Below are 83,216 nucleotides of genomic sequence, written 5' to 3'. Positions count from 1 at the left end.
CCCCGATGGTCGCGGGCTGATCCACGACCACCAAGATCTGCCCGTGAACGGCGAGTTTGTCGAACATCGCCCGCAGTTTGGGCTCGGTGTTGGGCAGCGGCGCGTCGTGCAGCCGTTTCCCGGCCGGTCCAGGCCGACCGCGTGATGCTCGCCCTTGCCGACGTCCAAGCCGAGGAAAACCGCGTAGTCGCTGGTCATCGAAGGTATCTTCCGTCCGTCGTGCACGGTCACCAGTCGAGCACCAAAGGCCGGCAGCCACGTTACGACGAGACCTACCCGAAGGCGGCCGTGTCCCTATCAGCGGTCCCTCGATGCCACCAAACCCGGTGACACCACCCCCCGGATCATGGGTACGACTGGGGGACTAAGTCATGCCGGGCCTGGCGACCACGAGCCCCTCAACCAGGAGCCACGAAAAAGGTAACGGGGGGCACCACCAGCCGCTCCCGGAGTTCGGGAGGTCAGCCCTTGATCTCGGTCCAGGCGCGTGTCCACTCGCCGTAGTCCTTGCACTTGACGTCGGTGCGGCCGTCGAGGCACTGCGTGATCGGCGTCGTCCAGTAGTGGATCTTCGCGGCGTACGCGGCGTCACCGGCGTGGTAGGTGTCGCAGTGCGCCTTGTTCTTGGTTTCGGCGCACGCCTTGGGGTTCGAGGGCGATTCACCGAAGTATTCGGCGACCTGGGCGTTGGCCTTCGGGCTGACGATGTGGTTCAGCCACTTGTAGGAGCACGTCTTGTGCGGCGACTTCGCCGACACCATCCAGGTGTCCGACCAGCCCGTCGCGCCTTCGGACGGCAGCACGGATTCGACCGGCGCGCCCTCGCTCTTGGTCAGGTTCACCGTCACCTGCCAGGCGGTGCCGACCACGGCGTCGCCGCTCTTGAGCGCCTGGCTCTCCTTCAGGTAGTCCGACCAGTACTCCCCCACCATCGGACGCTGCTGCTTGAGCAGGTCGACGGCGGCCTGGAACTGCTTGTCGTCCAGCGCGTACGGGTTCTTGATGCCGAGTTCGGGTTTGTGGGTCTGCAGGTACAGCGCGGCGTCGGCGATGTAGATCGGCGAGTCGTAGGCGGAGATCTTGCCCTTGTACGGGCTGTTCGCGTCGAACATCACCGACCACGACGTCGGCGCCGGGCTCACCTTGTCGGTCCGCCAGGTGAGCAGGTTCGCGCCCCAGCCGTGCGGCACGCCGTAGGACACGTTGTTCACGCTGTTCCACGGGCGGTTCTTGAGGAAGTCGAAGACGTCGGCGTAGTTCGGCACGAGCGCGGTGTTCACCGGTTCGACGTCTCCGGACGCGATGAGCCGCAGCGAAGCGTCACCGGAGGCGGAGATGACGTCGTACTGCCCGGTCTTCATCAGGCTCACGGCTTCGTCGGAGGTGCCGAACGCCTTGACGTTGACCTTGCAGCCGGTCTCCTTCTCGAAGCCGGTGACCCAGTCGACGGCCGGGTCGTTGGAACCGTTCTCCGCATAACCCGGCCAGGCCAGCACGTTGACCTGGCCTTCGGGCTGACCGAGCTGAGCGAGCGCGTCGAGTTTCGGCGGGGTGAAGCCCTGTCCGCCGGGCGCGGCGGCGGTCGAATTGGATCCGGAGGTTCCGCAGGCGGCCACGAGCAGGCCGGCGCCGAGCAGCCCGGCGAGCGCGAGTTTCCTGTTCTTCATTGAACAACCTTTCGGTGCTGGGGAGAACTAACCGGCTTCGGGGACGCGGAAGCTGTGCTCGTGCCGCCAGCTCAGGCGGACACGGCCGCCCTCGAAGTCCGCGGGTTCGGCGGTGTTCTGCCGGACCACGGAGAGCTGGCCACCGGCGTCGAGCGTGACCTCGTAGCGCACGGTGGCGCCGGCGTAGACGGTGTTCGTGACGGTGCCGGTGGCGCTGGTTTCACCGACGTCCGCCGCCTGCGAGAGATCCGCGTCGATGCGGATCTTTTCGGGGCGGATGCTGAAGACCCCGGGTTTGCCGATGATGTTTTCGGCACCGCCGCCGCTGAGCAGGTTCGAGGTGCCGACGAACCCGGCGACGAACGCCGACGCCGGCCGTTCGTAGACCTCGACCGGTGAGCCGACCTGTTCGATGCGGCCGGCGTTGAACACCGCGATGCGGTCGCTCATCGTCAGCGCCTCGTCCTGGTCGTGGGTGACGAAGATGAAGGTGATGCCGACGTCGCGCTGGATCTGTTTGAGCTCGGTCTGCATGGTGTGACGCAGTTTCAGGTCGAGCGCGCCGAGCGGTTCGTCGAGCAGGAGCACCTTCGGGCGGTTGACCAGGGCTCTGGCGAGGGCGACGCGCTGCCGCTGACCGCCGGAGAGCTGATCGGGTTTGCGCTCGCCGAACTCGCCGAGTCTCACCGTGTCGAGGGCTTCCTTCGCACGCTGACGCCGCTCCGCGCGGGGCACGCGTTTCACCCGAAGGCCGTACTCGACGTTCTGGCGCACGGTCATGTGCGGGAAGAGCGCGTAGTCCTGGAAGACCGTGTTGACGTCGCGGTCGAAGGGCGCGAGACGGCTGACGTCGCGGCCGTGGAGTTCGATCGTGCCCGCCGTCGGCAGTTCGAAACCGGCGATCATGCGGAGCACGGTCGTCTTGCCGGAACCGGACGGACCCAGCATCGAGAAGAACTCGCCGGGAGGGATGTCGAGGTCGACGCCGTCGACCGCGTGGACCTGGCCGAACTCCTTGCGCAGGCCGCGCAGCCGGATGGCCGGGTCCCCACCGGCGCCGGAGGCGATAGCAAAGGTCCCCTGCTCCCCCGCCGCGGAGGCGGGGTGCGTTCGCTGAGGCATGGCGTGCCTTTCGGTGGTCGTCACAGCGCGCTCATCACGTGCTTGACGCGGGTGTAGTCCTCGAGGCCGTAGAGCGAGAGGTCCTTGCCGTAGCCGGACTTCTTGAAGCCGCCGTGCGGCATTTCGGCGACCAGCGGGATGTGCGTGTTGATCCACACGCAGCCGAAGTCGAGCTTTCCGGCCAGCCGCATCGCCCGCTGGTGGTCGGCGGTCCACACCGATGACGCGAGCGCGTAGTCGACGCCGTTGGCCGCGGCGAGCGCTTCGGCTTCGGAGCCGAACCGCTGGACGGTGATGACCGGGCCGAAGACCTCCGTCTGGCTGATCTCGTCGTCCTGGCGGACGCCGGAGATCACCGTCGGCGCGTAGAAGTAACCCTCGTCCCCATACCGTTTTCCTCCACAGTGGACTGTCGCGTGAGAGGGAAGCCGATCGACGAATCCGGCCACCCTTTCGAGTTGCGCGGCGTTGTTGAGCGGCCCGTAACCGACCGACGTGTCGTCGGGTTTCCCGGTGGTGGTCGCCCGCGCCTGCCGGATGAGCGCCTCGACGAACGCGTCGTGGACCTCGCCGTCGACCAGGACCCGGGTCGCCGCGGTGCAGTCCTGGCCTGCGTTGAAGTACCCGGCGGCGGCGATGCCTTCCGCGGCCGCCTCGATGTCAGCGTCGGCGAAGACCACTACGGGCGCCTTACCGCCTAGCTCGAGATGTACGCGCTTCACGTCCTTCGCCGCCGAAGCGGCGACTTCGATCCCGGCGCGCACGGAGCCGGTGATGGACACCATCGCGGGGATCTCGTGCTCGACGAGCGCGCGGCCGGTTTCGCGGTCGCCGCAGATCACGTTGAGCACGCCGGGAGGCAGGAATTCGGCGCAGATCTCGGCGAAGAGCAGGGTCGACGCGGGGGTCGTGTCGGCCGGTTTGAGCACCACCGTGTTCCCCGCGGCGAGCGCGGGAGCGATCTTCCAGACCGCCATGAGCAGCGGGTAGTTCCACGGCGTAACCTGCGCGCACACGCCGATCGGTTCTCGGCGGACGAAAGAGGTATGCCCTTCCATGTATTCGCCCGCCGACCGTCCTTCCAGGACACGCGCGGCCCCCGCGAAGAACCGCAACTGGTCGACGATCATCGGCAGTTCTTCCGCCGCGGTGAGCGCGATCGGCTTGCCGGTGTTCGCCGATTCGACGAGCACGAGGCCGTCCGCGCGCGCTTCGACGGCGTCGGCGATCTTCAGCAACGCGAGCTGGCGCCGCGCGGGCGTGGTCTCACGCCACTGTTCGAAAGCGGCGGCCGCGACCTTCAGCGCGCGATCGACGTCCTCGGGGCCGGCGACGGCGGCGGTGCAATACGGGCGGCCGGTGACGGGATCGATGATGTCGGCGACCTCGCCCGACGCGGATCCGATGTACTCACCGCCGATGAAGTGCTTCAACTGCTGCACGAGAGCTCCTGGCTACTGGGCCTGGGGGCGTGAGGCGATAGCAAAGGTCCCTTGCTCCCTTGTGGGGCGGCGAGGGAGCTAAAACATATAAGTCCAGATGTTAAATGACAAGACGATGGGGCAAGATTGGTTCCATCGGGTAGCGGTACGGGCGAAGGGCCACCATGCGTAAGGGGATGTCGCACAGCGCGCGGTCAGCGATGTTCGCGCCACTCGACCAGATCGGCCGGGCGGAAGCGGTCACCGCGCGGCTGGTCGACGCCATCACGCTCGGACTACTGGCCGACTCGGAACAGCTGCCGAGCGAAGCCGAACTGGCCGCCCAGTTCGGCGTATCCACCGTGACCGTTCGCGAGGCGCTCGTGGCCTTGCGGCAGCAGGGCCTTGTCGAGACGCGACGTGGCCGAGGTGGCGGAAGCTTCGTGAAGACGCCCGTGGACCCTTCGGCTGCTTCGTGGAGAGAACGCCTCCGCACGGTTTCGCTGTCGGATCTTCGTGACGTCGGCGACCACTACCTCGCCATCGCCGGCGCCGCCGCCAAACTCGCCGCCGAGCGGAGTTCGCCCGAGGACATCGAGCGGCTCGAGCTGGCGACCGAGGACATCCGCATCGCCACCGGTGCGGAAGCGTCGCGCGCCGAACGCCAGTTCCACCTCGAAGTCGCCGCGGCCGCGCAGTCGCCGCGACTGACCAGGGAGGAAGTGCAGTTGCAGAGTGAGCGAGGCGGACTGCTGTGGCTGCCGCTCGAGCCGCACGGCACCCGGGAGAACGCCTACGCCGAACACCGCGCGATCACCGCCGCCATCGCGCTGGGCGACGGCGAGCTGGCCAGGAAACTCACCGAGGAGCACATCCTCGAGGCGATAGACCGGCTGGCGGACGTGCATTTAGACCTTCTGGCCCCTTAAGCTGCGGCATCCGCGCATCCGAGGTGAGCATCGTGAACGACACACCGTCCGCCGGTTCCGAGGTCGTCGAGCAGGTATCCGCCCTGGTCGAGGACGTCTTCGGCAGACTGAAGCCGGTTTTGTCCGGTGCCGAGGGGCTGCTGGCCGCGTCCGCCGATGCCACCGCCGACGACCTGACCCGGCTCCGGCCGCAGGTCTTCGACGTTCTCGGCGGCCTGGTCGTCGGCGCGGGGTTCATCAGCGCGCCGAACGCGCTGGCCGATCAGGAGTTCGGCTTCGACTGGTGGACCGAGACCGGGGACGCCGAACCCGCCCAGCTGGTCATCAGCCTCGATCCGGCCAGCGACAACTTCCTCGACTACACCCGGCAGTCGTGGTTCACCGTCCCGCGTGACACCGGCCGCCGTCACATCAACGGCCCGTACGTCGACTACCTCTGCACCGACGAGTACACGCTGACGTTCACCGTCCCCGTCCAGCGGAACGGCTCGTTCGCGGGCGTCGTCGGCGCGGACATCCACGTACGCGAGGTCGAGCGCCTGCTGCAGCCGAAGCTGCGCGCGCTCGGCGGCCGCGCGGCGCTGGTCAACGCCCAAGGCCGGGTGATCGTGTCGAACAACGCGCGCCAGGCCACCGGTTCGCTGGTGCGCGATGTCGACGTCCCGGCGTGGTGGTCGTCCGGCGCGGAACCGGCCACCACCGAGAGCGGCGCGACGCTGCGGCGGTGCGGGGAATCCCCGATCGCGCTGGTCAGGTCCGAGCGCTGACCTGCAGCGCGAGCCAGAATTCGGCGCGCACACCGGGGGAATCGAGGTCACGACCGGTCAGGTCGGCGACCTTGCGCACGCGGTTGCGCAGGGTGTGCCGGTGCACGCCGAGCCGCGCGGACGCCAGATCCCAGTGACCGTGGTGTTCGAGCCAGCAGGTCAGTGAGGCGACCAGTTCGCCCCGGCCGGTTTCGTCGTGCTGCCGCAACGGCGCCAGCAGGCTGTCCGAAAACGCTTGTGCCGCTTGGGAATCGACCAGTTCCAGGAAGCCGCGCCCGGCATGGTCGGCATAGGGGACGAACTCCACTCCCCTGGCTTTCGCCACCCCTGCCGCCTGCTCGGCTTGGCGGACCCCGAACGCGAATTCCGCGATGCCGATGATTTCGGAGGAGCCACCGTGCAGACCGCTGGCGCGGGCCGCGAGCCGCACCACCCGCTCCGAGACGCGAGGATCCGCGACCGTCGCGGCGATCACCGCGGTGCCCGAGTGCGCGAAGAACACCTCGTGCGCCTCGGTTTCCGCTTCGAGCAGAGCGTGCAACGCCTGCCTCGCCCCCGGCGGCCCCACGAAGGCGTGAACCCGCCAGGGCGCGTCCGGAGCATCTCCCCAAACCGTGGAAAGGGCACTCGTCACGATCTCGTCCTGCCCGCTCACCAGGAGGTCGAACAACCCGGTGCGCAAGTACCGCAAAGCGGCCACGTGTTCACGATTCTGTTCCAGCGCAAGGGAAAGTAGGGAAACAGCGGTGTTAACGATGTGCTGCCCCGCGGCGTCGAGCGGCCCGCGGGTCCCGACGACGAGCACGCCGCGCGCGCGGGTGTCGAGCGTCTGCAGGACGACCTCATACTCCCCCACCGCCGTCACGAGCGTGCCCGCACGCAGGCGCGCGAGGTCTTCTCGCACGTCGTCGACGGAGTCGCGAGCGGAGGCAGGTGCCGCTTCGGCGACCCGGCCCGCCGAATCGAGCAGGAGCACCCAGCCGTCGACCAGCTTCGCCAGTTTGCGGACGACCCCGCCGGGACCGCCCTTGCCGACGGCGGTCCTAGTCAGTTCCTGCTGTCCCTTGCCGGTGCGGACGAGCGAGGCGTACTCGTCGGCGGCGACCGCACGGGAGACCGCGCGCGTGATCGCGATGAACGGAGTCTTCCTCGGCACTTCGAGAACCGGGAGCCCGACCTCCTCGGCGGTGTCCACAAGGGACTGAGGGATGGTCTCGTGACTGAGGCCGACACCGAAACCGAGCCCCGCCACGCCCGCGTCGACAAGTCTCCGGATGTACTCCGGCGCCGTGGTCTCATCGAGCGAGAGGCCGGTGGTCAGGAGCAGCTCGCCGCCTTCGAGGAAGGCCTGCGGATCGGTCAGTTCGGTGGGGTGGACCCAGCCGATCGGCCGGTCGAGCCCGCTTTCGGCCGCACGCACGCGCAGGCCGAGCGGTCGTTCGGCCGCGAGGGCTCGGAGCGTCAGTGCCATGTTGTCCAATTCTACGCCTCGATATGGACAAGATGTCGAGCTGACGTGGCCCGCTCCGGCTCTCATCCTGGAGGGCGACCCCGTCCCTCGCGCCCGCAGGAGTTTGGCCGTGACCGCCACCACCGAAACCCAGCGCAGGCTGCGCACCGAGATCCCCGGCCCCGCCTCGCGCGCCCTGCAGGAACGCCGCGCCGGCGTCGTCGCCGCGGGCGTGAGTTCGGTGCTGCCCGTCTACATCACCTCGGCCGAAGGCGGCCTGCTCACCGACGCCGACGGCAACGTCCTGATCGACTTCGGTTCCGGCATCGCGGTGACCAACGTCGGCCACGCCGCCCCCGCCGTCGTGGACCGCGTCCGCGAGCAGGTGAGCCTGTTCACGCACACCTGTTTCATGGTCACGCCGTACGAGGGGTACGTCGAGGTCTGCGAAGCACTCGACAAGCTGACGCCGGGCACCCACGAGAAGCGTTCGGTGCTGTTCAACTCCGGTGCCGAGGCCGTCGAGAACGCGGTGAAGATCGCCCGCGCCGCGACCGGCCGCCAGGCGGTCGTCGTCTTCGACCACGCCTACCACGGCCGCACCAATCTGACGATGGCGCTGACCGCGAAGTCCATCCCCTACAAGCACGGTTTCGGCCCGTTCGCGCCCGAGGTCTACCGGGTGCCGGGGTCGTACCCGTACCGCGACGACCTGTCCGGTCCCGAAGCGGCGCGCATCGCCATCGACCGCATCGAGAAGCAGATCGGCGGCGACCAGGTCGCGGCCGTCGTCCTCGAACCGGTGCAGGGTGAGGGCGGGTTCATCGAACCCGCTCCCGGTTTCCTGCCCGCGCTTTCCCGCTGGTGCACCGAGAACGGCGTCGTCTTCGTCGCCGACGAGGTGCAGACCGGGTTCTGCCGCACCGGCGAGTGGTTCGCGTCCACGCACGAGGAGGTCGTGCCCGATCTGATCGCCACCGCCAAGGGCATCGCGGGCGGACTGCCCCTGGCCGCCGTCACCGGCCGCGCGGAACTGCTCGACGCCGTCCCGCCGGGCGGGCTCGGCGGCACCTACGGCGGTAACCCGATCGCGTGTGCCGCGGCGCTCGGCTCGATCGAGGTCATGCGGCAGGAGAACCTCGCGGCGTCTGCGAAGCGCATCGAGAACACGGTGCTGCCGCGTCTGCGGGCGCTGGCCGAGGAAACCGGCGTGATCGGCGACGTCCGCGGCCGCGGCGCGATGCTGGCCGCCGAGTTCGTCAAGCCGGGCACCACCGAACCCGACGCCGACCTCACCAAACGGGTCGCGCAGGCCTGTCACCAGGCCGGGGTCGTCGTCCTCACCTGCGGCACCTACGGCAACGTCGTCCGGCTGCTGCCGCCGCTGTCCCTGTCCACCGAACTGCTCGAAGAGGGCCTGTCGGTCCTGGAGCACGCTGTCCGTACGGAGGCTTCGCTGTGACCACCTTTCCTTACTGGGTGGCCGGAAAACCGGTCACCAGCGACGAGACCGTCGTCGTCCGCCACTCCTTCGACGGCAGTGAGGCGGGCTCGCACCACGTTCCGTCCACTTCGGACATCGAGACCGCGGTCCAGGCCGCGCACGACGTCCAGGACGAGTACGCGACGCTGCCCGCCCACGTGCGGGCAGGCGCGTTGGACCACGTGTCCCGAGTTCTGGGTGAGCGGTCCGAAGAGATCGCGCAGCTGATCACGGCCGAGTCGGGCAAGCCGCTGAAGTGGTCGCGCGGCGAGATCGGGCGCGCGGCGTCGACGTTCCGCTGGGCCGCCGAGGAGGCCCGCCGGTTCTCCGGTGACCTGCAGCGACTCGACACCGACCCGGGCGGCACCGGGCGGCTCGCGCTGGTGCGCCGCGTGCCGAAGGGCCCGGTGCTGGGCATCACGCCGTTCAACTTCCCGCTGAACCTGGTGGCGCACAAGGTCGCCCCGGCGATCGCGGTCGGCGCGCCGATCGTGCTCAAGCCGGCGCCCGCGACGCCGCTGACCGCGCTGCTGCTCGGCGAGATCCTCGCCGAGACCGATCTGCCCGCCGGAAGCTGGTCGATCCTGCCGGTGAGCAACGAGGAATCGGCGAAGCTGGTCTCGGATCCGCGGTTGCCGGTCGTGTCGTTCACCGGCTCCGTGCCGGTGGGCTGGGGCATCCGCGACAGCGTGCCGCGCAAGCACGTCGCGCTCGAACTCGGTGGTAACGCGGCGGTACTGGTCTGTCCTGATTGGACGGATCTGGACTTCGCGGCGCAGCGGATCGCGACCTTCGCGATGTATCAGGCCGGGCAGTCGTGCATCTCGGTGCAGCGCGTGTACGCACACGCCGATGTCTACGACGAGCTCCGGGCGAAGGTGCTGGAGCAGGTGCGCGCGCTCGGGACCGGCAACCCGCGGACGGACGGCGTGGACGTCGGGCCGCTGATCAACACTGCCGCCGCCGAGCGGGTCGAGTCGTGGGTCGCCGCGGCCGTCGACGCCGGTGGCGAGCTGCTGACCGGTGGCAAGCGTGACGGTGCGACCGTCGAGCCGACCGTCCTCGCGAACGTGCCGGAGGACGCGTCGGTGATGGCAGACGAGGTCTTCGGGCCGGTCGTGTCGATCACGCGCGTGGAATCGGTGGACGACGGCGTGCGCCGGATCAACGACTCGCGCTTCGGGCTCCAGGCGGGCGTGTTCACCCGCGACCTGCCGACGGCGTTCGACGTGTCCGCGAAGCTGCGCGTCGGCGGCGTGCTCGTCGGCGACGTGCCGAGCTTCCGCGCCGACCAGATGCCTTACGGCGGCGTGAAGGACTCCGGCGTCGGCCGCGAAGGCCCGGCTTCCGCGATGGCCGACTTCACCGAGGAACGCGTCACCGTCCTCACCGGCCTGACCCTCTGACCAGCTGAAATCCCCTCCAGGGGAGCAAGGGACCTTTGCTCTCGCTTGTCTCGACATTGAGAGAAGCGAGCGCAAAGGTCCCTTGCTTCAGCCGAGGCCGAGGGCTCGGAGCAGGGCGGCGTGGGCCTCGACGAGCGAAGGGCCGTACCAGGTGAGATGGCGTCCGGAGACCAGGACGTACTTCGCGCCGGGGAACGCTTCGGGCCCGTCGTCCGCGGTGAACTCGTAGGGCTCGTCGGGCAGTACGAGCAGGTTCGCCTCTTCGCCCGCGAAGCGCGCTTGGAGCTCTTCGAGCTTCGGACGCGGGTAACGCTCCTCGTCGTCCTTGTAGACGTTGCCGATTCCGACGCGATGCAGGACGTCGCCGCCGAAGGTGTCGCGGCCGAGCACGATCCACGGCTTCCGCCACACCGGCACCACCGCGCGGAAGCGCTCCGGCAGGGTCTCCCGCCACACCTCTTCGGCCTCGACCAGCCATTCCGGCTCGGTGAGGTCGTAGGCCTGCGTCAGGATCCGCCGGATCGAGGCGAGCGCACTCGGCACGGTCGCCGACGCCTCCATCACCCAGACCGGAATCCCGTTGGCGCGCAGGCGTTCCACGTCCTCCGGCCGGTTCTCCTCGGAGTTGGCCAGCACCAGATCCGGGGCGAGTTCGAGCACCTTGTCCACGTTCGGGTACTTCGAGCCCCCTACCCTCGGGACGTCCAGATCGACCGGATGGGTGCAGTAGTCCGTGGCGCCCGCGAGCCGCCCCGGCGCGCTGACCTCGACGGCCTCGGTCAGCGACGGCACGAGCGAAACCACCCGCGCCGCGGGCCCTTGCAGCGGGACCACTTCCCCGAGGTCGTCGATCATGCGCGCTCGAAGGACAGTTTCCGCTTGTCGACGTCCACCGCGGTGAGCCGGACGCGGATCCGCTCGCCTTCCGGCAGCTTTTCGCCGGTGCACTTGGACATCACCGGCGGATCCTCGACCAGGATCTCGGCCTTGGTCTCCTCCGCGCGCAGCACGATCGCGCCGAACTCGCCGCCGATGTGCTCCGCCATCACCCAGACCTCGACCTGGTCGATGCAGGCCCGTTCCACCTTGGCCGCCAGCGTGTCGGACGCGGTCATCTGCTCCGGCACCTCCTTGAGCGCCGCGCGCACCCACGCGGGTACTTCGCGGCCGACGCTCACGGCGAGGCAGATCTCGGTGGCGAACCGGTCGACCAGCCGCCGGATCGGCGCGGTGACGTGGGCGTACGCGCCGCCGATCCCGGCGTGCGTGGTCAGCGCGGGCAGCTCGCCGTCGAACGCGGTGTACCCGGCGCCGCGCAAAAGCCTTGTGGTGTCGGCGAAAAGCGCCATGGACGCGGGCTGGCCGGGATCCAGCGCGGCCAGGAACTCCGACGCGCTCTTGCCCTCGGGCCACTCGATGTTCAACGCGTGCGCGGACCGGCGCAGCCATTCGACCGCCTCGGCGTCGGGCTGCGGCAGCGTGCGCAGGACACCGATCCCGGCGTCGATCATGATCTTCGCCGCCGCCATCCCGGTGAGCAGCGAGATCTCGGCGTTCCACGCGTCGACGTCGTTGCGCGGCCGCTGGATCAGCGCCCAGCCGCCGTCGGGATCCCCGCTGATCTCCTGCTCCGGCAGCTGCAGTTCGACCGCGCCGCGCCGGATCGCGAGCTCGCGGCGCAGGCGGCCCAGCTCCGGCAGCGCCGCGACCGACGGATGCGGGTTCCCCGCGTCGATCGAGGCCTGGACGGTTTCGTAGTCGAACTGTTCGGTGGACCGGACCAGCGCCCGGCGGACGTTGGTGGCGGTCGGTTCACCCTGAGCGTCGACGTCGATGGTCCACAGCACGGCGGGCCGGGTCTCCCCCGGCAGCAGGCTCGCCGCGCCTTCGGACAGCACCGGCGGATGCAGCGGGACGTTCCCGTCGGGCAGGTAGAGCGTCTGCCCGCGGCGCCGCGCCTCCTTGTCGAGCGCGCCACCCGGCGGGATGAACGCGGCCAGATCGGCGATCGCGTAGTGGACCCGGAACCCGCCGCCCTCGACGCGCTCGATGAGCACCGCCTGGTCGAGGTCCTTGGACCCGGGCGGATCGATGGTGACGAAGGGCAGGCCGGTGGCGTCCTCGCGTTCCCCGGCCGACTCGAGCGGGTCGACGACCGCCGCCTCCGCCTCGGCGAGCACGTCGGGCCCGAACGACTCCGGCAGCGAAAACTCGGCTCGCAGGCGACCGAAGTCCCCTCCGGCCGTGTGTGTCCTGATCACGAGTGGAGGCACCACCCAACCCTATCCCGAGTCGGCCCCGGTGATCGCCCGTTCGGGCGCGGGCCGGTCGGGTGTACGTTACGGCCGAAATGAAAACCGATACCCTTTTCAAAACGACAGGAAGGGCCGTGGCGTGAAGATCGCGTTCGTCGGGAAGGGCGGCAGTGGCAAGACCACGCTGGCGTCGCTGTTCACCGCGTACCTGGCCGGCGGCGGGAAACCGGTACTGGCGATCGACGCGGACATCAACCAGCACCTCGCCGTCGCGCTCGGCGCGAGCGAGGAAGAGGCCATCGCGTGGCCGACGCTGGGCGACAACATGGGCCTGATCAAGGAATACCTGCGCGGCGACAACCCGCGGATCGCCGACGCGGCCTCGATGATCAAGACGACCCCGCCGGGACGCGGGTCACGGCTGGTCCGGCCGTTCGAGGACAACCCGATCTTCCAGGCCTGCTTCCGCGAGTTCGGCGGCGTGCGGCTCGGCGTCACCGGGCAGTTCGACGAGGACGACCTCGGTGTCGCCTGCTACCACTCGAAGGTCGGCGCGGCGGAGCTGCTGCTGAACCACATGGTCGACGACGCGGGCGAATACGTGGTCATGGACATGACCGCCGGCGCCGACGCGTTCGCGTCCGGGCTGTTCACGCGGTTCGACGTGACGTTCCTGGTGTGCGAGCCGACCGTGCGCAGTGTCGGCGTGTACCGGCAGTACGCCGACTACGCGCGGGACTTCGGCGTGCGGCTGGTCGTCGTGGGCAACAAGGTGACCGAGGACGAGGACATCGACTTCCTGCGCGACGAGGTCGGCGAAGCGCTGCTGGGCTGGATGGAGAACTCGCGGCACGTCCGCGCCGCCGAACGCGGCCGCGCGCGCCCGATCGGCGAACTCGAGGCGCACAACCTCGGGACGCTGGGCTCGATGCTCGCGACCGTCGACGCCGAACAGCGGGACTGGGCGCGCTACCAGCGTCAGGGCGTCGAGTTCCACCTGCGCAACGCGCGGGCTTGGGGCAGCGGGCGGGCCGGGGAGGACCTCACGGCGCAGGTGGATCCGGAGTTCGTGCTGGGCCCGGTGCTGGCACGGCAGGACGCCTGACCTACTCGTGAGTGGTAAGGGCGGTTCTGGTGGACCTGTATTTGCCTGCCCACTGGATACCGATGTCATCTCGGTGAGCTTGTAAACCTTGTTCTGGATGCCGATGTGGGCGAGTGGGGAGGATTTGAGACGTTCAACGTCCCAAATCCTCCCCACTCGCCCCCCGTCGACGATGAAGGAATCGGGACACTCAACGTCCCCATTCCTTCATCGTCAACGCCCGGCACACGCGTGAGCGCCGCACCTTCGCCCTGGTCACGCATAGGTAGGCAAACACCGGTCCGCTCTAACCGTCCTAACCACTCACGAGGAGGCTCAGTCACCGTTCCACTTGGAGTCTTCGGCGTCGGCCTGCCGCGTGCGTTCCTTGGCGATGTCCAGGGCACGCCTGGCCGTCGCCTCGTCCGGGTACGGGCCTAGGAGGTCCACGCTCCGGCCTCGTTCCAGGTGCTCGACCTGGTTCGTCTTGGTGTTGTAGTACCAGCCCTGATCCGGGTTCGGGTCGCTCGACATACGTCTAGCGTGACATCACCCGGACGTCCTGTCATCACTTGCGGTAGCGGTACGGGATCTCCGTGGGATCACCGGTCGGGCCGAACTCGCCGCCCTCGGGCTGGTCCACCTTCGAGCTTTCCGGCACGTTCTCGCCGAGTTCGTCGAACCAGCCCCGGTGCAGCGGAAGACCGCGCGGCGGCGTGGCGGGCTCCGGCGCGACGGGGATGCCCTGCGGCGGCGAAGAAGGCGACGTCGGCTGCGGCAAGGGAGCCGCGTTGGGCGGCATCGCGGCAGGTGGCGGAGTCGTGACCGGTGGCGGTGTGGCAGGCGGCGTGGCGGCAGGCGGCGGGTTCACGGGCTGCGGGCTCGAGGGCTGCGGCAACTCCGGCTGTGGCTCGGCCTGGGGTGGCGCGGCGGACTGAGTTTCCGGCGTGGCCGGAGGCGCGCTCACCGACGGGGGCGGCATCTGCGCGGGCTGAGGACGGATGGGCGGCGGAGAGAGCGGGGGCTGCGCCTGCGGCGCGGCGGGCGGTGGTGCCTGCGGTGCCGCGTGGCCTCCCGGCAGCGGCGGCGCGGGCGGCCCGGCGGGCGGGGCGACCGTGCGCCACACCGGCGCGGGTCCGATGTTCATCGGCGCCGGGGCGCGCGGCGGCTGCCCGGTCACGGGCGGCGCGGCCTGCGAAGGCGGCGGGGGCGCCTGACGCTGCACGGGCTTCGGGATCGGATCGAGGCAGGACACGAGCACCGTGGTGCTCGCCGGGTCCTCGATCTTCCGTCCGCTGCGCTCGCGGTAGATCATCTCGCCTTCGGTGTCCATCTCGACCAGGTAGCCGGCTTCCGCCAACTGCTCCTCGTCGAGGTCGACGAGCTTTTCGTAGCGCGACGGGACGACGCGGTAGATCGGCCACGCGAGGTGGGCGTTCTCGTGGTGGAACTGGGCCAGCAGGGCGGCCATCTGCTGCTGCCAGGGCAGCGACATCCCCTCGGCCAGCGATCTCGGCAACACGACGTAACCGGGGTCGACTCCCGGCCAGCCTTGGTTCAGCTGATCGGCCAGCGGCGTGCTCGACGCCGGTCTGGCGGCCTGCCGCGCGGGCTGAGGGGTACCGAAAAGATCGCGGGGATCGACCTCCTGGCCGCCTCCCGCCGCGGGCTTGCCTCGCCTTCCGAATTTCCGTGCCACGTTCTTCATCCTCTGCCAGTGTGCGGCCGCTTGCCGGTGGACAGGCCGCCACTTCGGGTGAATCCGATGGTCCCGCGGTCGCGAAACCACGCGTTCACCATGCTAAACGCCAGGGCGGACCGCCTGCGCGACCACTTCGGCCTCGTCGAAGGAGAAGTCGCGGATGTGCACCGGGACGCCGGTCTGCTGAGCCTCGACGATCTTGCCCTCACCCAGGTACATCATCACGTGGTGGATGGTCGCCGGGTTCGACGGGACGGTGGCGAGGAACAGCAGGTCACCGGGCTGCGCCTGGCGCACCGGCAGCATCGCGCCCGCCTTGTACTGGTCCCGGGAAACCCGCGGAAGGATGATCCCGGCCGACTCGTAGGACCGCAGCATCAGCCCGGAACAGTCGTAGCTGTTCGGTCCGGTGGCGCCCCAGATGTACGGCTTGCCCTGCTCGGCGAGCGCGAACTTGATGGCCTGCGCGGCGGCCTGGCTCGGCGGCACCACACTGCCGACGCTCGAACCGCAGCCGACGACGTCGACGATCTGGCCCTCGTTCTGCACGAGGAGCGCCGCCATCGGCTCCCAGTTGTGGTACCGGTCGGGGAAGCCGGAGCGCTCCACCCGCTGGGCGGCGTCACCGGGACGCATGTTCTCCCAGTCCGGCACCGCGAGCAGCACGTCGAAGAACTTGTTGACCTGGTACGGCGGGTCGGTGACCTGCGCGACGGTGCCCCAGCCCATCGACGGCCGCATCTGGAAGATGCCGAGCGAGTCGCGGTCGCCGTGGGTCAGGTTCCGCAGCTTGGACTCGGTCATCCCGGCCTGGATCGCCACCTGCCACGCGCGCGGGGACAGGGTCCGCTGCTTGCCGATCGAGATGATCAGCGCGACGATCCCCCGCTGTTCTTCGTCGAGTTTGTTGATGTCCGAAGAACCGCGATCGGTCTGGCCGGGCAGGGTCGGCCCGATCGACGCGTCACAGGAGGTCTTGACGACGCTGCCCGCCTGCGCCTCCATGTGGTCGGTCACCACCTTGGAGACCGTGCTCGTGGTGACCACCGCGGCGAAGACCGCGGCGATCAGCACGCCGACGATGATCCCGATCTTCATCGGGTCAGCTCGCTTGCGTGAACTTGGTGACCCGCCACCCGAAGTTCAGCTTGGCGACGGTGACCCGGACCTTGGGCCCGTCCGTCGGGACATCCACCTCCATCGATCCGGCGAGGGAGGACACGACCTGCGGCTCCCCGGTCACCTTCGTGGCGGTGATGTTCGCGGGATCCACCGTCGTCATTTCCCCGGCCAGGTATTCCTCGGTGGTGTACGGCCGTAAGCCGTTCAGCCACTGCTCGGTCGTCGTACCGTCGGGATGGTTCGCCCATGCCGTCACCCATTCCTTGGCGACCCGGACACCGCTCTGGTCAGGTGGTGCGGAAGACGGTGGCGGCTGGGTGGTCAGCCGCGGCGGCAACGTCGACGTCACGGTCACCGGCGCCGCGACGCCCGGACGTGAGGTGGAGGTCGCCGAGGAACTCGTCCCGGTGGCCGTCTGCCCCGGTTTGCCGATGGCCTTGGGCAACAGGATGCCCACCGCGGTGAGCACCACCGCGAGGAAGACCAGCGTGCCGATGAGATGCCGGGGCGAGCGCAACGGCCAGCCCCACAGTCTGCGATAGACCGCGGTACGCCCGCGGTTGGTCCGGATCGGCATGGATCACCGACCCACGGCGTGGTCGGTGTCGCGGACTTCCTCGCGGACCTCGAGCCCGCGCGACGGCCGGTACAGCACGAAGACCGGCTTGCCCGCGACGACCTCGGGATCGACCCGGCGAGGACGCGGCGACGACGGACCCGGTTGCACCGGCACGGTGCCCGAGAAGTCGGGGGTCGTGTAGCCGCCACCGGCGGAGTTCATCCGCGACGGCACCACGACCGGCTCCGGCTCGTCGCTCCAGCGCCGGTCGGCGACCGGCGAGGTGTCGACCCGGCGGCTCGGGATCTGGACAGGGCTCCGCCCACCGGAGGTGAACATGGAGTCGCCGGGAGTGCCCGCGGACGGGTTGTACTGGCCGAACACCGGAACGCCTCCGCCGCCACCGGCGGGAAGCGCGGGCATGCCGCCACCTCCGCCGACCGCGCCCGGCCACGGCGCCCCGGACCAGGCCGCCGCGGGCCGGATCGCGCCGGAACCGTTGTCGAGCCGCTGGGAGCTGGCGAAGATGGTCGCCTCCGGCCGGAACCGCCCGCCGCCGACCGTCGCGCCGACAGGACCGCGAAGGTCGCCGTCGACGACGTCGTCGGTGTCGCGGACGTTCTGCCAGAACGCGTCCTGCGGGGTCGCCTCGTTGTTCTTCTTGCGGAAGCGGGAGAAGAGACCGCCGCGTGGCGAGGGCACCGCGCCGCCGACCATGCCGACGGACATCTCGACCATCTGCCACAGTCGTCGTACGGGACGGCCGATCATGAACAGCAACACGGTGATGATGGCCGCGAGCGCCATCTTCGTCAGCAGGGAAAGCGAGTTCCCGGCGGTGAAGATCGCTTCCAGCAGGAGCGTGTGCACCCCGGCCAGCACGGAAAGCACCATGAGGTTGAAGGCGACCGCGCCGACGACCTTGAGGATGCGCTGCATGATCTGCGGCTGGAGCAGCGCGATCAGCCCGATCAGCGGAGCCGTCAGGACGAAGATCCTGATCAGCACCTGCGCGAGCAGGACCGTCGCCTTCGCGAGCAACTGGAACAGCGAGTAGAAGATTCCCTGGCCGAGGGAAAGGAAACCGGCGCCGACGCGGCTGCCGTCCTCACCCGTGAAATAGCCCGTCGCCGGGCCGAGTTTGGTCGAGATGTCCTTGAACGCCGCCTTCTTGGAGTCCACCAGCGCGGTGTCGGCGTCGCCGCCCTGCTGGATCTGGCCCCAGGTGAAGGCACGCGCGTCCAGCAGGAGCGGGCCGTACTGGAGCGCCTGCGGCGAGTCCGGGCTGCCGAACTCCCCGCGCAGCCAGTTGTCATAGACGACCCGGCAATGCAATTCGGTCGGGACCCGGTCCCACGGCTGGCGAGCCGCGACTGCCTCCGGGGTCGCCTGGCACGGTTGTGCCGAGGGCGGGGGCGGCTGGGTCGGCGGTGGCGTCTTGGGCTCGTCGATGAACCCGGCCTGGATGTTGGTCGTGGTCTGCACGATCGCGTTGTCGATCGGATCGAGGAATCTCAAGAGCGCCAAGGAGGACGCGGCCAGCCAGACCGCGGCCAGCCCGTACAGCGCCCGTTTGCTGACCGCCGCGAGATCGCCACGCCAGATGTTGCGGAACAACATGATGGACATGATCAGCGCGGCGAGGCCGAACAACTGGGCGTAGATGTTGTTGTAGACCTTCTCGGCCCCGGCCTTGACCGCGTTGTACAACGGGCTGAGCAGGCTTCCCTGCAGCACGGTGTAGTGCAGCGAGTTCGTGGCGCCGACGAGGTTCTTGCCGATGTTGAAGAGCTGGTTGCCAGCCCAGGTGTCGATCGTCGAGTTGGGCGAGGTGATCCCGGCCAACGGGCCACAGTCGGTTTCGTAGGTGTCCCAGACGTGTCCCGCGTAGCCGTACACGTTGTACGGGCTGCCGCCTTCACCGCGAGCGGTCGCGGGCGGGTCGAGCGCGCCGACCATGCCCGCGCCGGGCCGTTCCGGGTTCGGCGCTTCGCCACAGGCGGCCGCCGACGCCGCCGGAGCGGTCGCCACGGCCTGCAGCCCCAGGATCAGCATGACGACGAACATCGTCGCGCGGCGGCTGGGCCTGCTCTTGCCCGGCCGCGGCCCCTCTTTGAGGCGGCGGCGCAGCGCGTGCCAGCCGGCGGCGAGCGCGAGGACGCACGCCAGCGTGATCACCGTGTTCATGCGGCATCCCTGCCGGTGCCACCCTTGCCGGCGCGCGCGTGCTCGCCCTTTTCCCCGTTCGTGATGTGTCCATTTTGGACGGCGCCTTGTACTTCGCCCGTCTCTGCCGCCAGTGGGTCCGGGGCGCCGAGCATCTGCTCGTCGGTGAGGCCGACCTCGAGTTCGGCCGCGAGCTCGAGATCCTCTTCGAGCTCGAAGTCGTCTTCCTCCGGAGGCGACGCCACGAACTGCTTCTCCTGCGGGACCGCGAGTTCGTTGCCCGGCCTGGACGGCTTGGCGTCGGGCGAGCCCGGCGTGGTGTCCATGACCCGGCGCAGATGCTCCAGATGCGGCCCGGAGAAGTCGACACGGATCCGCTCCACGCCGCCGGCACCGTCGCCGAAGATGAACTGGCGGGGCTCGACGTCCCGTTGCAGATCGCGTGACGAGCCGGGACGGCGGCCGAGCGCGGCCACCACCTGCTCGTAGCCGACGCCGACCGGGACCTTGAGCAGGCGCAGCGCGTCGGCCTGGGCGTCGTCGTCGTCGAGACGGCCGACGAACACCGAGTCCAGCAGCGCCACGAAACCCTGGATCTTCAGGAAGTCCGCGGGGATCTGCGAGGACAGCAGCACGCGGACGTTCCACTTTCGCGAGTCACGGGCGAAGCGGTTCATCAGCACGCGACCGGTCGGGACCTCGGAGAGGAAGAACGCCTCGTCGATCCAGACGCCCTTGCGCAGTTCCTTCGGCTTCTCGTACACCGACCGCTGCGTCAGCCACGCGGCGAGGTTCAGCATCTCGACGCCGAGGGATTCCGCGTCCGTCCAGTACTCGCGCGGGACGCCGTCCTTGGGCAGGGTCAGCCCCGCCATGGTCAGCACGGTCATCCGGTCGTCACGGGTCTCGGCGTACGGGTCCGCGTCGGTCTCCGGGATGAGCAGCGCCATCCGCTCGCGCATCTCGTCGAGGAAGTCCGCGACGACGACGGCGTGCTCGTGGTGCTCGCTGGAGTCGCGGCGCAGCGCGTCGATCACCTGGCCGGGGTCGGCTTCGAACCGGCCACCGACCGCGCGGACGGCGCGCAGTAGCACGATCCGGGTCTGCGCCATCCGCGAGACCTCGTACGGCAGGACGCCGGTGAGGACGTCGAGCACGAGACGACGGCGCGTGGCGCCCGCGAGGGCCTTCTCCCGCCGCCACGAGCGCTCGGGGTCTTCCTCGTCCATGAAGTGCTCGATCTGCGGCTCGGCGACCACCCGGTACGGGTTGAGGATGCCGGGCTGCGCGTTGAGCAGGTTGATGTTCCGCGCGTACGGCCGCATCTCGGGCAGATCGCACAGCCGCGAAAGCGGGCCGGACGGGTCGAGGATCGTCCAGTGCGCGCCCGCGCGGAGCGTCTTGTAGACAATGCCGCCGCCGAGGAACGACTTACCGCCACCGAGCCCGGCGACCATCGCCGTCAGACCCGAACCGTCGCGGATCTCCTGCGCCATCCACGGGTCCCACGCCACCGGGCGCCGGGTCGCCGTCACGGTCTCGCCGAGCAGGATGCCGCGGCGGTCGCCCACCTCGGCCGTCGCCGTCGGCACCGACGAGGACGCCCACACGACCGAACCGCGGCGCATGTATGCCGCCGAGGCCAGCGGCTCACCGGGGATGAACTCCCGGGCCAGCGCGTACTGGGCTTCGGGATGCTCGACGGCGATCTTCGGCTTGTAGAGGTCGAGAAGCTGCTGGGCCAGGCGCAACGCGTCACGCTCGGTCGGCCCGGACACGGCCAGCCGCCACCAGGAGCGGACGCGGGTGGCCAGCGCGGTGAAGCCCGACGTCATCTCGTCGTCGATCTCCAGCACCCGGCCCGCCTGGCGCGCCAGCGACTGCGGCGGTTCCAGTTCGTGCTCGTCGGTGTAGTGCTTGACCTGCGAACGCACCTTGTTCATCTGGCGCTGCAGCTCACCGGCGACCTCTTCCGGCCGCCGGACGTAGATCCGCGCGGACACCTCGACCGCGGCGGGCAGCCGGTCGGCGTGCTGGATCCACGGGTCGTCGACCTCGGGGATCTGCAGGCCGTGCATCTGGCCGACGGTGAGCACGGCGAGATGCCGCGAGACCCCGGCGTTCGAGCCGGTGCGGCCGCGCACGGTGACCGTCGGCGCGTACGGCTCGGCGTGGAAGTCCGCCGCGTCGGTGAAGCTGGCGAGGTCCTCGGGCTCCCAGGCCGCGCCCGGGACCGCGGGCATGTTGCGCGGCGCGGGCAGGCCCAGCGAGCACGAGCGGTGCATCAGCCAGGACATCTCTTCGGCGTGCACCGGGCGGCCTTCGAGCCCGGCCGAGCCGATCACCTGGTCGAGGTGCTCGACCTCGGAGTCGAGCGCGGCCAGTTCGGCGTCGACGGCCTCCGGCAGGATCTTGCGCAGCACCGGGGCGGCGCTCTCGACCGCGCGGTCGATCATCCGCCTGGTCTGCACCTGGACGCCGAGGTAGACCTCTTTTTCGGCCATCGAGCGGCCCATCAGCTGCTGCTGCTCGCCGATGAGGTAGTCGTCGAAAGACAGCGCGCCCGGGACATCCTGGGGACGGCCGACGGCGTTGTGCACGTGGGCCTCGGCCCACATGCGGATCGGGTACGGCCGGTTGGTCACGCGCAGGTGCAGCCAGCGGCCCTGGAGCTCCGCGTACTGCCCCGCGATGGCCGCGATCAGGTCGCGGCGCTGCGAGTCCGACCGGAACGACCAGCGCTGCGGCGCGAGCCGGTACCAGGCGTAGACCTCATAACCGGTGCGTAACAGGTGCCCGTCGATGCTTCGCGCCGCGATGGACGGGGTATAGGTGGGTATGGCCGCCTCGCCGGGCAGCCGCCTCCCCTTGCCGGCCTTCTTGGGCTGCGCGGAGCGGACCTGCTGGGGCGGGTTCCAGGCCCCCTGCTGCAGGTCTCGATCACGTTTTCCTCGGCTTCCGCCGCGACCGAACAACGACTACCTCCCGGCCCGAGCCGCAGGGCGGCTCCGACGCGCTCGTGGTGTTCCCTGAGCTCCGGCGCCGCCGCCGTAGCCGTCGTACTGGTACTGCCGTCTCCTGCGGTGCTTCGGCAGCGGGCGGGTCGCCCGCACCCGGACGCGGGAAGCGCTGGCCGCGCCGCCCGTACCCGTGGTCCGTTCTCTAGGTGAGTTGAGCTCTTTCGCCGCCATCCCGGCCACCGCGCCCAGCGGGCGCTCGTGGCTGATCTTGGACGTGATCAATCTGGTGATCACGATTGTGGCGACGAAAGCCCAGGCGGTCGAGAAGAACCCGAAGCTCCAGCCCGCCCATCGTTCGGCGGTGAGCACGAGCAAAAAGACCGGGATACCGACGAGCCACGCGACGTAGCGGGCTCTCCAGGGAAAAGTCGCTTTCGGCGGGCCGAGCCACACGGCATCGACCCGGTAAACCTCGTCATCGGTGCGGATACGCAACGCGGGCCCTGCCTCAGCCCGTGAAGAGGCCGGCGATCCACTGGCCCACGTTGACTCCGGCACCACTCACCGCGAGGCCGATGATCGCCAGCGCGATCACGACACCGGCGAGACGGCGCATGACACCAGCGTTGTCCCCCTTGCCGCCACCCAGCCACAGCAGCAGAAGTGCGACGGCCAGCAGCACCAGGGGAATGATGTTGTCGATCAGCCAGGTGCGGACGTTGCCGGTGCCGAGCTCGCCGGCGGCCAGCGTGTCGAGGGTGGTCAAGGTCATCATCGCATTACTCCCGGTGCGCGGAGAGGGGGTTCGCGCGGTTCTGGCTCGGTGGTGCTTCGAACATCATGGCGTCACGAGGCGTAGCGGTCAAAGCGCGCTCTGTAGATGTCGTTTTGTCTACTAATCACAGAGCGAGGCACAGCACCACGACCATCCACGGTCTCCATCATCGTTGCAAGGGTCGTCAGGATTAACCCCGGCCACCCGTATTTCGCAGTGCGCCGACGAAATCCCCCGGTTGCGAGGAAGATGCTCACTGTGAGTACGGGCCGACCGACGAGAATCCGGCCGCGACCAGTGTGACATGACTCGTTCGGTGGCTTCTCGCGAGTCCGCTGGGTGAGCAAGCATTCGACAAAAATCATCGATGCCGATCAAGCGAAAGTCATACTTCCGTTACCCATAGCGAAAACTTAACAGGCATTTTCACTACATAGCGTGATTATCGGCCCGTCGAGAACACATTCGCGGGAAAAGCACCGGCTTCGACGGCCTGGCGGCTCAACGGCCCGCACAGCTCGTGCAGCCGCTGGGTCTTTTCCTCGCCGAGGTGCTCCCAAGGCCCTGTCGACACCGCGTTGGTGGCGGCCTCGACCCGCTCGCGAAGATCGTTCCCGGCCTCGGTCAGGCCGCCCTCGTCGTCGAGGATGCCCCGCTCGCGGAGCTTGGCGGCCGCGCCGTCCCACTGCTCGTCGCTCCAGCCCCGGGAGACCTTGGCCGCGGCGGCCAGGAAGCCCTTGCCGGTGGCGGTGTGCGTGAGGAGGGCGTCGAGCCCGTCGAGACCGTTGAGGAGGAGCGCGGCGATGTGGCCGTCGCCGCGGTGCTCACGCAACAGGGTGATGGCGTGCCAGAGGGCGAGGTGCGGCTCGCTCGGCCAATCGAGGTCGGCGTGCCCGGCGTAGAGCGGACGGCCGTCGACCTGGCAGCCCCCGGTCGCCTCGCGGGCGAGCTCGGCGGCCTCGGCGACCGCTTCGGAGCCGAGCGTGTCCTTGCCGAGCAGCCGGGTCAGCGTCGCGTCGACGGCTTCGAACCGGGCCTCGATGATCCGCTCGGGGGTGGCCAGCGTCCAGGCGCGCGGGATGTAGCGGGCGACCAGCTCGGGATTGAAGTTGTAGAAGGTCGCCGCGACCACGCCCGGGCTCACCGCGCCCATGGGTGCCGCGCGGCCAGCGAAGTAGGTCATGCGCCCCGGACGGAGCCCGGCGCCGGTGAGCGCGGCTTCCGTCTCGGGTGCGAAGTAGGTAAGGGAATGCAGTACATCGAACGTCCCGCGGAACCGTCCCGTGACCCGACTCGCTTCGCCCATGGGGGCACCCTACCGGCAAGTAGACAGGGGGCGCAGCGTCCGAAGGGGCCGAGGTGGGGAGCAAGGGACCTTTGCTGTCGCTTCCGCAGGTGGGGGCGGTGGGTGGTGGGTCGCCGCCGCCGGAAGTCCGTGAAGGCCTCCTTCCCTACGCTCAAGGTAGGTAAGGAGGCCTTCACGGACTTCCTACTTCGTCATGACACACACCGCACGCGCACGCGCGTGAAGAGAGAAGGAGCGGACGAGCCGGCGTGTAAGCCGGATCCTGTCCTCGCTTCGCCTTGCGGCTCCGCGAGTGGCGGCCATCCATCTAGGCCCGCCGTCGCCGGCGGGCTCGAGCGGCCTACCCGCAGACTCGGGCGGGCAGCCCTCGATCGTCTGCGCAGGAGCCTCGCGGCTCCCTCTTGGCCTTGCTCCGGGTGGGGTTTACCTAGCCGTCCTGGTCACCCAGGACGCTGGTGGTCTCTTACACCACCGTTTCACCCTTACCTCCGCGAACGGAGGCGGTCTGTTCTCTGTGGCACTGTCCCGCGGGTCGCCCCGGGTTGCCGTTAACAACCACCCTGCCCTGTGGAGTCCGGACTTTCCTCGAACCGGTCTCCCGGCTCGCGGCCGCCCTGCCGACTCGTCCGTCGGCGAATCCTACTGCACGGGCGCGGGCAGGCAGTTCAGGTTGCGCTGCCCGTCGGGTTTGACCACGAACCAGAGGTGGTCGGTGCCCTGCCCGGTCCATTCGCCGGGCCGGGTGTTGGCGAACTTGTAGAGCGGCCACCCGGCGAGCGTGACCTGTTTGGCGCCTTCGGGGCGCTTGATGGTGTCGACGATCGCCGGATCGATGCCGGTCACCACCGGCGTGCCGGTGGTCGTGATGGGGATCCACACCGCGGCGCAGTCCCCGAGGCACGCCGAGCGGGCCTTGTGCGGGTTGTCGCGTTCGTACCGGAAGAGGACGGCTCCGGTCTGGTCGAGGACGGCCTGCCCCATCTTCGTCATGTAGACGGCGGTGAGCTGCGTGCCGGACGGAGGCTCCTCGGGGGTGCTGGGACGCGAGGTACCGGACGGCGGGACGCGCGGGCTGGGGAGGGTTTCGGTGACCGGGGCCCTCGCCGTCAGCGCCACCTGGTCGTCGGGATCAGCCGCCTGCCACCACATCGCGGCGCCCACGACGAGCGCCGCGATGACGACGAGCATGGTCAACCGCGATCGGCGCATCAGGCGTCTCCGTTTCTCCCTGCGGGCTGACGGGGTTCTGTTCCGCGATCTCGTTGGTCCAGTGGAGGACGGCGGACGGGCTGTCGAGGCCGACGACACCGACGAGGCGGCCCTTGCGGACGAAGCCGGTGACGGGTTTCTCGCCGCCGACGGGCGAGGCGAGCGCGACGGTGTCGGTGCCGAGTTTCGGGATGCCGCCCGCCTGGATGCGCACGCCGTGCTGTTCCGACCAGAACCGCGGCACCGGCGCGAACGGCTGCGACGCTTGCGGCCCGGCCAGGAGGCTTTCCGCGGCGGCCCGGCCCATCTCGACGGCGTTGAGCCAGTGCTCGACCCGTCTCGGGGCCTCGTCGAACCGCGGATTCGGCCACTGCGCGACATCGCCGGCGGCGACGATGTTGTTCATCCCGAGCACGTGACAGGTCGGCGCGCAGACGACGCCGTCGTCGAGCGGCAGTTTGGACCCCCGCAGCCACGAGATCGACGGCACGGTCCCGACCGCGACGACGACGCAGGAGACGTCCAGGATCCAGCCGTCGGAAGACCGGAGCCGCAGGCCGTTCGCCGTGGTCTGCCAGTCCTCGATCGACGCCCCCAGCGCGAGCCGCACGCCGCGTGCCCGGTGCAGGGCCGAAAGCTTCTGCCCGATGTGCTTGCCGACGACCTCGCCGAGCAGGGTCGCCGACCGGCCGATGATGGTGACCTCCCGCCCGACCTCGCGCAGGCTCGCGGCGACCTCGCAGCCGATGAAACCGCTGCCCAGCACCGCGACCGGACCGTGGTCGGCGGCGAGGTTGTCACGCAGCTCGGCGGCGTCGGCCAGCGTCCGGACGACGACCACGCGCGGATGTCCGTGCGGGACACCGGAAAGCCGCCGCGGTTCGACGCCGCTGGCGATGACGAGCCCGTCGTAGGGCAGCTCCTCCGCCCCGGGCAGGTGGACCACCTGGCGGCCCGGCTGCAGATGCATGGCCGGGGTGTTGAACCGCCATTCGGCGTCGATCTCGTCGAGCCGGGCGAGCATCATCTCCGCCGGATCCGTGGTGCCGGTCAGCAGTTGCTTGGACAGCGCCGGCCGGTGATACGGCAGGTCCGGCTCGTTGCCGACGATCACCAGTTCGCCGTCGAACCGCAGTTCCCGCAGCCGTTCCGCGCAGCGCAGCCCGGCCAGCCCGCCGCCGACCACGACGATCCGTTCGCTCATTGTCCCGCCCCTTGCAGTTGGATGGCTCGCATCGGACAAGCTCTGGCCGCCGCCTGGACCAGCGGCACCTGTTTGGCGCCGGGTTTTCGGAGATAGCGCAGCTGGCCGTCACCCTGTAACTGGAAGACCTGCGGCGCTTCAGCCTGGCAAATGGCGTAGCTGTGGCACTTCTTGTCGTCGACGGAGATCCGGACCGACGCGACCCGGCCGGTCTCGCCGTCGAGCAGGCCGAGGCGGACCAGTGCCCGCGGCGGGAGCACCCGGAGCACGGTGAGCAGGACGGCCGGGGTGAGCACGGTGATCCCGCCGAGCCAGACCGTCGCGAGATTCCCGTTCGCGGACGCGCCGAGCCAGGAGTGGATCGCCAGCAGGCCGACCGAGAAGTAGCTGACCTGATGGAACCGCTGCCGGTTGCGGCCGATCACTCCACGACTCAACGCGGCGGTGACCGAGACGGCGATGAACAGCTCGAGCCCGACGACGCCCGCCGCGTGCCGCGCGAACCCGCCGCCCGCGAACGGGATCAGCAGCGTGACGAAGCCGAACGACTCGTCGTCGAGAAAGAGATAGGACAGACCGTGGACGACGCCGGTGGCGAGGGTGAACGCCGCGAGCACGACGTGGCCGCCGCGCAACGCCTCGTGTCCGGTGACGCGCCTGATCCAGCCGGTGGCGCTCAGTACGCCCCACGCCAGCGTGAGGCACATCGTCACGTAGGCGAAGCGGGCCGAAAGCGTGGCGATGTCCCGGACTCCGCTGTCGTGCGACGACGGAGCCTGGATGACCGCGAGAAGCGAGGCCGTCATGCGCGCCTGCCCGGTGAGCCGAGCACGCGCACCAGACCGAAGGTCGCCCCTCCGGCGATCCCGACCATGAGGACGCCGAGCGCGATGTCCCCGCCGTCGAGTTCGTTGCCGGCGGTGGGCACGACCATCAGCGAGGTCGTTTCGGCGATGCCGGTGCTTTCGAGCAGGGTCATGTGCCGCATGACGGTGTCGACGGCGGTCTGGGCGAAGGACCGCATCGCGTCGTCACGGGTGGCGGCCCGGACTTGGGAGGCGAGACCGAAGATGCTGCCGTGCGCGGCGCGGGCGCGGTTGACGTACGCGCGGTCGAAGTCGGCACCGGCGGCGCCGGTGATTTCATCCACCCAGGACCGTTGTTCCTCGGTGGGTTCGCCGGGAAGTTCGACGCGGACCTTGGAAGCGAGTTCGCGGACCTGCGCGTCGAGGCGGTCGTGGTCGTCGGCGAGTTTGCGGCCGACCTCCCGCACCCGCTGCCCGCTCCCGCGTTCTTCCGCCTGACGGCTGACCGGGCCCTCCCACAAGCCCGCCTGCCGCACCCGCACGAGCAGTTCCCGATCATGGGAGTCGATTTCCGCGAAGGCGACCGTGGGCGTTCCCGCCCATATCACCAAGCAGCCGATCGCCACTCCGAGCAGTCGATAGATCATTTCACCCGTCCCCGTCCACAAAGTACCTCACTGGGAGTACGGCGAACCGGAGCGGCCGGTTCGATCTCTGTCCGGACACCGGGTGTGATGTGCGTCACACGACACATTTAGAACCGTTTATCGCCGCCATACGTACCGGGCAACTAATAGTAAATAGAGCACTACTGCACATGGCCCACGGCGATAGTCTGCGCTACGGTGTACGAACCTGTGAAATCCTCCACCGCTGGGGAGGTTGCGAACCTTATGGAAGCAGTGGGCAGAGGATGTCAGTTCGGCCGCGATCGCCGGGTCGCCGACCTGTCCGACGATCCGTCCGACGAGCTGATTTCGTTGCTGTACAAGGATTTTCGGGAGACACTGTTCAATCAGGTCCTGTACCTGACCGGCCATGATCAACAATGGACCGAGGACGTCGTCCAAGAGACACTGATTCGCGCCTGGCAGCATTCGGGAACCTTGAACCGGGAGCCGGGAATGCTGCGCGGCTGGCTGCTCACGGTCGCGAAGCGGATCGTGATCGACGGCTGGCGAAACCGGCGTGCCCGTCCACAGGAGGTGGAGCTGGACAGTTCTGAAAACGCCGAAATAGCGGACCGGACGGATCAGTCGCTGTCCGCGCTCGTCATTTCCGAAGCGCTACGATATCTGGACGTCAAATACCAGGCTGTCATCTATGAGACGTATCTGACCGGACATACGGTCCGGGAGGCGGCGGTGATATTGGGAATCCCGGAGGGAACGGTCAAATCACGGCTGTACGCGGCTATGAGGACATTGCGACGGTCGTTAGGAGAGCTGGGTTCGCGATGAGGATGCGAAAGGTAAAACACACCGATGTCGCGGCCTATGTGCTCGGTGTGCTCGATCAAGCCGAGGCATACGCCTTCGAAGAACACTTGAAGGGCTGCGGGCGCTGCGGGCGCCAGGTCGCGGAATTCACGTCGGTGGAAGACGCGCTGGCGAGGGCCGATCTGCGCTACCTGTCCCCCGGCGCCACGCGGCGCTGCGGGCGGTTGTCGACGATCAAGGCCAACCTCGTCGTGGTCTTCCTGGCGTGCGTCGTCGCGGCGCTGGTGTCGTCACGGTCTTCCCGCCGGTTCCGGCGGATGTCGTCCGATGCGGACATCTCGACCCCTGCTCCCCTCGACGACCAGCGATTACTCCCGATTCCGCTTACGTTCGAGTAGTCTGCCGCAAGCCGACACGAAGGTCTCTACGGTGCATACCGAAGTAAATCCCGAGAGTCCCTTCGGCGGGCCTTCGGTACCGAAGCGCCGCGCCGCCGGGCTGCTGGGTCGCGAAAGCGAACTCGACACGATCACCGGGCTGTTCCGGGCCGCCCTCACCGGGCGCGCCACGAGCGCGGTGGTGGTCGGCGAGTTCGGCATGGGGAAGTCGTCGGTGCTCACCCGGAGCGGAGAACTGGCGAAGGCGGCCGGGTTCACCGTCGCGCTCGCCACCGCCTCCCGGCTGGAGACGCATCTGAGCGGCGGCGTCGGCCGTCAGCTGATCGAAGGGCTCACCCACGCCCCCGCCGAGCCGGGGTCACCGAGGCCGCGGGCACCCCACGCCACCGAATCCCTGCCGGACCGCCGTCCCCGGAACGAACAGGAACAGTCCGAAGCGCTCGACGCCTTCTTCCACACCGTCCGCCACGCCGCCGAACAGGGGCCGGTCTTCCTCGGCATCGACAACATCCATCTCGCCGACCCGTGGTCGATGCGCTGTCTCGCCTACATCCGGCACCGGGTGGAGAACCTGCCGGTGTTGGTCGTGCTGACCTCGCTGATCGGGCATCTGCAGACCGGCGAGGTCGCCCTGCTGGAGATGTCCGGCTGCACCCCGGCCACGATCCGGCTGCGCGGGCTGGGAACGCGGCACGTCGCGGAGTTCCTCAGTGTCTCCCTCGGACGGTTCGCCGAAGAATGCCGTGAGGTCACCGGCGGCAACCCGTACCTGCTCGCCGCGCTGCGCCGACGACTCGTCCCCGGAATGGACCTGGACACCGCGGGGTCGGCGATGATCGGCGAGGTGCTGCGGGTCCGCATGCACGAGTACACCGCGGCGCCGAAGATGCTCGAAGCCGTCGCGATCCTGGGCGAGGACGCGAGTTTCGACCTGCTGGCGCAGCTCGCCGGGGTCGACGAGATCACCGCGCTGGAGGCCATCGACACGATGGTGCGCGTGCACCTGCTGACCAACAGCCATCAGCCGTCGCTGACCTACCGGTTCGTCCGCAATTCGGTGCTCGCCGACATGCCGCTCACCACCAGGGCGGTCACCCAGTCGCGAGCGGCACGGCTCCTGCACGAGGCGGGCGCCGCGCCGGAGCGGGTCGGCGCGCACCTGCTGGAGGCGACCGCGATCAGGATCCCCTGGGCGGTGAACGTGCTGCGGCTGGCCGCCCGGCATTCGGTGGTCCGGGGCGATCCGGAACTCTCCGTCCGTTTTCTGGTGCGGGCACTGGAAGAACGGCTCAGCGAACGCAAGCGGATGGCGATCCTGCTCCAGCTCGCGCACGCGGAGTTCCACTGCGACCCGGATTCGGCGCCCGCCAGGGTGCGCGAGGCCGTCGACCACATCGACGACCGCGAAACCGCGGCCTTCGTCGCGACGGCCATGATCCTTTCGCTGTGCTGCGGCCCGGACGCGCGCTTGGCGATCAATTCCGCCGGCCAGTTCGCCGCCAGGCTCGACGCGGGCGGGCCCGACGCCGTCTGGCCGCTGCTGTGCATGACGTATCTCGCCGAAGCGGGCAGCAGACTCGGCCCGCCACCGGACTTCCGCGATTTCGAGCAGCAGTGGGCGCCGCTGAACGACCCCGCCGCGCAGCAGAGCCGCTCGGGTCTGCTCGCGCTCGACACCGTCCGGAATGGAAGCTCTTCGGCGAACGCCGTCCGCCATTTCGGCGAGGCGTTGTCGGGCGAGCAGCCGGAACTGTTCGAGCAGCCGTACTTCTTCACGCTCGCGACGGCCGTGCTCGCCGACGAGTCCGCGCTCACCGACAAGCTCTGCCAGGTGCTCGACACCAAACGCCTGCCGTGGGATTTCCACGTGCCGAAGGGCGCGCTCGCCACTCTCGCCCGCGGGATCGCCTTACAGGGTGGCGGCGACCTGGTGCGGGCGAGTGTCCACTATGAATCCCTGGTGCGGCAGTTCGACGAACGCGGCGCCACCAGCCAGTGCCCGATCGCGGTGCTGTGCGTGGCGAGGCTGATCGAGACCTCGGTCGACCTCGGCCGGTTCGACGTCGCGAACGCACTGCTGGACAAGATCGATTTCGGGGCCACCCAAGCACTTTTCACGCACAACTACCTGCTTTACGCCCGCGGCAGGCTCCGGGCGGCCACCGGTGAGCCGGAACTCGGCTACGAAGACCTGCGCGGCTGCGGGCGCCGTCTCGAACACCACGGCATGCGCTTCCCCGGATTCGCCCCCTGGCGGGCGCACGCCGCTCGCACCGCGCTGGCGCTCGGGCGCACCGACGCGGCGGCCCGGCTCGCCGAAGAGGATCTCGACGCCGCGGAACGCTGGGGAGCGCCGAGAATCCTCGGCAGCGCGCTGACCACGGCGGGCCTGGCCCGCGACGACAACGAGGAGGCCGAACGCCTGCTCACCAAGGCCGTCGACGTCCTCGGCGGGTCGACGGCGAAGCTGGCGCTGGCCGAGGCGCTGACCGAACTCGGCGCGCTGCAGGCCCGGCACGGCCAGGGCGAGAAGGCGATCGCCACGTTGCGGGAGGCCGCGCGGTCGAGCAGGCACTGCGGCGCGCGGCCGCTCGCGAGGCGGGCCGCCGAGGCGCTGCGGGACGCGCGAGCGAGCATGGCGACGGCGAAGGACAACGAGCACGGCCTCACCAAACAGGAGTACCGCGTCGCGGTGATGGCGTCACAAGGTCTCACCAACCGGGAGATCGCCGAGGCGCTGCACCTGACCCGTCGCACCGTCGAACTGCATTTGTCCGGGGCCTACCGCAAACTCGGCATCACCGGGCGGACCGAATTGAGCACCGCGCTCGGCCGTTCCCAGCGCGTGGACGGTGATTGACGGTTTCCGGGGGCGGCGGTTCACTCCGCGACATGCCGGGAATCGAATCCGAACCACTCAAATTCGCCTATTGGGTCCCCAATGTGAGCGGCGGGCTGGTCACCAGTGACATCGAGCAGCGCACCGACTGGGGATACGAGTACAACCGGGATCTCGCCGTCCTCGCGGAGAACAGCGGGTTCGAATACGCGCTGAGCCAGGTCCGCTACACGGCCAGCTACGGTGCCGCCTACCAGCACGAATCGACCGGTTTCAGCCTCGCGCTGCTGCTCGCGACGCAACGGCTGAAGGTGATCGCGGCGATCCACCCCGGACTGTGGCATCCCGGGGTGCTCGCGAAGTTCATCGCCAGCGCGGACGTGATCTCCGGCGGACGTGCGGCGGTCAACGTGGTCAGCGGCTGGTTCAAGGACGAATTCACCAATCTGGGTGAAGCATGGCTCGAACACGACGAACGGTACCGGCGATCCGAAGAGTTCATTCGCGTACTGAAGGAACTCTGGACGAACGACCACGCCGAATTCAACGGCGATTTCTACCGGATTCACGATTTCGACATCAAGCCCAAGCCGGTGGGACGGCCGCATCCGGAGATCTTCCAGGGCGGCAACTCCACCGCGGCGCGGAAGCTCGCGGGCCGGGTCTCCGACTGGTACTTCAGCAACGGCAAGGACTTCGACGGCTTCAGCGAGCAGGTCTCGGAGGTTCGTGGTTACGCGGCCGAGAACGACCACGCCGTCCGCTTCGGGCTCAACGGCTTCCTGATCGCGCGGGAGACCGAGAGCGAGGCGAAGGCCGTGCTGCGGGAGATCGTCGAGAAGGCGAACACCGACGCCGTCGAGGGATTCCGCAACGCCGTCAAGCAGGCGGGCGGCTCCACATCGGACAAGAAGGGGATGTGGGCCGACTCGGAGTTCAAGGATCTGGTGCAGTACAACGACGGCTTCCGCACCGGGCTGATCGGCACGCCGGAGCAGATCGCGGACCGGGCCATCGAGTACAAGAAGCGCGGGGCGAACCTGCTGTTGCTCGGCTTCCTGCACTACCTGGAGGACGTCGAGCACTTCGGGAAGCACGTGCTGCCGGTGATCCGGGCCAAGGAGGCGGACCTCGAGCGAGGCGCCGCCACCCCCGAACCCCTGGTCACCTCCGCCCCCTGACGCAAGTAGTCCTCTAGTTGCGGTCCTTGCACGCGCAACTACCGCAACTAGAGGACGAAACGCGGGCGGTGAGGGGACGGGTCAGGGCGACGCGGGTCTCCAGGCTGTGATCGTGCGGAGGGTCGTGAAGGCCTCCTTACCTACCTTGAGCGTAGGGAAGGAGGCCTTCACGGACAGCCGCCAACGCAACTAGAGGACGAAACGCGGGCGGTGAGGGGTCAGGGCAGGTAGACGGTCTGGCCCGGGTGCATGGTGGGGCCGCAGTCCTTGAGCGGGCCGCCGAAGCGCGCCTTCTCGACGTCCGGCAGGGTCTTCGCGGCGTAGTCCTGGGCGGCCTTCAGCTTCTCGGGGCTGGAGACGGCGTCCTTGCGCACGAAGTCACCATTGCGCAGCCCGCCGCCCGGGTACACGAAGATCGGCTCGTAGTCGCGGTCGATCCGCGAGTCGACGGTGATGCCGTTGCCCGCGGCCCACGGGCCCCACGAGTGGATGAAGGTCGGCTTGACCTTGTCGAACACGTAGTCGCGCAGCCCCGGCATGTCGCCGTTCTTGACGAAGTCCGCGACGTCCGCCTCGACCAGCCCGGCCATATCGACCAGGTGCAGGCGGCTGGTCATCGACGAGCCTCCGAGGTCGGGCAGCAGCAGCGACGCCTGCTGGAGGCCGAGGATGTCGGCGATGGTGTTGAAACCGCGGCCGAACCGGTCGGCGATGAGGCACGCGGGCACCGTCGGGACCTCTTGGAACTTCTCCGACGACGACGCGAAGCCCATCCCGGACGGGATCGCGGCCGCGACCAGCACGAGCACCACGACGGTCCGCAGAACCGCCCGCGAACGGCGCAGCAGTTCGCCCGCGGCCAGCGTTCCCGCCAGCGCGGCGAGGATCCAGATCGGGGTGGCGAAGCGGTGCTGGCCCATCCAGTCCGGGACCATCACGCCGTAGGCGATGATGCCCAGCACCAGCGGCGTCATGAGCGCGACCAGCGCGCGCCGCCATTCCGCGCGGACCAGCGCGTAACCGATGGTCAGCGCGAGCAGGATCGTCCCGGCGACACCGGCGTAGCCGACCAGCTCGAAAGGCTGCTTGAACGCCGAAAGCCCGGGGAGGCCCTGTCCCTTCGCGATGGACGGGTTCGCCAGCAGCCTGCCGAACTCCGCGATCCGCCAGGCGAGGTACGCGCCGAACGGGATCGCGAACGCGACCACGGAGACCACGATGAACTTGACGCTCTGCCCCAGCAGCGGCTTTCGCAGCTGGAACAGGACGACGAGCGGGTACGCGCCGCCGTAGATCAGGCCTTCGGGGCGGGTCAGCGCGGCGAACGCGACCAGCACCCCGGACCAGATGGCGACCTTCGCGGTGAGCACGGTGTCCTTGCGGACGGCCACGAACAGCAGCACGGCCAGCCAGGCGACGGCCATCCCGAACAGGGAGTTCTCCAGACCGGAGATCGTCCAGATGACGAACGACGGGATCGCGGCCAGCGTCAGCCCGACGACCAGGGTCGCCAGCCAGGCGAAGCGCTTGAAGATCTGCTTCGCCGCGATGTGGCAGGCCGCCAGCGTCCCGGCGGTGAACAGGAGCCCCAGCAACTTCGGGAACAGGACGTAGTCGGGGAGGCCGAACAGCGTGCCGCTGTCGAAGATGCCGACGAGCTTGCCGAACGCCAGCAGCACCAGCCAGGTCGAGTTCGACCAGCCCTCGACCGACGGCTGCCCCGGCTGCAGCACCGGGCCGATCCCGTCGGCGAAGCTGCGCGCGTAGGAGAAGGTGATGGCCGCGTCGTCGACGATCCAGTGGCCGTAGAGGGTGGCGTGCCAGGCCAGCGCGGCGACACCGGCGAGCACCGCCAGGTAGGGCGCGATCCGGGCGGCCGGGCCACGACGGGCCGGCGTCTCCGCCGGGTCGGGCACATCTTTTTCGGAAGCTTCGCTGAGTGCGCTCGCCGTCATGTCCCCGTCTTTGCCTTCTCGCTCACGTGCCCCGTCGCCGAAACTGTAGCCAATACCCCATCGGTCGCCCGCGACACGTCATATCCAGGCGTGATCCGCGCCACATTCATCGGGTCAGGACAGATGCGAGATGTCGTTCACCAACCGGACCGAGGCGTTGCCGTCCGGATAGAACTCGACGATCGACAGCGAGGCCAGGTCCAGGTGCAGGCGGAACAGCAGCGACGGCCCGGCGTCCAGGCCCATCCGCAGCAGCGACTTGATCGGCGTGACATGGCTGACCAGCACGAGCGTCCGCCCGCCGTACTGCGCGATCAGTTCGTCGCGGGCCTTGCGGACACGGCGATGGACGCCGTCGAAGCTCTCGCCGCCCGGCGCCGCGATGGAGGTGTCCGAAAGCCAGTCGGTCTGGAATTCCGGGTCGCGGTCCATGGCCTCTTTGAAGGTGAGGCCCTCCCAGTCGCCGAAGTCGGTCTCGATCAGCCCGGGGTGGGTCTCGACCCGGCCGCCGAGCGCGTCCGCGATCGCCTGCGCTGTCTGCTGGGTGCGGATCAGCGGCGAGGCGATGATCGGCGCGACCTCGCCGTCGACGACCAGGCCCTCCATCGAGCCGAGGCGTTTCGCGGCGGCGGCCGCCTGCTGCTTGCCGTGGTCGGTGAGCGGCACGTCGCCGCGGCCGGAATAGCGCTTGTCGACCGACATCGCCGTCTGGCCGTGCCGCACGAGGAGCAGTTTGGTCGGCGTGCCGGTGGCGCCGGTCCAGCCGACCGGGCTGATCCTGTCCTGCTTCACGGTCTTCGGCGGTTCTGACTTCTTATCGGTCCCGGCGTCCATCGCCTCGTTCGCGAGCCCGTCCGCGTGGGAGTTCTCCGCGCGCGGGATCCACTCGTAACGCACGCGGGAAAAGCGCGCCGCCAGCTCCTTGGCTTCGGCGTTCAGCGGCTGCATCGACGGGTGCTTGACCTTCCAGCGCCCGGACATCTGTTCCACCACGAGCTTCGAGTCCATCCGGACGTCCACTGTGGACGCTCCGAGCTCGGCGGCCGCGGCGAGACCGGCGATCAGGCCGGAGTACTCGGCGACGTTGTTGGTCGCGATGCCGACGTAGGCCTTGCGTTCGGCGAGCACCTCACCGGTGACCGCGTCCTTGACGACCGCGCCGTAGCCGGCGGGCCCGGGGTTGCCCCGCGACCCGCCGTCGGCCTCGATCAGCACGTGGTCGGTCACAGGCCGGACTCCAGCGTGCGCACCAGGATGGCGCCGCAGTTCTCGCACTGGATGACGTTGTCCTCGGGAGCGGCCTTGATCTCGGCGATCTCGCGGCGGTCGATGTCGAGCTGGCAGGCGCCGCAACGGCGGGCCCGCAGCAGCGACGCGCCGATGCCCTTGTGCGCCCGGACGCGCTCGTAGAGCTTCAGGAGGTCTTCCGGGAAACGCGGCAGGAGCTTGGCGCGATCTTCGTCGCGGCGCGCCTTCGTGGTGTCGAAGTCGGTGAAGTTCTCGTCGCGGCGGCGAACGGCCTCGGCGACCTCGTTCTCGGCCTTCGCGACCTCGGCGCTGGTGCGCTGGGCGTCGAGGTCGAGCGCCTCGCGGCGTTCCATCAATTCGAGCAGGTCGTCCTCGAGCGCGGACTGACGCCGGTTGAGGCTGTTCAACTCGTGCTCGATGTCGGTCATCTGCTTCGCCGCGACGGAACCGGATTCGAGGAGCTTGCGGTCGCGGTCGCCACGGGCGCGCACCGACTCGATCTCCTTCTCCTGGCGGGCGATCTCACGGTCGAGGTCGGACGCCGCGGTCTGGACCGAGACCAGTGCGTCACGTCGATCGCGGACCGTCTTCTCGCCCGCGTCGATCTCGGCGATCTCCGGCAGGGTGCGGCGGCGGTGGGCGGTACGCGAAAGTTCGGCGTCCACCTTCGCGAGTTCGAGCAGCTGGCGCTGGACGGCGGGGTCGGCCTTCACGGTGCTCCTTGTGATTCTTAGTGCTCGGTTCGGGTGGCCCGTAGCGTCCACGGGTCGGTGCACCGCGTGGAGACGTGAACGTCGACGTTACCCGCAAACGCGGCGCGGACGACGGCCGAGGCTTGCTCGCACCACGGCCATTCGCTCGCCCAGTGTGTGACGCCGACCAGGGCGGGGACTTCGGCGATCTCGGCGAGGTGTTCGCCGGCGGGATGATGCCGGAGATCGGCGGTGACGTACGCGTCGACCCCGGCGGCGGTGGCCCGCTTGAGATAGCTGTCGCCGGAACCTCCGGAAACGGCGACGCGGCGGATCGGGCGGGTCGGATCGCCCGCGCCGTAGACGCCGGGTTCCGTGCGGGGCAAGGCATTCGCGACGCGTTCGACGAAGACGGAGAACGGTTCGGACGCGGGCAGTTCGCCAATGCGGCCGATGCCGGTGACGCCGTCATCGCGGGGGTCGAGCGGGCCGAGGACGGTCAGGCCGATGGCGTCGGCGAGCGCGTCGGAGACGCCGGGCGACGCGGAATCGGCGTTGGTGTGCGCGCAGTAGAGGGCGACGCCCGCGCGGATCAGGCGATGCACGAGACGGCCCTTGGTGCTGTCGGCCGGGACGCCGTGGACGCCGCGCAGCAACAGCGGATGGTGCGCGACGATCAGCTGCGCGCCGTCGGCGATCGCCTCGTCGACGGTCTCGTCGACCGGGTCGACGCAGAACAGGACCTTGTCCACGTTCTCGGCCGGGTCGCCGCAGACGAGTCCGACGGCGTCCCACGATTCGGCGAGTTCGGGCGGGTACGCCTGTTCCAGGGCGGCGATGACTTCGGCTAGCGCGGGCACCCGGGGATTTTCGCATGTAGCGTTTCCGGGCATGCGACTTCGGGTGCTCTGCGCGCTGCTCGTGGCCGGACTGCTGACGGTGCCCGCGCCGGCATCGGCGTCCTCGGGTCTCTGGACGCTGACCGATCTGGCCGCTCAGCGCGTGCAGATCGCCGACAAGGTCGCGGCCGCGAAGTTCGGCACGCCGTCGCCGATCGACGACCCGGTGCGCGAACAGCAGATCCTCGACTCGGTGGCGGCGAAGGCGCCCGGTCTCGGTCTCGACGCGGCCGGCGTGGTGCGGTTCTTCCGCGACCAGATCGAGGCGAACAAGGTCGTGCAGCGCGGCCTGTACGCGCGATGGACCGAGCACCCCGGCTCGCGGCCGCCCGGACGACCCGATCTCGCGACCGAGGTCCGGCCGGTGATCGACCGGCTCAACGCGGGCCTGCTCGCCGAACTCGTCGCGACCCGATCCGCGCGTGCGCGGCCGTCGTGCGACGCGCGGCTGGCGGTCACGGTGCGGCTGGTCGACGCGCGGCGAGACCTGGACCGGCTGCACGCGGGCGCGCTCGAGGAAGCCGTCCGGTCGGCCTGCGCTCGGCCCTGACCGCGGAGCGGGAGCAAGGGACCTTTGCTCTCACCTGGGTCGCTGACCTGCGGAAAGAGAGCAAGGGACCTTTGCTGTCGCCGGGGTCCGGAGGGCTCGGGGGCTCGCGGCGAAGCAAGGGACCTTTGCTGTCGCGCCCGGGTCAGTCCAGCGCCTTCGCGTCCTTGTTGATCGCCCAACGGCCGGCCGCGCGCATGACGCGGCCCGTCCACAGCATCGCCCGGTAGGCCTTCGTCGAGTGATCGGGGACGTCGGCGTGGTCGACCTGGTACGGCGCGACGGACGCGCTCGACCGGAGGTGCAACGGCATCCTGGTCATCGCCTCTTTCGGCGATCTCGCCTGGACGAAGTGGTGCTCCGACAGGATCCGCCCGACCTCGTAGGGGTGCGGATGCGTGACGGTGATGCGATACCAGCGGAGCCCGGTTGCCGGGGACTCGACGATGGGTGTTGGTGCGCTCATACGCGACCTTCCTGCGTGTTTCTCTCCAGGAGGTCTACTCCCGCTTCGTCCCGGCTTGCCAGCTTCGCGCGCCCGGTAGCCGTTCGGAGCCGGTGAACGGTCGATCTCCGGCGGCCTTCACACTGATCGGGTGCTGCACATCGTCTTCGTCTGTTCCGGCAACATCTGCCGCTCGCCGATGGCCGAGCTCGTCTTCCGCGCGAAGGTCGAGGAGGCCGGTCTCGATCACCTCGTCCAGGTGTCCAGCGCGGGTACCGGCGGCTGGCACGTCGGCGAGGCCGCCGACATGCGGGCCCGCGCGAAGCTGGCCGAACACGGTTACCCGACCGGTCACGTCGCGGCCGAGGTCGACCGCGGGCATCTGGCCGCCGACCTGCTGCTCGCGGCGGACGACAGTCATCTGTCCTTTCTCCGGCGCAAGGTGTCGGACCCGTCCAAGGTCCGGCTGCTGCGCGAGTTCGACCCCTCCGCGCCCGAAGGCGCCGAGGTGCCCGACCCTTACTACGGCGAGGACGACGGTTTCGAGGACGTCCTCGGCATGATCGAGCGGTCCGTTCCCGGCCTGCTCGACTGGGTGCGCGCACACGCCTGAGGCGGACCGCTTACCGTGGTGGGGTGCGGTTGAAGTTCCTGCTGAAGCCCGGGTGGCTGGCCTTGACGTTGGTGGTGTTCACCTTCGCCGTGTGCTGCTTCACCCTGCTGGCGCCGTGGCAGTTCTCCCGCGACAGCGAGCGCGAACACCAGAACGCGGCGCTGCGGGAGTCGTTCGCCGGTCAGCCGCGATCGCTGGACCAGCTGCTTCCCGGCGGAGCGGCCCCTGACCAGCGCACCGAGTGGCACCTGGTCGCGTTGAAGGGCACGTACCTGCCCGAGGGCGAGGTCGTGGCCCGTCTGCGCTCCGTCCAGGGCGAAGCGGCCTACGAGGTGCTGACGCCGTTCCGGACCGTCGAAGGCACGGTCGTGCTGGTGGACCGCGGGTACGTCCGGCTCGACGACAAGTCGAGAGCCCTCCCCTTCGCCGCGCCTCCCGCCGGGACGGTCGACATCGTCACGCGGGCACGTCACGACGAGCGGGACGGGAAGAACCGCGACGCCTTCGCCGACGAGTCGACAGGCGGCCAGCTGCAGAGCTACGTCGTCGATTCCCAGGTCGTCGCGCGGGCCGCGAAGCTGGACATCCGGCCCGGCTACTTCCAGCTCGACGTCGAGCAGCCCGGCGTGCTGGGCGCGCTGCCGCTGCCGCAGACCGACGCGGGACCGTTCTTCTCCTACGCGCTCCAGTGGATCGCGTTCGGGGCCATGGCGCTGATGGGCTGGCTGTACTTCACCGTCCGCGAGCTGAAGCCGGGCGGCGCACTGACGACGGAGCGGCCGCAGCGGCGCAAGAGCGTCGCGGAGATGCTGGCCGAGGACGAACGTTCCGAAGTGGCTACCTGATCCGACGAGAAACTGGACCTTTTATGGGTCCATATCCGCGTGCTCATACTCGATCATGCTGATTCACCCGTGGGACGCCGCCCACGACGACGCCGAATGGCAGGCCTGGCTCTCCGTACACGACTTCGGCCAGCTGATCGCCGGTGGCGCGGGCCGCGACCTGCCGGTCGTCAACCCGGTGCACTTCGTCTACGACGGCGACCGGACGGTCCTGCTGCACCTCGCGCGCCCCAACCCGGTCTGGCCGCTGCTGGAGGAACATCCGCGGGCGCTGCTCGCGGTGACCGACGACCACACCTACATCCGATCCGCCTGGAACACCCCCGCCGACCCGCCGCGCGGCGTCCCGACGTCGTATTACGCGTCGGTGCAGCTCGAATGCGACGTCCGGCTGGTCGACGACGCCGAGGAGAAGGCCGCGCTCCTGGACCGGCAGCTCGCGCACTTCGAGCCCGGTTCGGGCCGGTTGGGCGTGAGCGCCACCGAGGCGCCGGACAAACGACTGCTGCCGGGGATCCGCGGCGTCGAGCTGACCGTGACCGGGGTGCGGGCGAAGTTCAAGTTCGGCGGGAACAAGCAGCCGGCCGACCGGTCGCGGATCGACGCGGAGCTCGAGCGGCGCGACGGCCCGATGGACGCTCGGGCGCGGGCGCAGCTGGCGCGGCGGGGAGCTCGCGCTCGTGAGTGATGCTTCGGGACCGCGGTGTCCGTAAAGGACTCCTTCGCACCTTCCCCAAGTACGTGAAGGCCCCCTGCTCCCCTGCGGTGACTGTGTGGATTTTGGGGCGTCAGATGTCCCAAAATCCACACAGTCACCGAGTGCTACACAGCCCACGCGATAGCAAAGGTCCCTTGCTCCCGCAGCCAGGTCAGCGCCGTCGCCGCAGCCCGACCAGGACGGCCAGGACCACCGAGCTGATCGCGCCCAGCCAGCCGACCACCCGCGAAAGCTCCACGGCCCGCGTCACGTGACCGGCGTCCGGGTTCCGGCCGATGCCGAGCACCGGCAGTTCCTCGACCCCGTGCGGGTACACCGTCCGCCCGCCGACCCGGATCTCCAGCGCCCCGGCGAACGCGGCCTCGACGCGGCCCGCGTTCGGGCTCGGGTGCGCGGTCGTGTCCCGCCGCCACGCCCGCCACGCGCCGCCCGCCGAACCACCGACGACCGGTGCGGCGAGCACGGTCAGCCCGGCCGCGACCCGCGTCGGCACGAGATGAACGATTTCGTCCAGCCGCGCGACGAACCAGCGGTACCGCTCCGAGCGTCCCCGGCCGAGGCCGCGCAGCAGGCTGATCGCGCGCGAGCCGAGCAGGCCGGGCGCGCCCGCCAGGGCTCCCCACACCAGCGGCGCGATGACGACGTCCGCGGTGTTCTCGGCGAGCGTCTCCACCGAGGCGCGCGAAAGGCCGATGACGCCGAGGTCGTCGGCGACGCGGGGGTCCAGTGTGGACAGTGTGCCGCGCGCGGTCTCGAGGTCGCCTTCTTCGAGATCCCGCGCCAGCGAAGTACCGTGCGCGGCCAGACCGGCGGCGCCGAGCACGGCCCAGGTGGTCACCGCGGTCGTGGTCGCCTGCAGGACGGGACTGCGCCGTCCGGCGCGTTCGGCGAGGACGCCCGCCAGCACGGCGGAACCCGCGAGACCGCCGGTCCACAACAGACCGGCCGCCGGATGCTTCGACCGGACTTTCGCGTCCACCGCCGAAGCCGCCCTGGCGAACGCCGTCACCGGAGGCCGTGACCGGGGATCCCCGATCGCCCCGTCCGCGGCCACCCCCAACACCAAGCCGATCGCGCGCGCCGCGCTCACCGTCGCCCCCCGCATGCAGTTCCCTCGAAGACCTGCAGAGGTTACTCGAACATCATCCGTCCAGAAGGGCGGCCATCTCGTCACGCGCCTGGATGACGATGTCCCGCATCGCGCGTTCGGCCCGGTCAGGGTCACCGGCGTCGACGGCGGCCGCGACCTCGACGTGCAGCGCGACGGCCTCGGGCTGCGGTTCCTCGGGCATCAGCCCGTGCCCCGTGCGCCCGGCGAGCACTTCGGCGACGACGGCGGAAAGCTGCGCGAACATCGGATTCCGCGACGCGGTCAGCAGAAGATCATGGAAAGCGACGTCGTGCCCGAGAAAGGTCGCGAGATCACGCTGGTGCGCCGTCTCTTCCAGCCGCTTCGCCAAAGCCCGGAGACGGCCGCCTTCTTCGGGCGTCGCGCGCAGCGCCGCGAACCGGGCCGCACACGGTTCGACGCCGGAGCGCAACTCGGTCAGCGTGCGCAGCGCGGTCTTCCGCTCGGATCCGTCGAGTTGCCAGCGGAGCAGTCTCGGGTCGTAATGGTTCCAGTCACGCGGCTCGCGCACGGTCATCCCGACCCGGCGTTTGCTGCTGGTCAGGCACATCGTTTCGAGGACGCGCACCACCTCGCGCGCCACCGTGCGCGACGCGCCGAACCGCTCTTGGAGCTCCTCCGAGCGCAGCACGGAACCCGGTGGCAGTTGCCCGTTCGCGATCGCGGAGCCGAGTGCGTCGAGCATTTCGGCATGCCTGTCATTGCCCACCAGGCGACCTTAACGTTCTGATTCGATTAAGTAGTACTTGATGTTGCTTAAGTAGTACTTTTGAGCTGTACTCGTCCCGGCTACAACGACGTGGGAGGTACGGATGACCGTCATCGTGGTGATGGGTGTTTCCGGCTCGGGCAAGACGACGGTGGGCACCGAACTGGCCGCCCGGCTCGGCGTCGACTACGCCGAAGCGGACACGTTCCATCCTCAGGCGAACATCGACAAGATGAGCTCCGGCCACCCGCTGAACGACGAAGACCGGCAGCCGTGGCTCGAGGCCATCGCCGGCTGGATCCGGGACCACCAGGACTCGGGCGGTGTCGTCACCTCCTCCGCGCTCAAGTACCGCTACCGCGACGTCCTGCGCAGCGGCGGCGACGTCTGGTTCCTGCATCTGCACGGCGACCGCGCCCTGCTCGCCGACCGGATGAAGACGCGCTCCGGCCACTTCATGCCGGTGTCCCTTTTGGACTCCCAGCTCGCCGACCTCGAACCGCTGCAGCCGGACGAGTTCGGGTTCGTCGCCGACATCGCGAAGAAGCCGGAAGAGATCGTCGACACCACCCTCGCCGCCTTCAAGGACCGCTGATGACCACCACTCTCGCCGCCTCCTGGACCGGGCACGACACGCGCCTCATCGGCGCGACGGTGCTCGCCATCGCCGTGATCGTCGTCCTGATCACCAAGGCGAAGCAGCATCCGTTCCTGGCCCTCATCCTCGGTTCCGGCGTGCTCGGGCTCGTCGGGGGCATGCCGGTGGACAAACTGATCAAGAGCTTCAGTTCCGGCGTCGGCTCCACCGTCGCGTCGGTCGGCGTGCTGATCGCGCTCGGCGCGATGCTCGGCAAACTGCTCGCCGACTCCGGCGGCGCGGACCAGATCGTCGACACCATCCTGCGCCGCGCGGGCAATCGCACGCTCCCGTGGGCGATGGCGCTGGTCGCCGCGCTGATCGGGCTGCCGATGTTCTTCGAGATCGGCCTGGTCATGCTGATCCCGGTGATCCTGCTGGTCGCCAAGCGCACCGGGAAACCGTTGCTGCTGCTGGGCATTCCGGCGCTCGCGGGGCTTTCGGTGCTGCACGGCCTCGTCCCGCCGCACCCAGGGCCGCTCGCCGCCGCGGGCGCGCTGAACGCGAACATCGGCCTCACCCTGGCCTTCGGCCTGCTCGTCGCGATCCCGACGGTGATCATCGCCGGACCGCTGTTCGGCAGGCTGGCCGCGAAGATGGTCCCGGACGCCGTCGCGCCGGAACGGCTCGTCCCGGAGTCGTCGAACGACGAAGGACGGCGCCCCGGCTTCCTCGCGACGCTGTCCACCGTGCTGCTGCCGGTCGTGCTGATGATGGGCAAGGCGCTCGCGGACATCCTGCTGGACAAGGAGAACCACGTCCGCCGCGTACTCGACTTCATCGGCGACCCGCTGGTGGCGCTGCTCGCCGCGGTCCTGGTCGGCATGCTCACGCTGGGCAAATCCGCGGGCTTCACGCGCGACAAGCTGTCGTCCACGGTGGCCGATTCGCTCCCGCCGATCGCGGGCATCCTGCTCATCGTCGGCGCGGGCGGCGGGTTCAAGCAGACCCTGGTCGACGCCGGGGTCGGCAACGTCATCACCGGCCTGGCGACCGGCGCGAACCTGTCGCCGCTGCTGCTCGGCTGGCTGGTCGCGGTCGCGATCCGGCTCGCCACCGGCTCCGCGACGGTCGCGACCGTGTCCGCCGCCGGCATCGTGGCGCCGCTCGCGGCGACCATGGACCCGTCGCACAGCGCGCTGCTGGTGCTGGCGATCGGTGCCGGTTCGTTGTTCTTCTCCCACGTCAACGACGCCGGGTTCTGGCTGGTCAAGGAGTACTTCGGGCTTTCGGTCGGGCAGACCTTGAAGAGCTGGTCGATCATGGAGACGCTCATCTCCGTGACCGCGATCGCGCTGATCCTGCCGCTGGGCGCCCTCCTGTAGCGAAGTCACCGGTTGACACGTGACCTTTTGGTCACCTATTCTTCCCTCGTGCCCGACGACGACCTGGTTTTCAAGGCCCTGGCGGATCCGACTCGCCGGTTCCTGCTCGACCAGCTGTTCGCGCGTGACGGCAGCACGCTGACCGAACTCGAGTCCGAAGTGGACATGAGCCGGTTCGGCGTGATGAAGCATTTGAAACTGCTGGAAGAAGCCGGACTTGTCGTCACGCGCAAGGAGGGCCGCGAGAAGCGGCATTTCCTCAACCCGGTCCCGATCCGGCAGATCCACGACCGGTGGATCGACAAGTTCACGGAGCGCACCGTGACCGCGTTGCTCGACCTCAAAGCCGAACTCGAAACCCCAGAATCCGAGGAGCCCTCATGACCGACACCCAGGTTTACCGCGTCTACATCAAGGCGACCCCGGAGAAGATCTGGGACGCCATCACGAAGCCCGAGTGGTCGCAGAAGTACGGGTACACCGGCCTGGTCGACTACGACCTGCGGCCGGGTGGCAAGCACGCCACCCACCCCACGCAGGACTACGTCGACGCCGGGTTCGAGAACGACCTCGTCGACGGTGAGGTCCTGGAAGTCGACCCACCGCGCAAGCTGGTCATCACCTGGAAGCTGCGGATGGACCCGGCCTTCGACAAGGAGCCGCACACCAAGCTCACCTACGAGATCGAAGAAACGAAGACCGCGGGCACCCGGCTGACCGTCACCCACGACGTCACCGGCGCTCCGACGACGGCCGCGCTGATCAACGGCTCGCAGGAGGACGTCAACGCCGGACCGGGCGAGAACGCCGGTGGTGGCTGGGCCTGGATCCTGTCCGACCTCAAGTCGCTGCTGGAGACCGACGAGCCGCTGGTCCCGGCCGCCTCCTGAGCTGAAGGGGACTTTCCCCACATCGGACGCCACGAAGGGGCCCTTCACTGCATCGCATGCGGTGAAAGGCCCCTTCAGCTCTCCCTAGACCCGCTTGGTCGCAGCCTTGAGAGCGACCTTGGCGGTGTCGGGAGCACCGATGGTGTCCAGGGCGAACAACGCCGCGCCGACCACGGGGGCGACGTCGACGACGCTGATCGAAGCGCCCGGGGCCACCTTCAGGCATCGCCGCTCGATCTCCGCGATCACCTGCGCGCCGACCCCGGTCAGCACTCCCCCGCCGAGGATGACCTCGGGCGTCTCCTCGGTCAGTTCCAGCCGCCGCAGGATGACCGCGACCAGCACGGCGACCTCCTCGACGAACCGCCCGACGACGTCCTGCGCCACCTCGTCACCGCCCGCCGCGACGGCGAACAGCAGCGGGCACAGGCCGTGGATCGCGTCGGAGTGCAGATCCTCGAAGTGCAGGCGCCGCACCACTTCCAGCACGGTCGACGCCTTGAAGTGCGCGGCGACGGCCGCCTGCAAAGCCGTCCCGGGACCCCGGCCGTCCTCGGCGCGGACGGCCCACCACAAGGCCTCCTCGCCGAGCCGGTAGCCGCCGCCCCAGTCGCCGGAGATCTTGCCCAGCGCCGGAAACCGGTGCTCACGGCCGTCGGCGCTGATGCCGGCGCCGTTGATCCCGGCCCCGCACACCACCGCTACGCCGCTCCCGTCGGAACTGCCCGCCCGCAGCAGCGCGAGCGTGTCGTTGCCGACGATCAGCGTGTCGCTCCACCCCCGCGCGGCCAGCGCCGCGTGCAGGACCTCTTCCTCCTCCGGGAAGTCCAGCCCCGCGAGATAGGCCGACGTATGCGTCGCGAACGGGCGTTCGTCGGGAAGCCCTGCCCCGCGAAGGGCCTCCAGGACCAGCTTCTCCAACGCGGTGACGCTGCCGTCGACCCCGATGTTCTGCGGCGACGCGCCCGGCCCCCGCGACTGCCCGAGCACCCGTCCGTCGCGCGAGACGATCAGGACGTCGGTCTTGCTGTTGCCGCCGTCGATCGCGACGACGACGTCCCGTGAGCCCGCCGTCATGCCCCGGCCCACGGCAGGAACTGGCGATTGACCTGCACCAGCGTGTCCGCGAGCTGGTCGGCCTTGGTGTACTGGCCGATCAGCGGATGCGCCAGCAGCGCGTCCGCCACCCGGTCACGGCCGCCCTTGATCGCCGCCTCCAGCGCGAGGTGCTCGTACGAGGTCACTCCGGCGATGAGCCCGGCGAACCGCTGCTCCACCGGCGGCTGCGGGATCGGGCGAGGGCCGTTACCGTCCACAAGGGACGGAACCTCGATGACGGCGTCGTCCGGCAGGAAGTCGAAAGTGCCTTCGTTGCGAACGTTGACAACGTGCTCCTCCGCGGGCCCGCCGGAGGTGAGCGCGTGCACGAGCTGCACCGCCGCCTCGGAATAGTAGGCACCGCCCCGCTTTTCGAGCTGCTCCGGCTTGGTCACCACCGCCGGGTCGAGGTACACCTTGAGCAGTTCCTCCTCGACGTCGCTGACGACGTCCGCGCGCGGCCGCTCGGTGCGCTGCTTGGTGACCTGCTCGTCGTGCCCGTAGTAGTACTTCAGGTAGTACGACGGCACGACGTTCATCCGCCGCATCCACTCGACCGGCGCGGTGACGTGCTCACCGAGGAATTCCGCGTGCTCCGCCAGGAGTTCCGGCAGGCGGTCCTCGCCGTTGACGAGCACCTTCCGTTCCCAGCTCAGGTGATTGAGCCCGGTGTGCACGAGCTTGACGTCGTCGACACCCGCACCGAGCAGGTGCGCGAACGTGCGCTGGAGGTGGATCGCGACGTTGCACAGCCCGACGGCGCGGTGGCCCTCGTTCAGCAGCGCGCGGGTGACGATGCCGACCGGGTTGGTGAAGTTGACGATCCAGGTGTCGTCACCGGCGATTTTCCTTACCCTGTCGGCGATGTCGAGCACCACCGGCACCGTGCGCAGCGCCTTCGCGAGGCCGCCCGCGCCCGTGGTCTCCTGCCCGACACAGCCACAGGCGTGCGGGAACGTCTCGTCCCCGCGCCGCGCGCGCTGGCCGCCGACCCGCAACTGGATCAGCACCGCCGACGCGCCCTCGACGCCTTCTTCGAGATTGGCGGTGGTGCGGACCCGCGCCGGATGCCCGGCGTGGCTCAGCAACCGGTTGCTGAAGTCCCCGACCGCTTCCACCCGGTACGCGTCCGGATCGATCAGCACGATCTCGTCGACGTCCAAAGTGGACCGCCGTCCGGCGATCCCGTCGATCAGCTCGGGTGTGTAAGTGGACCCACCACCGACGACTGCGAGTTTCATCCCTTGACCCCTGTGAATGTGACGCCCTTGACGAAGGACTTCTGCGCGAACACGAACAGCACGATCACCGGCAGCATGATCAGCGCGGTGGCCGCCATGGTGAGGTTCCATTCCACGTGGTGCATCCCGCGGAACGACGCGATCGCCAGCGAAAGCGGCCAGCTGTCGCGGGTCTCACCGGTGTAGAGCAGCGGACCGAAGTAGTCGTTCCAGGTGAACAGGAAGCAGAACATCGCGGTGGCCGCGATCCCCGGCTTCGCCATCGGGATCAGCACCTTGATCATCGTCTGGAACTCGTTGCAGCCGTCGATCTTCGCCGCTTCGAGATAGTCCTTCGGAATGGTGAGGAAGAACTGACGCAGCAGGAAGATCGAGAACGCGTCGAAGAAGAAGTACGGCACGATCAGCGGAACCAGCGTCCCGGTGAACCCGAGCCGCACCCACAGGTCGTACAGCGGCACGACGGTGACCTGCGGGGGCAGCATCATCGCGGCCACGGTGAGCATGAAGAACAGGTTCTGCCCGCGGAACTTCAGCTTGGAAAGCGCGTACGCCGCCGGGATCGCCGAAACGAGCGCCCCGAGGGTGGCCAGCGACGAATAGAGCATGCTGTTGCCGAAGTACTGCAACAGCGGCGCCTTTTCGAACACCTCGATGAAGTTCTCGAAGTGCCATTCCTTCGGCCAGAAGTTCGACGAAAGCGCCTGATCGCTGGACATCACCGCGGTGAGGAAGACGAACAGGATGGGCAGCATGAAGATCACGCCCATCGCGATCCCCAGGCTGTGCGTCGCGATCCAATAGAGCTTCTTGTCCCATTGGCGCCGCACCCGCACCTTCGGCGGTTCGGACGCCGGGGCGGTGTGCCGGGGCTCGGCCAGTGTGGTCATCCGCCCTCCTCCTGGTGCTGGGACTTACGAAGCTGGCGGACCAGAATCCAGGTGAACCCGGCCGAGACGATGAACAGCAGGACCGCCATCGCCGCCGCGTAACCCATGTTGAAGTACCGGAAACCCTGGACGTACAGCCAGACCGGATAGGTCAGCGTCGAGTTCTGTGGTGCGCCGATGAATCTCGTGTTGCCCGCGACGTCCGCCGCTCCGGCGGCCGCCGAACCCGCGACGATCGCCTGGGTGAAGAACTGCAGCGCGAAGATCATCGAGTTGACGACACCGAACAGCAGCACCGGCGAGATCGACGGAAGCGTGACGTGCCAGAACCGGCGGACCGGACCGGCGCCGTCGAGCTCGGCGGCCTCGTACTGCTCCTGCGGCACGTCGAGCAGCGCCGCCAGGATGATGATCATCAGCTCGCCCGAACCCCACATCACCAGCAGGGTCAGCGCGGGCTTCGACATCGCCGGGTCGTTGAACCACAGTCCGCCGTCGATGCCGACCGCGCTCAGGAACGCGTTGACCGGGCCGTATTCCGGGTTGAACAGGAACACGAACGCCAGGGTCGCCGCGGCTGGCGGGGCCAGCGAGGGCAGGTAGCAGAGCGTCCGCACCAGGCCGACACCCGACTTGAGCCGGGAGATGATCGACGCCGTGCCGAGGGCGAACACCACGCGGCAGAACGTCAGGACGATCACCAGCCACAGCGTGTTGTACGCGGCGGTGCCGACCAGCGGCTCGCTGGTGAACATCCGGATGTAGTTGTCGAAACCGACGAACTCCGGCGCGTTGATCAGGTCGTAGCGGGTGAACGAGTAGTACACCGTGGCGATCAGCGGGTAGCCGAAGAAGATCAGGAACCCGAGCATCGCCGGTGCGATGAAGTAGAAGACCGTCCGACGGCGGCGCGCCGCGTTCCCCTTCCGCGTCCGGGTGGACGCGGAAGGGGAATCGACCGCCCTGGACTCCAGGGTCGATGTCATGCGATCAGCCGCCGGCGCGTTTCTGGGCCAGCTCGTCGTTGATCTGAGCGTCGACCTGCTTGAGACCCGCGGTCATGTCGGGGATGTTGCCCGCCTGCCACTTCTCCGCGAAGTCGTTGACGGCCTTGAGGTGCGCGTCGCCGATCGGGGTCGACGGGTTGGGAAGCAGCTTCCCGCCGTTGTACAGATCGAGGAACGTCTTGAACTCGGGCGTGACCTCGAGCTTCGGGTCGGTCAGCGCGGCCTTGGTGCTCGGCACGTTCTTGAGCCCGTTCGACAGCTCGACGAGCGTCGACGTGTCGAGGGTGACCTGCTTGATCAGTTCCCAAGCGGCACCGGGGTTCTTGGCGCCCTTGGGGATCGCGATGATCGTGCCCGTGGTGAACGCGCCGCCGTAACGGTCCGGCTTGCTGTCGAGCACCGGCGGGGCCGCGGTGCCGAACTTCAGTTCCGGCGCCTGGTCCTTGATGAACGCGGTGCGGTACTCGCCGTCGATCATCATCGCGAGCTTGCCGCGCTGGAAACCGTGGTCCGCCGAGTACTCCTCGCCGAGACCGGCCTTGAACTGCTCGACCTTGGCGTGGCCGCCGTAGAAGTCGACGAGCTGCTTCTGGAAGTCGAACATCGACTTCCACTCGGGGCTGTCGGCCAGGTGGGACTGCCCGTCGGGGCCGAGGTAGGTGGCGCCGAAGTTCGGGGCCCAGTACTGCGCGTAGTTGGCGTAGAACGGCATCGACGGCAGGAAGCCGGCGACCTTGATCGAGCCGTCCGGGTTGAACTCGGTCAGCTTCTTGGTGGCCTCGAACAGTTCCGAGGTCGTCTTCGGCGGCGAGGTGACGCCCTTCGCCGCGAACATCTCCTTGTTGTAGTAGAAGCCGTAGACGTCGGCGAGCAGCGGCATGGCGCAGCGCTTGCCCTGGAACTCGGTGTAGCTGCGGACGGCGTCGGGGATCTGCGTCAGGTCGATCTTGTCGCGATCGATGTAGGGCTTCAGATCCTGGAAGCTGCCCGTGGAACACCAGGCGCCGAGGTTGTCGGTGAAGAACGAGATCGCCACGTCCGGCGGGTTGCCACCGCGGATGGACTGGGTGATCTTGTCGTCGTCCTGCTGGCCTTCGTGCTTGATCTCGATGTTCGGGAACTTCGCCTTGAGCTTGTTGAGCCCGGCGGTGACCACGTTGTACTCGCGGTCGGTGAACTTGCTGTAGACGGTCAGCGTGAGCTTCGCGTCCGAGGCGGGGGCGGCCGCCGGGTCACCCGAACCACTGTTCGGGCCGCTTGCGGCGCCCGAACAAGCGGACACCAGTGCGGCGACGGTGACCGCGCCGAGCACTATCGAGCCGCGCCAACGGCGGCCACTTCTCCGAACCTGGGTCGTGGAACTCATGACCCTCCTCCTAATTGGTTGGGGCGGGAGACGGTGGTTCTGTTCGTGATTCGGGGATCGCCGCGAGCTGACCGGGCTCTCCCGCCCCGGACCTGCGGGGCCCGAGGAGCGAAGGGGTGTTGACGCCGAAGACGTCCCTGCGGACAGTGGCGAGGGCGGATTGAAGGGCGCCCTCGCGCACCGCGTTGCCCTGCACCGAAGCGACCCCGACGGGGGTGCGGGGCAGAACGAGCTCGTGCAGCCTTTTCGCCACCAGTGCGGCGAATTCGTCGCCACCGGCCCGGCTGGTGTCACCGGAAAGAAGCACGAGTTCGGGGTCGACGACCGCGATCAGCCCGGCCGCGCCACTCGCGACGCGGCGGGCGAGGTCGTCGAGGAAGGCTTGGTTGCCGTCTTGTCGTGCCTTGGCGACGGCGTCCGCGCCGTCCTCGGCCTCGATGCCGTGCGCGGCGGCCAGCTCGACGACCGCGGGTGACGCGACGAGGTCACCGAAACGATCTCCGGCGCGAGGTTTGGTGCCCGGGGTGGCGACGGAAACCGGGTCGGGAACACGCATCCAGTCGATCTCGCCACCACCGCCGGTCGCGCCGCGCAGCAGCCGCCGCCCGACCACCACCGCGCCGCCGACGCCGTCGCTGAGCCAGATCATCACGAAGTCGTCGAGACCGACGGCCTGGCCGACGGTCATCTCCACGATCGCGACGAGGTTGACGTCGTTCTCGATGGTGACGCCGACGCCGAGCTCCTCGCTGAGCCTGGTCGGCACGTCGAAGCCGAGCCAGCCGGGGATGTGCGGCGCCGACGAGAGCAGGCCGGTGCGCGGGTCGAACGCGCCCTGCGCGCCGATGACCACGTGACGGAGGTCGGTGGCGGCGAGCCCGGCTTGACCGGCGACATGGGTGAGCGCCGCGCCGAAGGTGCCGACGACGTCCGCGCCCTCGTGGACCGGCAGCGGGACCTGGTACTCCGCGAGCACCGCGCCCGTGACGTCGGCGACGACGAAGTCGGCCTTTTGGGGCGTCAGGTCCACGGCCGCGACGTAGGCGACACCGCCGTTGACCTGCCAGAGCTGCGCCCTCGGCCCACGGCCCCCACCGCGCACGCCCGCCTTGGCGACGACGTCGTCCTGTTCGAGGCGGGTGAGCAACTGCGCCGTCGCGGGCTTCGACAGGCCGATCGCGACCTCGAGCTCGGAGCGCGTCAGCGGGCCGTCCCTGAGGAGGACCTCGATGGCCGCGCGATCGTTGATCTCGCGCAGCATTCGCGGACTACCGGCTCGCACTGGGGCTCGCTCCCGACTTCGTTAGGAAACTTTACAGACGGTTTCCGGGGACTGTAGTGAGCCGAACCACAGCCGTCAACGGGCCTGGGAAACGGGGAGGTAACGCTTGCTGTGTTCCGCACAGTGGGTATACGTACCGATGCGGAGGGTGGCAGCGAGTGGACCTGGGGCCGGACGCAATGAAAGGCCCGTTACTTGCAAATTTTGCAAGTAACGGGCCTTTCATTGCACTCGCGTACGGGGACGACCGAGACTCAGACGCCTGCCCAAGCCGCCAACATGACGCGCGCGATCGACGAGTTCCCCGGCAGCACCAGCTGCCGCGTGCCACCGGCGATCGGGGTCGGCACGGCGCCCGCGTTCCGCAGCTGACTGTTCGCGAAAGCGGCCCGTACCTCCGAGCGCGAAACCCAGAACGCCTCTTCGATCTCGCCCTCCGCGGGCACGATCGTCGAGGAGATGTCGGCCCGCGCGGTGAAACCGAGCATGATCGACCGCGGGAACGGCCACGGCTGGCTGCCGAGATAGCGCACGTCGCGCACGTCGACGCCGACCTCTTCGCGGATCTCCCGCTCGACACAGCCTTCGAGCGACTCCCCCGCCTCGACGAACCCGGCGAGGATCGAGTACCGGTTTTCCGGCCAGATCGGCTGCCGCGCCAGCAGGACGTGCTCGCCGTTGACGCCGGCGTCGTCGTGCACGAGGCAGATGACGGCGGGGTCGGTGCGCGGGTACTCCTCCCGGCCGCAGCCGGTGCACTTGCTCGCCCAGCCCAGCTGGACCACTTCGACCGGGCTCCCGCAGCGCGTGCAGAACTTCGCCTGCCGACGCCAGTTCAGCAGCGCCTGCGCGGTGGTGAACAGCCCCGCCGACGCGTCGTCGAGCAGGTCACCGTAGCCGCGCAGGTCGACCCAGATCTCGCCTTCGTGCCGCGGGACCTCTTCGATGACGCCCCAGCTGCCCGCCATTTCGACGGTCTCGGTCTCCCCCGCGGGGCGGCCGGGCAGCGACCAGTAGTCGGTGCCCTGCCACTCCCCCAGGAAGATCGCGTCGGCGGGCGGCTCGGCGCCGAAGTCCTGCGTCTTGCGGGTCGCGAGCGAGCCGGAACCCTCGACCACCGGGGTGCGCGCGTGCTCGTCGAGCAGCACGACGCGCGCGTCCGGCCAGCGCTCGGCGAGCCTGTCCGGGTTGGTGCGCAAGGATTCCTGACGGTCCGCCGTGGAGCGCGAAAGCGTCGGGAGCGCCCCTAACCCGAACGGCGTCTCCATCAGGTGGGCTCCCCGACGGTCACGTCGCCCAGTGCCTTCAGCTTCGGCGCGAGGACGTCGGCGTCGCCGACGACGACCCCGGTGAACCGCTGGGGCGCGAAGAACTCCAGCGCGGCGTTCGCCACGTCCTCGGCGGTGACCGCGGCGAGCCGGGCCGGGTGCTCGGCGAGCCATTCGGCGCCCAGTCCGGTCGCGGCGAGCGCGGCCAGCTGCGCGGCGAGGCCCGCCTGCGACGACGCCGACGTGACCAGCGAGCCGATCGCGTACTGCCGGACCGACTCGACCTCGTCGGCGGTCGGCGGCACGAGACCGAGCCTGGCCAGTTCGTAGCGCGTCTCCAGGAGCGCGGCGGCGGTCGCGTCGGTCGCGGTGTCCGCATCGACGTTCACCACGGCGGTCTGGTCCGTGAACTCGAAGCCGGAGTGGGCGCTGTAGGTGTAACCCTTGTCCTCACGGATGTTCTCGACCAGCCGCGACGAGAAGTATCCGCCGTACGCGAGGTTCGCCAGCTGCAAAGCGGCGTACCGCGGGTCCGTGCGCGGCACGGTCTGCGCGGACAGCCGGATCTGCGACTGCACGGCACCCGCGCGCGGCACCAGCAGGACGTTGCCGCCGGTGAGGTCGGGCAGCGCGGGCAGGCGGACGGCGGAGCGGTCCGAAGCCCAGCCGCCGAGCGCCTTCTCCAGGTCGCCGATGACGGTCTGCGGGTCGATGTCGCCGACGAGCACCAGCACGGATCCGCGCGGCAGCACCGAAGCCTGGTGCAGCGCGCGCACCTGCTCCGGCGTCACGACGGCGACGTCTTCGGCCTGCGGGACCTCGCGCACCGCGGGGTGGTTCCCGTAGCGGTGCTTCTGCAGCGCCTCGCGGGCGATCGTCCTCGGCTGGGTGCGGGAGACGGCGATCCGCTCGATCAGCCGTTCGCGTTCCCGCGCGACCTCGGCGTCGGCGTACGACGCGCCGGTGAGCGCGTCGGCGAGGACGTCGAGCATCGTCGGCAGGCCCTCGGCCAGCGAAGTACCGGAGATGGACAGCCGCTCCGGGTCGACACCGGACCCCAGGTCACCACCGATCAGGGCCAGATCCGCGTCGATTTCGATGCGGTCGCGGCGGGCGGTGCCGGTCAGCAGGGTCTCGGCCAGCACTTCGGCGGTCGCCGGGTGCAGTGCGTCTTCGCCGGCGAACGGGATCCACACCCGCAGCTCGACCAGCGGCACGGTGGCCTTGCGGACGGCGAGCACGCGCAGGCCGTTGCTCAGTGTGGTGTCCACATGGGACAGATCGGCGGCGGCGCGCTGCGTCCCCAGCGACGGGACCGGACGGGGCCCGGCGGCCGTGCGGCCGATCTCCTCGGCGGTGCGGTGCGGTGCGCTCACTGCTCGGTACCTTCCTGCTCGGATTCGACACTGCCGCTGCCGGGACGGACGACGAGGACGGCGCGCGAGTCCGGCCGCAGCGCCTTCGCCGCCGCCGAGACGGCTTCACCGGTGACCGCCGACATCTTCTCGGCGAGCCGGTACACCAGCGACGCGTCGCCGTAGAGCAGCTCGAACGAGCCGAGGGCGAGCGTGCGGGACACCAGCTTGTCGTGCTCGGAGTGCAGGCTCGCGGCCCAGCGCGCGGTGACCTTCTTCAGTTCCTGGTCCTCCGGCGGCGTGGCCGCCAGCTTCTCCAGTTCGTCGTCCAGCGCGGCGAGCACCTGCTCGGTGCTCACCTCGGGCGGGTGGATCGCGGTGATGGTGAACGTGTCCGGGTCGCGGGCCTCGAACGGGCCGAACAGCCCGGCGCCCGCGCCGATGTCGACGACCAGCGGCTCGCGGTGCACCATGCGCTGCTGCAACCGGGAGCCGTCGCCGTCGGACAGCACGCCGGCGAGCACGAGGTTCGCCAGGTAGCCGTCGAGGTCGTTGATCGGATCCGGCATGCGGTAGCCGATGCCGATCGCGGGCAGCGGGGCGTGCTGATCGATCTGCTCGCCGCGCAGCTCACCCTCGGGGGCGGGCTCGGCGAACGAGGGGCGCTCGGGCGCGGGCCGGTGCGGCACGTCGCCGAAGTGCTTCTCGATCAGCTCGCGGGCCTGCTCGACGGTGAAGTCACCGGCGACGGTCAGCACCGCGTTCGCGGGCGAGTAGTAGGTGTCGAAGAAGGCCGCGCAGTCGTCGATGGTGGCCTGTTCGAGGTCCTCGAAACCGCCGTAACCGTTGTGCGCGTTGGGGAACGTCGAGTACAGCACCGGCGGGAGCGTGATCCACGGGAACCCGCCGTACGGCCGGTTCAGCACGTTGAGGCGGATCTCCTCCTTGACCACGTCGATCTGGTTGGCCAGGTTCTCCTGCGTCAGCTTCGGCGCCCGCATCCTGTCCGCTTCGAGGAACAGGGCGCGCTCGAGAGCCGCGGCGGGGAGCACCTCGAAGTAGTCCGTGTAGTCCGGATGGGTGGAACCGTTGAAGCTCCCACCACTCGACTGGACGTACCGGAAGTGCGCGAGCTTCTCCAGGCTCTCGCTCCCCTGGAACATCAAATGCTCGAAGAGGTGCGCGAAACCGGTGCGCCCTTCGGGCTCGGAACGGAAGCCCACGTCGTAGTGGACGCTGACACCCACCACCGGAGCGGTCGCGTCGGGCGCGAGCACCACGCGCAGACCGTTGTCGAGGGTGAATCGGACAAGCTCGGGATCGGCCATGCGCACCACCCTACGGGCTAGTCAGGCCTCCAGGCGACGACCCTGGCGGGTCGCGGCGAAGGTTCCCACCACCGCGGCCGTGAAGTCGCTCACCCGCGCGATCTCCCCCTCGTCGGCGGCTTCCCTGCCGTACCAGTAGATCTTGGGCCCGCCCTTGAGCGCGGCGAATCCGGCGACCCACTGTTCTTGTTCGCCGAGAGCGAGCGCGTAGGGCAGCGCGCGGGAAAGGAGCACCTCGCGTTCGAGCTTCGGGACGGCCGCCGGTTTGGTCGTCAGCAGCGCGTCTCGGACGCCGAGCAGCCGTCTGTGCAGCGTGACTCCGGCGCCGGTGCGCGTCGGCAGCCATCGGGCCGCGACGGCGATGACGGCGCCCGCGGCGATGACGATCAACCCGAGTTGGGCGTATCCGACCGTCAGCGCCAGCAGGATGGTGAGGAACAAACCGTAGAAACAGACACGCAGGCCGACGCGGGTGAGCTTGGCGGGCAGCCGCGAGTACCAGCCGCGTTCGACGACGCTGTCGGCCAAGGCGCCCCGCACCGTTTCGATCCCGATCCGGGCGGCTTGGATCTCCGACAGCAGCACCGACTCCCGCCCGTCCGGCAGCAGGACGTCGAACACCGCGCGTTCGAAGGCGGTCAGCTGCTCGTCCGGCGGGTTGCGGCGGACGAGCCGCCAGCCGGTCAGCTCGCCGGGCTCCTCGCTCACCCACAGGTAGTTCCGGACCGCGAGGTCGACGACCGTCGCGGCGAGATCGACGGCGTCGGCACGACCCGAAAGGACGAGCCCGGCCTGTCCCGGCAGCACCCCGTCGGGTGATGCGAACGCGGCCTGGTCGTCCTTCCCGGTGAGCAGCCGGACCGGGAGAGCGTCGCCCGGATGCTTGTCCCGCCTCCGCAGCAGGGCCAGCGCCACGGCGGCCGCGACCAGGGCGAGCGCGAAACCGCCCCAGGCCCAGCCCACCGGAGCGGTGAGCACGAACGCGCCCGCGAGGGTCTTCGACGGCTCCAGCCGCACGTTCGCCGGGACGGTGCCCGCGGGCAGCTCGACCGAGATCTCCATCCGCTGCCCGGCCGCGAGGTTCTGCTGGTTGAACCGGGTCAGCCCGGAATGCGAGATCTGGGCGCCGCCGCAGTGCGCCCGCGAGCCCTCGGGCCCGGCGAAACAGGTGACCGCGTTCGGGATGGACGGCGCGGCGAAGCTCGCGCGCACGAGTTCGAGCCGTCCGTCCCAGCCGCCCGCGACCTGCCAGCCGACCCGCACCAGGCCGTCGGCTTCGGCGACCGCACCGTCCACTGTGTACCGGACGATCGAGGTGCCGCCCTTGAGCCGGATGGTGAACTCGTCGTCGGTCAGCTCGGAGTTGCCCGCGCCTTCGATGACGACGTCACGGATGCCGATGATCCGGTCGCGGTCGCGCGGGGCGGCCGTGCGGAGCGGGATGCGACGGGTCATCGTCGCCTCGCTCGGCACGGACACCGCCTCGACGACCGAGAGTGCGCCGTCGCGTTCGACCTTGAGCGAGATTTCCGCGCTGTTGGGGAGCGCGGGCAGCGACGGTTCGCCCTGCGCTCCCGCCGGTGCCGCGCCCAGCACCAGCAGGAGCACCAGCACCACCAGGAGGGCGCAAGCAGTCCTCTTGGTGCGGTAGTTGCGCATGCAAGGACCGCAACCAGAGGACGAATCGCGGGAGTTCACGTCAGGCGGGGACCGGTTCCGGGCGGATCGAGCGCAGGTGCCCGGATTCGGCGAGGAGTCCGTCCAAAGCGGACAGGAACGACGGCAGATGCGCGGCGAACCGGCGCAGGTCCCGATCGCCTTCGAGACCGCCGAACCAGTACAGCCCCGCCGAACCGTCCGCCGACGGGTCGAGCGCCTCGAACGTCCGGAGCCAGTGTTCGGCGTCGCCGAGCACGATCGCGTACGGCAGCGACCGGGAGAACACCATTTCCCGGTCCGCCAAGGGAATGCCGTCGACCTTGACCGTGTGCAGGTATTCGAGCAGCCCGCGCACCTGGCCGACCAGACGCCTGCCGCGTGAGGTCCTCGGCGGCACCCACGACGCGCCGAGCAGCGCGGCGACCCCGGCGAGCGCGACCGCGACGCCGAGCAGCGCGTGCCCGGCAGTGAACGTCAGGACCGCGGTGCCCACGAGGCCGAGCGCGACCAGGCCGATACCCGCCCAGGTGAGCTTGCTCTTGCCCCTGTCCGGACGGCGGGAGAACCAGCCCTTGCGCACGACGTCGGCGTACATCGCCTCGCCCGCGACGCGGAGATCGACGGTGCCGCGGCCGCGGAGTTCCGACAGCAGCACGGAATCGGTGCCCTCGGGCAGGAGCGCGGTGTAGATCTCGCGCTCGAAGGCGACGAGGTGCTCGTCCGGCGCGTTGCGCCGGACGATCTGCCAATCGACGGTGCCCGCGCCGCGGACCTCGGCGATCCACAGGTAGTTGCGGACCGCGAGGTCGACCACCGTGCCGCTGACGTCCACGACGTCGACAGTCTCGTCGACGACCGTCCCGACCTGGCCGGGCAGGACGCCGTCGGGAGAGGCGAAGGAGACCCTGTCGCCGTCTCGCATGAGGACGTCGACCGGGCCGGTGCCCGCGGTGAGCGCGCCCTTGTCGCGGCGGCGCAGCAGCAGGATCGCCAGCGCGCCGAGCAGGAGGAACAGTGCCAGCGCCCCGAAACCGATGCCGGTGAGCGTGGTGAGGGCGAACGCGCCGCCGACCGAGGAGAGCTGCTCGAACCGCGCGTTCGCGGGCACCGTGCCCGCCGGGAGCTGGACGGCGAGATCGACCCGTTCGCCCGCCGCGAGCTTGTCCTGCTCGATGCGGACGACACCGCTGTGGTCGGTCTCCGCGAGCGAACACTGCCTGTCCGAACCGAGCGGCCCGGCGAAACAGTCCACGGTGGGCATTTCGCGCGTCGGCGCGCTGAACGAAGCGGACACGCGGGACAGCTCGCCGTCCCAGCCGCTCGCGACCTGCCAGCGCACCTGCTGCGCGCCGTTGACGTCGGCGACCGCTCCGTCCACTTTGTACTTGAGGGTGGCGGCGCCGCCGTCGAAGGTGGCGACCAGCTGCTCGCCGTTCGACTCGGCCTTGCCCGCGCCCTCCACCGAGACGTCGCGGACCCCGTAGACGCGGTCCTGCTCTTCACCCGCTGGAACCCGCAACGGGATCCGGCGGACGAGATGCTGTCCACCCGGGACGGTCACCTGCTCGGTGATCGACACGGAACCGTCGCGTTCCACCTTCACCGCGACGTTCGCAGACGCGCCGCTCGGCGGCTGGAGCAGCCCGAGCTGGCCGCGCGCGCCCAGTGGCGGCGGCTTCGGCAATTGTGGCGCGTTCGTCAGCGAAGGGCCCGCTTCGGGCGCCTCCGGAACATTCGAATCCGACGGCGGGGCCATCAAGGCCGAGCTCGCCGCGACGGCCACGACCGCCGTCCCCCATTTCGTCAACACAGCCACACACTCTAGGGCAGCCGATCTATGCTGACCGCCGAATCGCCGAATCCGCCACCTGGGCGAACGGCGTTGCAGACCGCATGGGGGATCCACTCGATGAACCACCAGCCGCCCGGCCCGCCTGACCCGCGGCGCCGGCCGACTCCGCCACCGACTCCACCGCCACGGCCACCGCAGGGCGGCCGCCCGCTGCCGCCGCCGGGCGCGCGCCCGCTGCCGCCGCGCGGTGGTCCGCCGATGCCGCCGCCGAACCGGCCGGGCCCCGTTCCGCCGGGTCGCCCCGTCCCACCCGGACAGCCGGGCACGGGTCAGCGGCCGCCGGTATCGCGGCCGACGCCGGTCCCACCGCCGTACCGGCCGGGTCCGCCGAGCGGCGGGATACCGCTGCCCCCACCGGGCGCGGCCCCGCTGCCGCCGCCGCGGATCGGGGCACCGGTCCCGTTCCAGCCCGGCGCCGTCGGCCCGCCGCAACTTCCCTACGGCCCGCGTTTCGCCCAGCCCGCTTTCGCGCCCTACGGGGGATATCGGCCCAAGAAGTCGAACGGCGGGGTGATCGCGGCCGTCGCGATCGTGGCCGTGATGGCGGTGATGGGCGGGCTGATCATGGTGATCGCCATCGCGAACGGCGGCTCACGCCACGTCGCGGACGCCGGGTACTCGAGCTATCCGACGAGCCCGACGACGTCCTCTTCGGACTACACGACGACGACAACGTCCCGTGAGACGTCGACGACCGCCACCCGCTCGCGCGATTCGACGGCGTCGCGCGAGACGTCGACCGGCTCGACCCGCGAGACTTCGGCGAGCCGGGCGCCGTCCGGTCCGCAACCGCATCACAAGCTGGCGGACAACCCGCTGTGGCTCAGTTCCGACGTCGGCCTGCCGAACCAGGCGTGCAACCTCTCGCGCTGGGCGAGCAACCCGAACGCGTCGTCGGCGTTCTTCGAAAGCGCGCGGCCCTGCCTGGACAGTGTTTGGCAGCAGGTCATGAGCTACACGAAGCTGCCGTTCCGGGTGCCGACCGTGAAGTACCCGTCCGGCAAGAACTGGTCGAGCCCGTGCGGTGACGCCAGCGGCGGCACGGTGGCGGCGTTCTACTGCTCGCAGAACGAGACGCTGTACATGCCGTACGAAGGCCTTCAGCCCGCCCAGTACGGCAACCGGCCCGGGGTCTACCTCGCGGTCTTCGCCCATGAGTACGCGCACCACATCCAGGCGCTTTCCGGTATCTCGGAGGCCTATTGGGACGCACGGTACGACGCGGGCACCGACTCGGCGGCGGGCCTGGAGATGTCGCGGCGGAACGAACTTTCGGCGCAATGTCTGTCCGGGACGTTCCTGGGCTCGACGGTGGGCCGCGGCGGCTCGGTCGATCAGGCGATGTACCGGGACGCTTGGGGATCTCAGGACCGAGGCGACCACAACGGCGGCCCGCGCGACCACGGCTCCGACGCGCACGCGATCTCGTGGTGGCAGCACGGCGCGCAGAAGAACCGGATAGCGCAGTGCAACACGTGGGCGGCGAACTCGTCCGACGTGTCCTGACGGGCGCAAGTACAGCCCTGCTGCCAGAACCAGATCACTCGCTTCGCCAGAGCAAAATCAGCCGACATCTTCATCGAGCATTGCGGTAACCGCGAAGGGCGATAGCAAATCGCTCCTGAAGTTCGTGTTCCCGGGTGAAACCACCTGGCCGGTCATGAGCTACCGCCTACCCTGCGTGTCACTCGTTCCTGGAACACCTTCGATCATGAATGCGGCTCACCGCGCAACATCAAATCGGTCGTGAGTGGTACGAACGGTCCTTGTGGGGTGAGTCAAAGGTGGCGTGTTCGTGGGTGGGGCCGGTGAGGGGATGAAGGTGCCCTTCGCCGTGTCCGATGCCGAGCAGCCGTGTCGCGAAAGCCACTTTCGGGACGTCTGATGTCCCGAAAGCGGCTTTCGCGACGCCCCGGAAAGGCTGGTGCGCCCCTCACGGTGGCGGAATCGGTGACGGGGCAGGGCAAAGGTGTCGTTGTGGCTGAACCCGAGGTGAGCGAGGGCGTGACTCGCGTGATCAGGAACGGATCTCGCGTGATCGATCACGCGTGAACGCCCATCCCGCCCGCACACGCCACGTTCGCCCTTCTCCTCAAAGAGAACCGTCCTTACCACTCACGACGAGCCGTCAGCCTGGTGGTGCGAAGGGGTTCTCCGGCACCGGCTCCGGAGGAGCGGCAGGCTGGGCGATCGGCTGTGCCACGGGCTGGGTGACCGGCGCGGGAGCGACCGCCTGCGGATAGTACGGCGGCTGCCCGTACTGAACCGGCGGCTGCAGCTTCGCCTGGTCCCGCTGCCGACGCTCGGCCAGCACCGCCGACAGGTACGCCCAAGCAGGGACCCCCGGCGGCACTGGTGCCCCGATCGTCGCCGCGACCTGCTGCGCGAGCCCGTGTCCGAGGGCTTCGACGGCTTCGGGGCGTAGCTCGCTCGTGCGGCTCAAGTACTGGCGGACGGCCAGCGCGAGCTCGTTCGGGAGCCGGGTCAGGTCCAGTTGGGAGGCCCAGTACGCCAGCTGCGGCGGCATCCCGACGTACGGCGTCCGGGCGGCGGGCATGCGTTCCCGGATCACCAGGGTGCCGGCGAGGTAGTCGCCGACGCGGCGCCCGTTGGGCGACAGCAGTGACGTGATCACCGCCACGGCGCCGAGCAGGCCCAGCGCCCAGAAGTCGATGAAGAACCCGGCGAGCCCGCGCACCAGCGCGTGCCGGAACCGGACCGGGCCGCCGTCGGTCCGGACCACCCGCAGGCCGAGCGCCATCTTCCCGAGGGTGCGGCCGCGGCTCAGCGTCTCGAAGATCACCGGATAGCCGACCATGATCAGCACGAGCGTCACCAGGAACAGCGCCAGCGCCAGCGCCTCGTCGCCGAACGCGGCGACCTGGCTCAGCACCAGCATCGCGACGAACAGCGCGATCAGCTGGATGGTGACGTCGACGATCATGGCGAGCCCGCGGCTGGCCAGCTTCGCGGCTCGCACGTCCAGGACGACGGCCTCGCCGGTGACTAGTTCGGACTCTTGTTCCACCCGGCAAGCGTAGTGACGAATAGGCTGGGCGACCAAAGACGATCGCCGGGAGGGCTCCGAGTTGGACGTGGACGTGTTCGTCGCCGCGCACCAGGCCGAATGGAACCGGCTGCGTGACCTCGTCGGCCGCGCCGGGAAACTCAGCGGCCCGGACGCCGACGAGCTGGTGACGCTGTACCAGCGCGTCGCGACGCATCTTTCGATCATCCGCTCGGTCGCGCCCGATCCCGTGCTCGTCGCGCATCTGTCCGGCCTGGTCGCGAAGGCCCGGTCGGCCGTCACCGGTTCGCACAGTCCCGCGTGGCGCGAGGTCGGGCTGTTCTTCACCCAGCGGTTCCCCGCCGCGCTGTACCTGAGCAGGCGCTGGTGGCTGGCGTCGGCCGCGGCGTCGATCGCGGTGATGGCGATCGCGGCGGTGTGGATCGCCGGTGACCCGCAGGTGCTCGCGTCGCTGGCCTCGCCCGAGGAGTTCAAGGACCTGACCGCGCCGGGCGGCAAGTACGAGACGTACTACTCGTCCGATCCGGCGGGTTCGTTCGCCGCGCGAGTCTGGACCAACAACGCGTGGGTGGCCGCGACGTGCCTGTTCCTCGGCGTCGTGCTGGGTGTCCCGGTGATCTACGCGCTCTGGGTGAACTCGCTGAATCTCGCGATCGGCGCCGCGCTGATGTCGTCGGCCGGACGGCTCGACGTGTTCTTCGGCCTGATCCTGCCGCACGGCCTGCTGGAGCTGACCGCGGTGTTCGTCGCGGCGGGGACGGGGCTGAAGCTCGGCTGGACGGTCATCGACCCGGGACGCCGCTCCCGGACGGCGGCGCTCGGCGAACAGGGCCGATCGGTCGTGGTGATGGCGCTGGGGCTGACAGCGGTGCTGTTTGTCTCCGGCGTGATCGAGGGTTTCGTGACGCCTTCGGGCCTGCCGACCTGGGCGAGGATCGGCATTGGAGTAATCGCCGAGGTCGCGTTCCTACTCTACGTGTTCGTCGTGGGGCGCCGGGCCGCGAAAGCGGGCGAAGTGGGTGATGTCGACTGGCGATACGCTGGAGATTCTCGACCGGAAGCGGGCTGACCTGGTTAGCTCCTCCCATGGGGAGAAAACGTTTACGCGTATTCGCGATAGTCGTCCTGTCCATTCTCGCCTCGACGCTCCTCGTCGGCGCGTCCCAGGCCCGAACCGCGGCCGCGCCCGCGGGCAAAACGAACTGGGTGGTGAGCGTCGGCGGATTCCGCACCGACGCCGACCGCAACTACGTCCGGCTCGGCTATCTCGTCTTCAACCCCGCCGACAACACCGTCGCGCACAACTTCTGGACCTGGAACCAGGCGGACTTCCCCGCCCCGGTCAACAGCGGCGACGTCTACTACTGCGGCGAGTGGACCGGGGGGACCAATCCCCGCAACAACTGTCCGATCAAGACGGCGCCCGGTTTCACCGGTGAGCCGAACGGCCACTTCACCGGCACCTACACCGAGAACTCCGGGCAGGTGGGCATCACCTGGACCAGCAGCACCGTCGACGGCACCACCTCCCCGGTGAACCTCAAGGAGACCTGGGCGGCTTCGGAGACGCGGCCGGGCCTCGGCCGGATGCAGCTGGTCAGCGACAGCTACTCGATCACCAGCGGGATCGCCTACGGCAGCAACGCCTCCCTGGCGCAGACCAGCAAGGCGCCGATGAGCACGGTCCGCGCGACCCAGCGGTCGTACCTGCTCGAAGGGCAGGCGGTGAACCGCCGCGCGATCACCAACTGGACCCGCGGCGGCAGCGGCGCCCTCGGTGTCGGTCCGGCGTGGAACAAGTGTGACGACAGCTCGTGCCTCGGCTACGTGCAGTACAACTCCGGCTGCGACCCGTCCTCCTGCTGCCCGGCCGGCCCCGGCCACGCGGCGTGCGCGCAGAAGATCATCGACACCGGTGACAGGCGGTTCTACTACCTGAGCGACGCCTTCGGCGGACGGCGCAACAGCTACGAGTTCTGGTGCGAATGCCTGTCCTACAACGGTTGCTACCTCGGCAACAGCCACGTCCGCCCGCTGCTGCAGGTGATCGACGACGCGGGCGCGTTCCAGGGCTGGGTCGGCGCCGAGGTCAGCCCCGACCGGAGCGGCACGCGAGACCCCGCGGGCGAGTACTACTCCAGTTTCGCTTTGGTCGCGTAGAGCTGAAGGGGCCTTTCCCCGCATGCGATGCGGGGAAAGCGCCCTTCGCCGCGTGAGATGCGGGGAAGGGCCCCTTCAGCAGCTACAGCTGCCCTCGAAAGCGATGCTGTTCCCGTCCTCCAGGCTCGCGCTGCCCGCGAACCGGATCTCGAACTCGCCGGGTTCGGTCAGGACGATCTTCGGGCTCGTCGCCGAACCGTCGACGCCGGTCTTCGCCGTCGCGGTCTCGGCGCCGCCTTCGAAGACCAGCACGTTCTTCGGCCGCGCCGCGCGCACGAAGAAGTTCACCGGCACGTCGGCCGCGGGCTGGCCGTTCTCCCCGATCACGCGCACCACGAACGGCTGCCCCGGCGTCTTCGAGGACAGCCGTTGCCCGTTGCCGGAGAGGATCGCGAGCGTCCGCACCCCGGCGGCCCAGGCGTTGGACAGCCCGGGAAGCGAGCAGACCTCCTGGTAGAGCCGTGCCCCGGCGGTCGGCGACTCGGCCGTCAGGCAGCGCGCGGTCGCGACGTTCGCCAGCAGCACCAGCCCGGGCAGCCCGGCGTTGCGGCGCCACTGCTGGTAGCGGTCCTTTCCGTCGCACGCCACGAGTTTGACGCCGATCCCGTCCACCGGGCTGATCGCCGCCAAGCACTGTCCACTCGCGACGTGTTTGTACGAAAGCGCGGCCTTGTCGTACACCCACAGCGCACCGGCGGCCTTCGCGTCGGCGAGGGCGGGCTTGCCGTCGGCCACGGCCAGGGACACGTTCCCGCCCCCGTCGGCGAGGTAGACCGGGGCCCCGGCGGGTTGCGCGGAAGCGGGTGACACGAGCAGCGCCATCAGGAGCAACGCGAAGAACAGCACGACCTTGCGCAAGCCGGACCCCAATCCTGTCGGTCTGGATCTCCTTCCGAGCTAACCGCCCGCGACACCCGCCGCCAACCGGCACCACCCCATCGGGTTCAGCCGAACCGCACGTGGGTCTGCCACGACTTGAACCAGGCAGGGTCACCGACGACGTCTTGGGCGTCTTTGCGCTGGTAGAGCACCAGCAGCAGATCCGTTAGCGCTCCGCGGACGGTTGCCGCCGCCCCGCGGCGACCCCGCTCCCAAGTGACCGCGGAGCCGCCGAGATCGACGAACCACGCGTGCTCTCCCGCCTCGAAGCCCACCGATCGGCCGTCACCGAGGATCTCCCGCTTCTCCGGCCGGAACTCGAAGTGCTCCGGCAGCGCCTCGAGTTCCATCCACTCGTCGATGGCGTCGAGCACGACCTCGGGCCCGGCGTGGAAGCCGAGTCCCGCGGCGAGGGTCGCGTCCGCGCGGTGGACCAGCGTCTCGTGCGTGAACCGGCGCGCGTAGAACGACGCCGTCCGGTAGTGGAACGGCACCCAGACCTCGGCGTCCGGCCCCGCTTCCCGCAGCGCCGACGCCAGCAGCGAAGCACCTTCCACCAGCCAAGCCCCGGGCAGCGGACCGGAATCGTCGCCGTCCACCTGGCGCACCTGGTCGTCGGGCACCGGCGCCGTCGCCCGGGTCCGGACGATCTCCGCCGCCCACCGGTGCCCACCGCCGAGATGACGCACCAGCGCGCCCAACGTCCAACCGGGACAGGACGGCACGGGCGTGGTCAGCTCGGCGTCCGCCAGTTCGGTCGCGAGCAGTTCGGCCTGGGTGACGATCTCCGCGCAGTGCCGGTCGAAATCCATCTGTTCCTCCTGGTGATCGGTTCACCAGGGAGTCGGAGCCGGTTCGCGGCCCTCGACATCACAGCCGTCCGGCCGCCTTGAGCGCGAGATACCGATCGGCCAGCCTCGGCGGCAGGTCCTCGGGCACGGCGTCGACGACCTCGACCCCGTGCCGCGCCAGCCGCGCGGTGACCTGGCGGCGTTCGGCCAGCACCCGCTCGGCCGCGGCCGCGTCGTAGACGGCTTCCGCGTCGCCGCGGCCCGCCGCCATCTCGGCGACCCGGGGATCGGCCACCGAAGCGATCATGAGCTGATGCCGCGAGGTCAGTTTCGACAGGATCGGGAACAGGCCTTCTTCCAGCGGCGCCGCGTCCAGCCCGGTCAGCAGGACGACCAGCGCGCGCCGCCGGGTCCGCCGAAGCACCTCCGCGACCATTCCCCGCGCGTCGGTCTCGATCAGCGACGGTTCGAGCGGCGCCATCGCGTTCACCAAGGCGGGCAACAGATCCGTCGATCCCTGGACGGCCGCGCGGACCTGACGGTCGTAGGCGAGGAGGTCGACGCGGTCGCCCGCCCGCGCGGCGAGCACGGCCAGCAGCAGGGCCGCGTCCATCGCCGCGTCGAGTCGCGGCGCGTCGCCGACCCGGCCCGCCGAAACACGGCCGGTGTCGAGGACCAGCACCACGTGCCGGTCGCGTTCGGGGCGCCAGGTCCGCACCATCACGTCGGACGCGCGTGCCGAGGCCCGCCAGTCGATCGACCGGACGTCGTCGCCGATCACGTACTCGCGCAGGGAGTCGAATTCCGTGCCCTGGCCCCGGATCAGCACCGCGTTGCGGCCGTCGAGCTGCTGCAGCCGCGCCAGCCGCGACGGCAGATGCTTGCGGCTGTGGAACGGCGGCAGCACCCGCACGGTCCACGGCACCTCGTGCGAACCCTGCCGCGCCGCGAGGCCCAGCGGCCCGGTCGACCGGACGGTGACCCTGGCCGCCCGGCGGTCACCGCGCCGGGTCGGCTGGAGCGGAGTGGTCACGACGCGGCGTTCGCCGGCGGGCAGGGAAAAACGGTGCCGGTCGTCCGCGCCCGCGCTGGGCGGCCAGGCGTCCCGGAGCCGGGCGCGCACCGCGCGGCCGCCGGGATTGGCCACGGTCAGCGTGACCTCGCAGGCCTCTCCCAGCCGCACGGACGTCGCGCCGGACCGCGCGAAATGCAGCTTCCGCACGCTCCCGGCGAGCAAGAGATCCAGTACCACCAAAAGGAACAGGACCGCCGCGGCCAGCCCGATCCCGGCCCACGAGGGCAGCAGGAGACCGACCACCGGCGCCGCGAGAAGCGCCAGGAGCCCGAGCCGCCCGGTGACGGCCATCAGCGTGGAACGGGCACGGACGCGAGGACGCGGTCCAGCACACCGTCCGCGGTCGCGCCTTCGAGTTCGGCTTCGGGCCGCAGATCGAGCCGGTGCCGCAAAGACGGCCGTGCCAAGGCTTTGACGTCGTCCGGGGTGGCGTAGTCGCGGCCCGCGAGCCACGCCCACGCCCGCGTCGCGGCCAGCAGGGCCGTCGCTCCGCGCGGGGAAACACCGAGGCGCACGGACGGCAGCGACCGCGTCGCGCGGCAGACGTCGACGATGTAGGCGAGCACCTCGGGGCGCACGGTGACCCCGGCGACCGCACGCCTCGCCGCGTCGAGTTCGGTGGCCCCGGCGACCGGTTTGATCCCGGCCGCGGCCAGGTTGCGCGGGTCGAAACCCTGCGCGTGCCGGGAAAGGATGCCGAATTCGTCCTCGCGGGACGGTGTCGGCATGGTCAGCTTGAGCAGGAACCGGTCCAGCTGCGCCTCGGGCAACGGGTACGTGCCCTCGTATTCGACCGGGTTCTGCGTCGCGATGACGATGAACGGGTCGGGCAGCGGCCGCGTCTTGCCGTCGCTGGAGACCTGACGCTCCTCCATCGCTTCGAGCAGCGAAGACTGCGTCTTCGGCGGAGTGCGGTTGATCTCGTCCGCCAGCAACAGGTTCGTGAAGACCGGGCCCTCGCGGAAGGAGAACTCGCCGCTGTGCGCGTCGTAGACGATGGAGCCGGTGATGTCGCCCGGCATGAGGTCCGGGGTGAACTGCACCCGGGTCGTCTGCAGGTCCAGCGCCGCTGCCAGTGCCCGCACCAGCAACGTCTTCGCCACGCCCGGAACGCCTTCGAGCAGTACGTGTCCCCGGCACAGCAACGCGATGATGAGCCCGGTGACGGCCGCGTCGTTGCCCACCACGGCCTTTCCGACCTCGGCACGCAGGGCGATCAGCGCCGCCCGCGCTTCGGCCGCGGCGTCCCCTGTGTCCACATCGGACTGTTCGGTACTCAAGACCGCTCCACCTCTCGTTCCACGACATCGAGTCCGTCCGCCAGCCGCACCAGCGCGGCGTCGTCGGCGGGCGGGTCCCCGTACAGCAGCGCGCCGATCTCGGCCGGTGCCCGGCCGGTCCGCACGGCGACGGATTCCACCAGTGCCGCGGGTTCGGCGTCGCGGGTGAGCCCCAGCAACGGCCGAAGCCGCGCGCGGGCCGCCTCACGCAGGGTTTCCCCGGCGTGCGAGGCGGCCTTCGCCTTGCGATACAACCGCGCCCGTCCCTCGGTGGCCTCGGCCGCGCGCACCACGACCGGGATCGGCTCGGTCACCACCGGCCCCAGCCGCCTGGAGCGCCACAACGCCAGCAGCACCACCGCGACCCCGGCCTGCAGCGCCGCGTACGACCAGCCCGCCGGGATCAGTTCGGACAGCGGCTTCTTCTCGTTCTCCAGGAAGGGATCGGCCGGTGTCGGCAGGTACCAGACGAGCCGATCGTTCTTCCCGAGCAGCCGCATCGCCAAGGCCGCGTTGCCCTCGTTCGCCAGCCACTCGTTGGTCAGCGGTGCGGGGGCGCCGAGGACGCTCACCGTCCCTTGTGGACCGGGCACTTCCAGGTACGAACCGCCGTAGCATTCCACCGCCCTCGGCTGTGTGGCCGAATACTTCAGGCCACCCATCGTCGCGCTCCCCGCCGCGACGGGGTCCTTCGCCTGGCAGTCGGGCCGGCGAGTCTCGGTTTCGAGCTCACCCGCCACCCGCACACCGGGAAGGACTTCGTCGACCGTCCCGGGGCTCGGCTGCACCAGGACGACATCGGAAGCGATGCGCCGGAGTTCGGTGAACGTGCGCTTGGGGACGTAGGCGGGCTGGGTGATCAGGACGGTCGCCTTCCCCGCGACGTCGTCGGCCTCGGCCGCCGTGCGCACCGTGATGATCTCGACGCCTTCGCGTTCCAGCAGGGTCGCCAGCGCGCGGCTGCCGCCGGGCTCGTACGAATCCGGCTCGAGCGCGCCGGTGGTCTGCTCGCCTTGGAAGAGGACGAGCAGCGTTCCGGTGAGCACGAGCAGGAGGACGACCGCGAGCGGGAGCCGCACCCCATGCCAGATCCGGCGGGCGTCGGGCGAAACCGAGGTCATCCGGCCACCAGCGCGACGGGCCGGGTACGGCGGCAGCGTTCGTCCAATTCGGACAGTGAGCGGTAGCCGGCCTCGCTGGCCGGGATCCCTCCGTAGTGGACGTCATCGAACAACCGGGCACCGGCGCGCAGCGGAACGGCGACGTCCGGGAGCATCCGTCCGGCTTCGTCGGCGGCCTCGTCGGCCGTCCGGCCCGACTTCTCGTCCAGCAGCGCCCGTTCCTCCAAGGACCGCACCACGGCACGGAACATCTCACGGACGGCGTCGTCGAAGTCGCCCCTCGACGCGGCCTCCCCCGCCGCCCTGCGATGTTCGCCGGACGCCTTGCGCTGCCCGGCGAACACGGCCCGGCCGCCCCTGGCCGACGTCGCCAGCGGGCCGGACCGCAGCCGGATCACCACGACCAGCACGATCAGGACCACGACGAGCAGCACCACGGCGAAGATCCCACCGGGCACGGCGGTGTCGACGGCGTCGAGGAAGCCCAGCAGCTTTTCGAGCACCCAGCTGAACGCCTCGGACAGCCAACTCGGTTTCGCGTTCTGATACGCCTGGCCCGAGAGCTCCTCGGCCGCGCGCAGCCGGGCGGTGTCCCGGTCGATGTCGACCGGGACGTCGGTGAGGAAGCGCGTCACCATGCCTGAGGCGGGGGCGGCGGCGTGATCCCGGCGGCGCGGGCCAGTTCGATGTCCATGCCTTCGCGGCGCATCCGCTGGTCGATGTAGAGGATCACGGTCACCAGCGCGGTGAACGGGCCGACGATCGTCTGCGAGATCACCGTGCCCACCGACTGCAGGATCAGGTCACCGGTCGACGGAACGTACATCTCGTTCAGGTTGCCGAAGATCGACATGAAGGCGCCGAAGCTGAACGGCAGCGTGATGATCGACGCCAGGAACGACGCGATCACGGTGGCCAGCAGCAGGATCCCGAAGACCCGCCAGAACATGCCCGAGACCAGCTTCACCGACCGGCGGAACGACTCCATCACCGTGCCGCGTTCGAGGATGAACGCCGGGCTGGCCAGCGCCCAGAAGGTGTAGGGGATGATCGCAGGCAGGAGGCAGAAGATCGCGGCGACCATGATCGCCAGCGTGTAGAGCACGGTCAGCCCGAGCAGCGGCAGCAGCCGGGGCGTCGCCTCTTTCAGCGCCTCCTTGAAGGTGACCGGCTTGCCCAGCACGGCCTTGCCCATCAGGACGGTCAGGAAGCCGGTGAGCAGCGTCGTCCCGAGCAGGGTCGCGATGAGGCCGATGAACGACGTCGCCAGTGTCCCGCCGAGCAGGCCGAGCATCTGGTTCAGCAGTTCCTGATCGGTGGCCGCCGGACCGAGATCGCGGACCTGTTCGAGGTCGCTGGTGGTGTCGATCAGCAGCAGCCCGACCAGGTTGATGGCCGCGGTGAGCACGGCGGTGATCGCCGCGGCGCCGAAGACCATCCGCCAGTACTTCCGCATGGCCGTGACCGCGCCGTCGAGGATGTCGGTCAGGTTCAGCGGGCGCAGCGGGATGACCCCGGGCCTGCCGAGGCCGACCTTCCAGTCCGGAACCTGCTGCTGCGGCGGCGGCTGATAGGACGGCAGCGGAGGCGGCGGCGTCACCCCGGACGGGGACTGCCATTGCTGCTCCGGCGCCGATGGCGGCCGCACTTCACCCTGCGGCGGCGTCGGTGCGTCCGCCTGCGGCTTCGGCGTCTCGGTACCTTCCGGCCCGGACGGTCCGCCGGTCTCCGTCATGCGACAGCCCCTTACCCGTTTCGCGTTGCTTACGCACACTCTTCCAGAGGGTCCGACACCCAGCCAGAGCTGGGGTGACGACACTGATGGGTGACCACTCGCCTCACGCTGGATACCCTCTGCAGCCGAGCTGTGGGAGGAGAAGCCGTTAGCTCGTTATGCTGAACATCGGGCCGGGCACCCCCGGTCCGCCCCTAGAACCACCGGGACCGACTTGATGACGCAACCGCCCCACGGCCAGTGGCCGCCACGCGGCGCCGTCCAGCCACCGCCGGTGCACGGCCCACCCCCAGCCCAGTGGCACGGTGCGCCGCACCAGTTCCCGCCGCCGCCTCCGCGCCGGTCGACGGGCGCGATCGTCGGTATCTGCCTCGGCGCGGTCGCCGTGCTGGTCCTCGGCCTGGTCGCGATCGTTTCACTCAATCGTGACGACAAGGATCCCGTCGCGAACGCGGGCTATTCGACCCTCCCGAACCCGACTTCCCCGGCGGCCCTGCCGCCGAGCGGGTCGTCGTCCCCCTCGTCCTCGTCGAACCCGTTCCCGACGTCGCCGACCAGGGCGCCGTCGTCGTCGAGCGGGCCGCAGAAGATCCTCAAGCTCGGCGACCACCCGATCCTCCAGGATCCCAACGCCGGCCTGCAGAACCGCGTCTGCGCGCTGCCGCAGTGGCAGAGCAGCCAACAGGCCGCCGAGGCGTTCTTCACCGCCGCGGGCAAATGCCTCGACAACTCGTGGGGCCCGTTCCTCGAGGCCTACCGCCTGCCGTTCACCCCGCCCGCCCTGCACTTCCCGACCGGCGCCAGCTTCGAAACCGAATGCGGCACGATCCAGGTGGGCATCGCGACGGCGGCGTACTACTGCGAGAACAACCTCTACGTGCCGTTCCGGGGTCTGCAGACCGACCAGTACGGCAACAACCCCGGCGTCTACCTCGCCCTTTTCGCGCACGAGTACGGGCACCACGTGCAGGAGGTCGCCGGGCTGATGGACGCGGCCTGGCAGAAGATCTACGAAGCAGGCCAGAACAGCCCGTCCGGGCTGGAGATGTCACGGCGCAAGGAACTGCAGGCGCAGTGCTTCTCCGGGATGTTCCTCGGCGCGCACGTCGACCAGGGCGGCACGGTCAGCCGGGACATGTACAACAAGGCCTGGAACGACCAGGAGACCCGGGGCGACAACACCTCACGCAGCCAGGACCACGGGACGAACGCGCATTACGCGTCCTGGTGGCGGGCGGGCGCGAGCAACAACCGGGTCGCCGACTGCAACACCTTCTCGGCCCCGGCGAGCGCCGTTTCCTAGCCACTCAAGTACGTGAAGGCCCCCTTCATTGCGTTAGGCGCAGTGAAGGGGGCCTTCACGTACTTGGTGCTGTGGGCGCCGCTCGCCGACGGATACGGGGCCGTGGGCGATTCCGGCTTGCCCGGTCCGGCTGGTCACCAGCCTCGTGAGTGGTAAGGGCGGTTCTGGCGGACCCGCGTTTGCCTACCCACTGGATCCCGATGTCATCTCGGTGGGCTTGTTCTGGTTGCCGATGTGGGCGAGCGGGGAGGATTCGGGACGTTCAACGTCCCAAATCTTCCCCGCTCGGCTGCCGTCCGCGAGGTTGCGGGGGTGGCACGGTCTTGATCGACGGAGGATCGGGGACGTTGAGTGTCCCCGATCCTCCGTCGATCAAGCCCCGAGACCACTCCGACCCCCGTCGACGATGAAGGAATCGGGACACTCAACGTCCCCATTCCTTCATCGTCAACACCCGGCACACGCCTGAGCCGCCACCCCCACCGAGTGTGGAGGATGGTGTCCCCGATCCTCCGTCGATCAAGTACCAAGACCGGACCGACCCCCTCGACTACCGCACTACACCTTCGCCCTGGTCGTCACGCATAGGTAGGCAAACACCGGTCCGCTCTAACCGCCCTTGCCACTCACGAGACTCGACCCACCACGCCACCGCCGCCCTGGCTCGCCCCCGCAGTACATGAAGGCCCCCTTCCTTGCGCCTAGGTACAGGAAGGGGGCCTTCATGTACTTGGGAAAGGGGTGAAGGCCTCCTTCACTGCCTTCAGGGTAGGCAAGGAGGCCTTCACGGACCTGCGACCACCTCCAGCCACAACCAGCAGGTACCTAAGACCCTTTTGGTTCTAACCGTCCTTACCACTCACGAGGCTCGTGTCAGGCCGTCGCCAGCCGACGCGGCCCTCGCAGGACGAGGAAGACGTACATCCCGCCGGCGAAGCAGCTGAACACCAGCAGGGCCAGCCCGAGCGGCCGCCGCGCGTCGCTGGCTCCCGCCGCCGCGTCGGCCGCGTGCACCGAGACCGCGTCCCCCGAAGCACCGGCGGGGACGACGACCTCGAGCCGCTCCCCCTTGCCGTGCCCGCAGCCGTTGAGCGAAGCCTCCATCGGCTTGCCACCGAATTCGAACTTGACGGTCTCGGTCGCGCCGCCGCCCGCACAGGGCGCGGGCTGGACGACCTCCGCCTGCACGGTCGTGCCCTGGGCGTCACTCGTGATGCCGAACAACCCCGGCCCGGCGAACCAGGCCAGGAAGATCACCAGCAGGCCGGCACCGGCCGCCACGGCCAGGGAGTTCCACCCCGGGGTGAGCCCTCTGGCGGGGTCCGATCGGTTGCGCACAATCGCCATGCTCCCAGAACCTCGCGGCAAAACACAGCGAGCCCGCTCGTCCGGGCAAGGGCGATGCCAGCGGCAGAACAGCAGGAGCCCCCTTGTCCGGGGACGGTGATACCAAAGGTCCCCCGCTACCGCTCGATCGTCTCCGCCGCGGTCACCTTCCGGATGTAGAGCAGCTTGTCGCCCGGCTCGATCGCGTCCGCCTGCGGCGCGTCCACGCGGTACAGGACGCCGTCGCGGACGACACCCAGCACGATGTCCGACAGATGCCGCGGCGATCCGCCCTCTTCGGACGGTTCCACCGGGCGTTCGGCGATCGCGAGACCGGACTCGGGGGTGAGCAGGTCCTCGACCATGTCGACCACCAGCGGCGTCGACGTCGCCATGCCGAGCAGGCGCCCGGCGGTCTCGCTCGACACCACGACCTGGTTCGCGCCCGACTGCTTGAGCAGGTGGACGTTCTCCGCTTCCCGCACCGACGCCACGATGTGCGCCTTCGGGGCCAGTTCGCGCGCGGTCAGCGTGACCAGCACCGCGGTGTCGTCCCGGTTCGGGGCGACGACGACGGCCTTGGCCCGCTGCACGCCGGCGACCCGCAGGACGTCGGCGCGGGTGGCCGAGCCGTGCACGGTCACCAGACCGAGCGAGGTGGCCGCTTCGAGGGCCTGCTGGTCGGTGTCGACGACGACGATGTGGTCGGGTTCGGTGTTCTCGTCCCCGAGCAGCGCGTTGACCGCCGACCGGCCCTTCGTGCCGAATCCCACGACGACCGTGTGGTCACGCACCTTGGTCCTCCACTTTTGGATCTTGAAAGCCTGACGAGAGCGCTCGGTGAGCACTTCGAGTGTGGTACCGACCAGGACGATGAGGAACAGCACCCGCAGCGGGGTGATCACCAGGACGTTCACCAGCCGTGCGGACGACGTCGCCGGGGCGATGTCGCCGTAACCGGTGGTCGACAGCGACACGGTCGCGTAATAGAGGCTGTCGAGGAAGCTGAGTCCGTCGCCGTTGGTGTCGCGATAGCCGTCCCTGTCGAGGTAGACGATCAGCACGGTCGCCAGCAGGGCGAGCATCGCGCCGATGATCCGCTTCAGGATCGACCGCAGCGGGCTGACCGTCAGTTCCGGCATCCGGATGACGCCGACGAGCTCGTGGTCCGGGCGGTCGCTCAGCCTGACCGGGAAACGCTTGAGAACCCTCATGCACAGGCTCCGGCCTGGTCCGCGTCACTCACGGTCGGGAGGATAGCCGACGAACCTTGCGTTCAGCTCGGTATGCGAAGCTCAGGGCATGTCTTCGGATTCCAAGCCGTCTCAGCGGCCCGCATATTTCCTCGCCGGCCTGCTCGGCGCGGCCGGGGTCCTGCACTTCGTCCAGCCGAAACCCTTCGACGCCATCATCCCGAAGCAGCTTCCGGGTTCGCCTCGGGCGTGGACCTACGGCTCCGGGGTGGCCGAGCTGGGGGTCGCCGCCGCGGTCGCCGCTCCCAAGACGCGCCGGCTCGGCGGGCTCGCGGCCGCGCTGCTGTTCGTGGTGGTCCTGCCGGGGAACGTGAAGATGGCCGCCGACGCCGACCGCCGGAAGGCCCCGAAGGCCTTGCGCGCGGCTTTCTGGGCCCGCGTCCCGCTTCAGATCCCGCTCGTGACCTGGGCCCTGAAGGTGCGCGACCGCGCCTGACCCCCGCCGCGTTTCGTCCTCTAGTTGCGGTAGTTGGCAACGCGAACTAGATCGTCGGGACGCTTCGCAGCAGGTTTCGCAGGCCTTCGGCGTCCAGCAGATCCGCCGGGCTGACGGTCTTGTCGTGTTTCACGTAGTGGAACGCCGCCCGAACCTTCTCCACGGGGATCTTCTTCAGCGCGGCCCACGCCAGCCGGTACGCCGCCAGCTGCACCGCCAGCGGCGCGAGCCGGTCCTTCTCCGGGACGGCGCCGGTCTTCCAGTCGACGACGGTCCAGCCGCCGTCGGGGTCGGCGAACACGGCGTCCATCCGCCCGCGCACCGTCACGCCGACGACGTCGGCCGAGAACGGGACCTCGACGGCGTGCGGCACCCGGTTCGCCCACTCGCTCTTCTCGAACGCCGTCTGCAGCGCCTCCAGCTCGGAATCGAGCGCCTCGTCGACGTCCGCCGCACCCGGCAGATCGTCGATCTCCAGCAGCTGTTCACCGCCGAACCGCTGCTCCAGCCAGCCGTGGAACGCCGTCCCCCGGCGCGCGTAAGTGTTGGGGCGCACGGGAAGCGGCCGCCGCAGCCGTCTGGCCAGCGCGGCCGGATCGGCCGACAGCTCCACCAGCTGGCTCACCGAAAGATGCGGCGGCAGCACGACCTGCTGGACGCGGTTCTGCGCCCGCGCGCGCTCTTCCAGCAGCACCTTGGTGTCGGAGATCCAGCCGTCCGGATCTTCCTCTTCCTCTTCCTCTGCGTCGCCTTCTTCCGCGCCCGCAGTGTCTTCCATGGCACCGAGCACCATGTCGACCCCGTTGGTGACACCCTCACGCCGCGGCCACAGCGGATCGACCGGCCACCGCGCCTTGCGCGAGTCCGCGACCAGAGGGTTCTCCCCGTCGCTCTCCGGCTCGTCGGCCCAGTGCTCGATCCGGCCGACCGAGTTCCCCCGCATCACCTCGCCGATTTCGAGCAGGAACTCCGACGGCCCCTTCGGCCGCGCGCTGCTCTCGTTCCACCAGTGGCCGGAAACCAGCAGCGTGCGCTCGGAGCGGGTCAGCGCGACATAACAGAGCCGCCGCTCCTCATCCGCCTCCCGCGCGACGAAGCCCTCTTCGTGCAGCTCCAGCGCTTCCTGGACTTCCTTGCGGTCATACCCCTCGGCGACCCGCAGCTCCGGCAGATCCTCCGAGTCCCCGCGCAGCGCGGCCGGGAGCGCGGTCGACGTCCGCAGCCAGGACGACGAACGACGCCTGCCCGGGAAGACCTCCTTGACCAGGTGCGGAACCGCGACGATCTGCCATTCCAGCCCCTTCGCCGAATGCACGGTCAGCACCTGGACCCGGTCCGGGACGACCTCCACCTCGCCGGGGGTGAGCCCGTCTTCCGCGTGCGCGGCCGTGTTCAGGTAGTCCACAAAGGACAAAAGGGTGGCCGTCGGCGAGGTCTCGGCGAAATCCGTGACGACGTCGGCGAAAGCGTCCAGATGCGCACGACCGGCAGGCCCGGGGCGGGCCAGTGATTCGACGTCGAGCAGCATCGTGCGTTCCACGTCGGCGACCAGTTCGGGCAACGACTGGTCGAGACGGCGGCGCAACGCCGAAAGCTCGCCGCCCACCCGGCGGATCCGGCGATAGCCTTCCGTCGAATAGCGTTCCGCGGTACCGGGATCGTCGATCGCGTCGGCGAGTCCCGCCTGTTCGACCCGTTCGGTCACCAGCACCGGTTCGTCCACATCGGACTTTCCCGAAGGCGGCACCGGCGACGAAAGCTCACCGGCACGGCGCCACAACGCCGCGAGGTCGGCCGCGGCGATCCGCCAGCGCGCGCCGGTCAGCAACCGCGCGGCCGCACTGCCCGCGAGCGGATCGGCGAGCACCCGCAACGTACTGACCAGGTCCGCGACCTCGGGCTCGTCGAGAAGGCCGCCGAGCCCGACGACCTCCACCGGGAGCCCGCGAGCCCGCATCTCGGCCGCGATCGGCGCCATGTCCGCGCGACGGCGCACCAGCACCGCGGCCGTCGGCGGTTTTCCGGTCTCCTCCATGGTTTCGAACCAGCGTTTCGCCACCGCGTCGGCCACCCACTCGCGTTCGGCACGGACGTCCGGCAGCAGCGCGGAGGCGATGTCGGCCGTTCCGGCGCCTTCCAGCGCGCGCAGCCGCGCGACGCCCAAGCCTCGCTCCCGCAACGGTTCCGAGATCGCGTTGGCCAGCTCCAGTACCTCGGGTGGATTGCGGAAACTGGTCAGCAGCCCGAAATCCAGCGCCGGGACGAGCCGTTCGCCGTTGTCGCGCGGGAAGTCCGTGGTGAACCGCGGCAGGTTCGCCGCGCTCGCCCCACGCCAGCCGTAGATGGCCTGCGCCGGGTCACCCACCGCCGTCACCGGCATCGGCGGATGTTCGACGCCGCCGAACAGCGACCGCAGCAGGATCCGCTGGGCGTGCCCGGTGTCCTGGTACTCGTCGAGCAGGACCGCGCCGTACCGCTCACGTTCCCCCGCGACCACCGCCGGATAGCTGTCGGCGAGCTGCGCGGCCAGCGACATCTGATCGGCGAAGTCGAGCGCGCCTTCCGCTCGCTTCCGCGTGTGGTACGCCTCGACCAGCGGAAGAAGCGCGAGCCGGAACCGTTGCGCCGTCATGACTTCGGCCAGTTTTTGGGGCAACGCCGCACGCTGCCCTTTGGCCCGTGGCGCTTTCTCGATGACATCGCACAGCCAGGACGTGTACTGCGCCAGCCGTTCGGTTTCGACCAGGTGCTCGCCGAGTTCCCCGGCCAGCGCCAGCAGCTGCGCCGTCACCGTGGAGGGCACGCGATCGGTGTCGAGATCATTGTCCCAAGTGGACACCACGCGATGCGAGAACTGCCAGGAGGACGTCTCCGAAAGGAGCCGCACCCCGGGCTGGACCGGCAGCCGCAGGCCGTGTTCGGACAGCAGCCGCCCGGCGTACGCGTGATAGGTGAGCACCGTCGGTTCCCCGGCGGTCACCGTCGTGCGCAGGTCGCCGGTCGGGTCGATCTTGTCGAGCAGGCCCGAGCCGACCAGCCGCCGGAGCCGGGTGCGGACGCGTTCACCGAGCTGACGGGCGGCCTTGCGGGTGAAGGTCAGGCCGAGGACGCGTTCCGGCGGCACGATGCTGTTGGCCACCAGCCACACCACACGCGCGGCCATCGTCTCGGTCTTGCCCGCCCCGGCCCCCGCGACCACCAGCGACGGCTCGATGGGGGCGGCGATGACCTCGGCCTGTTCGTCGGTCGGGCTGTGCAGGCCGAGCGCGCGGGCGATCTCGGCCGGTTCGACCTGACGGCGCTGGAGTTCGGAGATCAAGGGCCGGTCACCTGCCTGCCCTCGGGCCGCAGCGGGCAGCAACCCCTTGCCGGGCAACGATCGCAGTCCGGGTTCTCGGTGACGCCGTACTCGGGCCCCGCGGCGGAACCGGCCGCCGAGCGCACCAGTTCGAGCCACTGCTTGCCGCCGTCTTCGTCGAGCGGCGCCTGCTCGCGCTGGGTGGATCCGGTCTTGTTGTTGGACTTCGCGACGTAGACCAGCCGCGCGCCACCGGGTTTCGAACCGCCCTCGACCGCGCCGAGCAACACGGCGAGCTGGTACGCGGCCAGCTGTGGATGCTGCTCGGCGTCGGAAGCGGAGATCGGGACCTTGCCGGTCTTGATGTCGATGACGACCGGGCGGCCGTCCTTGTCCATCTCCACGCGGTCGACACGGCCGCGCAGGAGGACGCGGACGTCGTCTTCGCCGACCGGAAGCTCGACCTCGATGTCCTGCTCGACCCCGGCTTCGATCAGTTCCTTGCGGCTGGACTCCAGCCAGGTGATGAAGTTCCGCAGCATCTTCTCGACCCGCGACCGCTCGCGGCGCGAGAACCACGGCGCCCCCGCGTCGACCCGCACCCAGGCCTCGTCGAGGGCCGCGCGGATCTGCTCGTCGCTGCTGCCGCCCGCGACCGCCTGCGCGAGCCCGTGCACCAGGGTTCCGGTGACGGCCGCGAGCTGCGCCGGGTCACTGCCGCCGTGGCGTTCGATCAGCCACCGCAGCGGGCATTTGACCAGAACCTCCACGGTGGACGGTGAGATGCGGATCAGATCGCCGGGCCCGTGCACCGGTTCGCCGGTGGAGGGTTCCAGCAGGCCGTACCAGGTGCCCGGATGCGCGCCCGGCACCCCGGCGGCGGCCAGTTTGGCGAGCTGACGCGCCGCCCGCTGCCGTCTCTCGGGCTCGCTGGTCTCATCGCAAACGACCTCACGCAGTTCTCCGACGAGTTCGGCGAGCACCAGCGAACGTCCCGCCGGTTTCATCCGCGAGTCGAGGCCGCCGTCGTCCGCGCCGTTCTCCTCCAGGTCGTCGATGAACCGCGAGGGTTGCTCGTCCTCCCCCGCGACCGCGCTGACCAGCAACGTCTTGCGCGCGCGGCTCGCGGCGAGGTAGAACAGCCGCCGCTCTTCGGCGAGGATCGGGGCGGTGGCGGACACCTTTTCGCTGTCGACGCCGGACATGAGGTCGACCAGCCGCTCGACACCGAGCACGGAGCCGCGCAGCCGCAGATCCGGCCAGCTGCCTTCCTGGACACCGGCGATCGCCACGACCGTCCACTCACGGCCGGCGGACGCGTGCGCGGTGAGCAGCGAGACACCGTCGCTCTTGATGGCCGCGGGCGCCAGCGTGCCACCGGCGATGTTCTGAGAGGACAGGTAATCCGCGAACGAGGCGACGCTCGCCCTCGGCAACCTGTCGACATAACGACCGGCCGCGTCGAAGAGCGCGACGATCGCGTCGAGATCCCGATCCGCCTGGGAGCCCAGAGAACCGCCACGATCGACCAACCGCAGGAAGCGCTGCTCCAGCGCGCTGTTCTGCCACAGCTCCCACAACACCTGCTCGACGCCGTCACCGCGCACCACGGCCTGGTGCGCCGCGTGCAGCAGCCCGCCGATCCGGCGCATCGGCAGCGACTCGGCCTCGGCCAGCCCGGTGAGGACGTCGTTGGTGCGCAACGCTTCCACCAGCAGCTCGTCGCTGGATCGCTGCCCGCCGCCCGCGAGTTCGAGCCTGCGCAGGCCACGGCGCAGCCGCCGCAGGGCGAGTGGATCCGCGCCACCCAGCGGCGAGGACAGCAGCATCTCGGCGAGGTCGACGTCGAGCAGTTCCGGCTCCGCGGCGAGCCGCAGCATCGCCAGCAACGGCCGGACGGCGGGTTGTTTCGCGAGCGGCAGTTCCTCGGTGGCCGAACCGATCGGGACCCCGGCGGCCCGCAGCGCGCGTTGCAGGACAAGGAAAGTACGGGCGGGCGACCGGACGAGCACAGCCATCTCCGGCCACGGCACGCCGTCGACGAGATGCGCGCGGCGGAGCTGATCGGCGATCCAGCTCGCCTCGGCGGCCGGTGTCGGCATCAGGCGGACACGGACGGCGCCGCCCTCGGCGTCCGGCGCGTCGACGAGTTTGCGCTGCGGCGACGAGCCGGGCAGCACGGCGCCGAGCTTCGTGACGGCCGTGCGGATCACCGGGGCGAGCCGATGCGCGGTGGTCAGCAGGACGGTGCGCTCGCCGTCGTCGTCCGCGTCGGCGAACAGGCGGGGATCCGCGCCGCGGAAGGAGAACACGGACTGATCGGGGTCGCCCGCGACGACGAACTCGTCCGCCGCGTGCCCGATGAGCCGGACGAGCTGCGTCTGCAGCGGGTCGAGGTGCTGGGCGTCGTCGACGAACAGGTGCCGGATCCGGCGCTGCTCGCGTTCGCGCAGTTCGGGGTCGTCCTCGAGCGCCAGCAGCGCGGAAGTGACCAGCTCCGCCGCGTCCAGCGCGGGCGCGCTCGCCACGCCCAGCGCGTTGCCGCCCGCGCCCTGAAGCAGCGTGACCTCTTCGTACTGGCTCCAGAAGTGCCCCGCCGCGATCCACTCTTCGCGACCGCGGCGCCTGCCGAGTTCGACCAGATCCTCCGGGCCGAGCCCGCCTTCGGCGGCGCGGAGCAGGAGGTCTCGCAGTTCCTCGGCGAAACCTGGGACGTTCAGCGCGGGCCGCAGCTGCTCCGGCCAGTCGAGCGCGCCCGCTTCGAGGTCGCCCGCGAGCAGGTCCCGGACGACGACGTCCTGTTCCGCCCCGGCCAGCAGCCGGGGCGGCGGGAGGTCGTCGGCCTGCGCTTCCATCCGCAACAGCGCGTACGCGTACGAATGCACCGTCCGCACGAGCGGCTCACGGATCGTGCGCGGCAGCGGATCCTCTTCCGGATCGGTGGTGAGCCGGTGGGTGATGTCGGCGCGCAGGACGTCGGCCGCCTTGCGGGAAGTGGTCAGGATGAGGACGCTCTCCGGATCCGCGCCCTCCGCGATGCGCCGCGAGGCCGCCGACGCCAGCAACGCCGTCTTGCCCGTGCCAGGGCCGCCGAGGACCCGGCGGAAGCCGTCAGGAGCGGCCAGCAGACGGCGGGCGCCGGAGTCCCACTGGAAGGACGGCGTGCCGGTGACCGGCGTGCGGACCAGCCGCGCGTCGGTTCCTGCCGCTGTTCGCCGCCCGTTCACGCCCACGATGGAACCACGCCCCGCCGACACAACCTCGCAGCGGCACGGCAAAGTGG

General features: G+C 69.6%; 71 protein-coding genes, 1 other RNA gene and 1 pseudogene. 22 read left to right on the top strand and 51 right to left on the bottom strand.

What is annotated here, in order from left to right:
• The 4 genes and pseudogenes from ACLJRM_RS14135 to ACLJRM_RS14120 all read right to left on the bottom strand — a co-directional run.
• Window positions 1-198: pseudogene (locus ACLJRM_RS14135) on the bottom strand (IS110 family transposase); the annotation flags it as partial.
• Window positions 199-461: 263 nt separating this feature from the next.
• Window positions 462-1,667 (bottom strand): ABC transporter substrate-binding protein, encoded by a 1,206-nt coding sequence (locus ACLJRM_RS14130; protein WP_410663173.1) that lies wholly within the window; start codon window positions 1,665-1,667, stop codon window positions 462-464.
• 27 nt (window positions 1,668-1,694) lie between these two features.
• Window positions 1,695-2,813, bottom strand: coding sequence for an ABC transporter ATP-binding protein (locus ACLJRM_RS14125; RefSeq protein ID WP_410663172.1), 1,119 nt, complete (start codon window positions 2,811-2,813; stop codon window positions 1,695-1,697).
• Window positions 2,810-4,231, bottom strand: coding sequence for a gamma-aminobutyraldehyde dehydrogenase (locus tag ACLJRM_RS14120; protein ID WP_410663171.1), 1,422 nt, complete (start codon window positions 4,229-4,231; stop codon window positions 2,810-2,812). Before ACLJRM_RS14120 ends, ACLJRM_RS14125 begins: the two co-directional genes overlap by 4 nt.
• A gap of 164 nt (window positions 4,232-4,395) precedes the next feature.
• On the opposite strand from ACLJRM_RS14120, the gene ACLJRM_RS14115 reads away from it, so the two are divergent.
• Window positions 4,396-5,139: a FadR/GntR family transcriptional regulator gene (locus tag ACLJRM_RS14115; protein WP_101612597.1), complete on the top strand. Its 744-nt coding sequence runs from the start codon at window positions 4,396-4,398 to the stop codon at window positions 5,137-5,139.
• Window positions 5,140-5,171: 32 nt separating this feature from the next.
• Window positions 5,172-5,906: a cache domain-containing protein gene (locus ACLJRM_RS14110; protein ID WP_410663170.1), complete on the top strand. Its 735-nt coding sequence runs from the start codon at window positions 5,172-5,174 to the stop codon at window positions 5,904-5,906.
• On the opposite strand, the gene ACLJRM_RS14105 is transcribed toward ACLJRM_RS14110, so the two are convergent.
• Entirely contained in the window at window positions 5,890-7,377 is a 1,488-nt protein-coding gene (locus ACLJRM_RS14105) for a PucR family transcriptional regulator (protein ID WP_410663169.1), read from the bottom strand. The genes ACLJRM_RS14110 and ACLJRM_RS14105 overlap by 17 nt on opposite strands.
• Before the next feature lie 109 nt (window positions 7,378-7,486).
• Here ACLJRM_RS14105 and gabT point away from each other — a divergent pair, with 109 nt between their 5' ends.
• Both gabT and ACLJRM_RS14095 read left to right on the top strand, forming a co-directional pair.
• Window positions 7,487-8,818, top strand: coding sequence for a 4-aminobutyrate--2-oxoglutarate transaminase (gene gabT, locus ACLJRM_RS14100; protein ID WP_410663168.1), 1,332 nt, complete (start codon window positions 7,487-7,489; stop codon window positions 8,816-8,818).
• On the top strand, window positions 8,815-10,245 hold the full coding sequence (locus ACLJRM_RS14095) for an aldehyde dehydrogenase family protein (protein WP_410663167.1): 1,431 nt from the start codon (window positions 8,815-8,817) through the stop codon (window positions 10,243-10,245). The genes gabT and ACLJRM_RS14095 overlap by 4 nt, the downstream gene beginning before the upstream one ends.
• 87 nt (window positions 10,246-10,332) lie before the next feature.
• On the opposite strand, the gene ACLJRM_RS14090 is transcribed toward ACLJRM_RS14095, so the two are convergent.
• Both ACLJRM_RS14090 and ACLJRM_RS14085 read right to left on the bottom strand, forming a co-directional pair.
• Window positions 10,333-11,100: a helical backbone metal receptor gene (locus tag ACLJRM_RS14090; RefSeq protein WP_410663166.1), complete on the bottom strand. Its 768-nt coding sequence runs from the start codon at window positions 11,098-11,100 to the stop codon at window positions 10,333-10,335.
• A complete protein-coding gene (locus tag ACLJRM_RS14085) occupies window positions 11,097-12,506 on the bottom strand; it encodes an RNB domain-containing ribonuclease (RefSeq protein ID WP_410663165.1) in 1,410 nt (469 codons plus the stop codon). The genes ACLJRM_RS14090 and ACLJRM_RS14085 overlap by 4 nt, the downstream gene beginning before the upstream one ends.
• 133 nt (window positions 12,507-12,639) lie before the next feature.
• Between ACLJRM_RS14085 and ACLJRM_RS14080 the strand changes: the two genes are divergently transcribed.
• Window positions 12,640-13,605: an AAA family ATPase gene (locus tag ACLJRM_RS14080; protein ID WP_101612590.1), complete on the top strand. Its 966-nt coding sequence runs from the start codon at window positions 12,640-12,642 to the stop codon at window positions 13,603-13,605.
• A 315-nt stretch (window positions 13,606-13,920) separates the two neighbouring features.
• On the opposite strand, the gene ACLJRM_RS14075 is transcribed toward ACLJRM_RS14080, so the two are convergent.
• The 14 genes from ACLJRM_RS14075 to ACLJRM_RS14010 form a co-directional block, all read right to left on the bottom strand.
• Window positions 13,921-14,118, bottom strand: a complete 198-nt coding sequence (locus tag ACLJRM_RS14075) for a hypothetical protein (protein WP_101612589.1) — start codon at window positions 14,116-14,118, stop codon at window positions 13,921-13,923.
• A gap of 34 nt (window positions 14,119-14,152) precedes the next feature.
• Window positions 14,153-15,292 carry a hypothetical protein gene (locus ACLJRM_RS14070; protein ID WP_410663164.1) on the bottom strand — a complete coding sequence of 380 codons (1,140 nt, stop codon included), beginning with the start codon at window positions 15,290-15,292 and terminating at the stop codon, window positions 14,153-14,155.
• A gap of 93 nt (window positions 15,293-15,385) precedes the next feature.
• Window positions 15,386-16,384, bottom strand: coding sequence for a C40 family peptidase (locus ACLJRM_RS14065; protein ID WP_101612587.1), 999 nt, complete (start codon window positions 16,382-16,384; stop codon window positions 15,386-15,388).
• Between the two features lie 4 nt (window positions 16,385-16,388).
• Window positions 16,389-16,985, bottom strand: coding sequence for a hypothetical protein (locus ACLJRM_RS14060; RefSeq protein WP_101612586.1), 597 nt, complete (start codon window positions 16,983-16,985; stop codon window positions 16,389-16,391).
• Between the two features lie 3 nt (window positions 16,986-16,988).
• A complete protein-coding gene (locus tag ACLJRM_RS14055) occupies window positions 16,989-19,154 on the bottom strand; it encodes a magnesium transporter (protein ID WP_410663163.1) in 2,166 nt (721 codons plus the stop codon).
• Window positions 19,151-22,108 carry an ATP-binding protein gene (locus ACLJRM_RS14050; protein WP_101612584.1) on the bottom strand — a complete coding sequence of 986 codons (2,958 nt, stop codon included), beginning with the start codon at window positions 22,106-22,108 and terminating at the stop codon, window positions 19,151-19,153. Before ACLJRM_RS14050 ends, ACLJRM_RS14055 begins: the two co-directional genes overlap by 4 nt.
• Before the next feature lie 3 nt (window positions 22,109-22,111).
• Complete coding sequence (locus tag ACLJRM_RS14045) at window positions 22,112-22,588, bottom strand: hypothetical protein (protein ID WP_101612583.1); 477 nt, start codon at window positions 22,586-22,588, stop codon at window positions 22,112-22,114.
• A gap of 13 nt (window positions 22,589-22,601) precedes the next feature.
• On the bottom strand, window positions 22,602-22,868 hold the full coding sequence (locus ACLJRM_RS14040; protein ID WP_005166545.1) for a hypothetical protein: 267 nt from the start codon (window positions 22,866-22,868) through the stop codon (window positions 22,602-22,604).
• A 442-nt stretch (window positions 22,869-23,310) separates the two neighbouring features.
• Entirely contained in the window at window positions 23,311-24,174 is an 864-nt protein-coding gene (locus ACLJRM_RS14035; protein ID WP_410663162.1) for an SCO6745 family protein, read from the bottom strand.
• A 235-nt stretch (window positions 24,175-24,409) separates the two neighbouring features.
• Window positions 24,410-24,799: RNase P RNA component class A (gene rnpB / locus ACLJRM_RS14030), an RNA gene on the bottom strand.
• A gap of 14 nt (window positions 24,800-24,813) precedes the next feature.
• Window positions 24,814-25,383, bottom strand: a complete 570-nt coding sequence (locus ACLJRM_RS14025; RefSeq protein WP_233223105.1) for a hypothetical protein — start codon at window positions 25,381-25,383, stop codon at window positions 24,814-24,816.
• Window positions 25,304-26,587, bottom strand: coding sequence for an NAD(P)/FAD-dependent oxidoreductase (locus ACLJRM_RS14020; RefSeq protein ID WP_101612580.1), 1,284 nt, complete (start codon window positions 26,585-26,587; stop codon window positions 25,304-25,306). The genes ACLJRM_RS14025 and ACLJRM_RS14020 overlap by 80 nt, the downstream gene beginning before the upstream one ends.
• Window positions 26,584-27,393: a ferredoxin gene (locus tag ACLJRM_RS14015; protein WP_101612579.1), complete on the bottom strand. Its 810-nt coding sequence runs from the start codon at window positions 27,391-27,393 to the stop codon at window positions 26,584-26,586. Before ACLJRM_RS14015 ends, ACLJRM_RS14020 begins: the two co-directional genes overlap by 4 nt.
• Window positions 27,390-28,040, bottom strand: a complete 651-nt coding sequence (locus tag ACLJRM_RS14010) for a DUF4142 domain-containing protein (protein ID WP_101612578.1) — start codon at window positions 28,038-28,040, stop codon at window positions 27,390-27,392. The genes ACLJRM_RS14015 and ACLJRM_RS14010 overlap by 4 nt, the downstream gene beginning before the upstream one ends.
• 246 nt (window positions 28,041-28,286) lie before the next feature.
• On the opposite strand from ACLJRM_RS14010, the gene ACLJRM_RS14005 reads away from it, so the two are divergent.
• The 4 genes from ACLJRM_RS14005 to sfnG are packed head-to-tail and all read left to right on the top strand — an operon-like array spanning window position 28,287 to window position 33,250.
• Window positions 28,287-28,853, top strand: coding sequence for a sigma-70 family RNA polymerase sigma factor (locus ACLJRM_RS14005; protein ID WP_410663192.1), 567 nt, complete (start codon window positions 28,287-28,289; stop codon window positions 28,851-28,853).
• Window positions 28,854-28,855: 2 nt separating this feature from the next.
• Window positions 28,856-29,230: a zf-HC2 domain-containing protein gene (locus ACLJRM_RS14000; protein WP_410663161.1), complete on the top strand. Its 375-nt coding sequence runs from the start codon at window positions 28,856-28,858 to the stop codon at window positions 29,228-29,230.
• Window positions 29,231-29,261: 31 nt separating this feature from the next.
• Complete coding sequence (locus ACLJRM_RS13995) at window positions 29,262-32,090, top strand: AAA family ATPase (RefSeq protein ID WP_410663160.1); 2,829 nt, start codon at window positions 29,262-29,264, stop codon at window positions 32,088-32,090.
• A gap of 32 nt (window positions 32,091-32,122) precedes the next feature.
• Entirely contained in the window at window positions 32,123-33,250 is a 1,128-nt protein-coding gene (gene sfnG, locus ACLJRM_RS13990; protein ID WP_101613758.1) for a dimethylsulfone monooxygenase SfnG, read from the top strand.
• 218 nt (window positions 33,251-33,468) lie between these two features.
• On the opposite strand, the gene ACLJRM_RS13985 is transcribed toward sfnG, so the two are convergent.
• From ACLJRM_RS13985 to ACLJRM_RS13970, 4 genes are all read right to left on the bottom strand, one after another.
• Window positions 33,469-35,205, bottom strand: coding sequence for a hypothetical protein (locus tag ACLJRM_RS13985; RefSeq protein WP_101612574.1), 1,737 nt, complete (start codon window positions 35,203-35,205; stop codon window positions 33,469-33,471).
• Window positions 35,206-35,319: 114 nt separating this feature from the next.
• A complete protein-coding gene (locus ACLJRM_RS13980; protein WP_410663159.1) occupies window positions 35,320-36,432 on the bottom strand; it encodes a bifunctional RNase H/acid phosphatase in 1,113 nt (370 codons plus the stop codon).
• Window positions 36,429-37,166, bottom strand: a complete 738-nt coding sequence (locus tag ACLJRM_RS13975; protein WP_101612573.1) for a zinc ribbon domain-containing protein — start codon at window positions 37,164-37,166, stop codon at window positions 36,429-36,431. Before ACLJRM_RS13975 ends, ACLJRM_RS13980 begins: the two co-directional genes overlap by 4 nt.
• A 17-nt stretch (window positions 37,167-37,183) precedes the next feature.
• Entirely contained in the window at window positions 37,184-38,005 is an 822-nt protein-coding gene (locus tag ACLJRM_RS13970) for a Nif3-like dinuclear metal center hexameric protein (RefSeq protein WP_101612572.1), read from the bottom strand.
• Between the two features lie 31 nt (window positions 38,006-38,036).
• Between ACLJRM_RS13970 and ACLJRM_RS13965 the strand changes: the two genes are divergently transcribed.
• Entirely contained in the window at window positions 38,037-38,594 is a 558-nt protein-coding gene (locus tag ACLJRM_RS13965) for a chorismate mutase (protein ID WP_410663158.1), read from the top strand.
• Between the two features lie 142 nt (window positions 38,595-38,736).
• Here the strand turns inward: ACLJRM_RS13965 and ACLJRM_RS13960 are convergent, their stop codons facing one another.
• On the bottom strand, window positions 38,737-39,057 hold the full coding sequence (locus ACLJRM_RS13960) for a hypothetical protein (protein WP_101612570.1): 321 nt from the start codon (window positions 39,055-39,057) through the stop codon (window positions 38,737-38,739).
• A gap of 130 nt (window positions 39,058-39,187) precedes the next feature.
• Between ACLJRM_RS13960 and ACLJRM_RS13955 the strand changes: the two genes are divergently transcribed.
• From ACLJRM_RS13955 to ACLJRM_RS13945, 3 genes are read left to right on the top strand one after another with little or no spacing between them, the layout of a single operon-like run.
• Window positions 39,188-39,649: a low molecular weight protein-tyrosine-phosphatase gene (locus ACLJRM_RS13955; protein ID WP_410663157.1), complete on the top strand. Its 462-nt coding sequence runs from the start codon at window positions 39,188-39,190 to the stop codon at window positions 39,647-39,649.
• 23 nt (window positions 39,650-39,672) lie between these two features.
• Complete coding sequence (locus tag ACLJRM_RS13950) at window positions 39,673-40,494, top strand: SURF1 family protein (protein WP_101612568.1); 822 nt, start codon at window positions 39,673-39,675, stop codon at window positions 40,492-40,494.
• Window positions 40,495-40,549: 55 nt separating this feature from the next.
• Window positions 40,550-41,182, top strand: coding sequence for an FMN-binding negative transcriptional regulator (locus tag ACLJRM_RS13945; protein WP_410663156.1), 633 nt, complete (start codon window positions 40,550-40,552; stop codon window positions 41,180-41,182).
• 181 nt (window positions 41,183-41,363) lie between these two features.
• On the opposite strand, the gene ACLJRM_RS13940 is transcribed toward ACLJRM_RS13945, so the two are convergent.
• Both ACLJRM_RS13940 and ACLJRM_RS13935 read right to left on the bottom strand, forming a co-directional pair.
• The gene (locus tag ACLJRM_RS13940) at window positions 41,364-42,302 is read right to left on the bottom strand and encodes a cobalamin biosynthesis protein (protein WP_101613755.1); all 939 of its coding nucleotides are present in this window, start codon (window positions 42,300-42,302) and stop codon (window positions 41,364-41,366) included.
• A gap of 52 nt (window positions 42,303-42,354) precedes the next feature.
• Window positions 42,355-43,026, bottom strand: a complete 672-nt coding sequence (locus ACLJRM_RS13935) for a FadR/GntR family transcriptional regulator (RefSeq protein WP_101612566.1) — start codon at window positions 43,024-43,026, stop codon at window positions 42,355-42,357.
• 127 nt (window positions 43,027-43,153) lie between these two features.
• Here ACLJRM_RS13935 and ACLJRM_RS13930 point away from each other — a divergent pair, with 127 nt between their 5' ends.
• The 4 genes from ACLJRM_RS13930 to ACLJRM_RS13915 are packed head-to-tail and all read left to right on the top strand — an operon-like array spanning window position 43,154 to window position 45,902.
• Window positions 43,154-43,645, top strand: a complete 492-nt coding sequence (locus ACLJRM_RS13930) for a gluconokinase (protein WP_101612565.1) — start codon at window positions 43,154-43,156, stop codon at window positions 43,643-43,645.
• The gene (locus tag ACLJRM_RS13925; RefSeq protein WP_101612564.1) at window positions 43,645-45,012 is read left to right on the top strand and encodes a gluconate:H+ symporter; all 1,368 of its coding nucleotides are present in this window, start codon (window positions 43,645-43,647) and stop codon (window positions 45,010-45,012) included. The genes ACLJRM_RS13930 and ACLJRM_RS13925 overlap by 1 nt, the downstream gene beginning before the upstream one ends.
• A gap of 48 nt (window positions 45,013-45,060) precedes the next feature.
• Window positions 45,061-45,396, top strand: a complete 336-nt coding sequence (locus ACLJRM_RS13920) for an ArsR/SmtB family transcription factor (protein ID WP_410663155.1) — start codon at window positions 45,061-45,063, stop codon at window positions 45,394-45,396.
• Window positions 45,393-45,902 (top strand): SRPBCC family protein, encoded by a 510-nt coding sequence (locus ACLJRM_RS13915; RefSeq protein ID WP_101612563.1) that lies wholly within the window; start codon window positions 45,393-45,395, stop codon window positions 45,900-45,902. Before ACLJRM_RS13920 ends, ACLJRM_RS13915 begins: the two co-directional genes overlap by 4 nt.
• 84 nt (window positions 45,903-45,986) lie before the next feature.
• On the opposite strand, the gene ACLJRM_RS13910 is transcribed toward ACLJRM_RS13915, so the two are convergent.
• The 11 genes from ACLJRM_RS13910 to ACLJRM_RS13860 all read right to left on the bottom strand — a co-directional run bounded on the left by ACLJRM_RS13910 (window position 45,987) and on the right by ACLJRM_RS13860 (window position 60,206).
• On the bottom strand, window positions 45,987-46,991 hold the full coding sequence (locus ACLJRM_RS13910) for an N-acetylglucosamine kinase (protein WP_168214505.1): 1,005 nt from the start codon (window positions 46,989-46,991) through the stop codon (window positions 45,987-45,989).
• Window positions 46,976-48,241 carry a 6-phospho-beta-glucosidase gene (locus ACLJRM_RS13905; protein WP_101612562.1) on the bottom strand — a complete coding sequence of 422 codons (1,266 nt, stop codon included), beginning with the start codon at window positions 48,239-48,241 and terminating at the stop codon, window positions 46,976-46,978. The genes ACLJRM_RS13910 and ACLJRM_RS13905 overlap by 16 nt, the downstream gene beginning before the upstream one ends.
• On the bottom strand, window positions 48,238-49,131 hold the full coding sequence (locus ACLJRM_RS13900) for a carbohydrate ABC transporter permease (protein WP_101612561.1): 894 nt from the start codon (window positions 49,129-49,131) through the stop codon (window positions 48,238-48,240). The genes ACLJRM_RS13905 and ACLJRM_RS13900 overlap by 4 nt, the downstream gene beginning before the upstream one ends.
• Entirely contained in the window at window positions 49,128-50,117 is a 990-nt protein-coding gene (locus ACLJRM_RS13895) for a carbohydrate ABC transporter permease (RefSeq protein ID WP_168214504.1), read from the bottom strand. Before ACLJRM_RS13895 ends, ACLJRM_RS13900 begins: the two co-directional genes overlap by 4 nt.
• Window positions 50,118-50,121: 4 nt before the next feature.
• Window positions 50,122-51,504 (bottom strand): extracellular solute-binding protein, encoded by a 1,383-nt coding sequence (locus tag ACLJRM_RS13890; protein WP_101612560.1) that lies wholly within the window; start codon window positions 51,502-51,504, stop codon window positions 50,122-50,124.
• A 10-nt stretch (window positions 51,505-51,514) separates the two neighbouring features.
• A complete protein-coding gene (locus tag ACLJRM_RS13885; protein WP_101612559.1) occupies window positions 51,515-52,765 on the bottom strand; it encodes an ROK family transcriptional regulator in 1,251 nt (416 codons plus the stop codon).
• Between the two features lie 275 nt (window positions 52,766-53,040).
• The gene (gene nudC, locus ACLJRM_RS13880) at window positions 53,041-54,054 is read right to left on the bottom strand and encodes an NAD(+) diphosphatase (RefSeq protein ID WP_410663154.1); all 1,014 of its coding nucleotides are present in this window, start codon (window positions 54,052-54,054) and stop codon (window positions 53,041-53,043) included.
• Window positions 54,054-55,430, bottom strand: a complete 1,377-nt coding sequence (locus ACLJRM_RS13875) for a M16 family metallopeptidase (protein ID WP_101612557.1) — start codon at window positions 55,428-55,430, stop codon at window positions 54,054-54,056. The genes nudC and ACLJRM_RS13875 overlap by 1 nt, the downstream gene beginning before the upstream one ends.
• A complete protein-coding gene (locus tag ACLJRM_RS13870) occupies window positions 55,427-56,737 on the bottom strand; it encodes a M16 family metallopeptidase (protein WP_101612556.1) in 1,311 nt (436 codons plus the stop codon). The genes ACLJRM_RS13875 and ACLJRM_RS13870 overlap by 4 nt, the downstream gene beginning before the upstream one ends.
• A gap of 21 nt (window positions 56,738-56,758) precedes the next feature.
• Entirely contained in the window at window positions 56,759-58,396 is a 1,638-nt protein-coding gene (locus ACLJRM_RS13865; RefSeq protein WP_410663153.1) for a DUF2207 family protein, read from the bottom strand.
• A 40-nt stretch (window positions 58,397-58,436) separates the two neighbouring features.
• Window positions 58,437-60,206: a DUF2207 family protein gene (locus ACLJRM_RS13860; RefSeq protein WP_410663191.1), complete on the bottom strand. Its 1,770-nt coding sequence runs from the start codon at window positions 60,204-60,206 to the stop codon at window positions 58,437-58,439.
• A gap of 99 nt (window positions 60,207-60,305) precedes the next feature.
• Here ACLJRM_RS13860 and ACLJRM_RS13855 point away from each other — a divergent pair, with 99 nt between their 5' ends.
• Complete coding sequence (locus ACLJRM_RS13855) at window positions 60,306-61,754, top strand: neutral zinc metallopeptidase (protein ID WP_410663152.1); 1,449 nt, start codon at window positions 60,306-60,308, stop codon at window positions 61,752-61,754.
• A gap of 622 nt (window positions 61,755-62,376) precedes the next feature.
• On the opposite strand, the gene ACLJRM_RS13850 is transcribed toward ACLJRM_RS13855, so the two are convergent.
• Window positions 62,377-63,276 (bottom strand): RDD family protein, encoded by a 900-nt coding sequence (locus tag ACLJRM_RS13850; protein WP_410663151.1) that lies wholly within the window; start codon window positions 63,274-63,276, stop codon window positions 62,377-62,379.
• A 61-nt stretch (window positions 63,277-63,337) separates the two neighbouring features.
• Between ACLJRM_RS13850 and ACLJRM_RS13845 the strand changes: the two genes are divergently transcribed.
• Together ACLJRM_RS13845 and ACLJRM_RS13840 are read left to right on the top strand one after the other, a co-directional pair.
• Window positions 63,338-64,345, top strand: coding sequence for a stage II sporulation protein M (locus ACLJRM_RS13845; protein ID WP_410663150.1), 1,008 nt, complete (start codon window positions 63,338-63,340; stop codon window positions 64,343-64,345).
• Between the two features lie 17 nt (window positions 64,346-64,362).
• Window positions 64,363-65,436: a hypothetical protein gene (locus tag ACLJRM_RS13840; protein WP_101612550.1), complete on the top strand. Its 1,074-nt coding sequence runs from the start codon at window positions 64,363-64,365 to the stop codon at window positions 65,434-65,436.
• A gap of 75 nt (window positions 65,437-65,511) precedes the next feature.
• On the opposite strand, the gene ACLJRM_RS13835 is transcribed toward ACLJRM_RS13840, so the two are convergent.
• From ACLJRM_RS13835 to ACLJRM_RS13805, 7 genes are all read right to left on the bottom strand, one after another.
• Window positions 65,512-66,294 (bottom strand): hypothetical protein, encoded by a 783-nt coding sequence (locus ACLJRM_RS13835; protein ID WP_410663149.1) that lies wholly within the window; start codon window positions 66,292-66,294, stop codon window positions 65,512-65,514.
• Window positions 66,295-66,380: 86 nt separating this feature from the next.
• A complete protein-coding gene (locus ACLJRM_RS13830; protein WP_410663148.1) occupies window positions 66,381-67,127 on the bottom strand; it encodes a maleylpyruvate isomerase family mycothiol-dependent enzyme in 747 nt (248 codons plus the stop codon).
• 58 nt (window positions 67,128-67,185) lie between these two features.
• Window positions 67,186-68,472, bottom strand: a complete 1,287-nt coding sequence (locus ACLJRM_RS13825) for a DUF58 domain-containing protein (RefSeq protein ID WP_410663147.1) — start codon at window positions 68,470-68,472, stop codon at window positions 67,186-67,188.
• Window positions 68,472-69,461, bottom strand: a complete 990-nt coding sequence (locus ACLJRM_RS13820; protein ID WP_410663146.1) for an AAA family ATPase — start codon at window positions 69,459-69,461, stop codon at window positions 68,472-68,474. The genes ACLJRM_RS13825 and ACLJRM_RS13820 overlap by 1 nt, the downstream gene beginning before the upstream one ends.
• Window positions 69,458-70,582: a DUF4350 domain-containing protein gene (locus ACLJRM_RS13815; RefSeq protein ID WP_410663145.1), complete on the bottom strand. Its 1,125-nt coding sequence runs from the start codon at window positions 70,580-70,582 to the stop codon at window positions 69,458-69,460. The genes ACLJRM_RS13820 and ACLJRM_RS13815 overlap by 4 nt, the downstream gene beginning before the upstream one ends.
• Complete coding sequence (locus tag ACLJRM_RS13810; RefSeq protein ID WP_410663144.1) at window positions 70,579-71,220, bottom strand: DUF4129 domain-containing protein; 642 nt, start codon at window positions 71,218-71,220, stop codon at window positions 70,579-70,581. Before ACLJRM_RS13810 ends, ACLJRM_RS13815 begins: the two co-directional genes overlap by 4 nt.
• Complete coding sequence (locus ACLJRM_RS13805) at window positions 71,214-72,317, bottom strand: hypothetical protein (RefSeq protein WP_101612543.1); 1,104 nt, start codon at window positions 72,315-72,317, stop codon at window positions 71,214-71,216. Before ACLJRM_RS13805 ends, ACLJRM_RS13810 begins: the two co-directional genes overlap by 7 nt.
• A gap of 217 nt (window positions 72,318-72,534) precedes the next feature.
• Between ACLJRM_RS13805 and ACLJRM_RS13800 the strand changes: the two genes are divergently transcribed.
• Window positions 72,535-73,620 carry a neutral zinc metallopeptidase gene (locus tag ACLJRM_RS13800; protein ID WP_233223102.1) on the top strand — a complete coding sequence of 362 codons (1,086 nt, stop codon included), beginning with the start codon at window positions 72,535-72,537 and terminating at the stop codon, window positions 73,618-73,620.
• A gap of 873 nt (window positions 73,621-74,493) precedes the next feature.
• Here ACLJRM_RS13800 and ACLJRM_RS13795 read toward each other — a convergent pair.
• Both ACLJRM_RS13795 and ACLJRM_RS13790 read right to left on the bottom strand, forming a co-directional pair.
• Complete coding sequence (locus ACLJRM_RS13795; protein WP_101612542.1) at window positions 74,494-74,901, bottom strand: hypothetical protein; 408 nt, start codon at window positions 74,899-74,901, stop codon at window positions 74,494-74,496.
• 182 nt (window positions 74,902-75,083) lie between these two features.
• On the bottom strand, window positions 75,084-76,160 hold the full coding sequence (locus tag ACLJRM_RS13790) for a potassium channel family protein (RefSeq protein ID WP_101612541.1): 1,077 nt from the start codon (window positions 76,158-76,160) through the stop codon (window positions 75,084-75,086).
• An 88-nt stretch (window positions 76,161-76,248) separates the two neighbouring features.
• Between ACLJRM_RS13790 and ACLJRM_RS13785 the strand changes: the two genes are divergently transcribed.
• On the top strand, window positions 76,249-76,635 hold the full coding sequence (locus tag ACLJRM_RS13785) for a MauE/DoxX family redox-associated membrane protein (RefSeq protein ID WP_101612540.1): 387 nt from the start codon (window positions 76,249-76,251) through the stop codon (window positions 76,633-76,635).
• A 46-nt stretch (window positions 76,636-76,681) separates the two neighbouring features.
• Here ACLJRM_RS13785 and ACLJRM_RS13780 read toward each other — a convergent pair whose 3' ends face one another.
• Together ACLJRM_RS13780 and ACLJRM_RS13775 are read right to left on the bottom strand one after the other, a co-directional pair.
• The gene (locus ACLJRM_RS13780; protein WP_410663143.1) at window positions 76,682-79,954 is read right to left on the bottom strand and encodes an ATP-dependent helicase; all 3,273 of its coding nucleotides are present in this window, start codon (window positions 79,952-79,954) and stop codon (window positions 76,682-76,684) included.
• Window positions 79,951-83,166, bottom strand: coding sequence for an ATP-dependent helicase (locus tag ACLJRM_RS13775; RefSeq protein WP_410663142.1), 3,216 nt, complete (start codon window positions 83,164-83,166; stop codon window positions 79,951-79,953). Before ACLJRM_RS13775 ends, ACLJRM_RS13780 begins: the two co-directional genes overlap by 4 nt.
• Between the last annotated feature and the right edge of the window lie 50 nt (window positions 83,167-83,216).

Source organism: Amycolatopsis sp. lyj-84 (assembly GCF_046549075.1).
Taxonomy (GTDB): domain Bacteria; phylum Actinomycetota; class Actinomycetes; order Mycobacteriales; family Pseudonocardiaceae; genus Amycolatopsis.
Note: the sequence above shows the minus strand (reverse complement) of the source record. Positions and strands in the feature narration are given on the sequence as shown.

Coding starts and splice junctions, on each gene's coding strand:
- ACLJRM_RS13840 (WP_101612550.1), top strand. CDS start 64,363: ATGGGGAGAAAACGTTTACGCGTATTCGCGATAGTCGTCCTGTCCATT.
- ACLJRM_RS13985 (WP_101612574.1), bottom strand. CDS start 35,205: ATGACGGCGAGCGCACTCAGCGAAGCTTCCGAAAAAGATGTGCCCGAC.
- ACLJRM_RS13885 (WP_101612559.1), bottom strand. CDS start 52,765: ATGCTGCGCGAGATCAACGATCGCGCGGCCATCGAGGTCCTCCTCAGG.
- ACLJRM_RS13790 (WP_101612541.1), bottom strand. CDS start 76,160: ATGAGGGTTCTCAAGCGTTTCCCGGTCAGGCTGAGCGACCGCCCGGAC.
- ACLJRM_RS13945 (WP_410663156.1), top strand. CDS start 40,550: ATGCTGATTCACCCGTGGGACGCCGCCCACGACGACGCCGAATGGCAG.
- ACLJRM_RS13900 (WP_101612561.1), bottom strand. CDS start 49,131: ATGACCACACTGGCCGAGCCCCGGCACACCGCCCCGGCGTCCGAACCG.
- ACLJRM_RS14060 (WP_101612586.1), bottom strand. CDS start 16,985: ATGCCGATCCGGACCAACCGCGGGCGTACCGCGGTCTATCGCAGACTG.
- ACLJRM_RS14035 (WP_410663162.1), bottom strand. CDS start 24,174: ATGGGCGAAGCGAGTCGGGTCACGGGACGGTTCCGCGGGACGTTCGAT.
- ACLJRM_RS13930 (WP_101612565.1), top strand. CDS start 43,154: ATGACCGTCATCGTGGTGATGGGTGTTTCCGGCTCGGGCAAGACGACG.
- ACLJRM_RS14065 (WP_101612587.1), bottom strand. CDS start 16,384: ATGAAGATCGGGATCATCGTCGGCGTGCTGATCGCCGCGGTCTTCGCC.
- ACLJRM_RS13830 (WP_410663148.1), bottom strand. CDS start 67,127: ATGGATTTCGACCGGCACTGCGCGGAGATCGTCACCCAGGCCGAACTG.
- ACLJRM_RS14090 (WP_410663166.1), bottom strand. CDS start 11,100: ATGATCGACGACCTCGGGGAAGTGGTCCCGCTGCAAGGGCCCGCGGCG.
- ACLJRM_RS14075 (WP_101612589.1), bottom strand. CDS start 14,118: ATGTCGAGCGACCCGAACCCGGATCAGGGCTGGTACTACAACACCAAG.
- ACLJRM_RS14115 (WP_101612597.1), top strand. CDS start 4,396: ATGCGTAAGGGGATGTCGCACAGCGCGCGGTCAGCGATGTTCGCGCCA.
- ACLJRM_RS14015 (WP_101612579.1), bottom strand. CDS start 27,393: ATGACGGCCTCGCTTCTCGCGGTCATCCAGGCTCCGTCGTCGCACGAC.
- ACLJRM_RS14055 (WP_410663163.1), bottom strand. CDS start 19,154: ATGAACACGGTGATCACGCTGGCGTGCGTCCTCGCGCTCGCCGCCGGC.
- ACLJRM_RS13865 (WP_410663153.1), bottom strand. CDS start 58,396: ATGCGCAACTACCGCACCAAGAGGACTGCTTGCGCCCTCCTGGTGGTG.
- ACLJRM_RS13815 (WP_410663145.1), bottom strand. CDS start 70,582: ATGACCTCGGTTTCGCCCGACGCCCGCCGGATCTGGCATGGGGTGCGG.
- ACLJRM_RS13810 (WP_410663144.1), bottom strand. CDS start 71,220: ATGGTGACGCGCTTCCTCACCGACGTCCCGGTCGACATCGACCGGGAC.
- ACLJRM_RS13935 (WP_101612566.1), bottom strand. CDS start 43,026: ATGCTCGACGCACTCGGCTCCGCGATCGCGAACGGGCAACTGCCACCG.
- ACLJRM_RS13905 (WP_101612562.1), bottom strand. CDS start 48,241: ATGAAACTCGCAGTCGTCGGTGGTGGGTCCACTTACACACCCGAGCTG.
- ACLJRM_RS14010 (WP_101612578.1), bottom strand. CDS start 28,040: ATGATCTATCGACTGCTCGGAGTGGCGATCGGCTGCTTGGTGATATGG.
- ACLJRM_RS14105 (WP_410663169.1), bottom strand. CDS start 7,377: ATGGCACTGACGCTCCGAGCCCTCGCGGCCGAACGACCGCTCGGCCTG.
- nudC (WP_410663154.1), bottom strand. CDS start 54,054: ATGGAGACGCCGTTCGGGTTAGGGGCGCTCCCGACGCTTTCGCGCTCC.
- ACLJRM_RS13825 (WP_410663147.1), bottom strand. CDS start 68,472: ATGGCCGTCACCGGGCGGCTCGGGCTCCTGGCGCTTCTCGCGGCGCCG.
- ACLJRM_RS14070 (WP_410663164.1), bottom strand. CDS start 15,292: ATGAAGAACGTGGCACGGAAATTCGGAAGGCGAGGCAAGCCCGCGGCG.
- sfnG (WP_101613758.1), top strand. CDS start 32,123: ATGCCGGGAATCGAATCCGAACCACTCAAATTCGCCTATTGGGTCCCC.
- ACLJRM_RS13915 (WP_101612563.1), top strand. CDS start 45,393: ATGACCGACACCCAGGTTTACCGCGTCTACATCAAGGCGACCCCGGAG.
- ACLJRM_RS13870 (WP_101612556.1), bottom strand. CDS start 56,737: ATGGCCGATCCCGAGCTTGTCCGATTCACCCTCGACAACGGTCTGCGC.
- ACLJRM_RS14000 (WP_410663161.1), top strand. CDS start 28,856: ATGCGAAAGGTAAAACACACCGATGTCGCGGCCTATGTGCTCGGTGTG.
- ACLJRM_RS14020 (WP_101612580.1), bottom strand. CDS start 26,587: ATGAGCGAACGGATCGTCGTGGTCGGCGGCGGGCTGGCCGGGCTGCGC.
- ACLJRM_RS14005 (WP_410663192.1), top strand. CDS start 28,287: ATGGAAGCAGTGGGCAGAGGATGTCAGTTCGGCCGCGATCGCCGGGTC.
- ACLJRM_RS13890 (WP_101612560.1), bottom strand. CDS start 51,504: ATGAGTTCCACGACCCAGGTTCGGAGAAGTGGCCGCCGTTGGCGCGGC.
- ACLJRM_RS14040 (WP_005166545.1), bottom strand. CDS start 22,868: ATGATGACCTTGACCACCCTCGACACGCTGGCCGCCGGCGAGCTCGGC.
- ACLJRM_RS13965 (WP_410663158.1), top strand. CDS start 38,037: ATGCGACTTCGGGTGCTCTGCGCGCTGCTCGTGGCCGGACTGCTGACG.
- ACLJRM_RS14025 (WP_233223105.1), bottom strand. CDS start 25,383: ATGCGCCGATCGCGGTTGACCATGCTCGTCGTCATCGCGGCGCTCGTC.
- ACLJRM_RS13805 (WP_101612543.1), bottom strand. CDS start 72,317: ATGACGGAGACCGGCGGACCGTCCGGGCCGGAAGGTACCGAGACGCCG.
- ACLJRM_RS13855 (WP_410663152.1), top strand. CDS start 60,306: ATGAACCACCAGCCGCCCGGCCCGCCTGACCCGCGGCGCCGGCCGACT.
- ACLJRM_RS13960 (WP_101612570.1), bottom strand. CDS start 39,057: ATGAGCGCACCAACACCCATCGTCGAGTCCCCGGCAACCGGGCTCCGC.
- ACLJRM_RS13925 (WP_101612564.1), top strand. CDS start 43,645: ATGACCACCACTCTCGCCGCCTCCTGGACCGGGCACGACACGCGCCTC.
- ACLJRM_RS13800 (WP_233223102.1), top strand. CDS start 72,535: ATGACGCAACCGCCCCACGGCCAGTGGCCGCCACGCGGCGCCGTCCAG.
- ACLJRM_RS13895 (WP_168214504.1), bottom strand. CDS start 50,117: ATGACATCGACCCTGGAGTCCAGGGCGGTCGATTCCCCTTCCGCGTCC.
- ACLJRM_RS14130 (WP_410663173.1), bottom strand. CDS start 1,667: ATGAAGAACAGGAAACTCGCGCTCGCCGGGCTGCTCGGCGCCGGCCTG.
- ACLJRM_RS13785 (WP_101612540.1), top strand. CDS start 76,249: ATGTCTTCGGATTCCAAGCCGTCTCAGCGGCCCGCATATTTCCTCGCC.